The 115343-nt window shown below is 37.6% G+C and carries 109 protein-coding genes (2 of these 109 running past the window's edge); 102 read left to right on the top strand and 7 right to left on the bottom strand.

Annotation, left to right across the window (positions count from 1 at the left end):
• The 20 genes from VPHSUH08_RS01665 to VPHSUH08_RS01570 all read left to right on the top strand — a co-directional run.
• Nucleotides 1–531, top strand: the 3' end of a protein-coding gene (locus VPHSUH08_RS01665) for a nucleoside-diphosphate sugar epimerase/dehydratase (protein ID WP_004693378.1). 1296 nt of this gene lie to the left of the window's left edge; the window shows 531 of its 1827 coding nt (coding positions 1297–1827); the start codon falls outside the window, past its left edge; it ends in the stop codon at nucleotides 529–531.
• Between the two features lie 150 nt (nucleotides 532–681).
• Nucleotides 682–2127: a GNVR domain-containing protein gene (locus VPHSUH08_RS01660; RefSeq protein WP_004693380.1), complete on the top strand. Its 1446-nt coding sequence runs from the start codon at nucleotides 682–684 to the stop codon at nucleotides 2125–2127.
• 1 nt (nucleotide 2128) lies between these two features.
• A complete protein-coding gene (locus VPHSUH08_RS01655; RefSeq protein WP_004693382.1) occupies nucleotides 2129–2740 on the top strand; it encodes a CpsD/CapB family tyrosine-protein kinase in 612 nt (203 codons plus the stop codon).
• Nucleotides 2741–2817: 77 nt separating this feature from the next.
• Nucleotides 2818–4017, top strand: a complete 1200-nt coding sequence (locus VPHSUH08_RS01650; protein WP_004693383.1) for a DegT/DnrJ/EryC1/StrS aminotransferase family protein — start codon at nucleotides 2818–2820, stop codon at nucleotides 4015–4017.
• Nucleotides 4011–4697, top strand: a complete 687-nt coding sequence (locus VPHSUH08_RS01645) for a sugar transferase (protein ID WP_004693385.1) — start codon at nucleotides 4011–4013, stop codon at nucleotides 4695–4697. The genes VPHSUH08_RS01650 and VPHSUH08_RS01645 overlap by 7 nt, the downstream gene beginning before the upstream one ends.
• Nucleotides 4698–4708: 11 nt before the next feature.
• Nucleotides 4709–5575 carry a phosphorylcholine transferase LicD gene (locus tag VPHSUH08_RS01640; protein ID WP_004693387.1) on the top strand — a complete coding sequence of 289 codons (867 nt, stop codon included), beginning with the start codon at nucleotides 4709–4711 and terminating at the stop codon, nucleotides 5573–5575.
• Nucleotides 5576–5584: 9 nt separating this feature from the next.
• Nucleotides 5585–6307, top strand: coding sequence for a 2-C-methyl-D-erythritol 4-phosphate cytidylyltransferase (locus tag VPHSUH08_RS01635; RefSeq protein ID WP_004693390.1), 723 nt, complete (start codon nucleotides 5585–5587; stop codon nucleotides 6305–6307).
• Nucleotides 6300–7349 (top strand): NAD(P)-dependent oxidoreductase, encoded by a 1050-nt coding sequence (locus VPHSUH08_RS01630; RefSeq protein WP_004693391.1) that lies wholly within the window; start codon nucleotides 6300–6302, stop codon nucleotides 7347–7349. The genes VPHSUH08_RS01635 and VPHSUH08_RS01630 overlap by 8 nt, the downstream gene beginning before the upstream one ends.
• Nucleotides 7346–8413, top strand: a complete 1068-nt coding sequence (locus tag VPHSUH08_RS01625) for a glycosyltransferase (protein WP_105086568.1) — start codon at nucleotides 7346–7348, stop codon at nucleotides 8411–8413. The genes VPHSUH08_RS01630 and VPHSUH08_RS01625 overlap by 4 nt, the downstream gene beginning before the upstream one ends.
• A 19-nt stretch (nucleotides 8414–8432) precedes the next feature.
• Nucleotides 8433–9674 (top strand): O-antigen ligase, encoded by a 1242-nt coding sequence (locus tag VPHSUH08_RS01620; protein WP_004693397.1) that lies wholly within the window; start codon nucleotides 8433–8435, stop codon nucleotides 9672–9674.
• Nucleotides 9652–10584 (top strand): ATP-grasp fold amidoligase family protein, encoded by a 933-nt coding sequence (locus VPHSUH08_RS01615; protein ID WP_105086567.1) that lies wholly within the window; start codon nucleotides 9652–9654, stop codon nucleotides 10582–10584. The genes VPHSUH08_RS01620 and VPHSUH08_RS01615 overlap by 23 nt, the downstream gene beginning before the upstream one ends.
• The gene (locus VPHSUH08_RS01610; RefSeq protein WP_024061194.1) at nucleotides 10568–11701 is read left to right on the top strand and encodes a CapA family protein; all 1134 of its coding nucleotides are present in this window, start codon (nucleotides 10568–10570) and stop codon (nucleotides 11699–11701) included. The genes VPHSUH08_RS01615 and VPHSUH08_RS01610 overlap by 17 nt, the downstream gene beginning before the upstream one ends.
• Nucleotides 11701–13155, top strand: a complete 1455-nt coding sequence (locus VPHSUH08_RS01605; RefSeq protein WP_004697227.1) for a lipopolysaccharide biosynthesis protein — start codon at nucleotides 11701–11703, stop codon at nucleotides 13153–13155. The genes VPHSUH08_RS01610 and VPHSUH08_RS01605 overlap by 1 nt, the downstream gene beginning before the upstream one ends.
• A gap of 22 nt (nucleotides 13156–13177) precedes the next feature.
• On the top strand, nucleotides 13178–14275 hold the full coding sequence (locus VPHSUH08_RS01600) for an NAD-dependent epimerase/dehydratase family protein (RefSeq protein WP_012864182.1): 1098 nt from the start codon (nucleotides 13178–13180) through the stop codon (nucleotides 14273–14275).
• Nucleotides 14276–15442: a nucleotide sugar dehydrogenase gene (locus tag VPHSUH08_RS01595; protein ID WP_012864183.1), complete on the top strand. Its 1167-nt coding sequence runs from the start codon at nucleotides 14276–14278 to the stop codon at nucleotides 15440–15442.
• 36 nt (nucleotides 15443–15478) lie between these two features.
• On the top strand, nucleotides 15479–15913 hold the full coding sequence (locus VPHSUH08_RS01590; protein ID WP_008600642.1) for a VanZ family protein: 435 nt from the start codon (nucleotides 15479–15481) through the stop codon (nucleotides 15911–15913).
• Nucleotides 15914–16201: 288 nt separating this feature from the next.
• A complete protein-coding gene (locus VPHSUH08_RS01585) occupies nucleotides 16202–17005 on the top strand; it encodes a tyrosine-protein phosphatase (RefSeq protein WP_012864184.1) in 804 nt (267 codons plus the stop codon).
• A gap of 244 nt (nucleotides 17006–17249) precedes the next feature.
• Nucleotides 17250–19400 (top strand): anaerobic ribonucleoside-triphosphate reductase, encoded by a 2151-nt coding sequence (nrdD, locus tag VPHSUH08_RS01580; RefSeq protein WP_012864185.1) that lies wholly within the window; start codon nucleotides 17250–17252, stop codon nucleotides 19398–19400.
• 257 nt (nucleotides 19401–19657) lie between these two features.
• On the top strand, nucleotides 19658–20155 hold the full coding sequence (nrdG, locus tag VPHSUH08_RS01575; protein ID WP_012864186.1) for an anaerobic ribonucleoside-triphosphate reductase activating protein: 498 nt from the start codon (nucleotides 19658–19660) through the stop codon (nucleotides 20153–20155).
• Between the two features lie 2 nt (nucleotides 20156–20157).
• Nucleotides 20158–21396 (top strand): chloride channel protein, encoded by a 1239-nt coding sequence (locus tag VPHSUH08_RS01570; RefSeq protein WP_012864187.1) that lies wholly within the window; start codon nucleotides 20158–20160, stop codon nucleotides 21394–21396.
• 93 nt (nucleotides 21397–21489) lie between these two features.
• Here the strand turns inward: VPHSUH08_RS01570 and VPHSUH08_RS01565 are convergent, their stop codons facing one another.
• Together VPHSUH08_RS01565 and VPHSUH08_RS01560 are read right to left on the bottom strand one after the other, a co-directional pair.
• On the bottom strand, nucleotides 21490–22038 hold the full coding sequence (locus VPHSUH08_RS01565; RefSeq protein WP_004693416.1) for a gamma carbonic anhydrase family protein: 549 nt from the start codon (nucleotides 22036–22038) through the stop codon (nucleotides 21490–21492).
• Nucleotides 22039–22059: 21 nt separating this feature from the next.
• The gene (locus VPHSUH08_RS01560; protein ID WP_004697213.1) at nucleotides 22060–23013 is read right to left on the bottom strand and encodes a nitronate monooxygenase; all 954 of its coding nucleotides are present in this window, start codon (nucleotides 23011–23013) and stop codon (nucleotides 22060–22062) included.
• A gap of 548 nt (nucleotides 23014–23561) precedes the next feature.
• Here VPHSUH08_RS01560 and VPHSUH08_RS01550 point away from each other — a divergent pair.
• The 20 genes from VPHSUH08_RS01550 to uvrC all read left to right on the top strand — a co-directional run bounded on the left by VPHSUH08_RS01550 (nucleotide 23562) and on the right by uvrC (nucleotide 46674).
• The gene (locus VPHSUH08_RS01550) at nucleotides 23562–23696 is read left to right on the top strand and encodes a rubredoxin (RefSeq protein WP_004693422.1); all 135 of its coding nucleotides are present in this window, start codon (nucleotides 23562–23564) and stop codon (nucleotides 23694–23696) included.
• A 100-nt stretch (nucleotides 23697–23796) separates the two neighbouring features.
• Nucleotides 23797–24309: a DUF177 domain-containing protein gene (locus tag VPHSUH08_RS01545; RefSeq protein WP_004693424.1), complete on the top strand. Its 513-nt coding sequence runs from the start codon at nucleotides 23797–23799 to the stop codon at nucleotides 24307–24309.
• Between the two features lie 25 nt (nucleotides 24310–24334).
• The gene (gene rpmF, locus VPHSUH08_RS01540) at nucleotides 24335–24511 is read left to right on the top strand and encodes a 50S ribosomal protein L32 (RefSeq protein ID WP_004693428.1); all 177 of its coding nucleotides are present in this window, start codon (nucleotides 24335–24337) and stop codon (nucleotides 24509–24511) included.
• Between the two features lie 305 nt (nucleotides 24512–24816).
• A complete protein-coding gene (gene fapR / locus VPHSUH08_RS01535; protein ID WP_004693429.1) occupies nucleotides 24817–25377 on the top strand; it encodes a transcription factor FapR in 561 nt (186 codons plus the stop codon).
• A gap of 3 nt (nucleotides 25378–25380) precedes the next feature.
• Entirely contained in the window at nucleotides 25381–26409 is a 1029-nt protein-coding gene (gene plsX, locus VPHSUH08_RS01530; RefSeq protein ID WP_004693432.1) for a phosphate acyltransferase PlsX, read from the top strand.
• Nucleotides 26393–27388, top strand: coding sequence for a beta-ketoacyl-ACP synthase III (locus VPHSUH08_RS01525; RefSeq protein ID WP_012864189.1), 996 nt, complete (start codon nucleotides 26393–26395; stop codon nucleotides 27386–27388). The genes plsX and VPHSUH08_RS01525 overlap by 17 nt, the downstream gene beginning before the upstream one ends.
• Before the next feature lie 15 nt (nucleotides 27389–27403).
• Complete coding sequence (gene fabK, locus VPHSUH08_RS01520; RefSeq protein ID WP_004693435.1) at nucleotides 27404–28348, top strand: enoyl-[acyl-carrier-protein] reductase FabK; 945 nt, start codon at nucleotides 27404–27406, stop codon at nucleotides 28346–28348.
• An 11-nt stretch (nucleotides 28349–28359) separates the two neighbouring features.
• The gene (gene fabD, locus VPHSUH08_RS01515) at nucleotides 28360–29301 is read left to right on the top strand and encodes an ACP S-malonyltransferase (RefSeq protein ID WP_004693437.1); all 942 of its coding nucleotides are present in this window, start codon (nucleotides 28360–28362) and stop codon (nucleotides 29299–29301) included.
• A gap of 1 nt (nucleotide 29302) precedes the next feature.
• Nucleotides 29303–30046 (top strand): 3-oxoacyl-[acyl-carrier-protein] reductase, encoded by a 744-nt coding sequence (fabG, locus tag VPHSUH08_RS01510; protein ID WP_105086565.1) that lies wholly within the window; start codon nucleotides 29303–29305, stop codon nucleotides 30044–30046.
• A 51-nt stretch (nucleotides 30047–30097) separates the two neighbouring features.
• On the top strand, nucleotides 30098–30328 hold the full coding sequence (locus tag VPHSUH08_RS01505; protein WP_004693441.1) for an acyl carrier protein: 231 nt from the start codon (nucleotides 30098–30100) through the stop codon (nucleotides 30326–30328).
• A gap of 77 nt (nucleotides 30329–30405) precedes the next feature.
• On the top strand, nucleotides 30406–31362 hold the full coding sequence (locus VPHSUH08_RS01500; RefSeq protein WP_004693443.1) for a nitronate monooxygenase family protein: 957 nt from the start codon (nucleotides 30406–30408) through the stop codon (nucleotides 31360–31362).
• 35 nt (nucleotides 31363–31397) lie between these two features.
• The gene (fabF, locus tag VPHSUH08_RS01495) at nucleotides 31398–32642 is read left to right on the top strand and encodes a beta-ketoacyl-ACP synthase II (RefSeq protein ID WP_105086564.1); all 1245 of its coding nucleotides are present in this window, start codon (nucleotides 31398–31400) and stop codon (nucleotides 32640–32642) included.
• Nucleotides 32642–33382 (top strand): ribonuclease III, encoded by a 741-nt coding sequence (gene rnc / locus VPHSUH08_RS01490; RefSeq protein ID WP_105086563.1) that lies wholly within the window; start codon nucleotides 32642–32644, stop codon nucleotides 33380–33382. The genes fabF and rnc overlap by 1 nt, the downstream gene beginning before the upstream one ends.
• A gap of 169 nt (nucleotides 33383–33551) precedes the next feature.
• On the top strand, nucleotides 33552–34742 hold the full coding sequence (locus VPHSUH08_RS01485) for an elongator complex protein 3 (protein WP_105086562.1): 1191 nt from the start codon (nucleotides 33552–33554) through the stop codon (nucleotides 34740–34742).
• Nucleotides 34743–34787: 45 nt separating this feature from the next.
• Nucleotides 34788–38342, top strand: a complete 3555-nt coding sequence (gene smc / locus VPHSUH08_RS01480; protein ID WP_105086561.1) for a chromosome segregation protein SMC — start codon at nucleotides 34788–34790, stop codon at nucleotides 38340–38342.
• Nucleotides 38342–39277: a signal recognition particle-docking protein FtsY gene (gene ftsY, locus VPHSUH08_RS01475; protein ID WP_004693455.1), complete on the top strand. Its 936-nt coding sequence runs from the start codon at nucleotides 38342–38344 to the stop codon at nucleotides 39275–39277. The genes smc and ftsY overlap by 1 nt, the downstream gene beginning before the upstream one ends.
• 76 nt (nucleotides 39278–39353) lie before the next feature.
• A complete protein-coding gene (locus tag VPHSUH08_RS01470) occupies nucleotides 39354–39650 on the top strand; it encodes a hypothetical protein (protein WP_233189853.1) in 297 nt (98 codons plus the stop codon).
• Nucleotides 39650–41827: an excinuclease ABC subunit UvrB gene (gene uvrB / locus VPHSUH08_RS01465; RefSeq protein ID WP_105086560.1), complete on the top strand. Its 2178-nt coding sequence runs from the start codon at nucleotides 39650–39652 to the stop codon at nucleotides 41825–41827. Before VPHSUH08_RS01470 ends, uvrB begins: the two co-directional genes overlap by 1 nt.
• Before the next feature lie 134 nt (nucleotides 41828–41961).
• Entirely contained in the window at nucleotides 41962–44814 is a 2853-nt protein-coding gene (gene uvrA / locus VPHSUH08_RS01460) for an excinuclease ABC subunit UvrA (RefSeq protein WP_105086559.1), read from the top strand.
• Nucleotides 44815–44847: 33 nt separating this feature from the next.
• Complete coding sequence (gene uvrC, locus VPHSUH08_RS01455; protein ID WP_008600680.1) at nucleotides 44848–46674, top strand: excinuclease ABC subunit UvrC; 1827 nt, start codon at nucleotides 44848–44850, stop codon at nucleotides 46672–46674.
• A gap of 52 nt (nucleotides 46675–46726) precedes the next feature.
• On the opposite strand, the gene VPHSUH08_RS01450 is transcribed toward uvrC, so the two are convergent.
• Nucleotides 46727–48085 carry an MATE family efflux transporter gene (locus VPHSUH08_RS01450; RefSeq protein ID WP_008600681.1) on the bottom strand — a complete coding sequence of 453 codons (1359 nt, stop codon included), beginning with the start codon at nucleotides 48083–48085 and terminating at the stop codon, nucleotides 46727–46729.
• A 270-nt stretch (nucleotides 48086–48355) separates the two neighbouring features.
• Here VPHSUH08_RS01450 and VPHSUH08_RS01445 point away from each other — a divergent pair, with 270 nt between their 5' ends.
• From VPHSUH08_RS01445 to VPHSUH08_RS01355, 19 genes are all read left to right on the top strand, one after another.
• Entirely contained in the window at nucleotides 48356–49015 is a 660-nt protein-coding gene (locus tag VPHSUH08_RS01445; RefSeq protein WP_039964892.1) for a TerC family protein, read from the top strand.
• A gap of 201 nt (nucleotides 49016–49216) precedes the next feature.
• The gene (locus tag VPHSUH08_RS01440; RefSeq protein WP_008600684.1) at nucleotides 49217–49885 is read left to right on the top strand and encodes a TerC family protein; all 669 of its coding nucleotides are present in this window, start codon (nucleotides 49217–49219) and stop codon (nucleotides 49883–49885) included.
• Nucleotides 49885–51375, top strand: coding sequence for a 23S rRNA (uracil(1939)-C(5))-methyltransferase RlmD (gene rlmD / locus VPHSUH08_RS01435; protein WP_008600686.1), 1491 nt, complete (start codon nucleotides 49885–49887; stop codon nucleotides 51373–51375). Before VPHSUH08_RS01440 ends, rlmD begins: the two co-directional genes overlap by 1 nt.
• 143 nt (nucleotides 51376–51518) lie before the next feature.
• Nucleotides 51519–51932 carry a hypothetical protein gene (locus VPHSUH08_RS01430; RefSeq protein WP_008600688.1) on the top strand — a complete coding sequence of 138 codons (414 nt, stop codon included), beginning with the start codon at nucleotides 51519–51521 and terminating at the stop codon, nucleotides 51930–51932.
• A 182-nt stretch (nucleotides 51933–52114) separates the two neighbouring features.
• The gene (locus VPHSUH08_RS01425) at nucleotides 52115–53461 is read left to right on the top strand and encodes an anaerobic C4-dicarboxylate transporter (protein ID WP_083791374.1); all 1347 of its coding nucleotides are present in this window, start codon (nucleotides 52115–52117) and stop codon (nucleotides 53459–53461) included.
• Between the two features lie 109 nt (nucleotides 53462–53570).
• Entirely contained in the window at nucleotides 53571–53984 is a 414-nt protein-coding gene (locus VPHSUH08_RS01420) for a polyketide cyclase (RefSeq protein ID WP_039964895.1), read from the top strand.
• 38 nt (nucleotides 53985–54022) lie between these two features.
• Nucleotides 54023–55630 carry a YadA-like family protein gene (locus VPHSUH08_RS01415; RefSeq protein WP_105086558.1) on the top strand — a complete coding sequence of 536 codons (1608 nt, stop codon included), beginning with the start codon at nucleotides 54023–54025 and terminating at the stop codon, nucleotides 55628–55630.
• A gap of 106 nt (nucleotides 55631–55736) precedes the next feature.
• A complete protein-coding gene (locus VPHSUH08_RS01410) occupies nucleotides 55737–56375 on the top strand; it encodes a hypothetical protein (RefSeq protein ID WP_105086557.1) in 639 nt (212 codons plus the stop codon).
• Between the two features lie 16 nt (nucleotides 56376–56391).
• Nucleotides 56392–56871, top strand: coding sequence for a pyridoxamine 5'-phosphate oxidase family protein (locus VPHSUH08_RS01405; RefSeq protein ID WP_008600697.1), 480 nt, complete (start codon nucleotides 56392–56394; stop codon nucleotides 56869–56871).
• Between the two features lie 193 nt (nucleotides 56872–57064).
• Complete coding sequence (locus VPHSUH08_RS01400) at nucleotides 57065–57484, top strand: hypothetical protein (RefSeq protein ID WP_008600698.1); 420 nt, start codon at nucleotides 57065–57067, stop codon at nucleotides 57482–57484.
• A complete protein-coding gene (locus VPHSUH08_RS01395; protein ID WP_008600700.1) occupies nucleotides 57477–57836 on the top strand; it encodes a hypothetical protein in 360 nt (119 codons plus the stop codon). Before VPHSUH08_RS01400 ends, VPHSUH08_RS01395 begins: the two co-directional genes overlap by 8 nt.
• Before the next feature lie 47 nt (nucleotides 57837–57883).
• On the top strand, nucleotides 57884–58342 hold the full coding sequence (locus tag VPHSUH08_RS01390; RefSeq protein ID WP_105086556.1) for a glycosyl transferase family 4: 459 nt from the start codon (nucleotides 57884–57886) through the stop codon (nucleotides 58340–58342).
• A 43-nt stretch (nucleotides 58343–58385) separates the two neighbouring features.
• Nucleotides 58386–59918: an SMI1/KNR4 family protein gene (locus VPHSUH08_RS01385; protein ID WP_105086555.1), complete on the top strand. Its 1533-nt coding sequence runs from the start codon at nucleotides 58386–58388 to the stop codon at nucleotides 59916–59918.
• A gap of 56 nt (nucleotides 59919–59974) precedes the next feature.
• Nucleotides 59975–60997 carry a DMP19 family protein gene (locus VPHSUH08_RS01380; protein ID WP_105086554.1) on the top strand — a complete coding sequence of 341 codons (1023 nt, stop codon included), beginning with the start codon at nucleotides 59975–59977 and terminating at the stop codon, nucleotides 60995–60997.
• Nucleotides 60998–61105: 108 nt separating this feature from the next.
• Nucleotides 61106–61591: a prolyl-tRNA synthetase associated domain-containing protein gene (locus VPHSUH08_RS01375; RefSeq protein ID WP_105086553.1), complete on the top strand. Its 486-nt coding sequence runs from the start codon at nucleotides 61106–61108 to the stop codon at nucleotides 61589–61591.
• 35 nt (nucleotides 61592–61626) lie between these two features.
• The gene (locus tag VPHSUH08_RS01370) at nucleotides 61627–62394 is read left to right on the top strand and encodes a putative quinol monooxygenase (protein WP_105086552.1); all 768 of its coding nucleotides are present in this window, start codon (nucleotides 61627–61629) and stop codon (nucleotides 62392–62394) included.
• A 108-nt stretch (nucleotides 62395–62502) separates the two neighbouring features.
• Nucleotides 62503–63282: a protein-ADP-ribose hydrolase gene (locus VPHSUH08_RS01365; protein ID WP_060919708.1), complete on the top strand. Its 780-nt coding sequence runs from the start codon at nucleotides 62503–62505 to the stop codon at nucleotides 63280–63282.
• On the top strand, nucleotides 63254–64105 hold the full coding sequence (locus VPHSUH08_RS01360; protein ID WP_105086551.1) for a Sir2 family NAD-dependent protein deacetylase: 852 nt from the start codon (nucleotides 63254–63256) through the stop codon (nucleotides 64103–64105). The genes VPHSUH08_RS01365 and VPHSUH08_RS01360 overlap by 29 nt, the downstream gene beginning before the upstream one ends.
• A gap of 17 nt (nucleotides 64106–64122) precedes the next feature.
• Entirely contained in the window at nucleotides 64123–64620 is a 498-nt protein-coding gene (locus VPHSUH08_RS01355; RefSeq protein ID WP_105086550.1) for a methylated-DNA--[protein]-cysteine S-methyltransferase, read from the top strand.
• Nucleotides 64621–64792: 172 nt separating this feature from the next.
• On the opposite strand, the gene VPHSUH08_RS01350 is transcribed toward VPHSUH08_RS01355, so the two are convergent.
• On the bottom strand, nucleotides 64793–65455 hold the full coding sequence (locus VPHSUH08_RS01350) for a fumarylacetoacetate hydrolase family protein (RefSeq protein WP_004693512.1): 663 nt from the start codon (nucleotides 65453–65455) through the stop codon (nucleotides 64793–64795).
• A 285-nt stretch (nucleotides 65456–65740) separates the two neighbouring features.
• Here VPHSUH08_RS01350 and VPHSUH08_RS01345 point away from each other — a divergent pair, with 285 nt between their 5' ends.
• Entirely contained in the window at nucleotides 65741–66763 is a 1023-nt protein-coding gene (locus VPHSUH08_RS01345; protein ID WP_004697304.1) for a branched-chain amino acid aminotransferase, read from the top strand.
• Between the two features lie 144 nt (nucleotides 66764–66907).
• Here VPHSUH08_RS01345 and VPHSUH08_RS01340 read toward each other — a convergent pair whose 3' ends face one another.
• Nucleotides 66908–67300 (bottom strand): thioesterase family protein, encoded by a 393-nt coding sequence (locus tag VPHSUH08_RS01340; RefSeq protein WP_004692969.1) that lies wholly within the window; start codon nucleotides 67298–67300, stop codon nucleotides 66908–66910.
• Between the two features lie 240 nt (nucleotides 67301–67540).
• Between VPHSUH08_RS01340 and VPHSUH08_RS01335 the strand changes: the two genes are divergently transcribed.
• The 27 genes from VPHSUH08_RS01335 to VPHSUH08_RS01205 all read left to right on the top strand — a co-directional run bounded on the left by VPHSUH08_RS01335 (nucleotide 67541) and on the right by VPHSUH08_RS01205 (nucleotide 98310).
• A complete protein-coding gene (locus VPHSUH08_RS01335) occupies nucleotides 67541–68278 on the top strand; it encodes a TVP38/TMEM64 family protein (RefSeq protein ID WP_004692970.1) in 738 nt (245 codons plus the stop codon).
• 151 nt (nucleotides 68279–68429) lie between these two features.
• Nucleotides 68430–69623: a PLP-dependent aminotransferase family protein gene (locus VPHSUH08_RS01330; protein WP_024061481.1), complete on the top strand. Its 1194-nt coding sequence runs from the start codon at nucleotides 68430–68432 to the stop codon at nucleotides 69621–69623.
• Nucleotides 69624–69743: 120 nt separating this feature from the next.
• Complete coding sequence (locus tag VPHSUH08_RS01325; protein WP_004697392.1) at nucleotides 69744–70577, top strand: Mrp/NBP35 family ATP-binding protein; 834 nt, start codon at nucleotides 69744–69746, stop codon at nucleotides 70575–70577.
• 236 nt (nucleotides 70578–70813) lie between these two features.
• On the top strand, nucleotides 70814–72214 hold the full coding sequence (locus VPHSUH08_RS01320) for an anion permease (RefSeq protein WP_008600725.1): 1401 nt from the start codon (nucleotides 70814–70816) through the stop codon (nucleotides 72212–72214).
• A 234-nt stretch (nucleotides 72215–72448) separates the two neighbouring features.
• Nucleotides 72449–73798 carry a M18 family aminopeptidase gene (locus tag VPHSUH08_RS01315; RefSeq protein ID WP_008600727.1) on the top strand — a complete coding sequence of 450 codons (1350 nt, stop codon included), beginning with the start codon at nucleotides 72449–72451 and terminating at the stop codon, nucleotides 73796–73798.
• A 281-nt stretch (nucleotides 73799–74079) separates the two neighbouring features.
• The gene (locus VPHSUH08_RS01310) at nucleotides 74080–77526 is read left to right on the top strand and encodes a pyruvate carboxylase (RefSeq protein ID WP_008600728.1); all 3447 of its coding nucleotides are present in this window, start codon (nucleotides 74080–74082) and stop codon (nucleotides 77524–77526) included.
• Between the two features lie 198 nt (nucleotides 77527–77724).
• On the top strand, nucleotides 77725–78216 hold the full coding sequence (gene nrdR, locus VPHSUH08_RS01305) for a transcriptional regulator NrdR (RefSeq protein ID WP_004692976.1): 492 nt from the start codon (nucleotides 77725–77727) through the stop codon (nucleotides 78214–78216).
• A gap of 60 nt (nucleotides 78217–78276) precedes the next feature.
• Entirely contained in the window at nucleotides 78277–79203 is a 927-nt protein-coding gene (locus tag VPHSUH08_RS01300; protein ID WP_105086549.1) for a dipeptidase, read from the top strand.
• Nucleotides 79203–79772 (top strand): D-sedoheptulose 7-phosphate isomerase, encoded by a 570-nt coding sequence (gene gmhA / locus VPHSUH08_RS01295; protein WP_008600733.1) that lies wholly within the window; start codon nucleotides 79203–79205, stop codon nucleotides 79770–79772. Before VPHSUH08_RS01300 ends, gmhA begins: the two co-directional genes overlap by 1 nt.
• Nucleotides 79773–79865: 93 nt before the next feature.
• The gene (gene rfaE1, locus VPHSUH08_RS01290; protein ID WP_105086548.1) at nucleotides 79866–81344 is read left to right on the top strand and encodes a D-glycero-beta-D-manno-heptose-7-phosphate kinase; all 1479 of its coding nucleotides are present in this window, start codon (nucleotides 79866–79868) and stop codon (nucleotides 81342–81344) included.
• On the top strand, nucleotides 81341–82306 hold the full coding sequence (gene rfaD / locus VPHSUH08_RS01285) for an ADP-glyceromanno-heptose 6-epimerase (protein ID WP_004692980.1): 966 nt from the start codon (nucleotides 81341–81343) through the stop codon (nucleotides 82304–82306). Before rfaE1 ends, rfaD begins: the two co-directional genes overlap by 4 nt.
• Nucleotides 82306–82800: a D-glycero-beta-D-manno-heptose 1,7-bisphosphate 7-phosphatase gene (locus VPHSUH08_RS01280; RefSeq protein WP_105086547.1), complete on the top strand. Its 495-nt coding sequence runs from the start codon at nucleotides 82306–82308 to the stop codon at nucleotides 82798–82800. The genes rfaD and VPHSUH08_RS01280 overlap by 1 nt, the downstream gene beginning before the upstream one ends.
• A gap of 70 nt (nucleotides 82801–82870) precedes the next feature.
• Entirely contained in the window at nucleotides 82871–83890 is a 1020-nt protein-coding gene (locus VPHSUH08_RS01275) for a glycosyltransferase family 9 protein (protein ID WP_105086546.1), read from the top strand.
• Nucleotides 83890–84930, top strand: a complete 1041-nt coding sequence (locus VPHSUH08_RS01270) for a glycosyltransferase family 9 protein (protein ID WP_105086545.1) — start codon at nucleotides 83890–83892, stop codon at nucleotides 84928–84930. The genes VPHSUH08_RS01275 and VPHSUH08_RS01270 overlap by 1 nt, the downstream gene beginning before the upstream one ends.
• A 4-nt stretch (nucleotides 84931–84934) precedes the next feature.
• On the top strand, nucleotides 84935–85918 hold the full coding sequence (locus tag VPHSUH08_RS01265) for a 3'-5' exonuclease (RefSeq protein WP_105086544.1): 984 nt from the start codon (nucleotides 84935–84937) through the stop codon (nucleotides 85916–85918).
• Between the two features lie 71 nt (nucleotides 85919–85989).
• On the top strand, nucleotides 85990–87381 hold the full coding sequence (locus VPHSUH08_RS01260) for an aminopeptidase (protein WP_105086543.1): 1392 nt from the start codon (nucleotides 85990–85992) through the stop codon (nucleotides 87379–87381).
• A 50-nt stretch (nucleotides 87382–87431) separates the two neighbouring features.
• Nucleotides 87432–87809: a hypothetical protein gene (locus tag VPHSUH08_RS01255; protein WP_004692986.1), complete on the top strand. Its 378-nt coding sequence runs from the start codon at nucleotides 87432–87434 to the stop codon at nucleotides 87807–87809.
• A 131-nt stretch (nucleotides 87810–87940) separates the two neighbouring features.
• Nucleotides 87941–88918, top strand: coding sequence for an ABC transporter substrate-binding protein (locus VPHSUH08_RS01250; RefSeq protein ID WP_004692987.1), 978 nt, complete (start codon nucleotides 87941–87943; stop codon nucleotides 88916–88918).
• A 24-nt stretch (nucleotides 88919–88942) separates the two neighbouring features.
• Nucleotides 88943–89923, top strand: a complete 981-nt coding sequence (locus VPHSUH08_RS01245; RefSeq protein WP_105086542.1) for an ABC transporter substrate-binding protein — start codon at nucleotides 88943–88945, stop codon at nucleotides 89921–89923.
• Between the two features lie 11 nt (nucleotides 89924–89934).
• Nucleotides 89935–90807 (top strand): ABC transporter permease, encoded by an 873-nt coding sequence (locus VPHSUH08_RS01240; RefSeq protein WP_105086541.1) that lies wholly within the window; start codon nucleotides 89935–89937, stop codon nucleotides 90805–90807.
• A 10-nt stretch (nucleotides 90808–90817) separates the two neighbouring features.
• Entirely contained in the window at nucleotides 90818–91615 is a 798-nt protein-coding gene (locus tag VPHSUH08_RS01235) for an ABC transporter ATP-binding protein (protein ID WP_105086540.1), read from the top strand.
• A 171-nt stretch (nucleotides 91616–91786) separates the two neighbouring features.
• On the top strand, nucleotides 91787–92053 hold the full coding sequence (gene rpsO, locus VPHSUH08_RS01230; protein WP_004692991.1) for a 30S ribosomal protein S15: 267 nt from the start codon (nucleotides 91787–91789) through the stop codon (nucleotides 92051–92053).
• A gap of 111 nt (nucleotides 92054–92164) precedes the next feature.
• Complete coding sequence (locus VPHSUH08_RS01225; protein WP_105086539.1) at nucleotides 92165–94234, top strand: polyribonucleotide nucleotidyltransferase; 2070 nt, start codon at nucleotides 92165–92167, stop codon at nucleotides 94232–94234.
• Nucleotides 94235–94244: 10 nt separating this feature from the next.
• Nucleotides 94245–94694, top strand: a complete 450-nt coding sequence (gene dut, locus VPHSUH08_RS01220; RefSeq protein ID WP_012864244.1) for a dUTP diphosphatase — start codon at nucleotides 94245–94247, stop codon at nucleotides 94692–94694.
• Nucleotides 94695–94839: 145 nt separating this feature from the next.
• Nucleotides 94840–96465, top strand: a complete 1626-nt coding sequence (locus VPHSUH08_RS01215) for a class I SAM-dependent methyltransferase (protein ID WP_105086538.1) — start codon at nucleotides 94840–94842, stop codon at nucleotides 96463–96465.
• Nucleotides 96466–96473: 8 nt separating this feature from the next.
• Entirely contained in the window at nucleotides 96474–97007 is a 534-nt protein-coding gene (locus VPHSUH08_RS01210; RefSeq protein WP_004692995.1) for an NUDIX hydrolase, read from the top strand.
• 130 nt (nucleotides 97008–97137) lie between these two features.
• On the top strand, nucleotides 97138–98310 hold the full coding sequence (locus VPHSUH08_RS01205; protein WP_105086537.1) for a phosphopentomutase: 1173 nt from the start codon (nucleotides 97138–97140) through the stop codon (nucleotides 98308–98310).
• Nucleotides 98311–98605: 295 nt separating this feature from the next.
• Here VPHSUH08_RS01205 and VPHSUH08_RS01200 read toward each other — a convergent pair whose 3' ends face one another.
• Together VPHSUH08_RS01200 and rpsT are read right to left on the bottom strand one after the other, a co-directional pair.
• A complete protein-coding gene (locus tag VPHSUH08_RS01200; protein WP_008713789.1) occupies nucleotides 98606–100810 on the bottom strand; it encodes an RNA ligase in 2205 nt (734 codons plus the stop codon).
• Nucleotides 100811–100955: 145 nt separating this feature from the next.
• On the bottom strand, nucleotides 100956–101216 hold the full coding sequence (gene rpsT, locus VPHSUH08_RS01195) for a 30S ribosomal protein S20 (protein ID WP_004692998.1): 261 nt from the start codon (nucleotides 101214–101216) through the stop codon (nucleotides 100956–100958).
• Between the two features lie 267 nt (nucleotides 101217–101483).
• Here rpsT and polA point away from each other — a divergent pair, with 267 nt between their 5' ends.
• The 15 genes from polA to VPHSUH08_RS01120 all read left to right on the top strand — a co-directional run.
• Nucleotides 101484–104105, top strand: a complete 2622-nt coding sequence (gene polA / locus VPHSUH08_RS01190) for a DNA polymerase I (protein ID WP_105086536.1) — start codon at nucleotides 101484–101486, stop codon at nucleotides 104103–104105.
• 29 nt (nucleotides 104106–104134) lie between these two features.
• On the top strand, nucleotides 104135–104737 hold the full coding sequence (coaE, locus tag VPHSUH08_RS01185) for a dephospho-CoA kinase (protein WP_105086535.1): 603 nt from the start codon (nucleotides 104135–104137) through the stop codon (nucleotides 104735–104737).
• A 161-nt stretch (nucleotides 104738–104898) separates the two neighbouring features.
• Nucleotides 104899–105453, top strand: coding sequence for a lytic transglycosylase domain-containing protein (locus VPHSUH08_RS01180; RefSeq protein WP_105086534.1), 555 nt, complete (start codon nucleotides 104899–104901; stop codon nucleotides 105451–105453).
• Nucleotides 105437–106132 carry a hypothetical protein gene (locus VPHSUH08_RS01175; RefSeq protein WP_105086533.1) on the top strand — a complete coding sequence of 232 codons (696 nt, stop codon included), beginning with the start codon at nucleotides 105437–105439 and terminating at the stop codon, nucleotides 106130–106132. The genes VPHSUH08_RS01180 and VPHSUH08_RS01175 overlap by 17 nt, the downstream gene beginning before the upstream one ends.
• Nucleotides 106133–106394: 262 nt before the next feature.
• The gene (gene rimP / locus VPHSUH08_RS01170) at nucleotides 106395–106853 is read left to right on the top strand and encodes a ribosome maturation factor RimP (RefSeq protein WP_004693003.1); all 459 of its coding nucleotides are present in this window, start codon (nucleotides 106395–106397) and stop codon (nucleotides 106851–106853) included.
• 17 nt (nucleotides 106854–106870) lie between these two features.
• Nucleotides 106871–107947 (top strand): transcription termination factor NusA, encoded by a 1077-nt coding sequence (nusA, locus tag VPHSUH08_RS01165; RefSeq protein ID WP_105086532.1) that lies wholly within the window; start codon nucleotides 106871–106873, stop codon nucleotides 107945–107947.
• Between the two features lie 2 nt (nucleotides 107948–107949).
• Complete coding sequence (rnpM, locus tag VPHSUH08_RS01160) at nucleotides 107950–108219, top strand: RNase P modulator RnpM (RefSeq protein ID WP_004693005.1); 270 nt, start codon at nucleotides 107950–107952, stop codon at nucleotides 108217–108219.
• Between the two features lie 12 nt (nucleotides 108220–108231).
• Nucleotides 108232–108537, top strand: a complete 306-nt coding sequence (locus VPHSUH08_RS01155; protein WP_105086531.1) for a ribosomal L7Ae/L30e/S12e/Gadd45 family protein — start codon at nucleotides 108232–108234, stop codon at nucleotides 108535–108537.
• 15 nt (nucleotides 108538–108552) lie between these two features.
• Nucleotides 108553–111015: a translation initiation factor IF-2 gene (gene infB / locus VPHSUH08_RS01150; RefSeq protein ID WP_105086530.1), complete on the top strand. Its 2463-nt coding sequence runs from the start codon at nucleotides 108553–108555 to the stop codon at nucleotides 111013–111015.
• Between the two features lie 9 nt (nucleotides 111016–111024).
• Complete coding sequence (rbfA, locus tag VPHSUH08_RS01145) at nucleotides 111025–111381, top strand: 30S ribosome-binding factor RbfA (RefSeq protein ID WP_008600771.1); 357 nt, start codon at nucleotides 111025–111027, stop codon at nucleotides 111379–111381.
• Between the two features lie 17 nt (nucleotides 111382–111398).
• A complete protein-coding gene (locus tag VPHSUH08_RS01140; RefSeq protein WP_077708370.1) occupies nucleotides 111399–112340 on the top strand; it encodes a bifunctional oligoribonuclease/PAP phosphatase NrnA in 942 nt (313 codons plus the stop codon).
• 2 nt (nucleotides 112341–112342) lie between these two features.
• Nucleotides 112343–113284 carry a tRNA pseudouridine(55) synthase TruB gene (locus VPHSUH08_RS01135; protein ID WP_105086529.1) on the top strand — a complete coding sequence of 314 codons (942 nt, stop codon included), beginning with the start codon at nucleotides 112343–112345 and terminating at the stop codon, nucleotides 113282–113284.
• Between the two features lie 2 nt (nucleotides 113285–113286).
• Nucleotides 113287–114219: a bifunctional riboflavin kinase/FAD synthetase gene (locus tag VPHSUH08_RS01130; RefSeq protein ID WP_105086528.1), complete on the top strand. Its 933-nt coding sequence runs from the start codon at nucleotides 113287–113289 to the stop codon at nucleotides 114217–114219.
• Nucleotides 114220–114231: 12 nt separating this feature from the next.
• Nucleotides 114232–114996, top strand: a complete 765-nt coding sequence (locus VPHSUH08_RS01125; RefSeq protein ID WP_105086527.1) for a shikimate kinase — start codon at nucleotides 114232–114234, stop codon at nucleotides 114994–114996.
• Nucleotides 114996–115343, top strand: the 5' portion of a protein-coding gene (locus VPHSUH08_RS01120) for an ATP-dependent RecD-like DNA helicase (protein WP_105086526.1). Its footprint extends 1806 nt past the window's final position; only the first 348 of its 2154 coding nucleotides appear in the window; the start codon lies at nucleotides 114996–114998; its stop codon lies beyond the right edge, outside the window. The genes VPHSUH08_RS01125 and VPHSUH08_RS01120 overlap by 1 nt, the downstream gene beginning before the upstream one ends.

The raw sequence follows: 115343 nt of genomic DNA, 5'->3' as shown, positions 1-115343 counted from the left end.
ACATATGATACTAAGTTTATAACAGTTCGTTTTGGTAATGTACTTGGTAGCCGTGGTTCGGTTATTCCTTTATTTCGTAAACAAATTGAAGCAGGTGGTCCTGTAACCGTTACAGATCCAGAAATGACACGTTATTTCATGACTATTCCTGAAGCCAGTCAATTAGTACTTCAAGCTGGTGCCATGGGGAATGGAGGAGAAGTGTTCCTTTTGGATATGGGTGAACCGGTTAAAATTGTCGATTTGGCTAAGAATATGATTCGCCTTTCTGGCTTTGAGCCTAATAAGGATATTCGTATTGAATTTACTGGCTTACGTCCAGGTGAAAAGTTATATGAAGAACTATTAACTGCCGGAGAAGGTACGAATACTACTACGCATAAGAAAATTTTTGAAGCAGCTCTAGAAGATGTTGATCAAGAATGGCTGAGTCGTGAAATAGAGCGCTTTGATACATGTAAAACCGATATAGATGTGATTAATGTATTGCAGGATATCATTCCTACATACGATCCAAATCATAATGTATAGGTCGTGGATGATACATTTATTACCCGATATATGTATAAGACTATTTTAATTTTGATACATTGTGCCTTTATTGAGAGGGTTAGGTACAGTTAATATTCTAAGTGGGAGAGACCCTGTTGTTTGTATACTTTTACAGAAAGGGGTATATGGGTGGAACAAATTATTGATTTAAAAGAGGTGGGCAGAGTCCTCATTAAAAAGCGCAGTAAAATTATTAATATTACGGTAGCATGTATGGTTTTAGGTGGTGCGTATGCCTTTCTTGCACCATCTACATATCAATCTACATCGATGTTGCGCATTAAACAAGCTCAAGGTTTGAGCAATTCTGTATTATCTAGTGCTAATGCCTATTCTGATTCTATGTCTCGTCAATTGATGAACACAGATGCAGAAATTTTAAAAAGTCGTAATGTAGTAGAGCCAGTAATTACTGCTATAGAAGATCCTGAAGGTACCGGTAATGCGCCAACATATGAAGATTTTGTTAAAACTCGCATTGAAACTAAACCGTATAAAGAAACCGAGTTATTACAAGTAAGCGTAACTGGTAAGAGCCCTGAGCAAGCACAAGAAGCTAATCAATTACTTATTGATACCTTCTTGAAACGTCTTGCCGAAATTTCTCATGTTGAACAACGAACTACTCGTGAATTCTTACAAAAACGCGTTGTTACTGCGAAATCTGAATTAGAGCAAGCAGAAAATAAATTGCAACAATTCCAAGTAGATAATAAGGTGTACTCTACAGCTGATCAGATGAAAGGCTTAACTGATAAGATTACTTTAATTGATCGTGAGAAGGCTCAAAATCAACTCGATTTAGAAACGGCACAAGCTGCACTTGGTAGTATCAATGAGCAATTAGGTTCTGCAGGTAAAAGCATCGCTGATAGTGCTACGGTTCAAGCCTATAAGGGTCAGTTAGCAGATTTAGAATCTCGTAAAGCTTCTTATATTGGTAAATATACTGATGAACATCCTGCGATGAAAGAAATTAATCAACAAATTGAAGAAGCTAAAAGTGGTCTAAATGCTGAAATCAACTCCATTGCATCTCAACAAGCACCTTCAAGCAACTCTGCACAACAAGGCTTGCTAGCGGATAAGTTTAAAAATGAAGCCGCTTTAGCTGTAGCTCAAGGTAAACAATCTACATTAGCTGAGCTAGATAAAGCAAACGAAGAAGCTATAAAGGGATTACCTGAAAAAGAACGCGGTTATATTCAAGCAAAACGTGATGTAGATGTGGCACAAGATATCTATCAAATGTTATCTACTCGCTTAGAAGAAGCGAAGGTAGCAGAGGTTATGGTACCGAATGAAGTTCAAATCGTTGATCCTCCTACATTGCCAGAAAAGGCGATTGCACCACGTAAGATTCTTATTTTATTAGGCTCTGCCATTTTAGGCTTCATCTTTGGTTGCCTCTATACATTGGGCCAATTCTTCGGTAATCGCAAAGTTCAATCTGTACAAGAAATTAATGATATTCTTGGCATTCAAAACTTGGGCGTAATTCCAAATCATAACGAAAAAGAATACGAGGAGCCTAGTAATCGTATCATAGCATTGTTGCGCAAAATGAGAGGTTAATATGATTAGACTAATTTCTAATGAACGTGGTGATACGCCACTTGTGGAAGCATACCGTATATTGCGTAGCAATCTTCAATATGTATGTAACCAACATAAATGTAAACTTATTTGCATTACTGCAGCTACTAGTGGTGAAGGAACTTCTGAAGTGGCAGCTAATACAGCATTAGCTTTATCTAAAAATAATAATAAAGTTCTTCTAGTAGATGGCAATCTACGCAATCCAGCACAACATATAGCCTTTAATGTACAAAATAAAGGTCTTACAAATGCGGTAATGATGGATGAAGATTTGACGATTCATCGTAATGTAGTGCCTCATTTGGATGTGCTTACGGCTGGTGAAGTTGTTGAATATCCATCTGACATTGTAGACTCCAGCAAATTACCTACGATTCTTGAGTATGTACGTGATGAATATGATGTGATTATCATCGATACACCACCAGTATTGTCTGTTACAGATGCCGTTGTATTGGCTGAAAAATCAGATGGTGTAATACTAGTTGTTAAAAATGAAGTAGCTAGTCCAAAAGATTTGATTGAAGCTAAGAAACGCCTTTCACAAGTGGGCATTCCTCTTTTAGGATCTATCGTAATTGATGCTTAATATAACTGTTTTAATCAGTATTCTATGTGATAAATCAAGCGTATCAATATGGTACAGAAAGTATTGAGGTGATTTATATGAGAATTAATTTTTCTCCTCCAGATATTACAGAGTTAGAAATTAATGAAGTCGTTGAAGCCTTAAAAAGTGGGTGGATTACGACAGGTCCTCGTACTAAAGAATTAGAAAAAAAGATTGCTCATCAGTTAGGTACACCTAAATCCGTTTGTTTAAACTCTGCTACGGCAGCGCTTGAAATGTCCCTTCGCGTATTGGGGATTGGACCTGGAGACGAAGTCATAACTAGTGCCTATTCCTATACAGCTAGTGCAAGTCCTGTTGTTCATGTGGGCGCCACATTAGTGCTTGTTGATACACAGAAAGATGCTTATGAAATGGATTACGATGCAGTCGCTCGCGCTATTACACCAAAAACAAAAGCAATCATTCCCGTTGATGTTGCAGGTGTACCTTGCGATTATGATCGACTACGCTCCATTGTGGATGAAAAGAAATCTCTCTTTACACCTGCTAATGATATTCAAAAAGCATTAGGTCATATTCCTATTGTGGCTGATTGTGCTCATTCCTTTGGGGCCTCATATAAAGGAGTACAAACAGGTAATGTTGCAGACTTTAGTAGCTTTTCCTTCCATGCAGTAAAAAATTTTACTACTGCTGAAGGCGGCTGTGCTACATGGCGTCATATAGATGGTATTGATGATGAAATTATTTACAAGCAATTCCAATTGCTATCTTTGCATGGTCAAGATAAGGATGCTCTTGCAAAAACAAAAGCAGGTGCTTGGGAATATGATATTAAAGGTACCTATTATAAATGTAATATGACGGATATCATGGCGGCTATTGGGCTAGCTCAATTTGAAAGATACCCAAAACTTTTGGCACGTCGTAAAGAAATTATTGAAGCTTATGATACAGCATTTAAGGATTTACCTGTTACATTGTTGAACCATTATACAGATGAGCATGAAAGTAGTGGTCACTTGTATTTAGTCCGTTTAGACGGCCGTGATACGCAATACCGCAACAAGGTTATTGAAGCTATGGCTGAGGCTGGCATTGCGACGAATGTCCATTATAAGCCAATTCCAATGCATACGGCTTACAAAAACTTAGGCTTTACAATCGATGATTATCCAAATGCTTATGACCAATTTAAAAATGAAATTACATTGCCACTTCATACGCTCCTTACAGATGAAGAAGTGCAATATATCATTGAGCAGTTTAAAAGGATTATTACCGAATGCTAGTAAAGAACTTTCATGATCTACCAAAAGAGCTTCAGTGTGAAGCGGTTCGTCCCTATTTTGAAATATTAAATCAAAGGCGTATAAGCCTTCTTTGTAAAAGCATTTTTGACCGCGTAATGGCAGCGGGAATGCTTATTACATTAAGCCCTATATTCTTGGTACTAGCCATCATGATTAAACGAGATAGTGAGGGAGAGGTTTTTTTCCGTCAAACTCGAGTGACACAGTACGGTCGTACCTTTGGCATCTATAAGTTCCGTACTATGGTAAAGAATGCGGAATCTTTAGGTGCACAAGTGACATCACAAAATGATATGCGTGTTACGAAGGTAGGCAATATGCTTCGCAACTGTCGTCTCGATGAATTGCCTCAGCTTATTAATATCCTTTTAGGAGATATGAGCTTTGTCGGTACAAGACCTGAGGTTCCACGTTATGTGGCTGCTTATACAGATGAAATGAAAGCTACCTTATTATTACCTGCTGGTGTTACCAGTGTTGCTAGTATTACTTATAAAGATGAAGATCAACTTTTACAAAATGCTCAGAATGTTGATGAAGTCTATATAAATGAGGTTTTACCGGGCAAGATGGCTTGGAATTTAAGGAGTATTAAGGAGTTTTCTTTTTTACAAGATATAAAAACGATGATTGATACAGTATTAGCTGTATTACGTTGAAAGAGGTCCCCATGAGTACATCTATGACAAAGGAAATACAAGAAAAAGAGCTGAATATGTTACTGTACTTTAAAGAGTTCTGTGATACACATAATTTGCGCTTTTATCTTTGCGGCGGTGGTCTCATTGGGGCTATACGTCATAACGGCTTTATCCCTTGGGATGATGATTTAGATCTTTTCATGCCTCGTCCAGACTATGAAAAGTTAGCTGAATTATGGCCAAAATATGCTGATACTGAACGATTTACGTATTGTCGTACCGATCGCAATCACATCTATCATGATGCAGGAGCTTCTATTAGAGACAATAATACGACTTTTATCAATCGTCATAGTATGCTTGAAGATGTTTGTCATGGTTTGGCACTTGAAATTATGCCTATTGATGGCTGTGCACCCGGCAAAATTAGTCGTGCATTGCAGTTGGTGTGGGCCATGACGTTTGCACTCTTTAATGCACAGCGTTTACCAGATAACAAAGGGCCTACATATCGTGCTTTAGCTGGGTATATTTATAAAATCTTTTCCAGCCAGTCTATACGCTATCATATTTGGCGATTTGCAGAAAAGAGAATGACTCAATACGACTTTGATACCAGTGATGAATGTACGGAGTTAATCGGCAGCTTAAAAGGTATGAAGCTACGTCATCCTAGAGAGGACTTTGCTTCTGTTGTATATAAAGACTTTGAAGGTCATCAAATACCTGTTATGAAAGGGTATGAGAGATATTTGCGTCTTATTTGGGGCGACTATATGCAATTACCACCTATAGAACAACGTGTGGCAAAACATGATGCAGTATTTGCTGATCTAAATACACCTTACAAGGAGTATAAAGGCATATATTATGCCAAAAAAGAAGCTCAACCATAAGGAGGACCTATGAAACGAATAGCAGTAATCTTTGCGGGTGGCGTAGGTGCTCGTATGAAAAATAGCAAGACGCCAAAACAATTTTTAGAATGGAACGGTAGACCAATTTTGATTCAAACCTTAGATGTGTTTGAACAAACGGAGACAATTGATGGGATTGTTCTTGCCTGCAAAGCAGAATGGATTGATCATACAAAACAGCTCATCAAAAAGGTGGGGCTACAAAAGGTATTATCCATTGTGCCTGGTGGTGAAAGCGCTCTAGAATCCCAATATAATGGACTCGTAGAGGCTAAGCGTTTATTTCCTGATGATGCGGTGACTGTATTGATTCATGATGGGGTTCGTCCACTTGTAGATAATTCTACTATAGAGAGAAACATAGAATCTGTTGAATCAAAGGGGTCTGCCATTACTGTTACTCCAGCTATAGAAACGGTTATGGTTACCCAAAATGGTTCTATTAAGCATATTTTAAATCGTAATGAATGTCTCATGGCTAAAGCTCCTCAGAGTTTTAGATTAGATGATATTATATCAGTTCATAATCGTGCAAAAGATGAGGGCATTCATGACTTTATTGATTCCGCATCGATGATGATGCACTATGGATATACTCTATATCCTGTATTAGGGGAAACTGAAAATATAAAGATTACAACTCCATCTGATTATTATATGTTCACAGGGATTATTAAAAATCGTGAGCTAGGAGGATTAAAAGATGAGTAATTCCGTTATTCAACGTGAGTTAACGGCTTTAGTACATGAAAAAAATTACTTTCATTTCCTCCGTCATCAACGCATTCTTATAACAGGTGCAACGGGGCTTATTGGATCGATGTTTATAAAATTACTTATACTTGCCAATGAGACTCATGACCTGGATTTAAAAGTGATTGGTCATGTGCGAAGCCATGAAAAGGCAAAAACCATTCTCGGTGAGTATTTAGACAATAAGTCGTTAACCCTAGTAGATGGCTCATTAGAATCTATTGATGTGCCATGTGATTATATTTTGCATGGAGCCGCACCAACACAATCTAAGTTTTTTGTAGAACATCCAGTAGAAACTATCCGTACCTCTATTTATGGTACGGAGGCCATGCTCGAGTTAGGCCGTCGAAAAAAGGTAAAAAAAGTAGTTTATTTATCTAGTATGGAACAATATGGTGTACCTTATGAGTCTGGTCAAGTTATGACTGAAGACCGATTAGGGTATCTTGATCATCTAAATATTCGTAGTTCATATTCTGAAAGTAAGAGACTATGTGAATGTTATTGCAAGTCCTATGCTGTGGAATATGGCGTGCCTGCTGTAATAGCTAGACTAGCTCAAACCTTTGGACCTGGTGTTCCGGTATCAGATAACCGTGTATTCATGCAGTTTACCAAGAGTGCTCTTAAACATGAAAATATTGTTCTTCACACAAAAGGCGATTCTATGTCGAACTATTGCTACATTACCGATGTATTAACTGGTATTTTAGCCCTTATGAAGGCGGGCGAAGCTGGCGAGGCCTATAATATATGTCATGATGAAGAGACTCGTTCTATTGCAAGCATTGCTCAATTAGTGGCAACTCATGTGAGCAATAATAAGAGTAAAGTTGTTTTTGATATTCCAGAAGATGTACAAGGGTTCGGCTATGCACCGACAGTACACATGTTCTTAAGTTCTAAGAAGTTAAAGTCTTTAGGTTGGAAACCTAAGGTATCAATGGCACAAGCCTATGTAAGACTGGCAGAATATATCCAAGAGGAAGGCTTATGAAAAAGGAAATAATAATTGTCACCATCTCCCTTGGTAACGATGGGGCTGAACGAATCTTAACAGAGTTGGCTCGTCAGTGGGTACATGATGGTCATCATATTACAGTTATCCAAACAAGCCCTAATCGATATGGTAATGAATATGCGTTAGAGAAAGGTATTGAACAAATCGAAATTCATACTACAAGCTCTAATAAAGTCATTCGCTTTATGCAAGAAATAAAAGAACTAATCAAAATCTTAAAGACTAGGCCAAATGCGACATGCTTATCTTTTTTGTCTGCATCGAGTTTTATCTTAGCGATTAGCTCTTGGTTTATAAAAAATCGCATTGTTTTTTCTGAACGCAATAATCCACGCAAAGTTCCTATTGGTTGGCATCAACAAGCATTGCGCAACTTTGCCTTTAGATTTGCAGATACACTAGTATTCCAAACGGAAGATGCTCGTTCTTATTTCCCGAAATCTGTTCAAAATCGCGGTGTTATTATCCCCAATCCTATTAATGGCAAATTGCCACCACCAATAGAGGGGGAACGAGAAAAGACAATTGTTACAGCTTGTCGTTTGCATCCGCAAAAGAATTTGCCTATGATGATTAATGCCTTCAGTATGTTGGCAGACGAGTTTCCAGCGTATAAACTCGTTATTTATGGACAAGGTGTATTAGAGGATGAACTACGAGCTCAAATTAAGTCTCTTAATTTAGAGAATCGCATTTTATTGCCTGGCTTTGCTAGTAATATTTTAGAAAAGGTAGCCCCTTGTTCTATGTTTGTATCATCCTCTGATTTTGAAGGTATTTCAAATTCCATGCTAGAAGCATTGGGTATGGGCTTACCTGTAGTAGTTACAGATTGTCCTGTAGGCGGTGCTCGCATGGTAATTAAAAGTGGAGAGAATGGCATTCTCGTACCTGTAGGTGATACGCAGGCTATGTATGAAGCTATGCGCAGTGTATTAAAGGATCCTGCACTAGCGGCTAAACTTTCACAGAATGCCATCAAAGTACGCGATGAATTTCCATTATGGAAAATCGCAAAACGTTGGTTAGAAGTTTTATGAGTTGTAAGGAGGAGAACCATTGAAGTTAAATATTACGGCTCTTGCTGATCGCATGATATGGTTCATAACTCTAATCTTTTTAGTGTTGTCGTTGACCATTTCCTTTGCCCTTGGCGAAGCGAACTATGGTGCGTATGTATTATTTGTATGCTTATTTGGCCTCATCATTTTTTATCTTATACGAGAACAGGGTGTTATAAAACTGCGGTTTAATTGGATGCATGCTTATATGTTAATTTTTATTGGTGCTTGTTATCTAAGTGCGATTAATGCCACAGATGTTTCCGTAGCTATGAGCCGAAGTTTTGATATGGTCAAGATATTCTTTATGCTCATCATTTTATACATGTGTTATCAAGATAAGAAATCGGTGGATACATTATTAAAGATTGGCATGTGGACAGGCTATATAGTTTGTTTCTATACTGTTTATTTCTACGGTTTAGATTATTTTATTACTGTTTTATCATCCTCAGCACGTATTGCTAATGATGCATTGAATGCGAATACGGTAGGGCTATTGGGTGCCAATGCTATTGTTATGACCTTGTATTATATGCTATACGATCGTCCTCGTTGGTGGCATATTATTGCATTACCAACACTTGGTATTTTAGCGGCTACAGGTAGTCGTAAGGCCTTAGTTTTTGTCGGTGTTGGTACAGTATTACTCTTTATTTTTAAAAGTTTTCGTAGTGCTAATGCGGTCAATTCTATTGTAAAAGTTATTGGTTCCTTATTAGGTCTTACCATTATAGGTATTGCGGTATTGCAATTGCCGATGTTCTCTGAAGTATTAGACCGAATGTCTAACATGGTAGAAGCCTTTACAGGCACAGGGGGGGACTCATCCACTATTATTCGGTTAGCTTTGGTAGATATTGGATGGGACTTATTTTATCAATCTCCCATAACTGGTGTAGGTATCAATAATCCATCTGTATATACTTTTTTCGTGTATGGCAAAGATAATTACTACTTGCATAACAATTATATTGAGTTATTAGCTGGCACGGGTGTCATTGGTTTACTAGCCTATTATTCAATGTATCTCTATGTGGCTTATAATTTAATTCGCTATCGTGATATCCATAGTAATGAATATATAATGGTACTCATTCTATTCCTTTCACAGATTGTTATGGATATGGGTATGGTTTCTTATGAAAGTAAGAGCACTTATTTTTATATGATGTTGTTTTATTTAGAAGTGCAACTGCTTCGGAAAGGACGAAAACATGAAGTTCAGAAAATTGTGTAATGTTGGCATGTCCTTTCTAACAAAACCTTACTATCGTACGAGGGTATTAATTAAATCGGGTTATTATGACTCTTTGTCTGATGAAGACTTTTTGAAGAAGGTATTTCCTAAGTATATGGGATACCCTTTAGATCTAGAAAATCCAAAAACTTTCAGCGAAAAGTTACAATGGCTTAAGGTTAATTTTAGAGACCCAATACAAACAGTGATGGTTGATAAACATGAAGCTAAACATTTTATTGCTCAACGTGTAGGAAATCAGTATATAATACCTACGATTTCCGTATGGAACTCTGTAGATGATATTGATCTTGATAGATTGCCTAATCAATTCGTTTTGAAATGTACACATGATAGTGGAGGCATCGTTATTTGTAAAGATAAATCAACACTTGATTGGGAAGCAGCAAAAGCTAAATTAAGAACATTCTTAAAACGGGATTATTCACGTATTGCTAGAGAGTGGCCTTATAAGAATGTTCCTCGACGTATTATCGGAGAGGAATATTTGTCGGAGTTAGGTAGCAATGACATATTAGATTATAAGATGTATTGCTTTCATGGTGAGCCAAAGTTAACAGTAGTATGTTCTAATCGTTTTTCTAAAACAGGAACGCGTATGAACTTCTATGATATCGATTGGAATCCTATGGGAATTCATTTTGGACATTATCCACCGTTACCTACAGAGTTTCCAAAGCCAGATACATATGGTGAAATGCAACAGGTTGCGATGGAGCTTAGCAAAGGGTGTCCATTTTTGCGTGTTGATTTTTATGAAATTAAAGGGCATATATTTATTGGAGAATTAACATTTTTTCCTGGTGCTGGATTTGAAAGATTTCGTCCTATGTCAAAGGATTATGAATTAGGAGAGTGGTTACATCTTGAGAATGTACATCGGGGCTGATTTAGTTCCTACGGATATTAATAAAACATTATTTGAAAACGGTAATGGAGAAGCTTTTGTAGGAAAAGAGCTTTATGAAATTTTGAAGCAATCGGATTTAAATGTTTTCAATTTAGAGGTTCCTCTTACTGATATAGAGACACCCATCGTAAAATTTGGTAATAATTTAATTGCGCCTACAAAAACAATTAATGGATATAAGGCATTAGAGCCGTTATTTTTAACACTGGCTAATAACCACTCCTTAGATCAAGGGGTGGAAGGGTTGACGACAACATTAAATTTGTTGAAGCAGCATAAGATTGCTCATGCTGGAGCTGGAGCTAATTTGAAAGAGGCTAAGAAGCCATTTATCTTTGAAAAAGATGATATACGTATTGGATTCTATCTTTGTACAGAGAACGAGTTTACTATGGCTACTTGTCATACAATGGGGGCTAATCCTTTTGATGTGCTAGAAAGCTTTGACGAAGTAAAAGTTTTAAAGGCACAATGCGACTACGTCATCGTTCTATATCACGGCGGCAAGGAATTCTATCGCTATCCATCTCCTATGCTACAGAGATATTGCCGTAAATTTGTCGATAGTGGAGCGAATCTCGTTATCTGTCAACATAATCATTGTGTAGGGTCTCGCGAAGATTACCAGGGGGGCACTATCATTTATGGACAGGGAAACTTTATTTTTAATTCCGACTTTTATGTAAATCATCAGGAATTTGTGAAAGATGCAATACTAGTTACTGTAGATGTAACTAAGGATGATTTTGTGGTGTCTGAATTGCCTATTCGTAGAACTGATAATGGTACACGATTAGCTACAGAAGTTGAAGCTACAGAAACATTAGAGGCTTATAGAAAACGTAGTGAAGAAATTAAAGACCCTCACTTTGTGACTCAAGCATATAAGGCCTTTGCTGATACACATGTAAAACGTTATTTGCGTGAGTTTTTAGGTAGATCATTTATTGTACGCGCTATTAATGCTTTATTGGGCCGAAAATTGGTAGAACTTATTTTGGGCAAAACGAGTTATTTAGCAATACAAAATTATTTGGAATGTGAAGCTCATCATGAACTATTCTTGAGAGGCATTAAGAATATCAATAAGAAATAATGGATACTAAAATCGTAGCTGCTGCTAAATGGTCTGTTATTACAGAGGTTTTGGCAAAGCTTATCACACCACTGACAAATATAATATTGGCTCATATGTTAGCACCGACTGCATTCGGCATATTGGCGACGATTATGATGGTTATATCTTTTGCGGAAATGCTTGCTGATGCGGGTTTTCAAAAATTTCTTGTTCAGCATGAGTTTGAAAGTACCCAAGATAAGCAAGAGGCCACAGATGTGGCCTTTATTGCCAACCTAGTGTTTTCTCTAGTTTTATGGGGCGCTATCATAATCGGTCGTGATGAATTGGCCGTATTAGTAGGTAATGATGGCTTAGGTATACCTTTAGCCGTGATGGGCGCTATGATTCCTTTATCTGCTTTTAGTAGTGTCCAAATGGCATTGTATCGAAGAGATTTTAATTTCAAGTTTCTTTTAAATATTAGGCTCATAACAATTCTTACACCTATATTGATATCTATACCAATGGCGCTTATGGGGTACGATTATTGGTCTTTAATTGCTGGTATGCTAGGGTCTCAGCTATTTACGGCGTTGGCATTATTAAAGAGTCGGAAGAATCAAATTCATCTGTTTTTTAGTAGTCGCGTCTTTATGAACATGTTTAACTATAGTGCATGGTCTTTAGCTGAAGCATTTTCTATATGGCTCACTGCTTGGGTGGATACATTCATTATTAGCCGTTTTTTAGATGCCTATTATTTGGGTATATATAAGATGCCAATGGCTATTGTTACGACTGTAATGGCTATGGCTACAGCATCTTTGGCTCCTGTATTATTCGCGGCTTTAAGTCGTGTGCAAAATAATCAACAGGCCTTTTCGAATACATTCTTTACATTCCAACGCTATATGGCTCTATTTTTGGTACCTCTAGGTGTAGGCTTATTTGTATTTCAAGACTTTGTTGTTCAGCTTTTACTAGGGCCACAATGGACGTTAGCGGGCATTGTATTAGGTTCCTGGGCATTGAGTTCGGCTATTATGACTGTAACAGCTAATTTGATTTCCGAAATATTTCGTGCAAAAGGGATGCCTAATCTATCATTTTGGACTCAAATATTACATCTAGTAGTTTTAATACCAGTTATTTATATTTGTATTCAATATGATTTCAGTACCTTTGTATATGCTCGATCGTTAGTAAGAATGGAAATGCTAGCAGCTTCTATGTTGCTACTGGCTTTATTTGTCAATATGAGTGCATTTCGCATAATATCTAATATCAGTGTATATCTCATTACAGCATCTATAGTTGGGTTAATTGCCTATAGTATTTTACATCTCTATGATGCAGTATGGTGGACCGTCGTCTGTATGCTTTTATGTGTTGTATTATATGTGGCTATTTTATACGTCATTCCATCTGAGCGCATAATTATTGCTTCTGGCTATAAAAAAGTCTTAAGTAAAGTAAAACGACATAATTAACAGAACTATGAAAGGAGTACATATGCTTTCAAAAAATGTAGATTTAAACAACACGGTAATCCTTGTAACGGGTGCCGCTGGATTTGTGGGGGCTAATCTAGTTATGTCCTTACTATCTGAAGCAGAAGGGACTCAAATTATTGGCATAGATTCTGTTAATGATTACTATGATGTAGCATTGAAAGAGTATCGATTGCAACAGATTGATGAACTTAGCAAAGATAATAAGAATATATGGATTTTTAAAAAAGGGAATATTGCAGATAAGTCCTTTGTTGATGAAATTTTTGCTATCTATAAACCACGAGTTGTAGTGAATCTAGCAGCTCAAGCAGGGGTTCGTTACTCTATTACTAACCCCGACGCCTATATCGAGTCTAATATTATTGGATTTTATAATATTCTAGAAGCTTGTCGTCATTCTTATGACGATGGTGAAAGAGGTGTAGAGCATTTAGTGTATGCATCATCTTCTTCTGTATATGGTGCAAATAAACAAATCCCATACTCTACAGATGATAAAGTAGATAATCCTGTATCTCTTTATGCAGCTACAAAAAAGTCAAATGAGTTATTGGCTTATTCGTATGCTAAATTATATAACATCCCTAGCACAGGGCTTCGTTTCTTCACTGTATACGGCCCTGCAGGTCGTCCAGATATGGCATACTTTGGTTTTACAAATACATTACGTAATGGTGGGACAATTAAAATTTTTAACTACGGCAATTGTAAGCGTGATTTCACCTATATCGATGATATCGTAGAAGGCGTTTCTAAGGTTATATCTACTGCACCAGAGCGTCGCAATGGTGCGGATGGCTTGCCGGTTCCACCGTACGCTATTTATAATATCGGCAATAGCAACCCAGAAAATTTACTTGATTTTGTGCGCATTCTTTCAGAGGAATTGGTTTCTGCTGGCGTATTGTCAGAAGATTATAATTTTGAGGAGCATAAAGAATTAGTACCCATGCAACCAGGGGATGTGCCTGTTACATATGCTGATACAAGTGCGTTAGAAGCAGATTTTGGCTTTAAACCTAATACAACCTTACGAGAAGGGTTAAAGCGTTTTGCCATATGGTATAAAGATTTCTATATGATGGAGGGCAAATAAATGAAAATTGCAATTGCTGGTACAGGCTATGTAGGCCTTTCCAATGGTGTGTTGTTAGCTCAACACAATGAAGTGGTGGCCCTCGATATCATCCCAGAAAAAGTAGATATGTTAAATCGCAAAGAGACACCTATTGTAGATGCTGAATTGCAAGAGTATTTAGCTACTAAGGAGTTAAACTTCAAAGCTACACTTGACCCAGTAGAAGCTTTTAACAGTGCAGATTATGTTATCATTTCGACACCTACAAATTATGATCCTCAAAAAAACTTTTTCGATACATCTTCTGTTGAACAAGTCATTAAAACTGTGCTAGAGATTAATCCTGATGCAGTAATGATTATTAAATCAACTGTACCGGTAGGCTATACGGTACAAATGCGTAAAGAATTTAATACGGAGAATTTAATTTTTTCGCCAGAATTCTTGCGGGAAGGTAAAGCCTTATACGATAATTTATATCCATCCCGTATTGTTGTGGGCGAGGATTCTGACAGAGCACGTCGTTTTGGACAATTATTAGCGGAAGGTGCTATTAAAGAAAATATTCCACAATTATATACTGATTCTACGGAAGCGGAAGCAATTAAATTGTTTGCTAATACGTATTTAGCATTACGTGTAGCGTATTTCAATGAGTTAGACTCCTATGCTGAAGTACGTGGCCTTAGCACAAGTCAAATCATCAAAGGGGTTTGTTTAGATCCTCGTATTGGAGATTTTTATAATAATCCTTCCTTTGGTTATGGTGGTTATTGCTTGCCAAAAGATACAAAGCAATTATTAGCTAACTATAATGATGTACCACAAAACTTAATTTCTGCCATTGTTGATGCGAATAGAACACGTAAAGATCATGTGGCAGATACTATTATTGCTAAAAATCCGAAAATTGTTGGTATCTATCGCTTGACCATGAAGATGAACTCTGATAATTTTAGAGCATCAGCCATTCAAGGTGTTATGAAACGTATTAAGGCGAAAGGGATTGCTGTGGTAGTATATGAACCTACACTAGATGCAGAAGATTTCTTTAATTCGCCAGTTATACGTAATTTTGAAGATTTTAAGCGTGTTAGTGATGTCATTGTAGCTAATCGCTGGGATAGTAGCTTAGAAGGTGTAAAAGATAAAGTTTATACACGAGATATTTTTGATAGAGATTAATACAGCTATATGTATTGTGGCGTTTAGGAGAGTAGTATGAAACGTTGGATACTATATATTGTGTTATGTCTAATTGTGTTTTTTATATGGGATAATTCCTTGCAAAATGGAGGAACCTCTGATGGGTTTAGTCTTATTTTTGCAAAGTGGATTGCCCCTATAGCTAATAAATTAGGCTTTTACGGAAATATATGGGCCTTAAATAGGATTATTCGAAAATTAGCCCACCTTACAGAGTTCACAATCCTTGGTGGTGTTTTATATGTAGTTCTACGCCGCTATATTGAATATGGCACAGTAGTAAAAACAATAGTAGTGGGTATAGTAATAGCTAGTCTAGATGAATTTATACAATTATTTTCTCTAGGACGCAGCTCTCAACTGTCTGATGTACTGATTGATACAGTTGGTATAATCATCGGTATATCGGTAGTGAAATTAACTTATTATATTAGTCATGATAAAAGATAAAAGTACATTTAAAAATTAAATAATTATTAATATAATAATGTGTAAAATATGACTCATAATTGTAGAAATTATGGGTCATATTTTATGAAGGATAAATGAATATATAAAAATTGTATTAAATGAACATATAATAATTTATTTATTTTTATAGAAAAACCACTATACAAGCGACTGGTCCCTTGTTATAATCGTGAATGTAAAATGAATTATAAACTTAAATGAGAAGAACATGAACTTTATAAAAGAGGTCGATTTTGAAAAGAAAATCGAAAGTAGAAGGGAAAGATTATGAGTCGCGTGGTTGATTTACATGGTTGCATTTTGCCAGCTGTGTTAGGCCCACAAGGGCCTCAAACAATGGCAGAATCAGTAAAAATGATTAAGTCCTTGTCTGAACAAGGTATTACAGATATTTTTAGTACGCCTGATGTAACAGTATCTATGGATCTGAACACATGGAATGCTATAAACTCTTTAGTTAATGAAGTAAAAGTTATGGTTAAGGAGCAACAAGTAGATATAACTATTCACAGTGGAGCTCGCGTAATGCTTTGTGATGAAATGGTTGCATATATAGCTTCTCATCGCAATCAATATACGTTGGGAGATAGCCATTTTATATTAGTTGCTCTTCCACAAAATAGCAAAGTGCATCATATTAATGCGTGGTTATTAAGTCTACTAGATATGGGGCTTGTACCTATTATTAGTGAAGTAGAAACTTATGGACAATTATTTACTAAACCTGAACAATTACTAGCATGGGTTGATAGAGGTATTTTGATTCAATGTAATATGGCATCTTTTGATCATGGTAACGCTAACTATGATAGGGCTATTGAATTATATCGAAATGGTTTAATTCATTTCTTTGGTACTGGTTACAGCGATGGCTGTGATGTTGAGGCGTACCAAGGTTATGTGGAAGCAATTTCTGAATTAGACAATACGTATAAAAAAGATTTGTTGCCAAATATCCATCTTAATGAACGCGACCTCTTAGCTAATCGCACATTTTATCCTTCTGTCCCATCTAGTTGGGTGGGGAAAAAGGGTAATTTCTTAACTCGTCTATTTGGCTTTGCATTATAATTTATATAGGTTCTTTTATCCATGTCATATTGGCATAGATAGAGGGACCTATTTTTACTTTATATTGTATTTAGGGTTGAAAACAACCACCATATATAGTATACTGAGAGGGCGGTAAAAATAGAGGGGTTTTCTAATAATTCTTTACATTTTTACATATAAATTTATAAAAAGTGTGATTAGACATACTTTTTATACTTCTTAACATATATTTTGGCAGTAACAAGATGGGGAGGTTGCCAATATGTTGCAGGTCATTAAGCGTGATGGCACGAAGGTACCATTCGACAAAAACAAGATTGCTTTGGCTATTGAAAAAGCTGAACATAGTAGTACTGGGTTGTACGAAGAGGGCTTGGCACAGCGTATTGCAAATGAAATTGAGGAATATGCTACTAAGCTTCAAAAAGACATGACAATTTATGCTATTGAAGATCAAGTGTATTATAAGTTGATTGAGTATCATAATCCTGCAACGGCACGTGCCTATGAAGGTTACAAAGCTGTTCAAGCTTTTAAACGCCGTCAAAATACAACTGATGATGATGTAATTGGTTTATTAGATCGTAGTAATATCAGTGTTCTTGATGAAAATTCTAATAAGGATGCTGCTATTGTATCTACCCAACGGGATTTAATTGCTGGTGAAGTATCTAAGGATATTGCTCGTCGTAAATTGATTCCTACCGATATTTTGGAAGCCCATGATAGTGGAGCTATCCACTTCCATGATATGGATTATATTATTCAACCTATGTTTAACTGTTGCTTGATTAATTTGGAAGATATGCTTACAAATGGCACAGTAATCAATGGTAAAAAAATCGATACACCTAAGTCTTTCCAAGTTGCTTGTACTGTAACAACACAAATCATTGCACAAGTAGCATCTGGTCAATATGGTGGTCAAAGTATTAATGGTATTGACCGTATTTTGGCACCATTTGTACGTAAATCTTATGAAAAAATCCTCAATAATGTTATTGAAGAGCAAGTTGAGATTTATGGCATGGAGCCTAATATGGAAAAGGCTCGTGAAATAGCGTGGAAACGTACGCGTAAAGAGGTTAAAGATGGTATCCAAACTATTCAATACCAAATCAATACATTGATGACCACAAATGGTCAATCTCCATTTGTTACATTATTTATGTATTTCCAACCAGACTATGAATACGCGAAGGAAGCGGCTCTTATTACAGAAGAAATTTTGCGCCAACGTATTAAAGGTGTAAAAAACGAAGCCGATGTATATATTACACCAGCCTTTCCTAAGTTGATTTATGTTCTTGATGAGCATAATGTAACACCAGATAGTTCATACTATTACTTAACTGAATTGGCAGCACAATGTACGGCTAAGCGCATGTACCCTGACTATATTTCTGCAAAGAAAATGAAGGAAAACTACTCAGGTAATGTCTTTAGTCCTATGGGCTGTCGATCCTTCTTATCTCCTTGGAAGGATGAAAATGGTGAATACAAGTTTGATGGACGTTTTAACATTGGTGTAGTAAGTTTAAACTTACCTCAAATTGGCATTCTAGCTCGCGGTAGTGAAGAACGATATTTTGAAATTTTAGATAAACGACTTGAGTTGGCAGAAAAAGCACTAATGCTTCGTTATGAATTACTTAAGGACGTAGTGAGTGATGTGTCACCAATCCATTGGCAACACGGTGCTATTGCAAGACTTAAAAAAGGCGAGAAAATTGCCAAATTCTTGACTGGCGGTTATGCGACTATTTCCTTGGGATATATTGGTATTTATGAAGCAACTCGCTTAATTACCGGTGAATCGAATACAGGCGAGAAAGGTCGCGTTTTTGCGATGAAGATTATGGATCGCTTAAATGCAGCTGTTGATGAATGGCGAGTTAAACATAACATGGGCTTTGCATTATATGGTACACCTGCTGAAAGTTTAACCCATCGATTCTCTTCTTTGGATCGCGCTCGTTTTGGTATTATTGAGGACATTACGGATAAGGGTTATTATACTAATAGTTATCATGTAAGCGTACGAGAAGAGATTAATGTATTTGATAAGTTCTCCTTTGAATCTGAGTTCCAAAAGAAATCTACAGGTGGCTGTATTTCCTATGCAGAAATTCCTAATATGACTAATAATATTCCAGCTGTTTTGACTATGATTCAATATATTTATGATCATATTTCTTATGCTGAATTTAATACCAAGTCTGACTATTGTCACGAATGTGGCTTTGATGGAGAAATTAAGGTAAATGAACATAACGAGTGGGAATGCCCTCGTTGCCACAATACAAATCGCGATAAATTAACTGTTATCCGTCGTACTTGTGGATACCTTGGCGAAAACTTCTGGAATGAAGGGCGCACAAAGGAAATTAAAGATCGTGTAATGCACATTTAAGATTATTAGAGGTATAGTTTTAATAATTATCCTGTATATTAAGCATATTAAGATAAACTGTTATATAGATTAATATAATTATCATAGACATCTAATGATGTGGGTATGTTAATAGATACGATTTTAGAGTTCTAAATACGATAGTTTTAAATGGTAAAAGCTGTGCCTAAGGCACAGCTTTTACTGTATATATGAGAAATTGAAATATATCTATATAGTGTTGATTAAAGTTGATAGGCACTACTATGGAGGTTATGATGAGATATGGGCAAATAAGACAATATGATATTGCCAATGGAGAAGGGATTCGTACATCTATATTTGTAACAGGTTGTACACATTGTTGTTATAATTGTTTTAATGAAGAATACCAAGATTTTAATGCTGGTAAGGTATGGACGCAAGCTGAGACAGATTTAGTGGTTTCCTATGTGAAGAATCCTACATGTTCAGGTTTAACATTATTAGGTGGGGAGCCATTTCAAAATGTACAAGGCTTATTACCGGTGGTGAGAGCTGTTCGAGCAGCGGCGCCAAAAAAGAAGATTTGGGCCTATTCCGGCTATGAAATAGATGATATCTTAGAAGATGAGTTGCGAAGTGCTTTATTACAAGAAATCGACATTCTCGTAGATGGCCGCTTTGTAGATGAACTTAAGGATCCTGCTTTGCGCTTCAGAGGTTCTTCAAATCAGCGTATCATTGATGTTAAAAAGACATTAGCGGCTGGGGAAATTGTATTAGCGATGGAGTAAATATGATATATGATAAACGATTTATAGGACTCATTATTATAGTTGGCTTTATAGCAGGGCTAGTAGGGGCTTCCTATACGTATTTATTACATGGAATCCAACATTTCGTATATAATTACTCCTCTGCTGATCATCTGAGCTTTGGTGCAGCTGTGGCCCGAGTATCACCGATAGAACGATTAATACCCTTAATCGTCTGTGGCGTGATAGGTGGCGTAGGTTGGGTTTTGATTCACAGATATGGTAAAGGCGTTGTAGATATAAAAACGGCAGTTTCTGGTAAAATGGATATGAATCCAATTACTACTGTTTTACATGCAACACTGCAAATAATTACGGTAGGTATTGGTTCTCCATTAGGTCGAGAAGTTGCACCACGTGAGGCTAGCGCTGGTATTACTACCTTTTTAGTTAAACATTTTGATATAAAACAAGAAGACCGTCAATTATTAATTGCATGTGCTGCAGGCGCTGGTTTAGCTGCAGTTTATAATTCACCATTATCTGCGGCAATTTTCACATTAGAAACTTTGCTTCTTACTTGGAATATACGGGCTATGAGTGCAGCCCTCTTATGTTGTGGTTTGGCTACATTTGTGACGCGACAAGCTGGTGTAGGAGATGTTATACAATATACAATGGCACAACCCAGTTTGGGAAGTCATTATGTAGAGTTTTCTATCGTTTTAGGCGCTATTATTGCAATTGGTGTTGTTTTATTTAATATTACACAAAGTAAGCTACCCGCCATTCATCGTAGTAGTCCTGTAATGATTCCCATTTCTATCGTAGCATTTACACTAATTGGTGTTTTAGCTATGTATTTTCCTGAAATTCTTGGAAATGGTAAAGCAGGCAATGAGTTGACTTTTACGAACGATATCACATGGACATATGCATTGGGTTTATTTGGATCCAAATGGGTAGCTGTTTTACTTGCTTTGGCCGCTGGTGCATATGGTGGTCGTATTACACCATCTATGATGTTAGGTAGTACTTTGGGGATCGTATTTGGTACCGTATGGGCTATTGCTATAGCGCCAGTATCTTTGGGAATGTCTGCTTTTGTGGGGGCCGTAGTATTCTTAGGCCTTGCACAAAAAATGCCTATGACATCTTGTGTATTTATGCTTGAATTATCTCGTTTCTCTGTAGAGATGTTGTTTCCTATAGCTTTAACAATGGGGACAGCCCTTATGGTAGAGCAAATTATTCAATCAAAATTAAATAGCGCTAAGTAGCAATAAATAACAGTTAATAAAAGTTAAATATAATATATAGAAAAGAAGCGGATAGTTGAGTTAATCAGCTATCCGCTTTTAATGTATATGTAATTATACGATTTTGGCGTTCTTATCGTATTCCTCGCCACCCGCATCAGGAAGCATGCCATATTCTACAGTCCACAAGTGTTTATATTTTAGTGCTTGATTGTGAATACGTTCGATTTGCGTTTCATCTGTACGAGCTATGCGAGCTGGGATTCCAACAACTAAAGAATTAGGTGGGATTACAGTGTTCTCCTTTATGACTGCACCAGCAGCAATAATAGAGCCAGAGCCAATATGACAACCGCTCAATACAATAGCGCCCATTCCAACTAATACATTATCTTCGATAGTACTAGCGTGTACTATTGCACCATGGCCAATTGTTACATAATCTCCAAGAATGCAAGCCCTGTCGTCATCAACGTGTAATACAGAGTTATCCTGTACATTGGAATAGCGACCTACTACAATTTTATTTACATCACCGCGAAGTGCACAGTTTTGCCAAATGGAAGCATATTCTTTTAGTTCAACATCACCTGCAAGTTCTGCACCAGGCATAACACAACTTTTGGGATCTAATTTGGGGTATTTTCCGTGAAATGGTAACATAAGGAACTCCTAATTTATTAACTATACGATTTCAATAAGACGTTGTGCTTTACGAATAGACATAATAGCTTCGTTCATTACTGTTTGTACTATAGTGTGAGCAGGTTCAATAGTAGTAAGTCGGTTTAAACCTTGTCCAACTTGTACAGCACCATTTACAACATCGCCATCGATAGCAGCACGTTTGTTAGTGCCTTGGGACATTTTGGTGCGTTCTTCAGGAGTAGTGACACCATCTGTTTCGGCAGCTAAGTAACGTGTAGTGAATTCGTTTTTCAAGCTACGTACTCCACCGTGACCGGAGAGGAGACCCGTTACAACAGAGTCTGTATCTGTGGCTTTGATAATTGCTTCTTTCATATTTATGTGGGCTTGGCATTCTTCAGCTAACAAAAAACGGGAACCCATTTGTACACCCTCAGCACCCATCAACAATGCTGCTGCAATACCACGACCATCTACGATAGCGCCTGCTACAACAACAGGAATGGAAATCTCAGGTAAAATATTTTCCATCAAGGACATGGTTGTTTGGCTACCAATATGTCCACCAGCTTCCATACCCTCAATAATAATTGCATCAGCACCAGCTTCTTCAATGCGTTTAGCAAGTTTTAGAGATGGGACAACAGGGATAACTTTAATGCCTGCATCTTGCAATGGTTTAATATATGGTACAGGATTGCCTGCTCCAAGTGTTACAAATGCAGGCTTTTCTTCAATGATAATATCCACTAATTCGTCTTTATTGGGAGCCATTAACATGAGATTGACTCCGAAAGGCTTATCCGTTAAGTCTTTACAAGCACGAATCTCGTTGCGCGTCCATTCTGCATCACGACCACCAAGAGCAATTACACCTGTAGCACCTGCATTAGCTACGGCAGCAACTAGTTTGTGTTCAGATACCCAAGCCATAGCACCTTGGATGATAGGGTATTCGATTTGTAAAAGTTGTGTTAATGCTGTTCTCATAAAGCCTCCTATGATAACAATTAGATTTACTGAAACTTTATTATACCTTTATACGAGAATTTTATATAAGAATGATTTTATTTTCTTATATAAAAATAGAGTATTAATAAAGTCAAGAATATTCATCAGTATATACTTATATACTAAAGAGATTAAGCATAATATTATTTGGAGATTATATGTAATCATATAATCTCTTCTCTATATAATAGTATAATATAGTAATTATGTACACCTTAGATAAGGTTATTATAGTTATTTATTTAAACAATATGCTTTCAAAATTAATTTCCAATTATTGGATTAAAATAAAATATTCAGCAGTAGTCTAAAGATAAAAAAACTAAATGATAATATATTTCAAATGAGTTAAGTAGTAGAAAACCGCATAGTATCTATGATTATTAAATATTATAAAAAATGAGAAAATAAGAAAATGAGTATTGAAAAGTTTCGATGTCTTTGATATACTACATTACAGATAGAGTATCTGAATTAATTAAAGATAAACATTAAACAATAATTTTCAAGTGAAGGAGGAAATACACATGGAAAAATATGTATGCGTAGTATGTGGTTGGGTTTATGACGAAGCTGTTGAAGGCGTAAAATTCGAAGATCAACCAGCTGATTATGTTTGCCCAATTTGCGGTGTTGGTAAAGACCAATTCGAAAAAATGTAATTGACTTACCAAAAGGCTATCTTGAGTCCACTTGAGATAGTCTTTTTTATTTGACAAAGCACCATGTCATGTTTATAATATTATGAGTCGAGGTAAGATTATGAAACTGCAAGTAGAGCAAGCAAAAGAACATATAGGAAAGAAATTTCCTTATAGCTATACGATATCAGCCTCTGAGCTTGGTGACGTAACTGCTTTTCCTTGGAGCCGTCATGATATAACCATTAGTGGTGAGTTTTGGTTTGATGGTCAAAATTACATCGTTCAAGGTTCGATTCAGTCTAAAGGCGATTATGATTGTTCCCGTTGTTTAAATACCACAGAACATTATCGAAAAGATTTCTTTGAGGAAATCTTTAGTGATTGTCGAGATGCTGCAGATGATGTGAATTCTTTTGATGGAGAAGAAATTGACTTAACTGAACTAATTAGGGATACATTAATCATCAATGAGCCCTCTCAAGTGTTATGTCAGGATGATTGCAAAGGATTGTGCGTTCATTGCGGAGCAAATTTAAATGTTTCACCTTGTTCTTGTGAATCCTTTGTGGTGGATCCTCGATTTGCAGAGTTACGTGCTTTGCTTGATGAGAAAGATGATAGATTATCCTAATGATTGTACTAAGGAGGTGCAGATAATGGCAGTACCTAAACGTAGATTGTCTAAATGCCGTCGCGATCGTCGTCGTGCTAATTGGAAATTAGAAGCTCCTGGTTATGTAGCATGTCCACAATGCCACGAACCTAAGATGCCTCATCGTGTTTGCCCTACATGTGGTCACTATAAAGGTGAACAAGTAGTAGCTAATGCTTAATATGTGAGCAGAGAGAGACGCCTACTTTGTAGGCGTCTTTTTTATATGCTTTCAAAATATACACTCATATTTTTATATGTTTTGTTATCAATAGCAAGTGTCACTATTTTATAGTAAGATTATTCTATAAGATGGTGACACATTTTTATTTTTTATAAACAATAATACTAAAATATAAAAAAACAACTATATTTTGTATATGCTATGAAAATATCTTACTATATGTATGAAAAGTCTTGCCAATAAGGGAATTATTGTATATACTTAGGATGTAATATTAATACTAGGTCATAAAAGGTGGTCCTATGAGTCGGTTAAAGAAGCAAGAGCGCCAGAAGCAGTTACAAGAAAAACTGAATATTACGCCATTTCTTACTGATGAAGAATTGGCAACACACTTTGGTGTAAGTGTGCCAACAATTCGTCTCGATCGACTAGAATTGGGTATTCCTGAATTGCGTGAACGCATTCGTGTTATGGCTACAGGTCAATCACATGAAATGGCAGAACATGTATCATATGAAGTGGTTGGCGAATTGATTGATGTCACCGAGGGGCACCAAGCATTATCTATGTTGCGTACTACGGCTGATATGGAAGATCAATTCGGATATGTAGAACCGCAGTATTTATATGCGCAAGCAAATTCCCTTGCAAAAGTGGTTATGGGGACGACTGTTTGCTCTGCGGAAGTTGGAAATATAAAATATAAAAACCCGGTAGGATCTGGTACTAATTTGGTAGCGAAAGCAGAAATTGTTCGTCGCCGAGGTAATAAGTTCTTTATTTGGGTTATAATAAGAGATAAAATAAAAGAAGTGTTTCGCGCAAAATTTATTATGGAATCCGTAGAGAATAGGGTGTAAATTATGAAAATTGCAATAGACGCCATGGGTGGCGACTTTGCTCCAATGGAGACTGTACTTGGATCCATTGAAGCCGTACGAGCAAATCAACACATTGAAGTGGTGCTCGTCGGCGATGAGCAGCAAATTTTTGATATATTAGAAGCTAATAATGAAGCTAAGAATCCACGTATTTCTGTACATCATGCTAGCCAGGTAATCGGCATGGATGAACATCCAGGTCAAGCATTGCGCAAGAAAAAAGATGCATCTGTTGTGGTCGCTACTTCGTTGGTTCGCGATAATCGTTGTGATGCTGTAATTGCTCCGGGGAGTACGGGAGCTGCTGTTGCAGCGGCTTTGTTTGGTCTCGGTCGCATTAAGGGCATTGACCGCCCTGTCATTGCAACTCCAATGCCAACGGTAAGTGGTATAACAGTTATGTTAGACTCTGGTGCAAATTCTAATAGTAAACCTAAACATCTTGTACAAGGTGCTTTAATGGGGTCTGAATACGCTAAGCTTTTATTAGGAAAAGAAAATCCTACTGTAGGATTGTTAAATATTGGTGAAGAGGCCACAAAGGGGAACGATGTCGTATTGGCGACGTATCCGATTTTGGAGGGTATGAAGACTATCAATTTTAAAGGAAATATTGAAGGTCGTGATATTCCTAAAGGTGCCGTTGATGTTGTCGTATGTGATGGCTTCGTAGGCAATGTGGTACTTAAATTTGCGGAAGGTTTAGTAACAGGTCTTACGCAATTAGTAAAGGATAGTATCATGGCAGGAAGTATTTTCGCCAAGATAGGAGCTATGCTTGTAAAGCCAGCTTTGAAAAAGATGGCAAAACGTTTGGATCACACAGAAAATGGTGGTGCTCCGCTCTTGGGAGTTAATGGGGTATTCATGATTGCTCATGGTAGTTCTAAAGCAAAAGAAATAAAAACTGCTATTGAAATTGCTAGTGATTTAGTAGAGCGTAAAATTATTCAACACATAAGAGAAACGATGGATATTGAAGGAGCCTTAAAGTATGACTATGATGAATAAACCTGTAGGAATCATTGGTACTGGGAGCTTCCTTCCTGACAATGTAGTAACAAACTTTGATCTTGAAAAAATGGTTGATACCAATGATCAATGGATTAGAGAGCGTACGGGTATAGAAGAACGACGCATTGCACCGGAAGGTATGAATACATCCTATATGGCGACAGAGGCAGCAAAAAAAGCTATGCAAATGGCTAATGTCACTGCAGAGGAAATCGACATGATTATCTTTGCTACCTTAACACCAGATATGATTATTCCTTCGGCAGCTTGTGTATTGCAAGCGAACTTAGGCGCCAAAAACGCTGCAGCCTATGATTTACAAGCGGCATGCTCTGGGTTTGTATATGGATTGATTACTGCCGCTAGTTATATTAGTTCTGGTATTTATAAAAAAGTACTCGTCGTGGGGGCGGAAATCCTTTCCCGTCGAGTAAACTGGAATGATCGTGGTACATGTATCCTCTTTGGTGATGGTGCTGGGGCTGCAGTAGTATCTGAAGTACCTGAAGGCTATGGCATTAAAGGTATTGACATGGGCGCCGATGGCACTGGCGGACCAGCGCTTTGCATTCCTGCAGGTGGCACTGCTGTGGTGGCAAATGATCAACGCGTAGAAGAGGGCTTAACATTTATTCATATGGATGGCCCTGAAGTATATAAATTTGCCGTTAAAACGATGGGGCGTACGGTTTTAAAATCCTTAGAACGCGCTGGTATGGAGTTAAACGAATTAGATTACTTCATTCCTCATCAAGCGAATATTCGTATTATTGATTCGGCAGCCAAACGTTTACATCTGCCAATGGAAAAAGTTTTTGTTAATTTACATAAGTATGGTAATACATCTGCCGCGTCTGTAGCGATTGCACTTGATGAAGCTAATCGCGAGGGACGTTTCAAACGCGGTGATAATGTTGCGTTTGCAGGATTTGGTGCAGGCCTAACATGGGCAAGCCTGGTCTTGAAATGGTATTAAGGAGGACACATCAAGATGATTAAGACTGACATTTGTGATTTATTGCAGATTGAGTATCCAATCTTTCAAGGTGGTATGGCTTGGCTCGGTACTGCAGAATTAGCGGCAGCCGTTTCTGAAGCTGGTGGCCTTGGGATTATTGGTGCTGGTCATATGCCTCCTGATATTTTCCGTAATGAAATCCATAAATTAAAAGAGCGCACTAGCAAGCCTTTTGGCTGTAATATTATGCTCATGTCTCCATTTGTAAAAGAGGTTATGGAAGTAGTTGTGGAAGAACGTGTTCCTGTTATCACTACAGGTGCAGGTAATCCTGGTGTTTATGTTCCCGCTTTGAAAGAAATTGGTACAAAAGTTATTCCTGTAGTTGCATCAGTATTACTTGCAAAGCGCTTATTACGTGGCGGTATTGATGCAATTATTGCTGAAGGTACAGAGTCTGGTGGTCACGTAGGTGATATTACAACTATGGCATTAATTCCTCAAGTAGTTGATGCTGTAGATGTACCAGTTATTGCTGCTGGTGGTATTGCAGATGGTCGTGGTATGGCTGCGGCATTTGCATTAGGTGCTAAAGCGGTACAAATGGGGACACGATTCGTATTATCCGAAGAATGTATTGCCCATGAAAATTATAAAAATGCTGTATTGAAAGCAAAAGATCGTGCTACAGTTATGACTGGCTTAACAACAGGTCATCCTGTACGTATTATAGATAATGCGTTAGCTCATAAATATAAATCCCTTGAATTTAGTGGTGGTTCTAAAGAGGAATTGGAAGCATTAGGCGCTGGCACACTTCGTTTAGCTGCTATTGATGGTAATATAAAAGAAGGTTCTGTAATGATCGGTCAAATTTCTGGTATGTTAACAGATGTTAAACCATGTGAAACTATCATTAAAGATATCATGACTGAAGCTGAAACAGTGATTAAGAATCTTCAAGGTCTTAGTAAATAAGGAGGCCCCTAATGAAAACGGCATTTGTTTTTCCTGGTCAAGGTTCTCAAAAAGTAGGCATGTTACAAGATTTGTATAATGCGTATCCTATTGTAAAACAACGTTTTGAAGAGGCTGACGAAGCACTTGGTTACTCCATCAGTAAATTATGCTTCGAAGGTCCTGATACAGAGCTCGTTAAAACAGCAAATACACAACCAGCTATTTTGACTGCATCCGTAGCTTGTTATGAAATCCTAAAAGAACAAGGCTTTACGCCTGATATCGTAGGCGGGCATAGTCTTGGTGAGTATAGTGCTCTAGTAGCAGCTGGTGTATTGAACTTTAAAGACGCAGTATATGTAGTTCATAAACGCGGTGAATATATGCAAGAAGCTGTGCCATTGGGTAAAGGCGCTATGGCGGCAATTTTGGCATTACCTCGTGAGCAAGTTGTAGAAATTTGTGAAGAAGTAAATGCTTCTGTAGGTTCTGTACAAGCAGTTAACTTCAATTGCCCTGGACAAATCGTTATTGCCGGTGAAACTGCAGCGGTGGAAACAGCAGCTGAAAAAATGAAAGAAGCAGGAGCGAAACGTGCAGTAATGCTTCCTGTGAGTGCTCCATTCCACAGCCGTTTGATGGAACCAGCAGCTCTTCGGTTAAAGGAAGAATTGGATAAGATCCAAGTGAGTGATGCACAAATTCCTGTAGTTGCAAATGTTACTGGTAAGATTTTGACTAATGCCAATGACATTAAAGAGTCCTTAGTTACTCAAGCCGCTAACCCTGTTTTATGGGAAGATTGTGTAGCTGAAATGGTAAACTTTGGTGTTACTCGCTTTGTTGAAGTGGGACCTGGGAAAGTACTTACAGGTTTTACTAAAAAGATTAACAAAGATATGGAATTAGCCAATGTTGAAGACATTGCATCCTTAGAGAAAACGCTTGAATTTTTGAAGGGGGTTCGATAAAATGCATTTAGAGGGTAAAGTAGCCATTGTAACTGGCGCATCCCGTGGCATTGGTCGCGCTGTAGCTATCAATCTAGCACAATCTGGTGCTGATGTTGTAGTAAACTATAGCGGTAGCGAAGGTGCAGCGCAAGAAACTGTTGAAGCTGTACAAGCGTTAGGCCGCAAAGCCATTAAAATTAAAGCCAATGTAGCCAATGTAGATGAAGTTGCTTCCATGGTGGAAGAAGCTCATAAAGAATTTGGTCACATTGATATTCTCGTGAATAATGCGGGGATTACGCGTGACGGTTTGTTAATGCGAATGAAAGACGAAGATTTTGATGCTGTTATCGATATCAACCTAAAAGGTGTTTACTTGGTAACTAAAGCAGTATCTAAAATCATGATGAAACAACGTTCTGGTCATATTATTAACATGACATCTGTTGTAGGTGTTATGGGTAATGCTGGTCAAACTAACTATGCTGCTTCTAAAGCGGGCGTAATTGGTTTTACTAAATCCTGTGCTAAAGAATTGGCTAGCCGTGGTATTACAGTTAATGCTATTGCTCCAGGCTTTATCAACACAGATATGACCGATGTATTACCAGAAAAAGTTAAAGAAGCTATGGTTACTGAAATTCCATTGGGCCGTATGGCTGATGCTGAAGAAGTAGCAACAGTAGTAACATTCCTTGCTAGCGATTTTGCTAATTATATTACGGGTCAAGTCATCAATGTTGATGGTGGCATGGTAATGTAGTTGTAAAATTAGACTATATATAAATACACTTTGAAAGGAGGTGAACCACTAATGAACACTTTCGATAAAGTTAAAGCAATCGTTGTGGAACAATTAGGCGTTGATGAAGCTGAAGTTACCATTGATTCTACATTCATCGACGACTTAGGCGCTGACTCCTTAGATATCGTTGAATTGATCATGGCATTTGAAGAAGAATTCAATGTTGAAATCCCTGACGACGTTGCAGAAAAAATTAAAACCGTTAAGGATACAGTAGAATATATTGATTCTGCTAAATAAGCTGTAAAGCTAACAATTCAACCGAACGGGAGGCCGAGTGGCCTCCCAACCGGTTTTATTTACAGGAGGATTTGATAGTGAAGCTCCCTGAACTTCGCATTGGGAATCTAGTGGCCAAAGTACCTATTATTCAAGGTGGTATGGCGATTAGATTGTCTACAGCTCGCTTGGCAGCAGCCGTTGCAAATGAAGGTGGTATCGGCCTTATTGCGGCATCGGGCTTGCCTTTCGATGAATTACGATACGAAATACAATTAGCTAGAAAATTATCACCTACGGGTATTATTGGTATAAATGCGATGGTAGCAGCAACTCAATTTGCTGGCTTAGTAAAGACTGCCATCGAAGAAGGCATTGATCTTGTAGTAGCAGGTGCTGGTTTTTCAAGAGATATGTTCGCAATGGGCAAAGAGTCTGGTACTCCTATTGTACCAATTGTTTCGTCCGCAAAATTAGCTCGCATTTCTGAAGGTTTAGGTGCTGCAGCTGTAATCGTAGAAGGCTGTGAAGCTGGTGGACACTTGGGGACGGATCGTTCCGCTCGAGAAATCGTTCCCGAAGTTGTAGCAGCGGTAAAAAACATTCCAGTAATTGCTGCTGGTGGTGTTCTAGATGGCCATGATATCGTTGAAATGTTAAAAATCGGCGCTAGTGGTGTTCAAATGGGTAGCCGTTTTGCTGCTTCTGATGAATGTAATGCATCTGATGAATTGAAAAAAATGTATGTACGAGCTACAAACCCTGAGGATATAGTATTGATTCAAAGTCCTGTTGGTTTGCCTGGTCAAGCAATAAAAAACAAATTTGCTGAATCTGTTTTAGATGGTACTGTAGCGCCTCCAACGGTGTGTGATAACTGTTTAAAACATTGTTCCCATAAATTCTGCATTATCCGTGCTCTTTCTCGCGCACAACAAGGTGATGTGGAAACGGGGTTGGTGTTCTCTGGCAATAATATGAGAAAAGTCGATAGGATTATGCCAGTTAAAGATATCTTTGCTCAATTAAAACAGCAAGTAGCAGAGATTGATTAATTTAAAGGGCTGTATAGCTATAAGAGGTGGAATAATTGGAAAAACGTGTAGTAATTACTGGCTTAGGGGCAGTGACTCCTGTAGGTATCGGTAAAGAGAACTTCTACAATGCGTTATTGGCAGGTCAATCTGGTATTGGGCCGATTACACGCTTTGACGCATCTGACTATGCAACACGCATTGCGGGTGAAGTAAAAGACTTTGATATTACAAACTATGGGGTAGACAAGAAAGAAGCTCGTCGTATGGACCGTTCTGTAGAATTTGCTATCGGTGCAGCTGTTCTTGCTTGTGAAGATGCTGATCTTGATTTAGATAAAGCAGATTTAGATCGCTGTGGTACTGTAGTTGGTACAGGTATAGGCGGCATTGACTCTATCCATGAGGTGTATGAAACATTATTCGAAAAAGGTCCTGGCCGTGTAAGTCCATTTGCAGTACCTATGATGATTGCAAATATGACATCTGCACGCGTATCTATTCGCCTTGGTCTTAAAGGTCCAGTTATTACAGACGTAACTGCTTGTACTTCTGGTACAAATGCGATTGGCGATGCATTCCGTATCATCCAACGTGGAGATGCTGATGTGATGTTTGCTGGTGGTACTGAGGCTGCGGTATCTCCGGCTGCTGTAGCTGGTTTTGCGGCTATGAAAGCTATGTCTACACGCAATGATGAGCCAACAAAGGCGTCCCGTCCATTTGACCGTGACCGTGATGGTTTCGTAATGGGTGAAGGTGCTGGTATCGTAGTTCTTGAAGAATTAGAACACGCAAAAGCACGCGGTGCGCATATCTATGCTGAAGTTGTGGGCTATGGTAGCAATGGTGATGCTTACCATATCACTGCACCAGCTCCAGGTGGTGTTCAAGCTCGTAAATGTATGGAATTAGCAATTAAAGATGCAGGTATTGATCCTAAAGACGTTAACTATATCAATGCTCATGGTACATCTACTGGCCTTAATGACCAAAATGAAACATTGGCTATTAAAGAATTGTTCGGCGATCACGCTAAAAATATCGCTGTTAACTCTACAAAATCCATGACAGGTCACTTGTTAGGTGCTGCTGGTGCTATCGAAACTATCGTAATGGCGATGGCTATCGAAACTGGTAAAGTTCACCCTACAATTAACTGTGACAATCCTGATGAAGGTTTGGATCTAGACTATGTTCGTGAAGGCGCACGTGAACTTAAAGTAAAATGTGCACTTTCTAACTCTTTCGGTTTTGGTGGTCATAACGGTACACTTTGCATTCGCCGTTATGAAGCTTAATGGTTACTATCGAAACGCATAAGAGTAAGATAACACAAGCTCGTGAAGAATCTCTTCATGAGCTTGTTGCTCGTTTAGACATACCTGTGTCAGATATATCCATTATAGATTGTGCTTTTACACATACTTCTTATGCGAATGAACATAAATCAAAGCATATTCATCACAATCAGCGATTAGAGTTTTTAGGCGATGCTGTTTTGGACCTTATTATTGGGGAATACCTATTTAAGACATATCCAGATATGGCTGAAGGTAATTTAACGAAAATTAAGGCCGCTACAGTGTGTGAGGATTCTTTAGCATCTGTGAGCCGTTCTTTGCAACTAGGACAATATTTATTGCTTGGTCATGGAGAACGCGCTTCCGGTGGTAACGATCGAAACTCTATATTAGCGGATACCTTTGAGTCTCTCATCGGTGCCATTTATATTTCTACAGATTATCAAACGGCTATGGCCTTCGTTTTAAAGCATTTAACTACCTATATCATACAAGCCTTAGAAGGTAAACGGGGCAAAGATTATAAGACATTATTACAAGAATATGTGCAACGTGATGGGGATAAACATATTGTCTATCATTTGCTCAGTGAAAGTGGTCCCGATCATGCTAAAACCTTCCATATGGAGGTTGAAATTAATGGTGTTACTTACGAGGCCGGCTCTGGTAAAAGTAAAAAAATTGCAGAACAACATGCGGCTCAATTGACTTTAGAAAAGTTGATGGCTGATAAATAGAAAAGCGCCGAATGGCGCTTTTTTTTGTATAATAGTATGTGACTAATATAGTATGTGAGTAATAATCTATATAATGGTAGATGAATAATGATCTATATAATGATAGATGAACAATAATCTATATAATACTAGATGAATAATAATTTTTACATAAGAAGAGGAGGTGTCTATGAAACCATTTGGTATGATTCCCTTTTTTATACCTCACGTAGGTTGTCCCTATGTGTGTACATTTTGCAATCAATCTCGTATTACGGGCCAATCTGGTATTAGTCACCTAACTACAGAATATATACAACAAACAATCAAAGACTATGTAGGGACAAAGCGTAATGAAAAGTTTTGGGAGGTTGCCTTTTATGGTGGATCATTTACGGCTATTCCTAAAGATTTACAACATAAATTATTAATGCCTGCTTATGAAATGCTTCAACAAGGTTTCATTGATGGCATACGTTGCTCTACAAGACCTGATGCTGTAGGTAATGAAGCGATTACATTATTACAGTCTTATGGAGTAAAAACTGTAGAACTTGGTGTGCAGTCTATGAATGATGGTATTTTAGTTGATGCTAAGAGAGGGCATACGGCACAAGAGGTAGTAGAGGCTGTTGCACGATTAAAACATCGTGATATGACTGTTGGCGTTCAACTTTTACCAGGACTAAAAGGAGAGACTTGGCAAACCATAATAGAAACGGCCATTGCAGTAGCCGCATTACGACCTGATTTTGTACGTATCTATCCCGTACTAGTTATAGAAAATACAGAGCTAGCCGACCAGTATAGAGCTGGAGAATATGAACCACTAAGTACTGAGCTAGCTATACAGTATTGTGCATTTTTAAAAGATTGGTTTGAACAGCATGGTATTGAAGTCATTCGTACGGGTTTACAAAGTACAGAAGAATTAGATTCCGGTAATAGCTTAGTGGCAGGTCCATATGAACCAGCTATGGGAGAGCTAGTTGTGAATGAACAGTATAAGCAGCGAATTGAACGTTGTATTGATGAGCATGTGTCTCAGTATACGTACTCACTAAGTAACGATTGTTTTACTCTAACTGAATTCACTACTTATGGAAACCTAGAATTAAGTAGAGTTAATGCTGATAATAGTGGATATATAGATAACACTAATAATGATAGAACAAATTATATTAGGAATAATGGTATTGCAGTACAGCATAATATTGTTATTTCTTATCCGAGACGCTTAACATCTAAGGTGCGAGGCCTTAATAATCGAAACGTTAAATATTTTCAGATTCAGTATCCGCAGTATGCATTTGAATGGTGCGAAGATAGCACGAGAAATACCGTTCTTTGCTGTATTGATGGCCTACAATATATGTTATAATTAAAGATATGATTATTCGGGATTGTTAGTAGAAAGGAGGCAGTCATGCAATTACTTCGGTTGGAATTAAAGGGCTTTAAATCGTTTGCTGATAAAACGATTGTAAAATTCTCACCAGGAATGACTGCCGTTATTGGTCCTAACGGAAGTGGTAAAAGTAATATTACGGATGCTATGAAATGGGTATTGGGAGAATCCAATGTCCGTAATTTGCGCGGTCAAAAAGCAGAGGATATTATTTTCTCTGGTACGGAAAAGCGCAAACCTATGAGCGCTGCTGAGGTTACACTTGTGTTTGACAATAGTGACCAACAATTAGATATAGATATGGCTGAGGTGGCTATAACACGCCGTATCTATCGTACTGGTGAAAGTGAGTTTCTCATTAATAAGCGATCTTGTCGTTTAAAGGACATACATCTTTTACTAGCAGATACCGGTCTTGGTAGAGATTCCATGGCCATCATTGGTCAGAACCGAATTGACGCTATTTTAAATTCTAAACCTGAAGAACGTCGTCTTATCTTTGAAGATGTAGCAGGTATTTCTCGCTTTAAGATCAATAAAGAAGATGCATTGCGTCGTATTGCCAGTACAGACCGTAATATGGAGCGTGTACGTGACGTAATGGCTACCATTGAAGAGCAATTAGGCCCTTTGTCTGAAAAAGCAGAAAAGACTAAAAAATATATGACCTTAAGCCGTACAAAGCGCGATTATGATGGAGCTTTAGGCTTTCACAATTATAAGACCTCTGATCGTCTTTTAACGCGTTTTGAAAACGATAATATTGCTTTTAAAGATGAAGAAATTGAGCTTCAAACTGAATTGTCTAAATTAGAGGCTCGTCGTCACGAATTGCAATCGTCCTCGTCAAAAGAGCAGGAACAGCTTAAGTTGTGGGAGGCTCAGTATACTGAAAAACAACGTGATGAAGAACGCTTAGCTGGTCATTTACGTCTCTTAGAAGAGCAATTAAAAACAGCGCGCCGTGAATTAGATGAAACGTCTATGCGCATTAGCGAGCTAGAGGCTACGCAAAAGGGCGAGGAGCAACAATTGCGCATCTTAAATCAATTGATTCAAGATGAAAGTGCTCAATTAGTAGAGAAAGAGTCTAATTTAAAAGAATTAGAAGGAACCTACAAAAAGGCTGTTGAAGATGTAAGGGCAGAACAAGCTAAGTTCCAATTCTTGCAATCTAATCGAGAGGCTTTTGAGCAACGTCAATTAGAAGTTGTGAGTGCTATTGAAACGGCTAAGGCTAGTATTCGGAGCTTAGAAGCTCGCAAGGTAGAAAGCAAAAATCAATGTGCTATTCTAGAATCTGAGATAGCACAGGTAGATAGTGAACTACAAGTCGCTCGTTCTGAATTTGAAACGCTAGGTCAAAAATTTAATGCCTTATCTGCTCAACGACAAGCCCTCGTTGATGATGCTAAGAATGCGGCTATGAAAGCGCGTGAAGAGCGTAAGAAATTACAAAAGCTGCGCACTCAAGAACAACGTGCAAAAGGTCGATTAGAACTCTTAGCACAGTGGGAGGAACAGCACGAAGGTTACTTAGAAGGCACAAAGAACATCCTCAACGGTAAAGGGTCCTGGCGCGAACAAATCACAGGCGCTGTTGGTGATCTCTTTACGGTAGAGGACAAATATACTACGGCTATCGAAACGGCCTTAGGCGGAAGTGTTAACCATGTTGTGACTACTACAGCTCGCGCTGCTGCGGAGGGTGTCAATTATTTGAAATCTATCCAAGGTGGTCGTGTAACCTTCTTGCCGATGGATTCAGTAAAAGGTAAACCATATGATACACCGGCTTTACATGAAAGCTGTGTATTAGGCACTGCTGTTGATTGTATTTCCTTTGATAATAAGTACGCTCATATTTTCCAATACCTGTTGGGGCGCACCTTGGTAGTATCTTCCATGGATGATGCCATTGGATTACAGAAAAAATACAATCAGCAATTGCGCATCGTAACTCTTACAGGGGAACAATTTCAACCTGGTGGTTCTCTAACCGGTGGTGCTACAAAGCGTAAGCGTGCTTCTGTATTGAGCCGCAAGGAAGAGGCTGCTAGTCTTGAACAAGAACTGGTACAAATTGAAGGACAAATTTGCTCCTTAATAGCTAACTTAGAACGCCTTGAAAAACGGGTTGAAGAGGCTGAAAAGGAACAAGCGACTCTTGATGAAAGCTATCAACATACAAATTTACTCTATGTGGCGAGCGAAACAAAGGTACAAAATATACAAAATCAGCTAGATCGTAAGAAACGTGTTCTCCATGAAGAAGAGCAACGTTTAGTACATATTGATATTGATTTGGCTACTACAACTGCTAACTTGAAAGATCAAGAAACTGCATTAACTTCTTTGCAAGAGGATCATGGTGTGGATGGTAATCAAGGGGCGTTGATGGATCGATTGACTGTGTTGCAAAAGGTGCAACAAGAGGCGTATGAAGCTTTTACAGAAGCTCGCCTTACTTGTGATACCTTGCGACATACCATTCAGGAACGGGAAACACAACGTGAACAGCGTAATCAATCTATTTCTAGTATTATTGAGCGCTTAACACCACTTCGTAATTTGTTAGTGAGTACTACACAACGTTGTGAAGAGGAATTACCTAAGGCTCAAGAAGCTGCAGAACAAGAGTTGTCCTCTGCTACGGCTGAGGTTGAACGATTACGTGCTCTTCGTGATGAAGCCTATGATAAAACATCTACGGGGCGCGATGAAATGGAATCTATCCTCAGTGAGCAAGACCGATTAAATCAACGCTATAAAGTGGTGCAAGGTCGTCTTGTTGATATGGAAGGTAAAATTACACGTCATCGCATGGACTGTGAGCGCTTTGTAGAAGAATTACAAGAGCTAGGTTTTACTTTGGAAGATGCTCAAGCTCTTCGCATTGAAGGATCTGTTAACGATTGGAAGGATGAGCAAGCTCGTTTGATGGCTGAAATTGCCGAACTGGGTCCAGTCAATCCAAATGCCGTTGAGGAATACGAAGAGACTAAAGAACGATATGATTTCTTAACTACACAATTAGCTGACTTAGATACGGCAAAGGCGCAACTACAGGCGGTTATTGCCGAAATGGATAAGGCTATGAGTACACAGCTATACGATGTATTGGATGTGGTAGGCTGTAGATTCCAAGAAGTATTCAGCCAATTGTTTGGTGGTGGTACTGCGCAAATTGTACTGACTGATCCAGATAATATTTTGACGGGTGGTATTGACTTCTACATTCAACCACCAGGGAAAAAGCGTCAACAATTGACACTCTTATCGGGTGGCGAGCGTGCTCTTACGGTTATCGCTTTATTGTTCTCATTCCTTGACTATCGTCCAGCTCCGTTCTGTGTGCTTGACGAAGTTGACGCGGCGCTTGACGAAGCTAATGTTGAACGATTTAGCTCTTACTTAAATCGAATAAATAAAGAAACACAATTTATCGTTGTATCTCACCGTAAAAAGACGATGGAAGCTGCCGAAGTACTACAAGGGGTAACCATGGTGGAACGCGGTGTATCGCGATTATTAACAGTAGCATTTGAAGATGTGAAGGAGGATCTAGCATAATGGCATTTGGATTCTTTGATAGAATTAAAGACGGTTTAGAGAAAACTCGTAAGTCTTTTGTAAAAAATGTAGAAAGCATCGTTATTGGTTATGCGCAAATCGATGATGATTTTTTAGATGATTTAGAAGCAGTTATGCTTACTAGTGATCTAGGTCCTAAGACGACAGAATACTTGATGAAAGAAATTCGTCGTGGTGTAACAGAAGGTATCATCAATCATACAGGCGATGTAATGCCGTTTATGGAAGACCGCATCACGGAAATGCTCATCGATCAAGAAGATGAAATTACTTTGCACCATCCTGAGGTCATCCTTGTAGTTGGTGTAAATGGTGTTGGTAAAACAACGACAATCGCTAAATTGGCTAACTATTATACTAAAGAAGGTAAAAAGGTTATCATTGCTGCAGGTGATACATTCCGTGCCGCTGCAGCTGACCAATTATCCATTTGGGCTGATCGCGTTGGTGTACCGATTGTTAAACATAAAGAAGGTGCAGATCCTGCTGCCGTTGTATATGATGCAATGGAAGCTGCGAAAGCTCGTAATGCAGACCTTGTTATCGTAGATACGGCTGGTCGTCTACATACTAAGGTTAACCTTATGGAAGAGCTTAAAAAGATGGGGCGCGTAGCGAATAACCACGTAGAAGGTGCGCCGCATCAAACATTGCTCGTTTTAGATGGTACTACGGGTCAAAATGCAGTAAGCCAAGCTAAATTATTTGGTCAAGCTGTACCAGTAAATGGTATTGTAGTAACTAAACTAGATGGTACAGCAAAAGGCGGCGTAGTTATCTCTATTAAAGAGGAACTGGGCGTACCCGTACGCTGGATTGGCGTTGGCGAAGGTATGGATGACTTGCGTCCATTTAATGCAAAAGAATTTGCTAATGCACTATTTAATAAAGGAATGATTCAAGGTGACAAATAAATATAACCGGGAATTCTTACTTGAATATGTAGAATCTGAAAATAAAAAAAATGAATGTAATGTTAGCCTAGAAAATATGAATAAGATAGTTAGCTTAATCGAGTACTTCGGGATTGAACTATATCGCCCCATTACGAGATTGCTACTTTCAAACTGGGAAGAGATTACAGATCGTATTAATAACTATACTGAATCAGATTGGATGATGGCTGATGAAATCCAGAAGACCACACCTACACTAGATCGCTTTTCTATTGCTATGCTCATCGAAGTCTTAGAAGGTGAGGATACGTTGAATCAAGCGGAAAATGTAGGTCGTCGTTTGACGGATGAAGAAATGAAAGCCATCCGTAAACATCAGGATGAACAGTAATGAAGCATAGTACATATAATTACGAGGGGGGGCAATCATTTAAAGTGGAGGCGCCCTTTGTGCCTACAGGAGACCAACCTACTGCGATTCAATCCTTAACAGAGGGGATTGAACGTGGTGAATGGGCTCAAGTCTTGCTTGGTGCTACTGGCACAGGTAAGACATTTACGATGGCAAAAGTTATCGAGGCAGTTCAAAAGCCGACCTTGATCATTGCTCACAATAAAACATTGGCGGCTCAATTATGTAGTGAATTTAAAAGTTTCTTTCCAAATAATGCGGTAGAATACTTTGTATCTTACTACGATTTTTATCAACCGGAGGCCTATATTCCTTCTAGTGATACATATATCGAGAAGGATGCGTCTATTAATGATGAAATCGATAAACTGCGACATAGTGCTACGATGAGCCTTTTTGAGCGCCGCGATGTCATTATCGTTGCCTCTGTTAGCTGTATTTATGGCTTAGGTGACCCTGAGGACTATTCTGATCTTGTATTGTCCTTGCGCTTAGGTCAAACTAAATCGCGCGATGAAATCTTATCTAAACTCGTAGATATTCAATATACGAGAAATGATATGAACTTTATCCGCGGTACCTTCCGTGTACAAGGGGATACAATTGATATTTTCCCTGCCGCTTATAGTGAAAGAGCCATTCGTGTGGAGCTCTTTGGTGATGAAATCGACCGCCTCGTAGAGGTAGATTCCTTGACGGGTGAAGTTATTGCGGAAAGAAAACACGTTGCTGTCTATCCAGCATCTCACTATGTAACGACGAAAGAGAAGATGAATATTGCTGTAGAGCGTATTGAAGCCGAATTAGATGAGCAGTTGGCGAAGTTAAAAGCTGCTGACCGTCTATTGGAGGCTCAGCGCTTAGAACAGCGTACCCGTTACGATATAGAAATGATGCAAGAAATGGGCTATTGCTCGGGCATCGAAAACTATTCCCGTCATATGTCTGAACGTAAGGCTGGGGAAGCACCGTTTACATTGATTGATTATTTCCCAGATGATTTCCTCATCATGGTGGACGAATCGCATGTGACGATGCCTCAAATTCGTGCTATGTATAATGGTGACCGTGCCCGTAAAGAATCTCTTATCGAATACGGTTTCCGTCTTCCTTCTGCATTAGATAATAGACCTCTTCAATTCGATGAATTTGTAGAGCGTATCAATCAAATTGTATACGTATCGGCTACACCTGGCCCATACGAAATGGAAGTAGAAACGAATATTGCAGAGCAAATCATTCGTCCTACGGGCCTATTAGATCCATCTATAGAAATTCGTCCTATTAAGGGGCAAATGGATGACTTGCTTGGAGAAATTCACAAACGAGCTGCCAAGAATGAACGGGTTCTTGTTACGACATTGACGAAGAAGATGGCTGAGGACTTAACGGAATTTTTGAAGGAAATGGGCGTACGAGTTCGTTACCTTCATTCCGATATTGTTACTATTGAGCGGGCTGAAATTATTCGTGATTTGCGGGCTGGCGTATTCGATGTATTAGTTGGTATCAACTTGCTTCGTGAAGGTCTCGATATGCCAGAGGTTTCCTTGGTTGCTATCTTAGATGCGGATAAGGAAGGTTTCTTGCGTTCCGATACGGCCATGATTCAAACTATAGGTCGTGCGGCTCGTAATGTGAATGGTCATGTTATCATGTACGCAGATCGTGTAACAGGTTCTATGCAACGAGCTATCGATGAAACCGATCGTCGTCGTGCCGTGCAAGAGACTTATAATATTGAACATAATATTACACCTAAATCTGTATCTAAAGACGTAAAAGAGCTTATCGAATTAACGAAAATCGAAGAAGATATGGTTACCGATGGAAAGGGACTTTCACCGAAAAAAGGAAACCAAAAAAAATCCTCAGAGGGCATGGACCATGGACACGAACCATATGTTCAAGATACATCAGCACCTAAGGTGGCAGATATAACACCGGAAGAATTGTACAATAAGATTGAAGAGCTAGATCGTCAAATGAAGGCCGCCGCCAAGCAGCTTGAATTTGAAACCGCGGCTAAGTTACGTGATCAATTGGGCGTATTACGTCAACAATGGTCCGATATGCATAGTGCAGGAGATAGCAAGTTGAAGAAACCTGCTTCTGCCAAATCTAGAAAAAGGACAGGTCTAAAAAGTAAATCTTAGGAGCAATTTTAAAAGATTGTAAGAAAACACATAGATTATATAGACTATATGTGCGATAATATACATATATTATTTCATGTTAGTAATCGGAGAGATGATGCCGTTTGGTATCATCTCTTTAAATAGGAAAGATAATGAAAGATCAATTGATTGTAAAAGGTGCGCGTCAGCATAACCTAAAAAATATTGATATATCCTTGCCACGTGATGAGTTTATCGTCTTAACTGGCCTCAGTGGTTCTGGTAAATCATCCTTAGCATTTGATACGATTTATGCAGAAGGGCAACGACGTTATGTTGAGTCCCTATCTGCGTATGCACGTCAATTTTTGGGACAAATGGATAAACCCGACGTCGATTATATTGAAGGTTTATCTCCAGCTATTTCTATCGACCAAAAGACTACCAGCCGTAATCCTCGTTCTACAGTGGGCACTGTTACGGAGATTTACGACTATTTACGTCTCTTATTTGCACGCGTAGGTCATGCACATTGCCCAGAGTGTGGTAAGCCTATTACCCAGCAAACAATACAACAAATGACCGATGATGTAATGAGCTTTCCAGAAGGTACTAAGGTTTTAGTGCTAGCCCCTATGATTCAAGGTAAAAAGGGGGAACATAAATCGGTATTTGAACAACTTCGCAAGGAAGGCTTTGTTCGTGCTCGAGTAGACGGTGTAGTACGTACCTTGGACGAAGAAATTGTATTAGAGAAAAATAAGAAGCATTCCATCGATATCGTTGTGGACCGTCTCGTTGTAAAAGAAGGCATTGAATCTCGGTTGGCTGACTCTATGGAGACCGCTTCAAAATGGGCAGAAGGCATCGTTGTGATTCAAGAGGTAGACGGACCTGAACACATGTATAGCCAACATTTTGCGTGCCCAGATTGTCATATTTCATTACCTAAAATTGAACCGCGTATGTTCTCCTTTAATAGTCCGTTTGGTGCGTGCCCATCTTGTTTAGGGATTGGTTCTACTATGGAGGTTGATGAGGAGCGCGTTATTCCAGATGGATCTATTAGCTTTGCCGATGGTTGCGTGCAAGCCTTGAGCTCCAATCCTAATGCGTGGTTTATGCGTCAAGTAGAAGGTCTATTAAAAGCTAATGGATATTCCTTAGACTCCACCTATGATGAATTGCCGAAAGCATTACAGAAAAAGGTGATGTACGGTACGACGGATAAGGTAAGTTTCACCTATGAAAATATGAGAGGTGAGATAAAGGAATTCTTTACTGAGTACGAAGGTATTTTACCGATGGTTAAGCGCCGTCATAGTGAAGCCTCTACAGACTCTATGCGTGAAGAATTTGAAAAGTTTATGTCTATTAAGCCGTGTACTACATGTCATGGGGCTCGTCTTAAACCTGAAGTATTAGCTATAACCGTAGGGGATAAGAATATCAACGAAGTAACGCAGTTAACTATTAAAGAAGCACTCGATTTCTTTGGTAATCTACAGCTAACTGAACGTGAACAAGTGATTGGTGCTCAAATTTTAAAGGAAATCAATGCTCGCCTTGGGTTCCTAAACAATGTAGGCCTTGATTATCTTACTATGAACCGTAGTGCAGGTACTTTGTCTGGTGGTGAAGCGCAACGTATTCGTCTAGCTACGCAAATCGGCTCTGGCTTGGTAGGTGTATTGTACATCCTAGACGAACCGTCCATAGGTCTACATCAACGAGATAATGATCGACTCATCGATACCTTAAAAGGCTTGCGGGACTTAGGTAATACCTTGCTCGTTGTAGAACACGACGAAGATACGATGCGTGCGGCTGACTATCTCGTGGACATTGGTCCAGGTGCAGGTGAGCATGGCGGTCAAATTATTGCCGCTGGTTCTGTTGACGAAGTTATGAAGGTAAAAGACTCTATTACTGGTCAGTATTTGAGTGGTCGTAAATTTATCGCTCTTCCGGAAGAACGCCGTAAACCAGGTAAGAACTGCATTGAAATTCGCGGTGCTAAGGAAAACAATTTACAAAATGTAAATGTAAAATTCCCTATTGGATTGTTTAATGTTGTTACTGGTGTCAGCGGTTCTGGTAAGTCTACCTTGATTAATGAAATTCTCTACAAAGGTTTAGCTAATCAATTATATCGCTCTAACCACAAAGTAGGGGCTCATAAAGAAATCCGTGGTCTTGAATATATCGATAAAATCATCAATATAGACCAAAGTCCGATTGGCCGTACACCGCGCTCTAATCCAGCTACTTATACTGGTGTATTCGATGCCATACGCGAGCTCTATAGTCAAACACCGGAAGCAAAGATGCGTGGTTACAAACAAGGGCGCTTTAGCTTTAACGTAAAAGGTGGCCGCTGTGAAGCTTGTCGTGGTGATGGTATCATCAAAATTGAAATGCACTTCTTGCCAGATGTGTATGTACCTTGTGAGGTTTGTAAGGGAGCCCGTTATAACCGAGAAACCTTAGAGGTTAAATACAAAGGTAAATCTATTGCAGATGTACTAGATATGACGGTAGATGATGCGGTTGAGTTCTTCAGCGCTATTCCGAAGATCAATCGTAAAATGGTTACCTTGCAAGAGGTAGGTCTTGGCTATATTCGTTTAGGTCAAGCCGCAACAACCTTATCTGGTGGTGAAGCACAACGGGTTAAATTAGCTACTGAATTAGCTCGTCGCAGCACAGGTAAAACGCTATACATCCTAGATGAACCTACTACAGGTCTTCACGCCGAGGATATTCGCAAGTTATTACACGTATTGCAACAACTCGTAGAGGGTGGCGATACAGTTGTCGTTATCGAACATAATTTAGATGTTATTAAGATGGCTGATCACATTATTGATCTTGGTCCTGAAGGTGGTAATCGCGGAGGCACTATCGTGGCAATTGGTACGCCTGAGGAAATTGTTAAGGTGAAAGAAAGCTATACCGGGAAATTCTTAGGTCCTGTATTGGAACAGACTAAGAAATTTATGAAAGCTGCAAAAAATAAGAAATAAAACATCTAAAAATCTACAAGGAAAGGAGGAAATATGCCGTCTAAAGAATTACTGGAAAAGGTTAGCCATTTGCCAACTACACCAGGCGTATATTTGTGGCGTGATCAATATAACCGAATTATTTATGTAGGTAAGGCTATTAACTTGCGAAATCGTGTGCGTTCCTATGTGCGTAACGATGCAAATCGCGCACCAAAGGTTACGGCCATGATGAAACGTGCCGTCGATGTGGAAGTCATTCAAACAAAAACGGAGATGGAAGCGCTCATCTTGGAGAATACACTTATCAAGGAGCATGAACCGAAATATAACATTAGACTTCGTGATGATAAGACATACCCATATGTAAAAGTCTCTGTGCAAGAGGATTACCCACGCGTATATATGACGCGGCGTTTAGAGCGGGACGGAGCCAAGTACTTTGGCCCTTTTACAGATGTCACATCTGTTCATGTGGTACTGAAATTAATACGACAGTACTATCCATTGCGTACCTGTAAGTCTATGAAGGTAGAACGCCCATGCTTACAGTATCATATGCATTACTGCGAGGCGCCGTGTTTTAATAAAATATCGGTACCCGATTATCGGAAGTATATTGACGAAATCATAGAACTTTTTGAAGGTAAACCTATACCATTGCTAAAGGAAATTAAATCAAAGATGGAGGCTGCTGCAGAAGATTTGCGCTTTGAAGATGCTGCGCGTTATCGTGATCAATTGTCTAGCATTGAAAAGATACAAGAAAAGCAACGCATGGTTACCCAACGTGGCGACTTAGACGTCTTAGGATTGGCTGTAGATACATCGATGGCCTGTGTACAGTTGCTATTCATCCGCGGTGGTCGTCTGTTAGGCCGTGAGAATTACTTTGTGCAACATGATGGCGATAGTTCAGAAACCATTATGACAGACTTTATCAAGCAATACTATGGAGATACAAACTTTATTCCTAAAGAGTTGTTACTACCTATGGAGAGTACAGATAGGGACTTATTAACGGAATGGTTTACACAGTTAAAAGGTCAACACGTAAATGTATCTGTGCCACAACGTGGCTATAAGATGGATATGATCAAGATGGCTCATGAAAATGCGGAAACTTTCCTTGAAGAACGTCGTCGTCAGTGGCAGCACCAAATCGATAAGACTGGCGGGGCGGTTAAGAAGCTAGCCGAGATTCTCGACTTACCACGTTTACCCGAACGTATGGAGTGTTTTGATATATCTCATACACAAGGAACTGAAACGGTGGCTTCTATGGTTGTTTTTGAAGGTGGCAAGCCTGCGAAGAAAGAATATCGCCGCTTTAAACTGAAAACTACACAAGGCAAACCTGATGATTTTAAATCGATGGCTGAAATTATGGAACGACGTTATGGTAATGAAACAGATTGGCCTATGCCAGACCTCATTATTATCGATGGTGGTAAAGGTCAGCTCAATGCGGCCTTGCCGTTAATCCGTGCCGTTGGTGTTACAGATGTGCCAGTTATCTCCTTGGCTAAGCGTATTGAAGAGGTCTTTGTAGAGGGACAATCTGAAAGTATCATTTTGAGTCATCACACGCCGGAGCTTCAATTACTTCAACAAATTCGTGATGAAGCGCATCGCTTTGCCATTACCTATCACCGTAAGTTGCGCGGTAAGCGAAATCTTGAATCTATTCTTGATCATATTGAAGGTATCGGGCCTAAACGCCGTAAGGCCTTATGGGCTCACTTTAATAGTTTAGAGGCCATGAAAGAGGCATCTATCGATGAACTTTTAAAGGTAGAATCTATGAATTATAAGACGGCAGAAACACTATATAATTTCTTCCGTATGTCCAAAGTAGAGAAACAAGAGGCTCTAAAATAAAAAAATCACCTATTGATTACTTACACTTGAGCGTAATCAATAGGTGATTTTATTATTCTACAATAGTTCTAGGTTTGTAATGTTGTATGTAGTATGTGCGAAGTGTAAATAATATACCCGCAACTACTACGCTAGCCAACAAACCAATCCATACGCCAAATGGTCCATAATTAGGATTTTTGGCAAGAGTATAAGCTGTTGGGAAACATACGCCCCAATAAGATATGAGCGAGATGTAAAGAACTATTTTTACATCCTTGTAGGCTCTTAGAATACCTTGTAATGGAGTACCTATGGCATCAATAGCTGCAAAAAATACGCCATACCCGAGGAAGTGATAAATAAGCTCATATACTTCATCATCGTTGGTGAATAAATCAGCAATATTATCCATATGGGTGAACGTAAAGGCGCATATAAGAACAGCTATAATGATAGCTAATACACGAGAAATATAAGAGTACTGGATGGCTTCCTTTTTTCGTCCTGCACCGAGTTCATAAGCAACGGCAATGGTAGAGGACATGGCGATACTTAATGGTAAGCAGTAGAATACATTAGTAAAAGAAATGACAGATTGATGAGCTGCTACTACAGCAGATCCAAAGTGAACCATTAAGAGCCCAGCAATACTAAAGATACTAGCTTCAAAAAAGATAGAAAAACCTATGGGAATACCAACTTGTAATTGTTCACGGATATAGTGAAAATTCGGGCTATGGAAATCTTTATAGATGCGATAGCCTTTTAACTTAGGATGCAATAGAATGACTAAGCTAAATAGAACTAAGTTTGTCCAACAGGCACCAGCAATACCGTAGCCAGCACCAACACCACCAATTTCAGGAAAACCGTAATGACCAAAGATGAGTGCATAATTTAAGAATACGTTAATCACAAAGCTTGTAAAGACGATGGCCATGGAGTAATGCGTTAATCCGTGAGAATCGACAGTGTTACGCAAGGTATTTACCCAGAGTAATGGGAATAAACCAAGTGCAAAGGCTTTCAGATAACTAATACATACCTCGGTGGCAGCCGGCTCAAGATTTAAATATGTCAATAAAGGGCGTAAGCCGAATATACCGATTAGTAAAATTAAAAATGCTAGTCCTGTACCGATGAAAAGGCCTTGATGAAAGATTATTGGGATATCATCTGTTTTCTTAGCTCCTAATAGTTGAGAAATAATTGGTGTGATACCCATTAATGTACCTTGTGCAAAGATATAGAAGAGGAGCCACAAATTATATCCCGTAGCAACACCAGCTAAATCAGTCGTACTATATTGCCCCGTTAAAAAGATGGCGATAAAGGTCGCCCCAATCAGGGAAAATTGAGTGATGCACATTGGAGTAAATAGTTTTATAAACAACCATAATTTTTGCAGTATAGAATATGTTTGATACATACTAACCTCCCTAGTAACGATATACTATACCATACCATAAAGTAGCTTAATTTAATAGCCAAAACCTAAGGGGAAAAGGAATTAAATTTATAAAAAAATAGAGCCCATATTGTGATTATGTAAGGGGAGAAATGACCTTATATAAACTATCTTATTTAATAAGAAAGAATTATGATAAAAACGTATATATATGTTGATAATTGAATTTTACACTACTTTACTATATCGATTATAATATATATACTATTGTTTTATTCTAAGGAGGATACATTGGACATCTTAACTGTACAAGGCTTATTAGCGATGCTTCAAATCATCGTTATTGATATTTTATTAGCTGGTGATAATGCCATCGTTATTGGTATGGCGGCTCGCAACCTACCCGCACATTTACAGAAGAAGGCGATTTTCTGGGGCACAGCTGGCGCTATTATTTTACGTCTTGTTATGGCATTCCTATTTGTAGAGGCATTGAACAATATTCCTGCTCTTCGTTTAGTTGGTGGTATCCTTCTTTTATGGATCGGTTATAAGCTTGTTGTTGATGATGATAGCGAGCACAATATCGAGGCTAAAGATAACTTGCGCGCTGCTATCATGACCATTGTTATTGCAGATGGAATTATGGGTATTGATAATGTTATTGGTGTAGTTGGTGCCGCTAGTGGCAATATGACATTAGTTGCTGTCGGTATGCTTATTACAGTACCTATTATCATTTATGGTAGTACTTTATTTGTAAAAGTTATCGAACGCTTTCCAATCATCCTTTACGTTGGTGGCGGTATCCTTGCCTGGGTGGGTGCAGCGATGAGTGTGGAAGATAAATTAATTTCACATACCGTAGAACCGTATGCATTACTCATTAAAATTGGTGCTGTTATTCTCGTAGTAGGGGCATCTTTGTTAGTAAAGAAACTTAAGAAATAATGTAACATATCTCTTCTTCTAGTCATAGGAGGAGAGATATTTTTTTCGTAAAAGTATAGTTATTATAAAGAACCTTATAGGCTAATCTTAAGAATAACAGTGGTAGTCTAAGAGCTTTCTTTTAGATGAGAAAATAGAGAATTTGTGGTATAGTTAAGGGATAGTTATAGAATCAGCTGAGTGAATTGAGGTAAGTATAGAATGGAATTTTTAGAAGCTGCAACGTGGATAACGATTAGTAAAATTATTTTGATCGATATTTTATTGGCAGGAGATAATGCCGTTGTTATTGGTATGGCAGCGGGTAAATTGGCACCAGAATTACAAAAGAAAGCCGTTATCTGGGGTACAGTAGGGGCTATTGGAATGCGCCTTCTATTTGCTACTCTTTTAGTGGAAGCACTTACTTTAATACCTCTTATTCACTTAGGTGGTGGCCTTGTACTTGTATGGATTGCCATTCAACTCTTAAAAGGTGGAGATGAAGATGCACATATCGAAGCTAAGAATTCCTTAATGGGAGCTATTTGGACAATCATTGTGGCTGATGCGATGATGAGTATCGATAATGTAATTGGCGTAGTTGGTGCCGCTAAAGGACATTTAGAGCTTGTTATTGTTGGTATGTTGATTACTGTTCCAATCATTGTGTTCTGCTCTACACTATTTGCTCGTATCATCAATAAGTTCCCTATTATCCTTTGGGCTGGTGGTGCTTTATTAGGTTGGGTTGCTGGTGAAATGATTGTGGAAGATCCACTTCTTATGCCATATATTCAAGGTGAAGAATTACTCGTGAAATTTGGCACTGTATTCTTTGTACTTATCGTAACTGGCATGATTAAAATTTGGAAGAAAAGAGACTCGTAATGAACGGTACAAGTCGTACATCTAGTAAGAAAAAATCTAAACAACAACGTAGAAACGGTAATTGTGTGAATACAGGTCAATCAGTTACTAGTACATTATCTAAGAAGCAACAAGCTATATTCAATGCTCCAGTTAAGTTAGGTGATGAGGTCTTAGTTACTATTCATGGTATCGGCAGTAGTGGTGAAGGTGTAGGTCGTGTAGACGAGTTTACAGTCTTTGTTCCCTTTGCCTTACCTGGAGAAACCGTTAAAATATCCATCAATATGGTGAAAAAGACTTATGCTACAGGACGACTATTAGAAATTGTCACTATGGCTCCTAATCGTATCGATCCGCGCTGTGATCTCTATGGCTTTTGTGGTGGATGTCAGTTGCAACACATTACCTATGAAGGCCAGCTTTCACTAAAAACACAAAAGGTGAAGGACGTTATCGAACGCATTGCTCATCAAAACCCAGATCTTGTTAAACCTACTCTAGGACCTAAAAATCCCTGGGCATATCGCAATAAGATGCAAATGCCTGTAGGAGGGACTAAAGGCGATATTCAAATGGGTTTCTATGCGATGGGATCTCACGATATCGTACAAGGTACGAATTGTCCAATACAATCTGAAGGCAATAATAGCATTGCTCAAGCTTGCTATCAAATTGCTAAAGAATTTGATATCGAACCGTATGATGAACATACGGGAAAAGGTGTATTACGCCATGTAATCGGTCGTATTGGACAATCTGGATGGATGATTATCCTTGTAACCGCTACAGAACATTTGCCGCATCAAGAAAAGTGGGTAGAAAAATTAATTGAACGAGTTCCCCAAGTAGAAACCATTGTTCATAACGTAAATGGGAAGCGTACAAATGTTATATTAGGGCCTAAAAATAGTCTTCTTTATGGGGCTGGAACGATTACAGACCATATTAAAGATTTACGGTTTACCTTATCTCCACATTCCTTTTTCCAAGTTAATCCTGAACAAACTACGGTGCTTTATGATCAAGCACTAGCGTATGCAGACCTAAAAGGAACCGAAATCGTTATCGATGCGTATTGTGGTACGGGTACTATTTCATTATTCCTTGCGCATAAAGCAAAACATGTTATCGGTATAGAAATCGTAGAACCAGCGATTATCAATGCTCGTGAAAATGCACGACGCAATGGCTATGATAATACAGAGTTTATCGTTGCCGATGCGGCCGTAGAAATGCCAAAACTCTATAAAGCAGGCGTACGACCTGACGTTATCGTATTCGATCCAATTCGCGCAGGCTGTAAAGAAGAAGTACTAACTTCTGCAGCTAGCATGGAACCAAAACGCATTGTCTACGTATCCTGTAACCCAGCTACCATGGCACGAGACATTGAAATCCTCACACACTACGGCTATGAACTCAAAGAAGTACAACCTGTAGACATGTTTCCAATGACGGCACACGTTGAGGCAGTAGCTTTGCTTACTAGGAACGAAGTGACGCAGTAAGCATTAGCATTATCCTTGTACTCGGTATTTGATAATGCTGAGGGCAGAGTATGAATTATAACATTAAATGCCTCTAATAAATATGTGTTGTTTCTGGACTGTTTATCGCTTATGTACTTTTTAATATATATGAGGTAATCATTATGACAACTTCTAATATGAAGGTTACTATTTTATGTCCTATAGAAATTGTGTGGGATACAGTGACGAATCTAAAAGATTTTTCCTGGAGAAGCGATTTAAAAGATGTAAAAATTATAGATGAGCATAATTTTATAGAGATTGCTAAGAATGGAATCGAAACTTATTTTAGGATTACAGAATGTATTAAATACCAGTCATGGATATTTGAGATAGAAAACAAAAATATTAAGGGGACGTGGGTTGGAAAATTCTTCTCAAAGGGTGATAAAACGATTCTGGATTTTACTGAAAATGTTATCTCTAAAAAAATAATATTTAAACCATTTATAAGTTTATATTTGAAACGACAACAAAGAATATATTTTAAGGATTTAAAAGTGAAACTAAATTGTAAAGAAGCTAGTTTTATTTAGAGCGCACTAAATAAATATAACCATATATACTAGAAATAATATTATTTTTAGTAAAAATAAAAAAATATCATTATTATAACTTATTAATTTGGACTATTTTATCTATTATTTTTCTTAATAGTAACATATAATATAGTTGATTTGTATTATTATGTATGGTTTTGAAAGGATTGATAAGTTTCATGATTATTTTATTAGGTTTTATTGTTTTATTAGCCTGCTTAATTGTAGGTGTTAGATATGGTGGCCTAGGACTTGCTGCTATATCAGGTTTAGGTCTTGCCTTTTTTGTATTTGTAATTGGTTTGGTTCCAGGAAAACCACCTATTGATGTAATGTTGACTATTATGGCAGTTGTTACATGCTCTGGTTTTTTACAAGCTTCTAAAGGTTTAGATGTAATGCTAGTTTATGCTGAAAAACTTCTACGTAAAAATCCGAAGCAGATTACAATTTTGGCACCTATAACAACTTGGTTTTTGACTGTTCTTTGCGGTACGGGTCACGTTGTATATACAATGTTCCCAATTATTTATGATATTGCAATCAAAGAAGGTATTCGTCCAGAACGACCTATGGCTGTATCATCTATTGCTTCTCAAATGGGGGTATGTGCTTCACCGGCATCCGTTGCAGTCGTATCCGTTGTTGCTATGTTGGTAGCAGCTAACTTCCCAGCTAGTGTAGTAACAATCTTGGCAATTACAATTCCAGCTACTTTCTGTGGTGTTATTGTTGCTGGTATTTGGAGCATGCGTCGTGGCAAAGATCTTGCAAATGATCCAGACTTTCAAGAACGTATTAAAAATCCTGAGCAACGTGCGTACATTTATGAAGAAAATAAAGAAGCAAGTGTTAAAACTGAACTTCCACATACTGCATATTGGGCAACAACAATTTTTCTACTAGGTATTATTATTATTGCTCTCTTTGGTAGTTTCCCTGAACAATTGTTACCACTTGTTCCAAATGCTAAAGGCGTATGGAAACCCTTATCCATGACACCAACTATTCAAATTTCTATGCTTGTAATCGCTGCGATTATTCTTCTTGTGTGCAAGGTAAAAGTTAGTGATGTAACGAATGGTTCTGTATTTAAATCTGGTATGATTGCAGTTATCTCTGTTTATGGTGTAGCTTGGATGGCAGAAACATATTTCGGTGCTTACATTCCACAATTTAAAACTACATTGTCTGGTATCGTTGTAGCGTATCCATGGACATATGCTTTTGTGCTATTCTTGATTTCTAAACTGGTAAACTCGCAAGCGGCAGCACTTGCTATTGTAGTGCCAATGGGCCTTAGTGTTGGAGTAGATCCTCTCATTATTTTATCCTTTGTGCCAGCTTGTTATGCTTACTTTATTTTACCAACTTATCCATCAGACCTTGCATGTATTGGATTTGACCGTTCTGGTACAACGCGCATTGGTAAGTTTGTAATCAACCATAGTTTTATACTTCCTGGTTGTATCGGTGTCTTTACAAGTTGTGTTGTTGGCTATTTTATCGCTCACGCACTTTTCTAAGATATATTTACAAAAGAGACTATATAATTATTCAGTTTGTATAGGAATCGAAAAAGGTACAACAGTAAATGTTGTACCTTTTTTATACATATTATTTGAGGTGATCACTGTGGCAATTTCTAATATGAAAGTTATTCTTTTATGTCCAATAGAAACAGTGTGGGATGCGGTCACGAATCTAAATGATTTTGCTTGGAGAAGTGATTTAAAGGATATAAGAATTATAGATGAGCATAACTTTATAGAGATTAGTAAGAATGGTATAGAAACTTATTTTAGAGTCACAGAATGTATTAAATATCAATCCTGGGCATTTGAGATAGAAAATAAAAATATTAGAGGGACTTGGGTAGGAAAATTTTATTCCAAGGGAGATAAAACTATCTTAGAGTTTACTGAAAATATTGTCTCTAAAAAATTAATATTTAAGCCATTTATAAGCTTATATTTGAAACGACAACAAAAAATATATTTTAGAGACTTAAAAGTAAAACTAAATTGTGCAGAATCTGGTTTTATGTAGAAAGTAGTTTTGTAGATTTATAATGAGAGAAAAGAACTATGTTAGTAACTAATAAAATGAATTCTAAAAGACAACAAATTAAGAAAGTAAATCGTTTTGGTGCATCTGTAACTGTTTGTGTTTTTGCATTAACAGTTGGAGCTGCTATTTTATTGAGTGTGCCAACTGTAGAGGCAGCAGGTCAAGTAATAGGCGGCTATACCTTCGGTAATCAAGCAGTAGATGATGGCAGTGTTGTCGTAGGTGGCGGCAAAGATAAGGAACCTAATTTTGCGGAAGGTGAAAATAGCGTTGTTGTTGGTGGTACAAAGAATGCAGCAGAAGGAGCATATACTACTATCGTAGGTGGATTACAGAATATAGTTCACGAAGAAATTAAGAATGGTGCTATTCTCGGTGGTAAAAAGAATCAAATTGAAGCTGTTGGTACTTTAGTAGGTAATTATGCAACAATCAGTGGTGGTGAAGATAATATTGCTTATGGAGAGTCTTCTTCTATCTCTGGCGGTAATGCCAATGGGACCTATGGTTTGCATAGCTCTATTGCTGGCGGTCGTGGTAACAACGCAGGTGGTGAAATTGGTTCTGTCATTGGGGGTTCCCAAAATAATGCGGATGGTCATGGTAGTACTCTAGCTGGTGGTTTAGGAAATACTGGTGTAGGTATGTGGTCATCTGTATTCGGCGGCAGTAAAAATGAAGCAGTAGGAACTGGTGCTTCTATTCTTGGTGGTGGTGGTCGTCAGTTTACAGGCCGAAAATTTATTACTCACAAAAATATTGCTAATGGTGAATATAGTACGATTGTAGGTAGTCGAGATGCTAGAACTGTAGCAAACGGTAGTACCGTTCTTGGTGGTTCTAATGGTTTAACACTTGGTGTGGCATCTACATCTATCGGTGGTGGTTTTACTGGTGATAAGGCAGAAAATAGTGTGGCACTAGGTCATAAAGCAGGCACTACTGTTAAATATGGGACTGCAATAGGTCATGAAAGCGTAGCTACAGAAGAAGGGACCATAGCATTTGGTCACGATGCTGGTGATGTATCTGGGTACACTGTTAAATATCCTGATAAAGAAATAACTACGCATTTAGGTTATAAAAAAACTGTTCCAGATTATGATAAAGAACCGACAGTAACACCTACTACATACACTGATGCGAAGTATAATCGATTGGTAAAAGTAGCTGATGGTGTAGATGAACATGATGTAGTAACAGTGGGTCAGTTAAAGTCTTCCACAGGTCAATTAGAAAGCACAGTAGATCAATTGGAATCTACTGTAGGTCAATTGCAAGCTGTAGGCACAAATTTAGATACTAAAGTAAATAAAGCAACAGCATCTAGCTATGCTCTTGCAGCATTACATCCGAACTTCTCTGGAGATGAAACAGGATTAGGTGTAGCTGTTGGATTTGGTCATTTCCATGGTAAAACAGCTACTGCGTTAGGCGCATTCTATCGTCCAAGCCGTAATGTACAGCTCAATGTAGGCACTGTTCTTGGAAATGGTAATTCAGGTTTTAATGGTGGTTTAAGCTTTAAAGTAGGATCTGAATCTAAAGGGACATCTACATCTACAGATGCTAGAATAGCCGAATTAGAAAGACGAATTCTTGAATTAGAACAAGCGAAGAAATAATATATATATTAGTAGAAGCTCTTCACTTTATGCGAAGAGCACTCATACTTATAAATGTAATATAATTAGAATAAATAGATGTATTATGTTCGTTGAGGTATGTGGTGTGGGACTAATTTTAGATATTGATAAAATAATGTACCAATTGAGTAGGTGGAGACCAATATTTCATTCGGAAGCAGACTTTCAATTTAGCTTAGCTTGGATGATTAAAGAACAATATCCAAATTGTGATATTAGACTAGAGTTTGTACCTGAATTTAATCCTAATTTACATCTCGATATTCTTGTTATATTAGATGGTAAATGGATTCCTATTGAGCTTAAATATACGACAAAAAAATGTATTAAAACTATAAATGATGAAGTGTATATGTTGAAGGAGCAAGGTGCTAAGGACCAAGGTTGTTATAACTACTTAAAAGATATAATGCGTATAGAGGAATTTAGGGATAAGAGTAATAAATTTATTGAAGGTTATACGATTAAGATAACTAGTGAGATGTCTTATTTAAAACCGCCCATAAAAGTAAATTGTACATATGCCGAATTTTCTATTGAGGATGGTTCTATAAAAACTGGGTGTATGAATTGGGCCGCTAATACAGGAGAAGGAACAATGCGTGGAATGGAAGCATCTATTGAATTAACTGGGATATATCCTATAAATTGGAAAGAATATTCTAAAGTTGATTATACTAATAGTGGTACTTTTATGTATCTTGTAAATAGGATAAGTAAATAAAATTAGGAGATATATTATGTTTAAACCTATTCGTAAAAAGATAAATGAAATAGATCGTGCTGCTATAGAAGCTTTATTACAATCTAATCGTCGAGGTATTTTAGCCATGAACGGCGATAATGGGTACCCTTATGCTATTCCTATTAATTATTTTTATGACTGTGATAAGAAGAAAATTTATTTTCATGGAGCTAAAGCTGGTCATAAAGTAGATGCATTGAAAACTTCAGATAAGATATGCTTTACCGTATATGGTAATGAGTGTATTGATGAATCTGAATCTTGGGCGCCGTATGTACAAAGTGTAGTCGTATTTGGAAAATGTCGTTTGTTAGAGGCCGGTTCAGAATCTATAGAGCGATTAAAAGAATTTGCTATGAAGTATTATCCTGATGAGACTTTAGCTGATGAACAAATTGCTCGTAATGGGCGAGCAACACAAATGTTTGAAATTACCATCGAACATATGAGTGGTAAACAAGTACAAGAGAAATAATAGATTAGCCCTTCACTTATGTGAAGGGCTTTTACTATACACTCATACTTATAAATATAATATAATGTAATTAGTAATAATCATTTTAAAAATATAGTTCGTGGGAGAGAGACATGATAAAGTTAAAGAATTTAGGTACATTTGAAGCTGTAACTCATATCGTAACAGATATCGTAAAGGAGAGTCGATACATATGATAGATACCTTTGAGAAAAAATATACGGATTGGTCCATTGATGTGGGTGAGTACAAATATGAAGGGATTACATTGAATGAGGTTGAGCAAAATCTATATGCTATTGAAGATCAAGAGCAAGATTTTGTAGTTATATCACCATTAAATGCAATCTTAATAGATAATAAAAAGTATAACTTTGTACAAGTTTGTAGTGATCAAGATACCGATTTATTACATATAGAGCTTAGTGCAACTAATGATGGCGAACAGGGCGCTATTATATATGGTAAAAATGAGCTAGGACATCAAGAGGTATTACAGATCATAGAAGAATTTATTGCACATCATAAGGTACCATCGTTAGATGATTGGGAAATTGTGTTAGATTTAAGACCGAAGATGGAAAGCTATATAAAAGGAACAGAAAATGACTAATCTTGCAATATATGATGAACAGTTAAGGCAATATACCATATCCTACGAAGGAATACAGTTTTGCTGGGATGAGAAACCAACAGATGCTAATTTAGATACGGCAAAGCTATTAGCTGTTAATTACCATAAGAATATAGATGCAATTGCAACTTTCATTTATAACGAAATACAAGATTGGTATGGTGATGTAACTATTGATGACGTGAAAACACGTATTGGTATGCCTATTATTGAACCAGAACGTGATGCTGTGACCTATTGCGAGCAAACCTTTGATGATACCCATATCTTTTCTTTTACATTTTGGGATGATGAATTCAAAGATTTACATTATTTTGCCATAGATGGATGATATATTTTCCATGATTTTGCTATTATGACTTATATGTGGAGTCTATTATGTTATATACACCTAATAACATTTTGTATAAGTATATTCGCTATCGATTTAGACGAATTCAGATTCAGTGCAATATGTTATATGATATAGCACCAGAGGAAGAAGATGAGATTTGTCGTAATCTATTAAAAAAGAGAGCGAAGATATTAATTCCAGCTGGCATATTATATTTTTTGCTTTTTGGGGTTATCTTTGCTTGGCTAGTAGGAACAAGTGAGGAATTAAATCCATTAATGCAATGGGAATTAAGAGTAATAGACTATGTTATACCCATTTTAAATACCATAGATATTAAGTGGTATGCATATCCTCTAGATCTATTATGGGTAGCAATTATATTAGCGCCTATAGCGATTATAAATGCATCTCCTTATATCATTTTTTCTTATATTGTAGATACCATATTAATACGACATGAAGTAAAAGCTTTAATCAAAACTTATTCTATAAATGAGTAATTAAGAATTTAGATTATATCGGTTTAAACTAGGAGAGGGTATTATGAGTAATCTGAAAGATTTTAATTGGACCGGATTTTGGAACGATGTCGACTATGCATTTGAATCTTATATAGGTAAATCTGTTACTGATGAGGATATTAAAGCAGCTGAAGCAAATCTAGGGTATACATTGCCTGTAGCATATATTGAGCTACTTAAAAACCATAATGGTGGTGTAGTAAAGAAAAATTGTTTTATTGATGATGATGACGATTGTGTATACGTAACAGGTATATATGGCATCGATAAAGATAAGAAATACTCTCTTTTAGGTGAGATGGGGAATAAATTTTGGATTTCGAAAGTAAAATATCCCCCTATCGGTGTCGTTGTAGCCGATACGATTTCCGGTGGTCACGACATGATTTTCCTCGATTATCGTGAGTGTGGTCCTACCGGTGAGCCTAAGGTTGTACGTATAGACGACCAAGAAGGTGATTACTCAATTACTCTATTAGCAGATAACTTTGGTGATTTTATTAAGGGCTTATATATCAGTATAGAAGACATTACGGACGAAGAGTTTCAAGAATTAAGTGATGCGGAAAAGGTTAAGTTCCTTAATGAACAAGAGGGCATCGATATCAAGCGTGCGATGGAACTGTTAAATAATATGGGCATCGATAATTTGTCCCCAATACTATTAAGCACCTTAGGACGTATGTATAACAATAATGGACGGGCAGCAGAGGCTATCGATTTATTTAATCGTATAGATGAGGCACATCGTGATTGGTCTTGGTATTATCGTTGTGGCTATGCTCATGCATCTTTGGGATGTGGTGAAAGCTACGAATCTGAACATGTACAGAAGGCATTACAGTTAATAGAGATTGGCATAAAAATGACGAAAGAAGCTCACTTAGATAAACAGCTTGGTTGGTGCTGTGAAGTAGTAAAGTATCAACTATTTAAAATTAAGCCAAAAGAGTACAAGGAGGATTATCCTGTGATATTTGAAACCATTAAGAATCTTTTTGATAAGAAAAATAGTAAAGATACTACAGAAGGTAAAGCTACTACGGAAGGTAAAGTTACTGGAGATATTAATGAATGCGAAGAAGATAACTATCCTACATATGATGTAGTACATTGGGTATTTAATAAGCAAACATATAGCAGAGAAGAGTTTTCCAAAGAATACAATGAAAATGTAAAGAAATATGTAGATGATGAAGCAGATGACGACGATAGATTAGAAGCACCGGAAATTCTAGTAACCTATGAAGCTTGGATTGAAAGTGAAGATCAACTTTTTGATAATGAACGTGTTACCGATGAGGAATTACTTGAAGAAGATAAAGAAGATGGCATGTGGCAGGTAGAAATTATGGCTCATCTTGTGGCGGATAATGGTACATATTTTACTAGAGAAGAATTGCTCTTTAAATTGCATAATTTAATGGCTAATAAAGAACTTGGTGATCACGTATTCTTTGAAGGTATTGAATACGAAGGTCATGAATGTGAAGGTTACGGACTTATAGATAATGAAGATAGTATACCTGTATTCTTTATTGTTTGTGGTAGCTAGTTTCTAAATAATGTTAACTATAAGACTATATTTGTAATACGACAGGATGTGGCATAATGACATTAACGGTTGAACAATTTAAAGCACTTTCTGATATAGAGCAATTACAAACTGTTAAAGATCTTAATGATACTGAACAAGTAGAAACTATTATTGATGTGTTAACTAGTGTGGGCACAGAAAATTTATCTATATCTCTGTTAGGTGAGCTCGGTAGAGCTTATAACAATAATGGCAATGAAAAAGAGGCAATTAAGGTATTAGAGTCTATTGATGAAAAATATCGTGATGCGGTGTGGTATTATCGCTGTGCTTATGCGTATGGAGTTATTGCGCTTGGTAATAATGACGCGTATACATCGGATGCGATGCAACAGATGCTAAGGTTAGTAGATAAGGGTGTACGTTTAGCTACTAAGGAAGATCGAAATGATATAAAAGAATACTTCTTTGAAATCATCGATATGTGCTATATGCAAATGGACTTTGAACAGTGTGAAGCAGAGTATACTGAGTTATGCAAAGCTTATAGCCAGTATGTGGTGGGAAAAAAGCGAAATAAACGAGGTGTTCCTCATCATCTCACCATCACAGTGGAAGAAATCCAAGCTACAGATGATATGTGGACCATTAATGAGCCCATGTATTGGACTATCAATATTTATGGCTCTCATGATGATTATATAGAATCCTCAAAAGGTTTTACCTTAGAGCAAAGATATCTCAATGCAATATGTTGGTATTTTGCTGAGGTTAATAATGGTGGACATCATCAGTTCTTCTATAATTCAACAGGCATTGTATGGGAAGACGCATTAGCAGGTTTGCAACGATTTAAAATGGATGAGTTAGCAAATAATTTCCAAACTGTATTAGGCTACTTTGGCGGTACAGTACCATTTGATAGAGAAGAACGATGGAAATTATTACAGCAATCTGAGGATAATCCAGAGTTCTTTGAGTTTCTAGATGAAAAAGATGATGTAGTATATGAATATGATGGAATTTTTGAAGATGTATTTGTACACGAAAATCCTCATTTATTTGTATTTGATGGAACCTATACGATTCCAGAATAAGCTTGGTGATATACGTAATAAAATATAATCTGCACTTTTAGTATGCTAATCGATTTTCACTATGTTAGCTACTTTCACCAAGCGGAAACGATGTATCAGAGGTATTACATGTTAGATAAACAAGGCGTATATGATTGTTTGCGTGACCATCATATCGATTTTGAAATTACAGATCACGCACCATTATTTAGTATGGACGATAAGCCAAATGTGCAGTTGCCATATCCTGAGTGGGATGCGAAGAATTTATTTATACGAGATCATAAACGAGAACATTACTATTTAATTACCGTTCGTGGTTCTAAACGTGTAGATTTAAAACAATTCCGTAAGGACCACAAGCTTAAAAAGATTACCTTTGGTTCTGAAGAAGAACTATGGGATATTTTGAAGATTAAACCAGGTCATGTATCTCCATTCTGCTTGCTCCATGATGAGGAACGTAAGGTCCATTACTATATTGACGCGGACTACGAAAATAATTTAATCGGCATACATCCAAACCAAAATGATGCGACTGTATGGCTTAAAGGCAAAGAACTAGTTAAACTTATTGAAGAACATGGTACAATAGTAGAGTATATTACATTGTAATTTTGAAGTGTTTTAGGAGCAGTTTAAGAAGATCTATGAATAGAACATTATTAAAACGTATGATAGTTACATCTGTTATTGCCGTATTAGGTGTAAGCACATCTTTTGCAGCTCTTGTTATGGAGCGAGATCAATCTGTAGATACAGCACCTAGTGTAGGCATGTATCGTTTCGAAGTACCTGTAGAGTTACAAGGAACTTATAATAGTGCAGGTGTAGCTAATCTGACAGCATCTATGGAAAAAGAACCTAATACATTGTCCATGAATGTGGCGCATGTAAAAGGTAATCCTTCGGAGTCTTATGTAGTTGAAATCTATAAAGATTTAGCTGCTATTGAAACACATCGCAAATCTGACCATTATCAAGCATTTGTTAATGAAGTCGGTTCTAAATTAACAAATCGTAAGATGTACGATGTACAGTCTGTACTTTTATTTGAAAAGAAAGATGCATTATCTATCGTAAATGATGGTAAGGCAGTGGTGACCTTAACTGAGTTTACTGTTGATAGCAATGAAATCGATACGGTACAACGACAATATCAACTCGATATGGAACGTGCCGTTCGTGATGATGCGGGTTATAAGGCTGGTTATGTGCTTCGTGAAAGAAATGCAAAAAATCGTTGGTACGTCATTCAAATCTATAGCGATCAAGAAGCCCTTACTAAACACTTGAACAGCCCAGGTTATCGTTTTATGATGAGCCAAATCCAAGGTAGTCTACAAGGGGTTACTACTAAAGTATTAGATGGGGATATCCTTGTAAACCATGGTGGTCAATCATTTGTTAGACCTTAGTTTTTGATATAATACTAATCAGTAAAGTTACTGCTAGCATATTATGTGCTAGCAGTTTTTTGCTATATAATAGGTTATAATCTAGTTAATTCTATTTAGGAGTTATATATGACACAACAAGAACGATTGCGCTATCTTTTAGAGGGATTAGTAGCCGAATATAAAGAGAAATATAACGAACATATAGATATTCCCGTAAGTGAAGAAGAACAATTTACTCTATTTAGAGCACTATGTAATATTCGTCCTGCAGGAGCTATGTCCGCAGAGTGGATGAAGATAGAGGATGAATATTTAAATACATTGGCTCATGAAAAAGGCATCGTTACGATTAACGATATGGAAGAGCGAGAACCTCAGATATATTTGTGGCAAGGGGATATAACACGTCTAGCGGTAAAGGCTATAGTCAATGCAGCTAATGAGCAGTTGCTCGGTTGTTTTCTACCGAATCACAAATGTATTGATAATGCCATTCATACTTTTGCTGGTATTGAGTTACGTATGGCCTGTGCTAGGATGACTGAGTATATGGATATGCCTGAAAAGACAGGTGTAGCTCGTATGACCTATGGTTTTAATTTACCTGCCAGTCATGTTATCCATACGGTAGGGCCTATTGTTTATGATACTGTTACAGACTTAGAAAAAGAACAATTGTCATCGTGCTATAGATCTTGCTTGGAGCTAGCTAATGCTTATAGTTTGAAGTCCATTGCATTTTGCTGCATTTCTACAGGTGAGTTTAGATTTCCTAATGAATTGGCGGCCCAAATTGCTATCGATACGGTACGTAGGTATTTAAAAGAAACAAATAGTAAAATCCAAGTGGTATTTAACGTATTTAAGGATATAGATTATGACATCTACAACAAATTATTGGGATAATATAAAACGTGTAAAAGATTTTTTGAATACAGCTGATGCGGTACTCGTAGGTATTGGGGCCGGTATGTCTACTGCAGCGGGTCTGACCTATAGTGGAGAACGTTTTCATAAATACTTCGATGACTTTCACAAAAAGTACGGTATCACAGATATGTATTCTGGTGGATTCTATTCATTTGAAAGCATGGAAGAATATTGGGCGTGGTGGAGCCGTCATATCTACTATAATCGCTATGATATTTCAGTAGGTGAACCTTATATTCGGTTGATGGAGTTGTTACAAAATAAGAATTACTTTGTGATTACCACTAATGTAGATCATCAAATGCAATTTGCTGGAGTGGATAAAAATAGATTTTATTACATGCAAGGTGATTATGGCTTGTGGCAATGCTTTGAGCCATGTCATCAAAAGACTTATGATAATGAAGAACAAGTGCGTCGTATGGTGAAAGAACAAAAGGATATGAAAATTCCCACAGAATTAATTCCTCACTGTCCTAGATGTGGCGAACTAATGACGATGAATTTACGTGTCGACGGTGCCTTTGTGCAAGACGAAGGTTGGTATGCAGCTCAAAAACGATATGCAAGTTTTATAGAGAATTATAAAGATAAGAAAACCGTATTGTTAGAACTTGGTGTTGGCTATAATACACCGATGATTATTAAATATCCATTTATGCGGGTGGCACATGACAATATAGACACACTATATGTACCAGTTAATATTGAAAAACGATCGATTCCATTTGATATTCAGCAAAATACAGTATTGTTTAATAATGACATACAAAAGGTATTGAATGATTTGTTATCTTAAGAAGGAGTTAATGTACTATGAACTATAAATATACCTATGAAAGTCCATTAGGGACAATGATTATGCTTGGTACATTATCATACTTAACAGATTTATTTTTTATTGATGAAGCTCATGCACCTAGTTATGATGATGCGGAGTATATAGAGCAACTAACAGGTCCATTTGAAGTAACAATTATGTGGCTAAATCAATACTTTAATGGTAAAAAGCCCTTTATTACACCGCCTATCCAGTTAGAAGGTACAGAGTTCCGTAAATCCGTATGGTCTATATTACAGACAATTCCTTATGGTGAAACTACAACATATGGAGATATTGGTAAACAAATTGCACAGCAACAAGGTAAAGAGAAATTTTTTGCTCAAGCCGTAGGAGGGGCTGTAGGGCATAATCCAATTTCTATCATCGTTCCTTGTCACCGTGTTATTGGTAGTAATGGCCAGTTAACAGGATATGCAGGGGGCATTGAACGCAAGAAATATATGCTAGACCTAGAGTCGGAGCATAAATAAAGTAATAGTAAATATAAAACATAGATAATAATAAAAGAGATTACTTCTATGTATAGTTAGACATATATAGAAGTAATCTTTTTTTGTGTTTAGATATATTTAGTTGTAATGTAAATAGATATCGTAATAATTAGAATATGAGCAAATACAATACTTTTACAATGTACTTATTTTAAATAAATTTGTTTTCTAAGGTACCAATACCGCTTATGGAAACTGTAACAATATCTCCTGGTTTTAACCAAGAATACTTACTTTCATTTTTACCTAATACTACACCACTAGGCGTACCTGTAAAGATAATGTCACCTTCTTGGAGTGTCATATATGTTGATAAGAAGGCAATAATGTTATAAGGCTTAAAAATCATTTGTTCTAGCTTTGCTTGTTGACGTATTTCACCATTTACTGTTGTCGTAATAGTAGCACTTTCAAAGTCAAAATCATCAGGAGATACAATATTAGGACCAATAGGAGCAAAGTGATCAAGCGATTTGCCAAGGATCCATTGAGAACCTCTAAACTGTAATGTACGGGCACATACGTCGTTACCAATGGTATAGCCTAAGATATGTTCCATTGCCTTTTCAGGAGATATGTTTTTACCAGATTTACCGATGATGATAACTAATTCTCCTTCATAATCGTAATGGAAAGTTTCGTCTTCAATAGTAATTGTATCATGATTACCTGCAAGAGCATTTGATGTTTTCATAAAGATTTCTGGAAAATCATGTGTAGCTAGACTAGTTTCAGCAATATGATCAGCATAGTTAAGGCCGATACAAATGATACTTTTAGGATTAGGAATTAAAAAATTTTTATTTTCGTTCATAATAGGGACCTCTAGTAAAATAAGATAATGTATATCTGAAATTATTATAATATAAATAGGGCGGTAGCTATACTGTAAAAAACAATTTTTATATTCAACGATAGTATAGCTAGGGGCCTATTTGATAATATACATATCTATTAATATGTTACCTATATATAGATGATATATCTTAATAGATACTATATCTGTATATATAATTTATCATCTCTATAGAATCTATTGAAAATACAAGATGATAGTGATAAGATTAAGTGTATATCAATATAAATGGAGGTTATTGTTATGAGCAAGAATATCGATTGGGATAATCTCGGTTTTGGTTATGTAGAAACCGACTACCGTTATTTGACTACATATAAAGATGGTAAATGGGACGAAGGTGGTCTAATTACTGATGCTAACGTTGTCCTTAATGAATGTGCTGGTGTATTCCAATACGCTCAAACTGTTTTTGAAGGTTTGAAAGCATACTATACAAAAGATGGTCACATCGTATGCTTCCGTCCAGATTTGAATGCAGAACGTTTGAATCAATCCTGTGAACGCCTTGTAATGCCTACATTACCTGAAGGTCGTTTCCTTGAAGCTGTAAAAGAAGTTGTAAAAGCAAATAAAGACTTTGTTCCTCCATATGGTCATGGTGCAAGCCTTTATATTCGTCCTTACATGATGGGTACAAACTCCGTTATCGGTGTAAAACCTGCTGATGAATATCAATTCCGTGTGTTTACAACACCAGTAGGCCCTTACTTTAAAGGTGGTGCTAAACCAATCAAAATTCGTATTACTGATTTTGATCGTGCAGCTCCTCATGGTACTGGCCATATTAAAGCTGGTTTGAATTATGCTATGAGTTTGTATGCTATCACTGATGCTCATAATGAAGGCTATGCAGAAAATATGTATCTTGATGCGGCTACTCGTACACATGTAGAAGAAACTGGTGGTGCTAACTTCATCTTTATTACTAAAGATGGTAAATTAGTTACACCTAAATCTGATAGTATCTTGCCATCCATTACACGTCGTTCTTTGATGTATGTAGCAGAACACTACCTTGGTATGACTGTAGAACATCGTCCTGTTCATAAAGATGAATTAAAAGACTTTGCTGAAATTGGTCTTTGTGGTACAGCGGCTGTTATTTCTCCAGTAGGTCAAATCGATACTCCAGAAGGCACTATTAATGTTCCTGCTGGCATGGATGATATGGGTCCTATCACTAAAAAATTATATGACACATTACTTGGCATTCAACATGGTGAAATCGAAGCTCCTGAAGGCTGGGTAGTTAAAATTTGCTAATTATTTAACTATGCAAATATGATTTAATTATGCAAACATGAAAGTATATAAAAACGGCATCTACCGTATGATAGATGCCGTTTTTTATTCTGCTAAAGATATTAGTAAACTAATGATTTTGATTGATAAATATTCTAGCTATATTTAGTTAGCGTTTGCTCTACTATGCACTTTAGCCATAAATTTTTCGTTGTTAATGACAAAGCGTTCATGTGTACCACGACCGATAATACCAATGCCATCAGAAGCTTCGATATCGAATGTGATTTTGCGACCTTCTACGGCGCTTACAATAGCTTTTGCTGTTACTGTTGCACCAAGTGGAGTAGGGGCTTCATGGGTGATGGATAAAGCAATACCTACAGTGCCTTCACCTTCTTCTAAGTATGGTTGTACTGCTGCTTGAGCCGCTTCTTCCATTAAAGCGCACATGGCTGGTGTGGCAAAGACATCTAAAGAACCAGATTTCATTGTTTTAGCAATATTAGATTCTGTAACTGTTACAGTAGCCGTAGCTGTTTGACCTGCTGATACCATATTATACCTTCTTTCATTAAGAAAATTCTCGTTATAATAGTATTATACATCTTTCGATAATTTTTATGCTAATGTAATGATACATATTTTATAGATATATGTATACACCTCTAATGCTATATCGGTTATCAATTTTAAATATATTAAAAAAGCTATTCAAATTAAAGAAATGTAACTAGTTATAACTGTTCTATAGAATACGTGATATAATGAAGCTAGTCTTTTTTATACGAGGTATATATGAGTAAAAGAAATTTAAAACCTTCTGGTGAAGGTTGGGTACAGTTAATAGCAGGCATAGGTTTTATTGTTTTATTAATTATTATAAATATTGTAGATCCTACATTTTATCCGACCATGTGGCACTTAGCAACAAGTGGCTCTATGGAAGAGGTAGCGGAGTATATTCAAAGTTTTGGCCCTATGGCCATGTTGGTGAGTATGGTCCTCGATATTTTTGTTAACGCCGTAGGCTTTTTACCGTCAATTTTCATATCTACAGCTAATGGTTTAGTATTTGGTATGTGGCCAGGGATTATTATTTCTTGGTTGGCTGAAACAATTGGTGTAGTCATTAGCTTTTATATTATGCGTTACTTCTTACGTGATACAGCGGACAAGTTGATTGCTAAGAGTACGGTATTGATGAAAGTAGATGATTTTTCCGGTAAAAATGGTTTTGTGGTCATGTTATTTGCACGATCCTTACCGTATTTTCCATCTGGAGTCATTACCGCCTTAGGGGCCATTAGTAAAATCAAACCTAGAGATTATATATTGGCAAACTTGATTGGTAAATTTCCATCTACGGCTTTAGAAGTAGCTATTGGTACAGATATTGTAAATTTCCAAGAAAATATGGGACGATTAGGAATTATTGTTCTTGTTGCAGGTGTTGTATACTTCATTCTTTGGAAAGTATATAAGAACTATATTAATAAGAAAAATGCGGAACAAGAGCATGATCCTAATGCGTAATATAAAGTCTAATTAGGTAAGCCATTACAAAATAACTAATTAACTATAGGCTGCTTACGTTTTAATAATGTAATATTCTTAATTCTTGATGTTAGTAATATTTTCTACTTAGAAGTGTTTTCTACATAGTATATATGAAAGAGGCGATAGTATGAGCTTTTCTCTTCCTGAACGTGTAACCTTAAAAGGTCCTAATTTTATTCGTGAAGTATTTGAACGTGGTGTAGGCGTGGAAGGCTTTATTAGCTTTGGTATTGGTAATCCTGCGCCAGAAGCGATACCGGTAGAGGTCATCGAAAGGGCTTTTGATGAAGTTGTGCATTCTAATCCTATGAGCCTTTTACAATATGGTCCAATGCAAGGTGATGCACATTTAGCAGAACTTACGTTAGAACGTTTAGTACAAACTCATAAGATGAATTCGGAAGGACAAGGTCTCATTATTTCCAATGGTGCAGGTCAATTATTAGGTCTTGTACCAATTACAGTTTTAGAACCAGGCGATGAAGTGTATATGGATGAATTTACTTTCACCAGTGCTATTAACTCTGTGCGCAACATGGGCGGTAAAGCAATAGGTATTAAAACTGACGAGTACGGTATGATTCCGGGTGAGTTAGAAAAAGCGGCTCAATCTGGTAAAGGTAAATATATTTATCTAATTCCCAACTTCCAGAATCCAACAGGCATTACTATGCCTTTAGAGCGCCGTAAGGAGATTTATGCTATTGCATCTAAATATGATTTATTTATCTATGAAGATGATCCATATGGTGAAATTCGTTTCGCCGGAGAATATATTCCAACGTTCAAATCCTTCGACACAGAAGATCGTGTTCTGTATGCAGGTTCTTATTCTAAAACATTATCTGCAGGCTTGCGTGTAGGCTTCTTATTTGGCCCAACTAAAGTTATTGAAGCTATCCAAGCATTAAAAAATAATACGGCCGGTCAAATGCCATTAGTAACTCAAAAGGTGGTAGCGAAGGTTCTTGATACCATTGATTACGATGCTCATTTAGATAATGTACGAAAAGTATATAAAATGAAATGTGAAGCTTTACTTAACGCTTTTAAAAAGTATGCGAGTTCTAAAGTTCATTTGACACAACCTACAGGTGGTATGTTTGCATGGATGACGATGCCTGAGGATGTAGATTGTGATGTATTCTTTGAAACTTGTATGGACCGCAATGTTGGGATTATTAAATGTGGTGCCTTTGCAGCAGATGGAGCAGGAGCAGGTCATGCATTTCGTTTGAGCTATACGGTACCAACAGTAGAGGAAATTACAAAGGGGATGAAAATTCTCGGCGGGTTAACTAAAGAATTTTGTGGTGAGTAATATATTGATAATTTTTGATATAACGTGATACAATGTAGGCGTAGATACATTGTGTTTACCATATAAAAAAGTTTTTAATATAGATGTGAGGTATAGCCTCAAAGAAAGTAGGTGTTTACTATGGGTTGCGGTAGCAGCAGTGATTGTGGCGGATGCCCATCTCAATCTTCTGGTTGCGGTGGTGGCGCGTCTCAACAACCTCAAGATCTTACAGCTCAATTACACGAGCTTAGTTCTGTTAAACATGTAATTGGTGTAGTATCTGGCAAAGGTGGCGTAGGTAAATCCTCCGTTACCAGCTTGATGGCCATTACAATGGCGCGTAAAGGTTACAAAGTAGGTATCCTCGATGCGGATATTACAGGTCCTTCTATTCCTAAGATGTTTGGCATTAAGGAAAAGGCATATGCTGACGAAATCGGTATGTATCCTGTAAAATCTAAAGGCGGTATTGACGTTATGTCTGTTAACCTCCTTTTGGAAAACGATACAGATCCTGTTTTATGGCGTGGTCCTATTTTAGGTAATGTAGTAAAACAATTTTATACAGATGTTATTTGGAAAGACATCGATTATTTATTTGTTGATATGCCACCGGGAACAGGTGACGTAGCGATTACTGTATATCAATCCTTGAAATTGGACGGTATTATTATCGTTACATCTCCTCAAGACTTGGTATCCATGATTGTTGAAAAAGCAGTTAAAATGGCTGATTTAATGCAAGTGCCTATTATTGGTGTGGTGGAAAACTACTCTTACTTCCATTGCCCAGATAACGGTAAGGATTATCAAATTTTTGGTGAAAGCCACATCGAAGAAATCCTTCAAAAATACGGTCTATTATTGTTGAACCGTTTACCAATTGACCCAACTATTGCAAACCTTTGCGATAAAGGTGATATTGAGTCTATCGAAAAAACAAATTTAGAGGACGTATCTCTACCTGAATAGGATTCATATGATGATGAAAGCTGTGTATTTATAAATGCACAGCTTTTTATCACATCTTTTTATGGTGAATTATGTTATATTTATGGTAGGAAGATAGAATTATATCTTTAATTCTCTTACTACAGATATGCTGAACATAGTTAGTATAGATTTTTATTTTTCTTAACATGATACTATAGGGTGTATTGGCATATATTGGTTTAATTTTAATGTTTTCCTATGTAGGACGTATGTGTATGAAAAAACTATTGAACTGGATCATTCCAGCAGCCTTTGGTTTAGGTCTGTGGTTTGTTCCAACTCCAGAGGGATTAACTCCTCAGTCATGGCATTTATTTGCAATCTTTGTAGCTACTATCGTAGGCTTCATTACTCAGCCGTTACCGATTGGTGGCGTATCTATCGTTGTTATTACTGTTGCTGCATTGACAGGCACATTAAAGATTAGTGAAGGTATTTCAGGTTTTGCTAACTCTGCAATCTGGCTAATTGTAGGTGCTTTCTTATTCTCTCGTGGCTTTATTAAAACTGGTTTGGGGAAACGTATTGCTTATAATTTGATTTCTGCTTTTGGTAGTAGCTCCTTGCGTTTGGCCTATGCATTGGCTTTGTCTGATTTGATTTTAGCTCCCGCAACACCATCTAACACAGCTCGTGTAGGCGGTGTAATCATGCCAATTACAACTAGCTTAGCAAAAGCTTTCGGTTCTGAACCACAAGATGGACCTCGTAAAATTGGTTCTTTCTTGATGCAATCAATTTACCAAGTAAATACGATTACATCTGCGATGTTCCAAACATCCATGGCTGGTAATACATTGGTTGCAGCATTAGCGCTTCAATCTTTTGGTATTGGTATTACATGGGGCGACTGGGCTATGGCAGCTATCGTACCTGGTATTATTGCATTGATTATTATGCCGTATTTCATTTATAAAGTATATCCACCGGAAATCAAAGATGCTCGTGAAGCTCAACAAATGATTCGCGAAGAGTTAAAAGGTCTTGGCAAGATTTCTTTCCAAGAATGGGTAATGCTTGGCGTATTTATTTTAGCATTAGTATTGTGGGCTACGTCTCAATTTACAAAACTTGATGCTACAACTGTTGCATTCTTAGGTATTTCTATTTTACTTGCTACAGGCGTTCTAATTTGGGACGATGTTAAGAGTGAAAAGGGTGCTTGGGATACATTGGTTTGGATGGGTACATTGATGGGCTTTGCCGGATTCCTTTCCAAATTGGGCTTTATCAAATGGGCTACAGTTCAAGTGGGTGGTTATATTCCAGAAGGCTCTTGGGTAATTGCCTTTGTTGTAGCTGTTCTTGTTAATACATATGCTCACTATGTATTTGCATCCTTAACAGCGCATATTTCTGCGATGTTCGTAGCATTCTCTGCAATCGCTATTTCTGCAGGTGCCCCACCTATGTTGACATTGTTGATGATTGCATTCACATCTAACTTGTGTATGTCTTTGACTCACTATGCAGCAGGTCCATCTCCAGTAATCTTTAATACTGGTTATGTTCCTCAAAATATATGGTGGAAACTTGGTTTCTTCACATCTGTAATCAACTTAATTATCTTCATGGGTCTTGGCTCTGTATGGATGAAGTTGATTGGTATGTGGTAAAATTTAGTACTGACAATTTTATAGGATTGTAATGGCATGTACTTTAAACCTATTAGACTTAGTGTACTATGCATTTACATCGTATATAAAAAGCCGTCCCGATAGGGGCGGCTTTTTGTGATAAAATATGAGTAGTTAATAGATAATTAATGTAAATATTGTAAAATAATATACATAATAAATTATTCAAGCTAATTGTACAAATTTTATATGATTTGTGCATAGGAGGGACCTATGAAGTTTGATAATGAACAATTATTAAAGTATATTGGCGCTTGTACATCTCCGTATCACACAGTAGATACAAGTTTACAAATGCTATTGGACTCAGGATTTACAGAGCTCAGTTTAGAAGATGAGTGGCAGTTAGACTCTGGTTCTTATGTAGTTAACGTGTTCGGCACCACCTTATTTGCCTTTCATATAGGGAAGAAACCAGAACATACATTACGTATTGCGTCGGCTCATACAGATTTTCCTGCTATTCGTGTTAAACCAAACCCTATAACCTCTATGAAAGGATACACAAAGTTAAATGTAGAAATGTATGGCGGTCTTATAGAAAATACATGGCTTGATCGTCCATTAGGTGCAGCAGGTACGGTTGTGTTAAAAGGAAAAAATGCCTTTGACGTAGATTCTGTTCTAGTCGATACAAAACGGCCTATCGCTATTGTTCCAAACCTAGCTATTCATATGAATCGCTCTGTTAATGATGGGGTTAAACTAAATCGTCAAAAAGAAATGCTTCCTATATTGATGATGGAACGTAATAATGAAGATAATCCTACAAAACCTTTAAATAATAGAAATAATCCAAGTTTATTTTCAGAATCAGATACTCAATACGATGAGTGGACAAAGTTTTTAGCTGATGAAGTAGATTGCGATCCTTCCGAAATATTATCTTATGAAATGACTTTATATCCTACGGAACAAGGCTGTGTACTCGGTACGGAAGGTGATTTCATTAGCTCACCTCGTTTAGATAATTTAACATCTTGCTTTAGTGTATTATCTGGTATTATTCAAGCCAAAAAAATGAATGTTAATGGTGTTCGCTGTGCTATACTCTTTGATAACGAAGAGGTGGGCAGTCGTACGAAACAAGGTGGGGCTGGCATGATATTACCAAATCTCGTTAAACGCGTGTATGACGCATTAGGATATTCTAATCAAGAGATGGACAGCTTTATCTCTAAAGGCTTTATGATTTCCTCCGATGTAGCACACGGATTACACCCAAACTATCCAGAGAAAAATGACATTACGAATATTCCTGTACTTAATAAAGGGCTATCCCTTAAGATTGCATGTAGCCAATCTTACGCTGGGGATGCTAAGGCCATTGCTATCGTTAAAGGCCTTTGTGAAGAAGCGGATGCACAGTATCAGATTTATGTAAATCGTTCGGATATTCCAGGTGGATCTACAGTAGGTTCCATTTCATCAGCTATGTTACCAATGCGTACTATTGATGTAGGCTTGCCTCTTTTAGCAATGCATTCAGCTAGAGAATTGATGGGGGCAGCTGATCAAGAGCAATTAAATCGATTAATGAATCATTTTCTAGGTGGTAAGTAATATAAAATGGAATTTATTCGATGTGCATTATTGAAAGACATATGATTTTTTGTAATGAACAGTAAAAAATATATTTTATACTTTCATAATTGGTATAATCCTTTAAATATAATGAAAATATTGTATAATAAGTATATATTATTATGAATATAAAACCTCATCATAAATTTTGATGAGGCTTTCCTCAATATTGATTTATCTATAAGTATAGGAAATATTCATATATTAATAAAAATGAAAGCTGATAGTTCACATTTGTGGAAGCTAGTAGGAGGCAATACATGAGAAAAATTAAATCCGTATTGGTTGCCAACCGTGGAGAAATTGCGATCCGCGTGTTCCGTGCATGTAATGAAATGGGAATTAAAACTGTAGCCATTTACTCTAAAGAGGATACATTATCCTTGCACCGTAACCAAGCCGATGAAGCCTATCTCGTAGGGGAAGGTAAAAAACCAGTTGACGCATATCTTGATATTGAAGATATCATCCGTATTGCAAAAGAACATGACATCGATGCTATCCATCCAGGTTATGGCTTCTTATCTGAAAATGAAGGCTTTGCTCGTCGTTGTGAAGAAGAAGGAATTATCTTTATTGGGCCTAAAATCAAGCATTTGAATATGTTTGGTGATAAAGTAAATGCTCGTGAGCAAGCTAAATTAGCAAAAATTCCGATGATCCCAGGTTCTGATGGGGCTTTAAAAGATTATGCTCAACTAGAAGAATTTGCTGATACACATGGTTTTCCATTGATGATTAAAGCCGTTAATGGCGGCGGCGGTCGTGGTATGCGTGAAGTTCATCATAAAGAAGATCTTCGAGATGCATATGATCGTGCTAAATCTGAAGCGAAAGCTGCGTTTGGCGATGATGATGTATATGTAGAAAAACTTATCGTAGAGCCTAAACATATTGAAGTTCAAATCTTAGGTGATGAACATGGCAATGTAGTTCATTTGCATGAACGTGATTGCTCTGTTCAACGTCGTCACCAAAAAGTAGTTGAAATGGCGCCAGCCTTTGCGTTATCATTAGAAACTCGTAAAGCTGTATGTGATGCTGCCGTTAAAATCATGAAAAATGTTGGCTACGTGAATGCAGGTACTGTAGAATTTTTGGTAACTGCTGATGGTAGCTTCTACTTTATCGAAGTTAATCCACGTATTCAAGTAGAGCATACTGTAACAGAAATGATTACAGATATTGACATTGTTCATGCTCAAATTAGAATCGCTGAAGGCTTTAGTTTACATAGCCCTGAAGTAGGTATTCCTGAGCAGGATAAAATTCCTTGTAAAGGCACTGCTATCCAATGTCGTATTACCACAGAAGATCCTAAAAACAACTTTATGCCTGATACCGGTAAAATCTTAGCGTACCGTAGCTCTGGTGGTTTTGGTATCCGTCTTGATTCTGGTAATGCTTTTACAGGTGCCGTTGTAACACCTTACTATGACTCCTTGCTTGTGAAAGCGACAGCATTTGGTCCTAACAACGAAGAAACTATTCGTAAAATGCTTCGTTGCTTAAAAGAGTTCCGTATTCGCGGTGTAAAAACAAATATTCACTTCTTGATTAATGTATTGGAACATCCTGAATTCCAAAGTGGTTCTTACAATGTAAACTTCATTGAAGAACATCCTGAATTATTCGAATTGAAACCAGATCGTGACCGTGGTACTAAATTATTACGTTACATTGCTGATGTTACAATTAATGGCTATTCTGGTGCAGGGGCTCAAGAGGTTCCTGACTTTGAACCGATTCAAATGCCATCTACTTTGGATGTAAGTCCAGCATCTGGTACAAAACAAAAATTTGATGAACTTGGACCAGATAAATTCAGTAAATGGTTATCGGAACAAAAACAAGTATTCTTCACTGATACCACTTGGCGTGATGCCCATCAATCCTTGTTTGCTACACGTCTTCGTACAATCGATATGGCTCGCGTAGCTGGTCATGCTGCAAAAGGTGTACCTAACTTATTCTCCTTAGAATGTTGGGGGGGTGCTACTTTTGACGTATCATACCGATTCTTACATGAAGATCCGTGGGAGCGTTTGCGCATGTTCCGTCGTGAAGTGCCAAATACATTGCTTCAAATGCTTCTTCGTGGTGCAAATGCCGTAGGTTACACATCGTATCCAGACAACGTAGTTCGTCAATTCATTCAACGGGCTGCTGCTAATGGTATTGATGTATTCCGCGTATTTGATAGCTTGAATAGTCTTGATAATATGCATGTTGCTATCGATGAAGTGCGTGCACAAAATAAAATAGCTGAAGTTGCATTGTGCTATACTGGCGATATCCTTGATGGTGCTCGTACAAAATACAACTTGGACTATTATGTAAATATGGCAAAAGAGCTTGAAAAAGCTGGTGCCAATATTATTGCCATTAAAGATATGGCCGGCCTTTTAAAACCACAAGCTTCTTATAACTTGGTATCTGCCTTGAAAGATGCTGTCTCTGTTCCAATTCACTTGCATACTCATGAAGGCTCCGGTAACTCTATCTATACATATGGCCGCGCTGTAGATGCTGGTGTTGATGTAATCGACTTAGCATACTCAGCATTTGCTAATGGTACTTCTCAACCTAGCATGAATTCCATGTACTATGCGTTGTCCGGTCATGAACGTCAACCAGAAATGAACATTGATTACATGGAAGAAATGTCTCATTATTTTGGTAGTATCAGACCATATTACAAAGGTGTAGATAAAGCAGAAGCATATCCTAATACTGAAGTATATCAACATGAAATGCCAGGTGGACAATACTCTAACTTGCAACAACAAGCTAAAATGGTAGGGCTTGGTGATCGTTGGACAGATATTAAGAAAATGTACCACCAAGTAAACATGATGTTTGGTGATATCATTAAAGTTACACCATCCTCTAAAGTGGTAGGGGATATGACATTGTACATGGTACAAAACAACTTAACTGAAAAAGATATCTACGAAAAAGGCGATGTATTGGATTTCCCTCAATCCGTAGTTGAATTCTTTGAAGGACGTCTTGGTACTCCATATCAAGGCTTCCCTGAAAAATTACAAAAAATCATCTTGAAAGGTGCTCGCCCAATCACAGTTCGCCCTGGTGCTGTATTACCTCCAACAGATTTTGAACATATTCGTCATGAATTAAGCGAAATGGGAGCCCAAACAACTGATGAAGATATTAGTGCATATTGCTTGTATCCTAAGGTTTACCAAGATTACAATAAATTTGTAAAAGACTTTGGCGATGTATCTGTATTAGATACTCCAACATTCTTCTTTGGTATGAAACGGGGCGAAGAAATTCAAGTAACCATTGAAAAAGGTAAAACACTGATTATCAAGATGAATGGTTTCTCTGAACCTGATGAAGATGGTAACCGCATCGTATTGTTCGAGTTTAATGGTCAACCTCGTAGCATTAAGGTTCATGATAAACATGCTAAGACAACTGGTGTTGTTCGTCGCAAAGCGGATGAATCTAACCCTGGTGAAATTGGTGCTACATTGTCTGGTTCCGTTGTTAAGATCCTTATTAAGAATGGTCAATCTGTAACTAAAGGTGAACCATTGATCGTTACAGAAGCGATGAAAATGGAAACAACAATTACAGCTCCTATCGATGGTATCGTAGAAGAAATTCTTGTACGTGAAGGTAGCCGTATCGAATCTGGTGACTGCTTGCTTCGTATTGAAGATGCTTTAAAACGATAAACTAACAATCATTTAAAATTAAAAATATTATTTCTCAAATATTTCATAAAATGAAAAATGGAAGAATAATGGAAGAATCCCTAGGAAATCCTAGGGATTCTTTGTATTTTCAAGGGTTTCATGGTACTATATAATATAGAGAAAATGGGCGTATTATGCGTTATTTTAGAATGATTAGTAGAAAAGGAGTAGTAACAGATGAGATGTCCTTATTGCCAACACACAGACACGAAGGTAACAGACTCTAGAACGACTGATGAAGGTAATAGTATTCGCCGTCGCCGTGAATGTATCAATTGTGGCCGTCGCTTTACTACCTATGAAATTATAGAAGAAGTACCACTAATGGTATTGAAGAAAAATGGACGACGTGAATTATTTGACCGCGGTAAGCTACTAAATGGGTTATTGCGCTCTTGTGATAAGCGTACAGTTCCTATGTCCGTGATGGAGCAAGTAGTTAATGATGTAGAGCGTGACATTCGAAATGAAATTAACCAAGAGGTTACAACTGATCGAATTGGTGAGCTCGTGTTACAACAACTTAAAGATATAGATCAAGTTGCATATGTTCGTTTTGCCAGTGTATATCGTAAGTTTGATAATATTGATAGCTTTATGGAAGAGTTAAAGGCTCTGAAGAAGTTAGACGCTAAAAAGCCGAAACGCAAACCTGTCGTAGAAGAATAATTGATTTTGTATTACTGATTGGTTATACATAGTTTTGAAATTAACGATGTGTGAGGCTTTATGATAGATTTACATTGTGATACGATGATGCAATTGCTAGATCATCCTGATAGTGGTGATTTATTTCGTAATACTTGGAAAATTGATATAGAAAAATTACAAAAGGCTCACAGCAAGATACAAGACTTTGCGCTCTTTATTAATATGGGTGAGACGAATGACCCTTATGGTCGCTATGAAGAGATGCGTAATTTGTGTGTATCACAAATTCATCACTATGGAGAGCACATACAACATGTGCTCTCTTATCAAGATGTAGAGTCTGTATACAAGACTGGTAAGATTGGGGCACTTATGTCTATTGAGGAAGGTGGCGTACTAGGTGGCGATTTAAATAAACTTAAACAAGCTTACCAAGATGGAGTCAGACTTATAACGCTAACATGGAACTATCCAAATGGACTTGGCGAGCCACATTGTGGTGAGCAACATAAAAAATTGACATCTAAAGGTGTTGAATTTGTAGAAGCTATGCAAGAGTTAGGGATAATTGTTGATTGCTCTCATCTTAACGATGCTGGTACAGAGCAATTAGGGGATATTCTAGAGGTTCCTTTTATAGCATCTCATTCAAATGCGCGTGAAGTTCGGGCTCATACGCGAAATTTGCCAGATAATCTTATTAGACTTATCGCTAATAAGGGAGGTATTATAGGACTTAATTTTGCACAGAATTTTCTCGGCACATCGCTAATTAGTCGCATTGAAGATATTGTTAAACATGGTCTATATCTCATCGACAAGGGCGGTGAAGATGTAGTGGCATTAGGAACTGATTTCGATGGGATTCCACCCGACACAGAGATTGCAGATATGTCTCAAATGAGTCGTCTTTATGATGCTTTTAAAGAGGCAGGTTTATCTGTGGAACAATGTGAAAAGTTATTCTGGAAAAATGCAGATAGACTATTAAAGGAGATTTTATAATGACTGATTTAAATCCAATCATTGCTGATCGTTTTACAGAGCATCTTGAAGTGTTTGGTAAAACGATGGAACATATGGATACCATTCAAGAAATCGGATATCGCTGTAAAGCGGCTTTAGAAAATGGTAATAAAATTTTGTTCTGTGGTAATGGTGGCTCTGCGGCGGACTCTCAACATTTAGCAGCTGAATTGATTTGTCGCTTTAAAAAGGAACGGCGCTCTCTTGCAGGCATTGCATTAACTACTGATACATCTGCATTAACAGCTATTGCGAATGACTATGATTTTGAATCTGTTTTTGCACGTCAAGTAGAGGGCTTAGGCCGTACAGGTGATGTTCTCATCGGTATTTCTACATCTGGTAACTCCAAGAATGTTGTAAAAGCTGCAGAAATGGCCCGTTCTATCGGTATGCATACCATTGCTTTCACTGGGGAAGGCGGTGGCAAATTGGCCGAACTATGTGATATTACGCTGGCTATTCCTAGTAATGTGACAGCACGCATTCAAGAAATGCATATCTTAGCTGGCCACATTATGTGCGAAATTATTGAAGAAGATTATTAACCGATAGGTTTTTACTCATAGATACACATTGTTTCAATTAAAAATTTATTTAAATTAGGAACATATGTAATTTTGATAAGGAATAGGTGGATTATGATAAATACTACCATTAGTCAGTTTTTAACAAAGCAACTGCCAAACTTGAAGATTGCCGTTGTAGGCGATGTAATGGTAGACCGTTATGTTTTTGGTGATGTAAGTCGTATTTCTCCAGAAGCACCGGTTCCTGTAAACCGCGTGTCCAAGATGAAAGAGGTCCTTGGTGGAGCTGGTAATGTTGCATCTAATCTGTCTAATTTAGACTGTAAAGTATATCTTGGTGCACTAGCAGGTAATGACGACCATGGCCATTTATTAAAAAATTTACTTGATACTGATAAAATCGATACGACTGGTTTAATCACTAGTGATGACCGCTCTACTATTACTAAGATGCGCATATTGGGTGATCGTCAACAGATGATGCGCCTTGATTTTGAAACAATTACAAATTTAACCAATCAAGAAGAGCAACAATTGTCTGTTTGGTTGGAAAATCTATGTAAAGCGGGGATTGATGGTATTGTCGTATCTGACTATGGTAAAGGCGTTTGTACACCTACCTTATTGAAGACAATCTTTGGTTTGGCTAAGAAATATGGTGTGCAAACTATCGTAGATCCTAAGGGTGCAGACTGGTCTAAATATAATGGTGCTACATGTATTACACCGAATGTGAAAGAACTCGGTGAATGTGTAGGCCGTAAACTAGAAAATGATGATGCTACTATCGTAGAGGCTGCTAAGTCTGTACTCGCTACTGTAGATTTAGATTATATTGTAGCTACGCGATCTGCAAAAGGGATTACGGTTATTGCAAAGGATGGTCGTACATGGCATAATCCTGCTACTCAACAAGAGGTATTCGATGTGAGTGGTGCAGGAGATACCGTTGTATCCATGATGATGACCTGTCTTGCAAGTGGTTTATCGATGCGTTTAGCTTTGCATATTGCCAATGGTGCAGCGGGTATCGTAGTATCTAAGGTTGGTACGTATCCAATACATCGTTCCGAGCTATTAGACTTATGGCATTCCTATAAACATAGTATTCAATCTAAACCATTATATACAAAGGAAGAAATGAAAGAACTCGTTTCACAATGGCAAAGCAAAGGTGAGACAGTAGTGTTCACAAATGGTTGTTTTGACATTCTTCATCGTGGACATATCACGTATTTACAAGAGGCTGCACAACTGGGGGATCATTTAATCATTGGATTAAACTCTGATTCATCTGTTCAACGCTTAAAAGGGAAAACACGGCCCATCGTAAGTGAAGAGGATAGAGCGGCCTTGTTGAGTGCGCTGCGATGCATCGATGGGGTTGTGTTATTTGAAGAAAATACGCCGGCTGAATTACTAGCGTACTTACGTCCCAATACTCTTGTTAAGGGTGGAGATTACAAAATAGAAGATATTATCGGACGGGAGTCCGTTGACAATGTAGAGGTTCTTTCGTTTAAAGAAGGTTACTCTACATCAGATATTGTAGGGAAAATAGCCACTATGGCTAAGGAGGGCAAATTATGATTATCGTAACAGGTGGTGCTGGTTTTATTGGCAGTAATATTGTGAAAGCACTGAATGATCGTGGTCGTACAGATATTCTCATCGTTGATGATCTTACAGATGGTCGTAAGATTCGCAATATTCAAAATTTAGAATTTCTAGATTACATCGATTGTGATGATTTTGATTGTGCTATTGCTGATGGTACATTTGATGTAGGCCCGATTGAAGTTGTATTCCACGAAGGCGCTTGTGCAGATACGATGGAATATAATGGCAAATATATGATGAAGAACAACTATGAAGGTTCTAAAAATCTATTCCATTATTGCCAAGACCGCCGTATTCCATTCATCTATGCATCCTCTGCATCCACATATGGTAATGGTACAAATGGTTTCGTAGAAAAGCCCGAAGCTGAAGAAGCACTTAACCCATATGCGTATTCTAAATTGTTATTCGACCGTTATGTACGTAAATATGAAGGTGAATATACAGCTCAAGTTGTAGGCTTACGTTACTTTAACGTATACGGTCCTAACGAAGCTCATAAAGATAAAATGGCTTCTTTAGTACGTCAAATGTTCTACAAAAATAAAGAAACAGGTATCATTAACCTCTTTGAAGGTACAGATGGCTACGAAGATGGCGGTCAAACACGTGATTTTATTTATGTAAAAGATGTAGTCAATGTAAACTTCTATTTTTGGGAGCATCCTGAAATCTCTGGTACTTTCAACTGTGGTACAGGTAATGCTCATAGCTTTAACCAATTCATGCAAGCTGTAATCGACTACAATGGTCAAGGCAAAATTGAATATGTGCCATTCCCAGAGGTGTTAAAAGGCAAATACCAAAGCTTTACAGAGGCTGATACTACTAAATTGTTAGCAGCTGGCTATGATAAAGGGTTTTATAAAATGGAAGATGCCGTTAAAGAATATTGTGAACTATTAGATAATAACGAAGGGTATTTACGTTAATGCGCAAGGTATTATTTTTAGATCGCGATGGTGTTATTAACAAGGATGTTAGTTATCTATATAAAATCAGCGATTTAGAGTGGGTAGATGGTGCAAAAGAGGCCCTTGCTTATGCTCATAGTAAGGGCTATGATCTCATTGTAGTGACAAATCAGAGTGGTGTAGCTCGTGGTTATTATAAAGAGTCTGATGTTCAGATTTTACATGACTATATGGCTCATGAACTAGATCGCAGTGGAGCACCGATTTTACATTTCTATTACTGTCCACACCATAAAGAAGGTATTGTTCCTCTCTATGCAGTAGAATGTGAATGTAGAAAACCTAAACCTGGCATGATTAATCAAGCCATTAAGGATTATAATGTAAATCCTGCAGAGAGTTTCCTTATAGGCGACAGTCAGCGTGATGTTGATGCTGCTGAGGCCGCTGGCATTAAGGGGTACCTATTTAAAGGCTCTAATCTATTGGATTTCATTAAAACAATAATTTAATCATTTATTCCATTTAGTTTATTTCGGAAGAATATATTTGGGTTTGTTGTGTTGTATTTGGGGAGGCTTTATGAAAGATTACAAGAATATACTCATCATCAAGATGAGTTCCTTAGGTGATGTAATTCACGCATTGCCTACCTTGTACGCTATGCGCAAGAATTGGCCTAATGCGCGTATTACATGGGCTATTCATGAGCAATTCGCTAGCCTCTTACCTGGTACACCTTGGGTCGATGACGTGATTATTATCGATAAAAAACGACTCAAAAAGCCTGCTTATTTATATCAATTGCGTAAAGATTTGCATAGTCGTCATTTTGATATGACCCTGGACCTTCAATGTATTGCTAAAAGCGCCATTGTATCTTTATTATCTGGTTCACCTGAAAAGTATGGCTACTGGGAGCTTCGCGAAGGAAGTAATCTAGTTAATAAAGCCTTAGTAGGTGAGCATAAATACGACCATGTTATCGAACGGTATCTTGATACTGTACGTGCACTTGGTGGCGAGGTAGAGGAGATTGAATTTCCTATGCCAGCCTACGTTGAGGCTGAGAAATCCATAAAACAAAAGTTGAAACGCCATGGTGTAGATGATGAATATATTGTAGTTGTACCAGGGGCACGATGGATTGTTAAGGAGTGGCCACTTCTTAATTTTGGAGAATTATGTATTCGTTTATGTGAATCTGGTAAGAAGGTTGTTATTGCCGGTGCCCCTGATGACGCAGAGAAGGGTATTTTTATTGAGAACTACGTAAAGAATGATAATCTCATCAATTTAGTTGGATCTACAACAATGCCTGAACTCATTGAATTGATACGTCACTGTCAAATCTTTATTAGTGCCGATACAGGACCATTGCATATTGCAAATGCCTTGAAGCGTCCTTTGATTGCCATGTTTGGCACAACATCTCCTAAGCGTACAGGTCCTTATGGTGGCAGTCATGTACATCTCATTATTTCACCTACTTCTAAGGCTACACCTGAGCAACCACTAGTAGATGATCCAGACTGTATGGCACAAATTCCTGTAGACGCAGTATGGTCAGTGTATGAACAAGTACTTGGAAAGGAACTATAATGGAACTAGATTGTAAGCGCATTGTGGTAACCTTTTTAATGCATTTAGGGGATGTCATATTAACGACTCCATTTTTAGAAGTGCTTCGTAAAGCGGCTCCTCATAGTCATATTACGTATGTAATAGATGAAAAATTACAACAAGTCATGGAATATAATCCAAATATTGATGAACTTATCGTTGTAGATAAAAAAGGTCGCCATAATAGCATTTCAGGTCTCAATGAAGTTGCTCATGAAATCAATGCTAAGGGAAAACCTGACATTGTCATTAATTTACATCCTAATGAGCGTACTTCATATTTAGCATGGAAAATTCATGCACCTATCACAACTGGTATGAGCCATTTTCTATTTAGACCATTCATGACAAAGTATACGCGGTTAGATCGTAAAACTCGTCATGCTGCGGACATGTACATTAATGTCCTAGAGCAATTAGGTGTAACAGATACTTCTAACTCTGGTTTACATATTGAAACCTGTGAAGAATGGCGTCGTCAGGCTCAAGAGTTTTACGCTACACATGGATTAACTGATACTGATATACTCATTGGTTTTAATATCGGTAGCGCCGTTCCTGAGAAACGTTGGCCAGCTGAACGATTTGCTCATGTAGCAGATTACTTTGGTCATTTAGGTTATAAGACGGTTTTCTTTGGCGGACCTATGGACCTTGAAATGGTGCAGCCCGTAGTAGAACAAATGGAAACAAAGCCTATTGTGGCTACCGGAAAATTCCAGTTAGGCCCTTTGGCAGCGGCTATGAGCCGTTGTAATCTGTTAATTACTAATGATTCTGGACCAATGCATGTAGGAATCAGTCAAGGTGTGCCAATTGTGGCACTGTATGGTCCATCAAATCCATTCTTTTATGGACCTTATCAAGCTCATGCTATCGTTTTAGAAACGATGGATTCTTATGAGATTGGTAAAAGCATGAAAAAAATTATTAAAGAAGGAAATTATAAAGGATTATCTGTAATTTCTGAAGAACAGGTTATTAAAGCTGCGGAAACGTTGCTTTTAGAATCGAAATAAACATATGAACTATATTGTATTTGATTTAGAATGGAATCAACCCTATAGTAATGACATTAGCTTTATGAAGCGCACAAAAATGCCGTTGACAGGGGAAATCATTCAAATCGGAGCGGTAAAACTGAATGAAAAGATGGACATTATAGATCATTTTACGATGTTCATCAAACCTCAATATCTGCCACGTATGCATAAACATGTACGCGAATTGACGGGTATAACCACTCATGAGCTCAATCATGGTGTGCCATTCAAGACGGCTATGCAATACTTTCAAAAATGGTGCGGTGATGAATATATGCTGCTTTCTTGGGGGGCAGACGATATTCTCATCCTACGAGAGAACCTTATGCTCCATAAGATGAAAGCATTATCTTATGACCAATGGGTCGATGCGCAAATGATTTATTCTTATCAACGTTATGGAACAAGTCAGCAGTATTCTGTGGCTCATGCTATGGAGGATCTCAATATATCGACGGAGCACTTATCTGCTCACAATGCTTTGCATGATGCTGTCTTTACGGCTCACATTTGTCAGGCTTTAGATATCGCACAAGGAATTTTGCATTATGATCTAATTCGCAAGGAAAGTAGTAATCCTTTCCTATATCCTCCAATTCTCACATTTTTTATGTATGAAAATTTTTCTGAGAAAAAACGTATTGTTCATGATAGAAGAGTACGTATGTCCTTCTGTCCGTACTGTCAAACCCGTTTAGAAATGACAAGACCTGAACGATTACAAGGGGATAAGCACTTAGCCATTGGAGTATGTCCTAAACATGGCGATTTTGCGGTGCAACTTAAAGTTGGAAAGTATACGATTAAGTCAGGCAGTGGTAAATTTTATGTTACTAAGGTATTAACCCATTGTACAGACGAAATTCGTTCTCTATATACTCAGAAGTCTGAAATCAATCGCGAAAAAGAGCGAAAATATTTAGAGTATCATAAGGCGGAACAAGAAAAAGTCCGCCAAAAATAGTTATGTAAATTCAAGTTCATTTTCTGAACTGTACTATATATTAGGATATGAACTTTTAGAAAGGATAGATTATGGAACGTAAATATGCATGGCATAATTATGATGATGCCACTGTGGAAAAAGTATATGCTTTAAGTGATACATATCGTCAATTTTTAGATAATGGTAAAACAGAACGTGAATGCGTTGTACAAGCTGTAGAATTTGCAGAAGCAAAGGGCTACGTAAATCTAAATGACATTATTAAAAGCAATACGTCAATCAAAGCTGGTGATAAGATTTATTACACACATATGGATAAATCTATTGCTTTATTTAATATTGGTACTGATGATATTGAATTGGGTATGAATATTTTAGGTGCTCATATTGATTCTCCACGCATCGATGTAAAGCAAAATCCACAATATGAGGATAGTAATTTAGTATTTTGGGATACTCATTACTATGGAGGTATTAAAAAATATCATTGGGTAGCTATGCCTCTTGCTATTCATGGCGTTGTGGTAAAAACAGATGGTACACATATCAACATTAATATTGGTGATAAGGAAAACGATCCTGTATTCTGCATTACTGACTTGTTACCTCATTTGGGTCAAGAACAAATGCAAAAGAATGCAGCTAAGGTAATTGAAGGGGAAGCTCTTGATTTACTAATCGGTAGTCGTCCAGTTAAAGACGAAGAAAAAGAAGGGGTTACTAAATTTATTAATAACCTGCTTGAAAAAGAGTATGGGTTTATAGAACGCGACTTACTGTCTGCAGAATTAGAAATTGTACCAGCTGGTAAAGCACGTGATATGGGCTTTGATCGTTCCATGATAATGGCGTATGGCCAAGATGACCGCGTGTGCGCTTACACATCCTTGGTAGCAATGCTTGAGGTGGATAATGTAAAGCGTACTACTTGTTGCTTACTTGTAGATAAAGAGGAAATTGGTTCTGTAGGTGCTACAGGCATGCAATCACGTTTCTTTGAAAATGCAGTGGCTGAAATTTTAACACTTATGGGTAAACCTAATTCTGTAAGTGTACGTCGTACGTTAGAGAAATCTCGTATGTTGTCCTCCGATGTAAGTGCAGGCTACGATCCGCTTTATACATCGGCGTATGAAAAGAAAAATGCTTCTTACCTTGGTATGGGTGTAGTATTTAATAAATTTACAGGCTCTCGTGGTAAAGCTGGTTCTAATGATGCTAATGCTGAGTATATGGGCTTTATTCGTCGTGTCATGGAATCTAACAATGTAACATACCAAACAGCAGAGCTCGGTAAGGTTGATTTAGGTGGTGGTGGCACCATCGCGTACATCATGGCTCTTTATGGTATGAATGTCATCGACTGTGGTGTAGCCGTACTTAGCATGCATGCTCCTTGGGAGGTTACATCTAAGGCTGATATTTACGAGGCTAAACAATGTTATGTGGCGTTCTTAAATGCAGCTGATGAATCAATCTAAGATAATGGGGCTTTCACCAATGGTGAAAGTCCATTCTATGTGAGGTGTATATGAAGCAAACAGAATTAGGCGCAGCTATAGAGTCTGCGAAAGGAGAGGCTACAGAGGTCAAGACTGTAAAGGTAGATATCTTTGACATCCCTGAAACGAAGGTTGAAGAATATATTGCTAATCGTGAAGAGGTAGCAAAAGCAGCAGCGCAGGTTATGAGACCATACTGTGTTACTGTAAAACGTGAAACCTTAGATCCTGAAGAAGGGGAAGCAGTGGTTGGTTACTATGTAACGGGTGAAATTCTAATGTGCGTCATCTTGGACCCATTTGAAGTGCCTGTTATGAAGGTAGCTCTCGATAAAGGGACTCTTAAGGACTATATTTTAGCAGCTAATGATTTAACAGAAGACATGTTAGCGTCTCTTGAAAAGTAAAAGGATTTCGTATCTTAATGTGTTCTATAAATGGACAAATGTAAAATACTTTAACCTGCTACATTGATGTAGTAGATAAATTTGTTTATAATAAAAGTATTATAATCTTTGCAGATAGGAAGGAAATCCCCATGAACTTGAAAAAAGGTATTGCTTTGGCGCTCACAGCGACAGCATTGTTGGCGTTTACAGGCTGTGGCTCAAATGGAACTACATCGAATGGTGAATACAAAGTTGGTGTTGTACAACTGGTAGAACATCCTGCATTAGATGCGGCAAATAAAGGTTTTGTTGATGCGCTAAAAGAAAAAGGTCTAGCAGAAAAGATTACTTTTGATCAACAAAATGCACAAGCAGATCAATCTAATTTGAATAGTATTGCACAACGTTTCGTATCCGATCGGAAAAACTTGATTTTAGCAATTGCTACGCCAGCGGCTCAATCCATGGCGAATGCAACTCATGATATTCCAATCTTAGGTACAGCTATTACTGATTACGAGGCAGCTAAACTTGTTAAATCTAATCAAAAGCCTGGTGGTAATGTGTCTGGTACATCCGACATGAATCCAGTAGAGCAACAAGTAGATTTGATTTTACAAGTAATGCCGAATGCGAAAACAATTGGCACTATTTATAGCTCTAGCGAGGTAAACTCTCAAATTCAAGTGGAGAAGATGAAAGCTTATGCAGCTACAAAAGGCATTAAAGTTGAAGAAGTTACAGTTTCCAATGTAAACGATATTCAACAAGCGGCACAAAATCTAGTATCTCAACGTGTGGATGCAGTTTATGTGCCAACAGATAATGTGGTAGCTTCAGCGATGAGCAATCTTGTAGCTATTACCGATCCAGCAAAAATTCCTGTGTTTGGCGGTGAAGATAACCACGTAAAAGGTGGGGCAGTTATGTCCTTGTCTGTAGATTACTACAAACTCGGGTACCAAACCGGCTTAATGGCAGCTAAAATTTTAACTGGTGAAGCTAAAGTTGAAGATATGCCTATCGAAATGCAGAAAGAATTTAAATTAGTTGTGGGAAAAGATAAATTAGAAAAATTGGGCATCACCTTACCAGAGGATTTGATGAACAAGGCGACTATGATTTAATACATAACTGGTAAGGAGTTATACATGAACTGGAAAAAAAGTATTGCAGTGGCACTTAGTGCCATTGCTGTTATGGCAATGGTAGGCGGTTGTGGTTCCAATACTGCAACTAATGACCAAAAGAAAATTGGTGTTATTCAATTAGTAGAACATCCATCTCTTGATGCTGCTAATAAAGGTTTCGTAGATGGTTTAGCAGCTAAAGGATATAAGGATGGTCAAAACATTAAAATTGACCAACAAAATGCACAGGCCGATCAATCTAATCTAAATAGTATTGCACAACGTTTCGTGTCTGATAAAAAAGATTTAGTATTAGCTATTGCAACGCCTGCGGCTCAGACGATGGCAAATGCTTCTCATGACATGCCAATCATGGGTACAGCTATTACAGACTACGTGACAGCTAAACTCGTTCAATCTAACGAACACCCTGGTGGTAATGTATCTGGTACATCCGATATGACACCTGTTGAAAAAGAGGTTGATCTTATCATAGCATTAGTACCGAATGTAAAGCGCATTGGTGCCATTTATACATCCTCTGAAATCAACTCCCAATTGCAAGTTGAAAAAATGAAAACCTATGCTGCTACAAAAGGTATTACTGTTGTAGAAGCAACTGTTTCCAATGTAAATGATATTCAACAAGCGGCTACCAATCTTGTAAATCAAGATGTACAAGCTATTTATACGCCAACAGATAATGTATTGGCATCCGCTATGGCTAACTTAGCACAAATTACAGATGCTGCTAAAATTCCAGTATTTGCTGCCGATGAAGGTATGACAATGACTGGTGGTGTAGCAACGTATTCTGTTGATTATTATCAATTGGGTTATCAAACAGGTTTAATGGCTGCTAAAGTTCTTGCAGGAGAAGCAAAAATTGCAGACTTAGCTATTGAGACACAAAAAGAGATTAAGTTAACTGTTAACGAAGAACGTGCTAAAAAATTAGGCATTACGATTCCTGAAGCTCTTCGTAAAGATATGAAACAATAGAGGAGAATTTGATGTTAGATTTAGTGGTAGGCACCATAACCACAGGCCTTTTATGGTCTTTGTTAGCGGTCGGCGTATTCATAACCTTCCGTGTATTAGATGTGGCTGACTTAACTGTGGAAGGTACGTTCCCAATGGGGGCGGCCATTTCTGCTATTTTAATTACAAGTGGTATGAATCCAATCCTTTCCATTTTACTTGCCGGTGTGGGTGGTATGATAGCAGGTGCTGTAACAGGCTGGATTCATACAAAATTGAAAATTCCTGCATTATTGGCCGGTATTTTGACAATGATTGCATTGTACTCTGTAAACCTTCACATCATGGGCAAAGCTAATGTATCTTTGCTTCGAATGGATACAATTTATACGATTCTTGGTGGATTTTTCAACACGCCGAATATGTGGTCTGCTGCCATCGTAGGTATTATCGTTGCTGTAGTTGTATGTTTGCTCTTATTTTGGTTCTTCGGTACCGAAATTGGTACAGCCTTACGTGCTACAGGTGTTAACCCTCAAATGATTCGCGCTCAAGGCGTAAATACTGATAATATGATTGTTCTTGGCCTTTTGATTTCCAATGGCTTTGTTGGTATGTCTGGAGCTCTTATCGGTCAATTCCAAGGCTTTGCTGATGTAGGCATGGGTATTGGTACCATCGTTATTGGTTTGGCTTCTGTAATCATTGGTGAAGTAGTATTTGGTACGAAATCCTTCGTACGTAGTCTCATCGCTGTAGTACTTGGTTCTATAGTATATCGTATCGTTATTGCTGCCGTTCTCTACATGGGTATGCCACCAAATGATTTGAAATTATTCACTGCAATTCTTGTTGCCATCGCGCTTTCCCTACCTACATTGAAAGCAAAATGGTTGGCTCGTTAAGGAGGACACTATGTTAGAAGTAAAAAATATGGTAAAAACCTTCTTTAAGGGCACAATTAATGAAAAGACTGCATTACAAGGCATCAACCTTCGTCTAGAAGAGGGTGATTTTTGTACTGTAATTGGTGGTAATGGTGCTGGTAAAAGTACTTTGCTAAACTCCATCGCCGGTGTATTTCCAGTAGATGAAGGATCCATTACAATTAATGAGATTGATGTGACAAAAATGCCAGAATACAAACGTGCTAAATACATTGGTCGTGTATTCCAAGATCCTATGGTTGGTACTGCTGGTAATATGCAAATTGAAGAAAACTTGATTCTTGCTATGCGCCGTGGTAAAAGCTTAGGTCTTAAATGGGCTTTCAAAGATAGCGAACAAGCATTCTTTAAGGAACGCCTTGCATTATTAGGTTTAGGCCTTGAAGAACGTTTATCTGCTCGTATGGGCCTACTATCTGGTGGTCAACGCCAATCTATTACATTGTTAATGGCTACCATGCTTCGTCCAGAACTCTTATTGTTGGATGAGCATACGGCGGCACTTGACCCTAAAACTGCAGAAAATGTATTGCAACTAACAGATAAACTCGTTGCAGAACATAATCTAACAACTCTTATGATTACCCATAATATGCGTGATGCATTGCGATTTGGTAATCGCCTCATCATGATGGACGCTGGTCGAATCATCTATGATGTAAAAGGGGAAGAAAAGAAACAATTAACTGTTGCGGACTTACTTCAAAAGTTCGAGGTAGCTGGTGAAAATGCACTGAGCGACCGCATGGTGCTAGGTGCTAAATAATAGAAGAAAGTTCTAATCTATCTTTTGTTCAATTACTGTATTTTTGCTTTACAAGATAGGGCAGATACTGTATACTAAATTAGGTCGTAAGACATATCGTAAGCGAAGTATTCGATTCTCCAACGGTTACTTAAGCTTATCGGGATTATAATTTTTTAGGAGGTAACATTAATGTTAACTACAGAAGCTAAATTAGCAGTAATTAAAGAATACGCTACTCATGAAGGTGACACTGGTTCTCCAGAAGTACAAGTTGCGATTTTAACAAGTCGCATTCAATACTTAACTGAGCACTTGAAAGAGCACAAAAAAGACCATCATTCCCGTCGTGGTTTGTTGAAATTGGTTGGTCAACGCCGTAACATGCTTGACTACCTTCGTCGTAAAGATATCGAACGTTATCGTTCTCTTATTGAACGCCTTGGTCTTCGTAAATAATAAAATTAGCCGTCCTAAAGGACGGCTTTTTTATTTTGAATTGGCTATTTAGCTTTAATTGATATATAATTAGAAGGTATACATATAAGAAGATTTTTAGGAGGAATAGGAATGGAACAATTCCAAATGGACCTAGTTGGTCGTACGCTTACGATTGAAACTGGGGAACTTGCAAAACAAGCTGGCGGTGCCGTAATGGTTGGTTATGGCGATACTCGTGTACTCGTTACTGCTACAGGCTCTAAAGAGGCGAAGGATATTGACTTCTTCCCACTTACAGTAGACTATGAAGAAAAAATGTATGCGGTTGGTCGTTTACCAGGGGGCTTCATTAAACGTGAAGCACGCCCACCTGAGTCTGCGATTTTGAATAGCCGTTTGATTGACCGTCCTATTCGTCCATTATTTAATAAAGGTGTACGTAACGAAGTACACGTAGTAGCAACAGTTATGTCTGTGGACCAAGATTGTGATCCAGCCATTTGTGGTATGATTGGTGCTTCTGCGGCATTGTCTATTTCTGATGTTCCTTGGAATGGTCCTATTGCAGGCGTTCGTATGGGACGTATCAATGGTGAATTTGTTGTAAATCCAACGAAAGCACAATTAGAAGAAACAGATCTTAATATCGTTGTGGCTGGTACTAAAGATGCTATCCTCATGGTTGAAGGTGGCGCTGAAGAAGTACCGGAAGATATCATTCTTGAAGTTATCATGGCAGCTCACGAAGAAATCAAAAAAATCGTAGCATTCCAAGAAAATATGACTGCAAAAGTAGGTAAGGAAAAACGCGTATTTGAATGTAAAGATGTTCCTGTTGAAATCAGTGATGCAGTTCGTGCCTATGGTCATGATAAACTTGATGCTGCAGTTCGTTGTGCAGATAAACAACAACGTGATGCACAAGAAAATGAAGTACGTGCAGATGTATTAGCTCACTTTGAAGAGATCTACCCAGATAACTTGGCTGATGTAAATAAAGCATTTGATGCAATGACAAAAGAAATCGTGCGTCATATGATTACTGTTGAAAAAATCCGTCCAGATGGCCGTCAACTTGATGAAGTTCGTCCAATCTCTTGCCGTACAGGTGTATTACCACGTACACATGGCTCTGGCTTGTTTACACGTGGTCAAACTCAAGTGTTGAATGTCACAACAGTAGCGCCTTTATCCGAAAAACAAACCATCGATGGCCTTGGTGTTGAAACTGAAAAACGTTATATCCATCATTATAATTTCCCATCTTTCTCCGTAGGGGAAACTCGTTCTTCCCGTGGCCCTGGGCGTCGTGAAATTGGTCATGGTGCGTTGGCTGAACGCGCGTTGGTACCTGTGATTCCAAGTGAAGAGGATTTCCCATATGCTTTGCGTTTAGTATCTGAAGTATTGGAATCTAATGGTTCTAGCTCCATGGCTTCCGTATGTGGTTCTACATTATCTTTGATGGATGCTGGTGTACCTATTAAAGCGCCTGTAGCTGGTATCGCTATGGGTCTTGTAACTCAAGGGGAACACTATACAATTTTAACAGATATTCAAGGCATGGAAGATGCTCTCGGAGATATGGACTTTAAAGTTGCTGGTACAGCTAAAGGCGTAACAGCAATTCAAATGGATATCAAGATTTCTGGATTATCCCGTGAAATCCTTCAAGAAGCATTAGAACAAGCTCACAAAGGTCGTATGCATATCATGGGCATCATGCTTGATACAATTGCTGAACCACGTCAACAAATGTCCCAATACGCTCCACGTATTATTACAATGAAAATTGATCCTGATAAGATTCGTGACGTAATCGGTTCTGGCGGTAAAGTAATCCGCAGTATCATCGAAGAAACAGGCGCTAAAATTGACATCGAAGATGATGGTACAGTATTTATCGCTTCTGTAGAACAAGAAGGGGCTGCGAAAGCTCAAGAAATTATTACAAACCTTACTAAAGAGGTTGAAGTAGGTGAAGTATATCTTGGTAAAGTAACTCGTCTAATGGCTTTTGGCGCATTTGTAGAAGTATTACCAGGTAAGGAAGGTCTTGTACATATTTCCAAACTTGCGAAAGAACGCATTGAAAATGTAGAAGACGTAGTAAATGTAGGGGATGAAATCATGGTAAAAGTTATCGAAATCGATAAACAAGGCCGTGTAAACTTGTCCCGTAAAGATTGTTTAAAATAAGAGGTGTTACATGGATATTCGTGGCTTTGAAGTAGTTTCTGCTTTTGAAGAACAAGATATCAACTTACCAACACGTAAAACAACTGAAAGCGCAGGTTATGATATTGAATGTGCTGAAGCTGTTACTTTAGAACCTGGTCAAGTGGTTTTGGTGCCAACGGGTATTAAAGCTTTTATGGCATACGATGAATATCTTGCCATTCACATTCGTTCTAGTATGGCTATTAAACGTCATCTGGCACTTGTGAATAGCACAGGTATTATCGATAGTGATTACTACAATAATGAGGACAATGAAGGTCATATTATGATTGCCCTTCTAAACTTTGGCAAAGAAATAGTTACCCTTGATAAAGGGGAACGCGTTGCTCAAGGTATATTCTCTAAATACCTTATTACAAACGATGATGATGCTACAGGTGTAAGAACTGGTGGCATTGGAAGCACCGGGACTATGTAAATAATATATGGTTTTGTATAAAATAGTAAAAACCGCTCAACTTTGTTGGGCGGTTTTTGTGTGTCAAATAATCACTTTAGCTGTAATTCTTTTACATAATACTATATAATAATTATTATAGTTAGTAGAAAATTCGGGAGGCTTTATGAAACAGGAGTCTAAACAAAATAAGAACGTAGGTACATCAGTTACGGGGAATGACATTGAGACTACACAAAATACCATGCACGTATTGGATGAGAATAAGGTTCTTAAAAAGAGTTATGAAGATGTAGTATATATTTCTCAACCTTTTGGGGCGACCTCATTGAACACATTAGCAGCGCGAGCTTTGTTATTTGGATTAAATCCTGTATCTTTAAAAAAGGCTCGTGTCCTTGAGCTCGGATGTTCGTTTGGTGGAAATATTATTTCCCAAGCTTTATATTATCCTGAAGCATCTTTTACGGGCATCGATTTATCGTCTTCCCAGATTAAGATGGGAAATGAACTGATTGCGTCGATGGGACTTACCAATATACATTTGATTGAGAAGGATATTCTGGATATTGATGAATCGTTCGGTATTTTTGACTATATTATTGTACATGGTATTTGGTCCTGGGTTCCAGATGTGGTAAAAGATAAAATTCTATCTATCTGTAATAAGAATTTATCCGACAATGGTGTAGCTTATGTATCGTATAATACGTATCCTGGATGGAAACGATTAGAGCAGTATCGAGAAATCATGCAATATGCAGAGCAAAAAGAGTTAGAGCTACCGTTGATGGAGCGGACTTTATATACGAAGAATATATTGAAGCTCGTAGCGGATACAATGGGATTAGATAATCGGATAAGTCAAAAAGCGAGTTATAAAATTGATAACATCCAAAATGTGTTGAGCTCTAACGATTATTATGTGGCTCATGAATATTTAGAGCCTTTTAATGATCCTGTATATGTACATGAATTTATAAAACGTGCCAATGACCAAGGTTGTGCCTATATAGGGGATGTATTTCTTTCACGATCTTTCATAAGTTGGTTACCGGAGGATATTCACGATAATATAGTTCAATTGGCAAATGATGATTATATTGCAAAAGAGCAATATTATGATTACATTTATGATACGCAGTTTAGAATGTCCCTGTTAACGAAAAATAAACATAGTAAAAAGATTGTTCGTAATGAACGAGTTAGTATAGATGTATTATCAAAATTATATTATTGCAGCGTTGTCAATACTGGTATTCCTTCTAATATGACGGATAGTATCCATATTGCTATTAAAGAGGTTATGGATCGAGGGGATATATTTACTGTTCAGGATATAGTTGATCATATACATAGAAAGTTGCCTGGTTATACTATCGAAATGGACAGAGTTTATTCTCGTTTACTATATTTGATTATTGTAGATAATCTCGATATGTATGCCGAACCATATGAAAGAGTTGCTTTCGAAGATAATAAGGTGTATATACCTCAACGTTTTATAGATTTTATTTCTACTATAGTAGAAAAAGAAGGCAGCTCCTATATTGGTATAGGCGACATGTACAATAAAGTACAACAAGATATAGATAATGGATTTCTCTTTGTAATAAAGCAAATGGTGGAGCCTACAACAAAAGAAAAGATTCTTGCTATTATGGATGACAATATTACAGTTCAGCGTCATACGCGGGATAATATTGATTTTATTGTTCCTAATAAAGTGTACTTAGAGGAAATTTTACAACGTATAAGGATGCTCGGGTTTTTACATAAAATAAAAGATTAGAGGTATATATGGCAATTAGTAAGGAAATTCAGAAATCCAGTGAAATGAAATTTAACGGTAAGTTGATTCAAGTTACCTATGATATAGCCGATGTGAACGGAAAGGATGCATGGCGTGAGGTTGTGCATCATCCGGGTGCTACAGCGATTGTGGCAGTAACAGAGGATAATAAGATTGTTATGGAACGTCAATTTAGATATGCTTTGCAACAGACGCTACTGGAGGTACCAGCAGGAAAATTAGATCCAAATGAAGAACCGATTGTTTGTGCTAAACGGGAGCTTGCTGAGGAAACCGGCTATCGTGCAGCTCAATGGATTTCGTTAGGTACAATTGCTACGAGTCCTGGTTTCTGCAATGAAGTATTACATTTATATCTTGCGAAGGACCTTACCATGGGGGAAACCAATTGGGATCCTGATGAATATGTGGAGCTAGAATACTACACATTGACAGAACTATTGGAAGCTATCAAGAATGAGGCTATTAAGGATAGCAAATCTTTGGCGGCCCTCATGCTTGCTATGCCATATCTTAAGTAATTTTTAGAAATATTATCTCTCAATATAATATGTATTTTATTAATTCATATTGATGATTTTAACTGTAATATGTTATAAAGTATTTTTACATTATATGAGTAACTAATCTCATATAGATTTAGGAGTACATATGTATAATCGAATTATTCTACTAGTAATGGATAGTGTCGGTGTAGGGCATGCAGCCGATGCGATTAAATTTGGCGATGAAGGTTCGAATACATTAGGACATATCGAAGCGGTAGCAGGACCTATTCGCTGTCCAAATTTAAAATCTCTAGGTTTAGCTAATATTGCTGATATATCAGCGTTTGATGAGCCTGTTATTGGCGCTTATGGTCGTATGGCTGAAACGAGTACTGGCAAAGATACGACAAGTGGTCATTGGGAGATGATGGGGCATCCTGTAACGGTGCCATTTCCGACATTTTATGATGGATTTCCGAAGGAACTGATGGATGCTTTCATAAAAGAAACGGGTTATGGATTTCTTGGTAATGAGGTAGCCTCTGGAACGGAAATTATTGAACGCCTCGGAGAAGAACATATAAGAACTGGTAAGCCAATCGTATATACATCGGCGGATTCGGTTTTTCAAATTGCAGCGCATGAGGATATCATTCCCTTAGAAGATTTGTATCGCATGTGTCAAATTACACGCGATAAAGTATGTGTCGGTGATTATTATGTGGGGCGTATTATAGCTCGACCTTTTGTTGGTACACCAGGTCATTTTGTACGCACCTCAAATCGTCATGATTACAGTCGTATGCCTGAAAAGAAAATGGTGCAACAAGAGTTACAAGACGCAAACATTCCAACAGTGGCAGTGGGCAAAATCGGCGATATTTATGCTCATGTTGGCTGGGATGCATCATATCCGACAAAGTCTAACGCGCATGGTATGAACGTAGTTCCTTATCTGTTGGGCCAAAGCTTTACACGGGGGTTCATGATGGTCAACCTTGTTGAATTTGATAGTCTGTACGGTCATCGGCGCAATGTAGAAGGGTATAAGCGTGCTATTGAAGACTTTGATTACCAATTAGGCGGTTTGTTGGACTTGCTTAAAGATGATGATTTACTTCTCATCACTGCAGATCATGGGAATGATCCGACTTGGAAAGGTACAGACCATACGAGAGAAATGGTGCCTTTGCTAGCTTATAGTCCAAATATGAGTCATTCCGTAGCTTTGGGTGATAGACATAGTTTTGCGGATATAGGCGAAACAGTATTACAAAACTTTGGATTGAAACAATGGGGGATTGGTTCTTCATTTCTTAATTCTTTGAAAGTGTAGCTTTGTATAGAAACTATTTCTTATATATAATTGAATATAATCTTATAATACTGTTATCAAAAAATTGTATGGATAATTTGTTATAATTAAATTCATTTATTTTGTTCTTTTTCATACCTACTAAATCATATACCAATGGAATGTGTACTTTGGGCCATTTTTCCTTAAAAAAATACAGAAAAAATAGCTATTAGTTGATTATATATAATCAACTAATAGCTGTTTTTAGTAGTAAGGGACTATTTGGTTATAGTCCCTTTTGCTTTTATCCTTAAAACAGGATGAGTTTATTTAACTATAACAAGCCTTGACTTTCCATCATATCTTTAATATCAAGTATGGTAGATTTACATACTACATCATAATCTAATGAACCAAGGAAGTTTGCAAATTTAGTGTCATCTTCATTTTTACAGTTTTCATATGGAATTTTACCAAATTTTTGATACGGTTCTAGAATGCGATTTCGTCTGTGTTTCCACATATTATAATAAGGCCCTTTGAATTTAGTCATAAAACCATTGCTATCGACTAATACAAAGCCTTCAGATTCATGGCATGAATTTAGTTCCTCATTTATAATGTCTTGGAGCTCATCCATGGTAGAAATTTGTTGAACTGTTTTAACAATGGAAATCAAGTCAGTGTCATATTTTTGTAAAATTGTATATAGTTCAGCTAATTTTTCTCTAGAGAATGGGACATCTATATGCTTACCATTTACGTCTAGAGTATTTTGAATCATATCAAGCACATAGAGATGGTCTTGGTCGTATTTAATGATATGAGTATCCTCTTGACTGATGACTTCAAATATCATGGAGCAGTTATTACGTGCTAATAAATCTTTGATTTTTGCTTGTAGATTTTCAGGTAATCTATGGAATAGTTTTTTAAATAAATCCACATGTATACCCTCTGTTGTAGATTTAGAGGCAAATACTAATTCTTCGTTGATAACGCCAAGAATAGCAAGGTAACCATTTTCTTTAGTTCTAATTTCAACTGGGAAAGAAAGAGTATTAGCTAGATTATCTAACTCTGTTTCTGGGCGCTCACCAAGATTAAAGAATTTATTATAACTACGTAATTTCACATCTCCTGTAATTCGATCCACAAATAATCCACGAGCGTGTACTGTACTTTCATTCCATAATCGCTTATGGAATACACGAGAGGTAAAGTTCAAGGAATATAGGTTAGGGAAACACTGTTTTACTTTTACTAATTTTGAATTGCCAATAATATTAATATCTTCATTTTGTGTGAAGATGATGTGTTGTGTCATATTTTGGAATTCATGGCGCATATAATCTTTATCATATACATCGTTTTTTATTCCATTTTTTGTGAAAGTATTTGCAGTGATATCGATGTATTTTAGTTCTCCACCAAATTCTACTTCTCCTTCCAAACAGAAGGAGTACTTTCCATCTGGAACACCACGATGACCGTGAATTTGAATGAAGTCCTGACACATGCCTTGTTCGTAATTAGTATCGTAAATATTAGCGATATTTGTTTCGTAAGCTCCAAAACCATTAATAAATGTTGAGGTGGCTATGAAGGTCATATTAGGCACATAGGAGAGGCCACCATGGGAAACTAAATATTTTTTGCCATGGAAGCTGAATGGATAACATTGACGAAGTGATTTATAAAAGAGTCGTAGTTCTCGTTGGAGTGATTCTACTTCTTTTTTCGTCATATCTTTTACGATAGGTGCTACCACATCTTTCATAAAGCGTTTGGAACGATCTAAATTTGTATGGAATGCAAAGTTTGCAATATGTCGCTCGTGATTACCTTCTAACATAATTGTATTAGGTAATGTGCTGAGACGCATCATTTCGTACATCATTTCTTTGTTTTCAATACCGCGTTCTAAATAGTCACCGCAGAAGATGTATAATGTCTTTTCATCCCATGGTGTAATAGCTTGTTGTAATGCGGTGTAGCAACCGTGAATATCACCGATAATACGTACTCGATTATATTTATTTGTTAGATTAGCCGTGAAGTAATTGTTAATTTCATCAATAGAGTTAATTCTTTTGCAAAAGTTTGGTAATGTGCTTGTTTTAATCGTTTTGTACATATAATGAATAACTTGCTCTGGCACACGTTTGTAATCGGTGCGTGCCGCATTACGGGCCAAGCAATCCTCTAAGGATGTATTAGGTTCATAGTAATATACAGTATATTTATATTTGTTAAGCAATTCTTTGTAAGCATTAATAGCTTTAGAGGTAGTGTGAGTAGCATCTAAGACAACAAAGTCGCCATTGCTCATTCGTTTTTCTAAACAATCTAGTAGGAGCTTCCATGTTGGACCATTATCCTCTTGTGAAATATACCAGCCGTTCTCACCAAGGGAAGGGCTACGTAAAAGCATACGGAAATGATCGGCTTCAAGGGTGTAAGCCTCAAGATTGTTGTCACGAATCCACTGAGACTTACCACTAGCAGGAGCACCACGCATTAATAATAGTGTTCTCATAGTAATAGTCCTCTAATCTGCCCATAGGGCGTAATAAAATATAACTGTATAACAAACGAAAAATTTTTTTATGACTAAATAGAAAAAAGGCATAAAAAAACAGTCTCAACGGATAACCGAGAGACTGTCTTGCTTGCTTTTAAAATTATAAAGCGTTTACTTTAGCTGCAAGGTTAGATTTTTTGCGAGCTGCAGTGTTTTTATGAAGTACACCTTTGGAGGCTGCTTTATCAATTACGCTAGTAGCATGAACAAGTGCTTGTTTTGCTTCTTCTACTGCGCCTGCTTGAACAGCTTCAACGGTTTTACGAGCTGCTGTACGAATTTGAGATTTTACAGCGGCATTTTTCGCACGACGTTCAGCATCCGTTTTTACGCTTCTAATACTGGATTTAATGTTTGGCAATTGAGTCACCTCCTTAAAAATCGTTTCTTATACCTGAATGATTATATCATACCAAATATTGATACGCAAGGACTTTTCAGCCCAATATTTTCCTTAATGACATGATTTGTAAAACATTTTCTACTGTTTATTAACAAAAGTATATATGTGGTTTTTAAAATCAAATTACTTACTCATTTTCTAGTGTAACAATATATTAATTTTTATTTATGAAAGTTAAAAGGGTCCTTATGTTATAATGAAGAATAGAATTAAGTGAGGTGTCTTATGAAAAAATTAATGATTATAGATGGCAGCAGTTTGTTATTTCGTGCATTTTTTGCATTACCACCGTTGAAATCCGCTCTGGGAACGCCAACGAATGCAGTATATGGTTTCTTAACAATGCTCATTAAATTGTATGAAGAGATTAATCCTGACTATATTGCCGTAGCTTTTGATAAAGGGCGTCAAACATTCCGAACAGAAATGTATAGCGAGTATAAAGGAAATCGTCCAGATGCACCTGAGGATTTACGTCCGCAGTTTAGTTTAATTCAAGATGTATTAAAAGCATTAGGCATTTGTGTCATCGAAGAAGAAGGTTTTGAAGGGGATGATATTCTCGGATCTTTAAGCAAGAAGTTTGGAGCCCCTGATATGGCTGTTCAAATTATTACAGGAGACCGCGATAATTTACAGCTTGTAACAGAACATAGCCATGTGTTCTTAACTAAAAAAGGTATTTCTGATATGTTAGAGGTTACTCTAGATAATATGGAAGAACTTTATGGCTATGGTCCTGATAAGGTTATCGAAATGAAGGCTCTTATGGGTGACTCTTCCGATAATATTCCAGGTGTACCAGGCGTAGGTGAGAAAACAGCGCTTAAATTAATTACCGAATACGGCAATCTTGAATCTGTATATGATCATATTGAAGATATTTCTGGTAAGAAATTAAAAGAGCGCCTTGTAGAGAATAAAGAGTTAGCCTTCTTGTCTCGTGAGTTGGCTACAATAAAAACAGACATGGAGTTATCTTATAAAGTAGAAGATTTTGTACAAAACTTTCATGCCTCTGAAGTACAACCGTTATTTGAAACTTTAGGTTTTACTAAATTAACACCTCGCATTGCACAAGTAATGGGGTGTGAGGAAGTAGCTCTTGGTGATCCAGGTTCTTTATTTGCACCACAAGAAGAGATTTCTTTAAATGATTTAGCGGATGCTAAATCATTAACAGCCGACTTCTATAAAGATAAAACGGTAGCAGTGCATGTCATATTAGATGGTAAGACTCCATTTAGAACGGTAACGAATACTTATCTATCTAATGGTGATACTATTATAAAAACAGACGATACTAAAGCTGTTTTAGCTGTATTACAAGGTGCTAAAGCTATAGTTACAACTCAGACTAAGGAGATTATCGAAGCCTTTGGTGCAGATGTGCCAGCTGAGATTTCTTTATTTAATGCTGATAAAACTGCTCGTGTTCACGATATGTCGCTCATTGCGTATTTATTAGATCCTACACGTACTAATTATGGATATCTATATCTAACTGAGCGCTTTTCTGTACCTAGTATTGCTAGCGGTAGCGTAGATGTAGAATGCGTATCCATGGTGAAAGCATTACTCGCTATGAATGAAGTAGCTTGTGAATCTGCACGTCGTGAAGAGTTATGGTCTTTATATGAAACAATTGAGTTACCTTTGATTCATACCTTAGTTGTGATGGAGAAAAATGGTATCTATATCGATACAGAGAAGTTGGCGGAAACAACGGCTCGTTTTAAAGAGGAACTAGCTCAAGTACAAGAAGAGATTTATGAACTTGCTGGAGAAACTTTCAATATTAATTCACCTAAACAATTGGGTGTAATCTTGTTTGAAAAGTTGAACTTGCCAATCATCAAAAAAACTAAGACTGGCTATTCTACAGATGCGGAAGTATTGGATATGCTTCGTCATGAAAGTCCGATTGTTGAAAAAATCTTGGCATACCGTTCTGTTGCTAAATTGGTATCTACCTATTGCGAAGGTTTGGCAGTTCTTATCAATGATAAGACACATCGTATTCATACAACATTTAATCAAATGGTTACGGCTACAGGTCGTTTGAGCTCATCTGATCCGAACTTGCAAAATATTCCGGTTCGCACCGAAAAAGGCCGTGAAATTCGCGCTTTATTCTATCCAGGTATTGGATATGATACATTGGTGAGTGCCGATTACTCTCAAATTGAGTTGCGCATCTTAGCTCATTTGTCTGGCGACGAAGCGTTGATTAAAGCCTTTGTGGAAGGTAAGGATATTCACCGATTTACGGCGGCAGAGGTGCTTGGTAAATCTCAAGATGACGTAACTAGCGAAGAACGTTCCCATGCGAAGGCCATTAACTTCGGTATTATCTACGGTATTTCTGACTTTGGTTTATCTCGTGACCTTGGTATTACACGGGGTGAGGCTAAAAACTATATTGATCTTTATTTTAGCCGTTATCCTAAGGTTAAAGAGTATATGGATCGAATGGTTCAAGAGGCTCATGAAACTGGCAAAGTTCGCACTATGTTTGGTCGTCAACGCGAGTTACCTGATATTAATAGTCGTAACTTTAACCGTCGTTCCTTTGCTGAGCGGACCGCAATGAATACGCCAATTCAAGGTACCGCCGCAGACATCATTAAGTTAGCTATGAACCAAGTAGAGCAAAAGTTAGAAGAACAAAACTTTACGTCTCGACTCTTATTACAAGTGCATGACGAACTAGTACTTGAAGTGGTGAACTCTGAATTAGAAGCTATAGAAGAGTTACTACGTAGTACAATGCAGTCTGTTGTAGAGTTACAAGTGCCTCTTATTGTAGACGTACACCATGCAGAAAACTGGGCATTAGTAAAGTAATATGTATTTATAATTAATAGAAGGTATATATGTTTAAAATTGGCTTAACTGGTGGCATCGCATCGGGCAAAAGTACAGTTCTTACATATTTTAAGGATAAAGGTATACCATATATCGATGCTGATATTGTGGCTCGTGAAGTTGTTGAACCTGGTACAAAGGGTTTAGAAGCAGTTGTAGATGCATTTGGAACCGATGTATTGCACGATGATGGGACATTAAACCGAGAAGCATTAGGAGCTATTGTCTTTCACAATGCAAAAAAGCGCCAACAATTGAATGGTTGTTTAAAGGAGCATATTCAAAATCGAATTATGGAACTTACAGCTCATTATGAGGAGCTACATACACCAGTTTTACTCTATGATATCCCCTTACTTATCGAGGGAGAATGGTATACCATGATGGACGAGGTGTGGCTCGTATATGTGAATGAGTCGACTCAAATTGAGCGCTTAATGAGCCGCAATGGATTGACTGAGGAGGAGGCATTGGCTCGTATTAATAGTCAAATGCGTCTTGAGGATAAACGGTCTTACGCGGATGTAATCATTGATAATAATGGTACACCTCTGGATTTAAAGGAACAATTAGATATCATTTGGAATGAGCGTATCGAATCAGTTTTATAAGAACTTCAATGATAGTCATTTTATGTGTCAAAATTGGTATATAAAAATTACTATTAAATGGTATAATAAGCCCATAAAACTTCGTATAATATTAACCTAGTATTTTGTTATATTTTATATCTTGGTGACTATGTATAGTTTCTATATAGAAAGGGGGATATATGAAACGTGCAACGGCAACGGCATTATCTTGTGTTGTACTAGGATGGTTTTATTTTACATATCTAGATGACCATTTGGCGCGTCAAATCGCGTATCCCTTTAACTATAAAGAGGAAGTTATAGCTGCAGCTGAGAAAGAGCAGGTACCTCCATCTTTGGTAGCTAGTGTTATCTTAGCAGAAAGCAAGTATAAAAACACAGCGGAGTCTGAAACGGGGGCTCTTGGATTGATGCAACTCATGCCAGATACGGCACGATGGGTGGCACAGCAAGTGGGGCATGGTAACTATACAGATCGTCAACTTAAAGAGCCTACTATAAATATTGAGCTAGGTACATGGTATTTAGGTCACTTGTTAAAGGAATTTAATGGTGATCAGGTGTTAGCATTAGCTGCTTACAATGCTGGTCGTGGTCATGTGGAATCGTGGCTTCGTGACAATAACTGGAATGGAATGGTCGATACGATTCCGTTTCCTGAGACCCGTAGCTATGTAAAGGCGGTCTTACAGTATCAAGAAAGATATGAGGCGTTATATGGAAACAATTATTGAAGCTTGTAAAGCCTTAGACTATTCTTGGTTACCTCAAACTGTTGACGGCTTTACGTTAGTTACATCTACTGAAAGTGACTATACAATATTAGCTAATCGTATTAGTGCTGGTGAAGACGTATTAAAGGTGCCTATTTTCCACTATCAAAATGAATTGGGGTGGCGTTGGTCTGCCTTATATGATAAAGAGGTAGAGGACTATACAGTACATATAGAAATGCCACTATTTTCCTTTGTGGACATTTCTTTTGTGCGAGCCGATTTAGAGTCTTTTTGGACAGGGCTACAAGAACGATGTGTAAAAGGGCTTACAAATATGTTTATTGAACCTTCTAATAATTTTACTTTTACATATCGCCGCCGAGGGATTCCTTCATGGGACTTTTCACAAGTTATGCCTGAGGAGTTAGAAGGCTTTGTACGTGATATTGATCCAGCCCATGCGATTCGCATGATTAATGGGTCTTTTATCATCGGCGAATACCGCAAGATGGATGAGTGTACAGGCTTACTATTGTATTATAATGAATTGCGTGATGAATACTTTGCGGAACTTCGCTATAAAAGCTATCCAGAAATCGACCATCATTTAGATGCAAAAAATCTAGATGATTTAGCAGTGCTATTGCGTGAGCATTTAGGTGCTATACTAAAAGGCTTGAATGAGCGCATTGATTAAAGTTTGGATAGATTTAACTATGCTATTTTTTGTCATTTTTTGTTTTTATAGAATGACTTATGTGGGATTGGTTTCTTTAATGCCCATTCAAAAGCGTAGAATTTGTATATACACAGCAAATGTGATATACTATATATGACTTTTATATAATCTTTTAAAAGAGTGGGCTTATGTCCACTCTTTCATTTATGATTAGCTCAATTTTAAAGTATTTAGAATCAAGAGATATATACAAGATGTAGTAAGTAAGGAGGCGATGGCTATGAAAAGAGAAGCAGTGGAGGAGTTTGTATCCTCTGTAGTTGAAGGTATTATAGCCGGCACCGATATGGAACTCGTCGATGTAGACTATGTACGTGAACGGGATTGGTATTTACGTGTCTACCTTGATAAACCAGGTGGTGTAGATTTGGATGACTGTCAGTTGGTGAGCGAAAAATTAAGTGCTGTCCTCGATGAAAAGGATCCAATTACGGAAAATTATTTATTGGAGGTATCTTCTCCTGGCCTTGATCGAGTTCTAAAGAAAGATAAGGATTTAGTTCGGTATAATGGCCGTGATGTAGATATTCAGTTGTTTAAGCCTGTTAATGGCAGTAAACAATTTACTGGTGCATTACAAGGTTTTACGGACACATCTATCGACTTTACTATTAATGGTGAAAGCATAACATTTGAACGTTCTGCTATTGCACAAATTCGATTACATCTCGATTTTTAATATATGGAGGCATACGAGTGAGTCAAGAATTAATTCAAGCGGTAATGGTGCTTACAAAACAAAAAGGTTTTGCTCCTGAGGTTATTTTTGAATCCTTAGAGGCTGCATTACTGCAAGCATATCGCAAAGAACCAACATCTAATCCAGATGCGTACGTTGTGATTGACCGCGAAACAGGTGTTTATAAAGTAATGGCAAAAAAACAAGTTGTGGAAACTGTTGAATTGCCTGAAACCGAAATTAGCTTGTTAGATGCTCGCAAAAAAGATAAGCGTTTTGAGATTGGTGATGTAGTAGAAGTCGATGTAACTCCTGCTAACTTTGGTCGTAGTGCTGCCCATACTGCAAAACAAATGCTTATTCAACGTTTAAAAGAGGCTGAGCGCAGTGTAGTATATGAGGAATACTACAGTCGTGAAGGTGATATCATCACTGGTGTTATTACACGTGTCGAAGGTAAAAATGTGTTTATCGACCTTGGTAAAACAGAAGCAATTTTACCTCCAACAGAGCAAATTGCTACTGAAACATACCGTGAAGGGGATCGTATTAAATGCTATATCGTAGAGGTTAAGAAAACTACGAAAGGCCCTCAAATTATGATTTCTCGTACACATCCAGGTCTATTAAAACGTCTATTTGAATTAGAGGTTCCAGAAATCTTTGAAGGCGTAGTAGAGCTTAAGTCTGTAGCTCGTGAGCCGGGGATGCGTTCTAAAATCGCTGTATATAGTCGAGATGAAAATGTTGACCCTGTAGGTGCTTGCGTAGGTCCTAAAGGACAACGTGTACAACATATTGTTGATGAATTACACGATGAAAAAATTGACATTGTTAAATGGGATGAAGATCCAGCAATTTATATTGCTAACTCCCTGAGTCCTGCGAAGGTTGTATCTGTAGATGTAAGCGAAGAAGAAAAAGCTTCTTATGTAGTAGTACCTGATTATCAATTATCTTTAGCTATTGGTAAGGCTGGTCAAAATGCTCGTTTAGCTGCTAAGTTGACTAACTGGAAAATTGATATTAAAAGCGAAACTCAAGCTGCTGAAGAACCTTTCACAGGTTTTGGCAATGCTGAGGATGGTGAATAGTCATGAAACCAAAATCCCAACCTATGCGTACTTGCGTAGGATGTGGTGAACCTAAGGCAAAACGAGAGTTGATTCGCGTAGCCTTGAGTCCAGACGGCAATATCACTATTGATCGCAGCGGTAAAGCACCAGGACGTGGAGCTTATTTATGTGAGTCTATGTCATGTTTTGAGCAGGCTTATAAGGCAAAACGATTAGAACGATCATTAAAACATAGTGTATCTAAAGAGATATACGAAGCATTACAACGTGATTTACAAGAGAATGAGTAATCACTGATATACATGAATGAAGATAAAATTTTGAATCTCTTAGGTCTAGCACAACGAGCAGGACAAGTTATTTCTGGTGACTTCATTGTAGAAAAAGCTATAAAAAGAAAGGAACCAAAGTTAGTACTTCTCGCTGGTGACTGTGCAGCCAACAATGAAAAAAAATATACTCAATTAGCAGAAACCCATCACATTCCACTTCATAGTATTGCCAATAAGGAGGCTTTAGGAACGGCCATTGGTAAGGAAGTTAGGGTAGTAGTTGCCGTACTAGATGATGGATTTGCAAAGGCATTACTTAAAGAGATTGATCGATAATAAGGGGGTATGTAGATGTCCAAAAAGCGCGTTCATGAAATCGCCAAAGAGTTCGGCGTAGAAAGTAAGCAGGTCATTTCTATCTTGCAACAAAATAATATCAATGTTACGAAAGCAGTTAATTCTGTAGATGATTCAGGTTACGAAATTGTAAAAAAACAATTAGGTAAAAAAGCTGAAGCTCCTAAAGTAGTACAAAAAACAGAAAAAAAGGTAGAACAAAAGTCTGCTCCTGCAGCTCATAAACAAGAAGTTGCATCACATAAACAACATCCAAATCGTTCTAACGAACAGAAAAAAGATAAACATAAACAATCTGGTCAAAAACAAGACGATCAATCTAAACAAAAGGACCATAAAAAAGGCAATGTACGTCATGTACAAATCTCTGAGCCTACACGCAAATCCGATGGTAACCAACATGGTGGAGACCGCGCTAACAATCGCCCTAATAATACCCGCAATAATGATAACCGTAATAACGTTCGCTCTAATGATGCGCGTAATAATGATAATCGCAACAATGATAATCGTAATAACGACAACCGCAATAACGATAACCGCAATTCTAATAATGATCGCCGTAACAAGAAAAATAAAAAAGGTGGCAATAACCGCCCTCAATCCTTGTTATCTACATCTATGCAAAAAAAGAAGAATCGCGTAAAACATCGTAACGAGCAGTACTTACAGCAAAAAGCAGAAGCTGAACGTAAGGCTGAAGCAGCAATTGCTACAGAAATCGAATTAAGTGGTCCTTTAACTGTTAAAGAATTAGCTGAAAAAATGGGGCGTGAAGTATCTGAAATCATCAAAAAATTGATGCTTTTAGGTGTTATGGCCAGTATTAACCAAGAAGTTGACGTAGACACAGCTACTATTGTAGCTGAAGAGTTCGGTGTAACTGTAACTGAAGTAGAACCAGAAGAAGATCCTACAGATGTTATCGAGATTGAAGATGCACCAGAAACGTTAAAACCACGTCCTCCTGTAGTAACTATTATGGGTCACGTTGACCATGGTAAAACATCTTTGTTGGACGTAATTCGTCAAACTAATGTAACAGCTGGCGAAGCGGGTGGTATCACTCAACATATCGGTGCGTACCAAGTTCGCTACAAGGATAATAAAATCACATTCCTTGACACACCAGGTCATGAAGCATTTACTGCTATGCGTTTACGTGGTGCAAAATCTACAGATATCGCAGTTCTCGTAGTAGCTGCTGACGATGGAGTAATGCCACAAACTATTGAGGCTATTAATCATGCGAAGTCTGCAGATGTACCTATTATTGTAGCTATCAACAAAATGGATAAACCAGGTGCTAACCCAGACCATGTTAAACAACAATTGTCTGAACATGGTCTTTTACCAGAAGAATGGGGCGGCGATGTCATCATGGTTCCTGTATCTGCTAAACAAAAACAAGGTATTGAAGACTTACTTGAAAATATTTTGCTTGTAGCAGAAGTTATGGAATTGAAAGCGAACCCTAACCGTAAGGCATATGGCGTAGTTATCGAGGCTCAACTTGATAAAGGTCGTGGTGCTGTATGTACTGTCTTGGTACAAAAAGGTTCTCTTCGTGTAGGTGATACAGTACTTGCTGGTACTGCATACGGTAAAGTACGTGCCATGACAAATGAGCGCGGTGAAAAAGTAAAAGTTGCTCGTCCGTCTATGCCGGTAGAAATTTTGGGCTTCTCCGAAGTTCCACAAGCCGGTGAAATTATAAATGGTATGGATGACAACGAAGCACGTGCAATTGCTGAAAAACGTATTGCTAAGCAACGGGTTCAAGAATTGCAAGCTACACATAAAGTTACATTAGATGATATTTTCAACCAAATTCAACAAGGCGAGTTGAAGGATCTTAATATTATCATCAAAGCCGATGTTCAAGGTTCTGTAGAAGCATTGCGTCAATCGTTAGAAGGCATCAAAAATCCTGAGGTTCGTATTGTTATTGTTCATGCTGCAGTAGGTGCTATTAATGAATCGGATATCATGTTGGCATCTGCATCTAATGCGATTGTAATGGGCTTTAATGTACGCCCTGATGCTAATGTTCGACGTGCAGCGGAACAAGAAAAGGTTGACTTGCGTACATATCGTGTAATTTATGATGCTATCAATGACGTTGAATCTGCTATGCGCGGTATGTTGGCGCCTCAATTTAAAGAGGTTGTCGTAGGTCGTGCAGAAGTGCGTCAGGTTATTTCCACACCAAAGGCTATTGTAGCTGGCTCTTATGTAACAGAAGGTCGTATTACTAACGACTCTGAAGTTCGTTTAATTCGTGACGGCATCGTTGTATTTGAAGGTAAGGTTGATTCTTTACGTCGATTTAAAGATGAAGTTAAGGAAGTTAAAACATCCTTTGAATGTGGTATCTCCTTAGAAGGATACCGCGACATCAAGGAAGGCGACGTTATTGAAGCTTACTTGATGGAAGAAATTGCACCTCAATTATAGGAGGTTTATATGAGTGATGTTCGTGTCAGAAAATTACAAGAATTTATCAAACAAGAGGTAAGTCAAATGTTGATGCGCGGATTGAAAGATCCGCGTATCGGCTTCACTACTATTACCGATGTTCATGTAACAGGTGATTTACGTGAAGCTACGATTTATGTCTCCTTGTTTGGTTCCGATAAGGAAAAAGAAGATACCCTTATCGCATTAAAGCATGCAGCAGGTCATATTCGTACAGAGCTTGGCAAAGTACTTAAATTACGCCATATTCCTTCTATCACATTTGATAAGGATACGTCTTTAGACTATAGCATGCATATTGAATCCCTTTTGAATGAAATCAAAAAGGATGAAGAAACAAATTAACAAAAAGGATACAGAACATGAGTAAGATTACTATTAGTCAATTACATATGGCTCTGTGTGAAGCTAATTCTATTATGCTAACCGTCCATATTAGACCTGATGGTGATGCTATTGGGTCCATGGTAGCCTTTTACGAAGCCCTTGTAGGACAAGGTAAAACTGTATATATGGTAGTGGATGATGTAGTTCCTGAGAAGTACACATTCTTACGATATACGGACCACATTCATGATGTAGCGTATTTTGAAACTAATCCAGTTGATATTGATATGCTTATGGTTTTGGATGCTAGCACGTATGAGCGAATTGGCAAAGTAGGTGCACTTTGGAGTGCACCTATTTTTAATATAGATCACCATATTTCTAATACAGAATTCGCGGACCATCTATATTTAAAGCCTGACTTTGCTGCTACTGGTGAAATTGTTACCGACTTATGTACAAAATGGAATTGGCCTATCACTGAATCTATGGGTACTGCATTATATATGGCGATTGCTACAGATTGTGGTTTCTTTAAATTTAGCAATACTACAGCAAATACTCTTGAGATGGCTGCCAAATGTGTAGCTGCAGGGGCTAGACCAAATGTTATTTCTGAAACAATAGAAGCCGTATCTGCCAGTCGTTTAGAATTAACAAAACAAGTTATGCAAACTATCGAGTTTTACAAGAATGATACGATTGCTACCATCGAGTTGAATCGTGAGGCTATGACTATTCTTGGCGATGATACAGATGGTTTTGTAGATATTATTAGAAATGTTGATACTGTAGATGTGGCAATTTTGTTAAAAGCAGAAGCTGATGATATAACACGTGTAAGTTTACGTTCTAAAGGTATTGATGTGAACGTTGTAGCAAGCCATTTTGGTGGTGGTGGTCATATTCGTGCTGCTGGTTGTACTATTAATCTACCATTAGAAGAGGCAAAACAAGCTCTCATTGAGGTAATTTAATAATGGATGGGATATTACCATTTTTAAAACCACCTGGCATTACAAGCCATGATGCCGTTGCTATTTGTCGTCGTATTCTAAAGGAAAAGCGCATTGGTCATAGCGGTACATTAGATCCTATGGCTTATGGTGTATTGCCTGTGTTTCTTGGCAAGGCTATGCGCCTCATAGAATACACGGATGAATTTGATAAAACCTATGTAGCAGAATGTAAATTGGGTACTTTTACGGATACTGAAGATAGCTCAGGACAACCTGTATTGCCAGATAATGATATGGTATTGCGAAATGGTATTGTATTGAATCGAGCTATTCAATCTACAGAAATCTCGGCAACGATGGTTAAACCAGGCTTTGAAGAATTGGTTAGTATTTTGAAAAAATTTGCTGGCGTTCAGGACCAAAGACCGTCTAAGTATTCTGCCATTAAAGTAAATGGTATTCGAGCTTATGAATATGCTCGTAAAGGCATTCCTGTAGAGCTACCATTACGTCAAATTCATATTAAAAATATTGAGCTCATTGCTTATGGATTCCCTTTTTTCACGATTCGCGTGACATGCTCAGGGGGGACTTATATTCGCTCATTATTACGCGATATTTGTATTGCTTTAGGTATTCCTGGCACTATGACTTCTTTGGCACGTACTCAAGTAGGCCCTTTTGATATCGGCTCTGCTAAGATGGCCGAAGAATTGATGCTACATGGTGAAAGTTTGTTGTTGCCAACAGATACGGCTGTTTCTCATCTTTCAAAAGTAACTGTAAATAGTGTACAATTAAGAATGATGATAGAAGGCAAGCAGTTACCGATTGGTAAAGAATTTGCTTTCACAGAAATAGGTCAGCTCTATAGAGCTTATGGACCGAATGGTTTTATTGGTATTATGAAACGAAACAACCACACATTAAAAGTGGAAAAAAATATTTTTATTGAAGGATAAGTATGAAGCAACTACATTCGTTTGATGAACTACGTCAAATCAAAGATACAAAAGTATATGCCCTTGGTACCTTTGATGGCATTCATCGAGGTCATCAACGAGTTATACATAAGGCTGTTGAAGAGGCTATATCAGTCGATGGGGTTAGTATCATCATTACCTTCGAGCATCATCCGTTAACTATATTACATCCAGAACGAGTACCTAAACGAGTGATTCAAGAAGAGATTATGGATACTGTGCTAGAAGAACTCAAAGTTGACTATATTTTGCGGTTACCTATGACTGAAGCATTATTAAAAATGACTGCAGATGAATTCTTGCATGAGCTCTGCAATGATATGAATGTGGAAGCTATTGTAATCGGTGAGAACTTTACATTCGGTGCAAAGGGGCTTGGTAATCCAGAATATATGAAACAAGTGGTAGCGGATAAGAATATACGAGTTCTTGTACAGCCTTTATTACCTTGTGATGGTCGTAGTACACCTATTTCTAGTACAGAAATTAGAAAAGCTATTCATGAAGGAAATTTGGAGGATGCAAATCATTGGCTAGGTAGGCCATTCCAGTTTAAAGGAACTGTGATTAAAGGTGATCAACGGGGACGCACATTAGGATTTCCTACATTAAATCTATTACTTCCTAATGAAATGGTTACACCTCCAGATGGAGTCTATGCTAATCGTGTATGTATTGATGGTATTTGGTATGATGGGGTAGGCAATATTGGAGATAATCCAACCTTTAGAAATCAGTACCATAGATGTGAAGTACACGTTTTTAACTTTGACCAAGATATATATGGAAAAGAAGTAATTGTACAGTTCATTTCTTATATTAGAGGGGAAGTTAAATTTAATAATTTACAAGATCTTATCGATCAAATGAAGGTAGATGAAGAACAGGCTCTAGCTATTTTGGCCAATGCATAAAAGGGGGTTCTCATGGATATTAAAGAAGCTCGAAAACAGATAGATAGTATTGATTCTGTATTAGTTACGGAGTTTGAGAAGCGACTCACACTGATTAAAGAAATTGGTAAATATAAGGATGAACATCACTTACCACTTATTGATGAAGAACGGGATGAAAGTATCATTGCTTTACATACTCAAAATTGTAAAGATAAAATGTTAGCACCTTATGTTGAAAATTATATAAAAACCGTCGTTTCTATGAGTAATGAGTTCTTAAAAGAGCATATGCATAAGCATATTTTTCTCATTGGTATGCCTGGCGCAGGTAAGACTACTGTTGGTAAGGTTCTAGCAAAAGAGTTAGGCCGCGACTTTTTCGATTTAGATCAAACGATTCAAGATAAGGTAGGTAAATCCGTTCAAAATATTTATATTTATGATGGTAAAGATGCTTTCAGTGAATATGAATATAGTACAATCAAAGAATTAATTCACAATAAACCATCTGTCATTGCTACAGGTGGCGGCACTGTTACCTATGATAAAACTGTTAAATTGATGCGCAATAATGGTCTTGTTGTATTTGTTAACCGCGATGTAAATCATATTTTAGATGATTTGGATCTAGAGATTCGTCCGCTTGTAAAAGAAAGTATCGAATATATTTTTAATGTATATGAAGAACGATATCCTTTATATGAAGAAGTAGCACATATTAAAATTGGTAACGAAGGCAGTATTACCGATGCAGTGCAAGAAATTATTGAAGCTTTGCCGAATACGGAGAAATAATGGACGCCATACGAGGATTTGTATACCGAACTATATATGAGAATACACAACGTACATATTGCGTGTTTATCCTAAAAGATTATAATGAGGAATACATTACTTGTACTGGCAAATTTGAGTCTCCTAAAGAAGGGGAAGACATCGAAGTACGGGGCCGCTATGTAGAACATGAAAAGTACGGCCGCCAATTTGATGCGAGCAGTGTTGAAAAGTTAAAACCTGATAATATGGGTGCTGCCAAGACTTATTTGTTGAACCTAGGCATAAAAGGTTTTGGTGAAAAATCCGTAGAGAAGGTACTAGAGTATTTCGGTATTCATATTTTAGAAATTTTACGGGAAGAACGT

It is taken from the genome of Veillonella sp. S13054-11 (assembly GCF_002959795.1).
In the GTDB taxonomy this organism is placed as follows: Bacteria; Bacillota; Negativicutes; order Veillonellales; family Veillonellaceae; genus Veillonella; species Veillonella parvula_E.
This window is presented reverse-complemented; position numbering and strand designations above follow the sequence as displayed.

Coding starts and splice junctions, on each gene's coding strand:
- VPHSUH08_RS01655 (WP_004693382.1), top strand. CDS start 2,129: ATGATTAGACTAATTTCTAATGAACGTGGTGATACGCCACTTGTGGAA.
- VPHSUH08_RS01650 (WP_004693383.1), top strand. CDS start 2,818: ATGAGAATTAATTTTTCTCCTCCAGATATTACAGAGTTAGAAATTAAT.
- VPHSUH08_RS01645 (WP_004693385.1), top strand. CDS start 4,011: ATGCTAGTAAAGAACTTTCATGATCTACCAAAAGAGCTTCAGTGTGAA.
- VPHSUH08_RS01640 (WP_004693387.1), top strand. CDS start 4,709: ATGAGTACATCTATGACAAAGGAAATACAAGAAAAAGAGCTGAATATG.
- VPHSUH08_RS01635 (WP_004693390.1), top strand. CDS start 5,585: ATGAAACGAATAGCAGTAATCTTTGCGGGTGGCGTAGGTGCTCGTATG.
- VPHSUH08_RS01630 (WP_004693391.1), top strand. CDS start 6,300: ATGAGTAATTCCGTTATTCAACGTGAGTTAACGGCTTTAGTACATGAA.
- VPHSUH08_RS01625 (WP_105086568.1), top strand. CDS start 7,346: ATGAAAAAGGAAATAATAATTGTCACCATCTCCCTTGGTAACGATGGG.
- VPHSUH08_RS01615 (WP_105086567.1), top strand. CDS start 9,652: ATGAAGTTCAGAAAATTGTGTAATGTTGGCATGTCCTTTCTAACAAAA.
- VPHSUH08_RS01610 (WP_024061194.1), top strand. CDS start 10,568: ATGTACATCGGGGCTGATTTAGTTCCTACGGATATTAATAAAACATTA.
- VPHSUH08_RS01605 (WP_004697227.1), top strand. CDS start 11,701: ATGGATACTAAAATCGTAGCTGCTGCTAAATGGTCTGTTATTACAGAG.
- VPHSUH08_RS01600 (WP_012864182.1), top strand. CDS start 13,178: ATGCTTTCAAAAAATGTAGATTTAAACAACACGGTAATCCTTGTAACG.
- VPHSUH08_RS01595 (WP_012864183.1), top strand. CDS start 14,276: ATGAAAATTGCAATTGCTGGTACAGGCTATGTAGGCCTTTCCAATGGT.
- VPHSUH08_RS01590 (WP_008600642.1), top strand. CDS start 15,479: ATGAAACGTTGGATACTATATATTGTGTTATGTCTAATTGTGTTTTTT.
- VPHSUH08_RS01585 (WP_012864184.1), top strand. CDS start 16,202: ATGAGTCGCGTGGTTGATTTACATGGTTGCATTTTGCCAGCTGTGTTA.
- nrdD (WP_012864185.1), top strand. CDS start 17,250: ATGTTGCAGGTCATTAAGCGTGATGGCACGAAGGTACCATTCGACAAA.
- nrdG (WP_012864186.1), top strand. CDS start 19,658: ATGAGATATGGGCAAATAAGACAATATGATATTGCCAATGGAGAAGGG.
- VPHSUH08_RS01570 (WP_012864187.1), top strand. CDS start 20,158: ATGATATATGATAAACGATTTATAGGACTCATTATTATAGTTGGCTTT.
- VPHSUH08_RS01565 (WP_004693416.1), bottom strand. CDS start 22,038: ATGTTACCATTTCACGGAAAATACCCCAAATTAGATCCCAAAAGTTGT.
- VPHSUH08_RS01560 (WP_004697213.1), bottom strand. CDS start 23,013: ATGAGAACAGCATTAACACAACTTTTACAAATCGAATACCCTATCATC.
- VPHSUH08_RS01550 (WP_004693422.1), top strand. CDS start 23,562: ATGGAAAAATATGTATGCGTAGTATGTGGTTGGGTTTATGACGAAGCT.
- VPHSUH08_RS01545 (WP_004693424.1), top strand. CDS start 23,797: ATGAAACTGCAAGTAGAGCAAGCAAAAGAACATATAGGAAAGAAATTT.
- rpmF (WP_004693428.1), top strand. CDS start 24,335: ATGGCAGTACCTAAACGTAGATTGTCTAAATGCCGTCGCGATCGTCGT.
- fapR (WP_004693429.1), top strand. CDS start 24,817: ATGAGTCGGTTAAAGAAGCAAGAGCGCCAGAAGCAGTTACAAGAAAAA.
- plsX (WP_004693432.1), top strand. CDS start 25,381: ATGAAAATTGCAATAGACGCCATGGGTGGCGACTTTGCTCCAATGGAG.
- VPHSUH08_RS01525 (WP_012864189.1), top strand. CDS start 26,393: ATGACTATGATGAATAAACCTGTAGGAATCATTGGTACTGGGAGCTTC.
- fabK (WP_004693435.1), top strand. CDS start 27,404: ATGATTAAGACTGACATTTGTGATTTATTGCAGATTGAGTATCCAATC.
- fabD (WP_004693437.1), top strand. CDS start 28,360: ATGAAAACGGCATTTGTTTTTCCTGGTCAAGGTTCTCAAAAAGTAGGC.
- fabG (WP_105086565.1), top strand. CDS start 29,303: ATGCATTTAGAGGGTAAAGTAGCCATTGTAACTGGCGCATCCCGTGGC.
- VPHSUH08_RS01505 (WP_004693441.1), top strand. CDS start 30,098: ATGAACACTTTCGATAAAGTTAAAGCAATCGTTGTGGAACAATTAGGC.
- rnc (WP_105086563.1), top strand. CDS start 32,642: ATGGTTACTATCGAAACGCATAAGAGTAAGATAACACAAGCTCGTGAA.
- VPHSUH08_RS01485 (WP_105086562.1), top strand. CDS start 33,552: ATGAAACCATTTGGTATGATTCCCTTTTTTATACCTCACGTAGGTTGT.
- smc (WP_105086561.1), top strand. CDS start 34,788: ATGCAATTACTTCGGTTGGAATTAAAGGGCTTTAAATCGTTTGCTGAT.
- ftsY (WP_004693455.1), top strand. CDS start 38,342: ATGGCATTTGGATTCTTTGATAGAATTAAAGACGGTTTAGAGAAAACT.
- VPHSUH08_RS01470 (WP_233189853.1), top strand. CDS start 39,354: ATGAATAAGATAGTTAGCTTAATCGAGTACTTCGGGATTGAACTATAT.
- uvrB (WP_105086560.1), top strand. CDS start 39,650: ATGAAGCATAGTACATATAATTACGAGGGGGGGCAATCATTTAAAGTG.
- uvrA (WP_105086559.1), top strand. CDS start 41,962: ATGAAAGATCAATTGATTGTAAAAGGTGCGCGTCAGCATAACCTAAAA.
- uvrC (WP_008600680.1), top strand. CDS start 44,848: ATGCCGTCTAAAGAATTACTGGAAAAGGTTAGCCATTTGCCAACTACA.
- VPHSUH08_RS01450 (WP_008600681.1), bottom strand. CDS start 48,085: ATGTATCAAACATATTCTATACTGCAAAAATTATGGTTGTTTATAAAA.
- VPHSUH08_RS01440 (WP_008600684.1), top strand. CDS start 49,217: ATGGAATTTTTAGAAGCTGCAACGTGGATAACGATTAGTAAAATTATT.
- rlmD (WP_008600686.1), top strand. CDS start 49,885: ATGAACGGTACAAGTCGTACATCTAGTAAGAAAAAATCTAAACAACAA.
- VPHSUH08_RS01430 (WP_008600688.1), top strand. CDS start 51,519: ATGACAACTTCTAATATGAAGGTTACTATTTTATGTCCTATAGAAATT.
- VPHSUH08_RS01425 (WP_083791374.1), top strand. CDS start 52,115: ATGATTATTTTATTAGGTTTTATTGTTTTATTAGCCTGCTTAATTGTA.
- VPHSUH08_RS01415 (WP_105086558.1), top strand. CDS start 54,023: ATGTTAGTAACTAATAAAATGAATTCTAAAAGACAACAAATTAAGAAA.
- VPHSUH08_RS01405 (WP_008600697.1), top strand. CDS start 56,392: ATGTTTAAACCTATTCGTAAAAAGATAAATGAAATAGATCGTGCTGCT.
- VPHSUH08_RS01400 (WP_008600698.1), top strand. CDS start 57,065: ATGATAGATACCTTTGAGAAAAAATATACGGATTGGTCCATTGATGTG.
- VPHSUH08_RS01395 (WP_008600700.1), top strand. CDS start 57,477: ATGACTAATCTTGCAATATATGATGAACAGTTAAGGCAATATACCATA.
- VPHSUH08_RS01390 (WP_105086556.1), top strand. CDS start 57,884: ATGTTATATACACCTAATAACATTTTGTATAAGTATATTCGCTATCGA.
- VPHSUH08_RS01385 (WP_105086555.1), top strand. CDS start 58,386: ATGAGTAATCTGAAAGATTTTAATTGGACCGGATTTTGGAACGATGTC.
- VPHSUH08_RS01380 (WP_105086554.1), top strand. CDS start 59,975: ATGACATTAACGGTTGAACAATTTAAAGCACTTTCTGATATAGAGCAA.
- VPHSUH08_RS01375 (WP_105086553.1), top strand. CDS start 61,106: ATGTTAGATAAACAAGGCGTATATGATTGTTTGCGTGACCATCATATC.
- VPHSUH08_RS01370 (WP_105086552.1), top strand. CDS start 61,627: ATGAATAGAACATTATTAAAACGTATGATAGTTACATCTGTTATTGCC.
- VPHSUH08_RS01365 (WP_060919708.1), top strand. CDS start 62,503: ATGACACAACAAGAACGATTGCGCTATCTTTTAGAGGGATTAGTAGCC.
- VPHSUH08_RS01360 (WP_105086551.1), top strand. CDS start 63,254: ATGACATCTACAACAAATTATTGGGATAATATAAAACGTGTAAAAGAT.
- VPHSUH08_RS01355 (WP_105086550.1), top strand. CDS start 64,123: ATGAACTATAAATATACCTATGAAAGTCCATTAGGGACAATGATTATG.
- VPHSUH08_RS01350 (WP_004693512.1), bottom strand. CDS start 65,455: ATGAACGAAAATAAAAATTTTTTAATTCCTAATCCTAAAAGTATCATT.
- VPHSUH08_RS01345 (WP_004697304.1), top strand. CDS start 65,741: ATGAGCAAGAATATCGATTGGGATAATCTCGGTTTTGGTTATGTAGAA.
- VPHSUH08_RS01340 (WP_004692969.1), bottom strand. CDS start 67,300: ATGGTATCAGCAGGTCAAACAGCTACGGCTACTGTAACAGTTACAGAA.
- VPHSUH08_RS01335 (WP_004692970.1), top strand. CDS start 67,541: ATGAGTAAAAGAAATTTAAAACCTTCTGGTGAAGGTTGGGTACAGTTA.
- VPHSUH08_RS01330 (WP_024061481.1), top strand. CDS start 68,430: ATGAGCTTTTCTCTTCCTGAACGTGTAACCTTAAAAGGTCCTAATTTT.
- VPHSUH08_RS01325 (WP_004697392.1), top strand. CDS start 69,744: ATGGGTTGCGGTAGCAGCAGTGATTGTGGCGGATGCCCATCTCAATCT.
- VPHSUH08_RS01320 (WP_008600725.1), top strand. CDS start 70,814: ATGAAAAAACTATTGAACTGGATCATTCCAGCAGCCTTTGGTTTAGGT.
- VPHSUH08_RS01315 (WP_008600727.1), top strand. CDS start 72,449: ATGAAGTTTGATAATGAACAATTATTAAAGTATATTGGCGCTTGTACA.
- VPHSUH08_RS01310 (WP_008600728.1), top strand. CDS start 74,080: ATGAGAAAAATTAAATCCGTATTGGTTGCCAACCGTGGAGAAATTGCG.
- nrdR (WP_004692976.1), top strand. CDS start 77,725: ATGAGATGTCCTTATTGCCAACACACAGACACGAAGGTAACAGACTCT.
- VPHSUH08_RS01300 (WP_105086549.1), top strand. CDS start 78,277: ATGATAGATTTACATTGTGATACGATGATGCAATTGCTAGATCATCCT.
- gmhA (WP_008600733.1), top strand. CDS start 79,203: ATGACTGATTTAAATCCAATCATTGCTGATCGTTTTACAGAGCATCTT.
- rfaE1 (WP_105086548.1), top strand. CDS start 79,866: ATGATAAATACTACCATTAGTCAGTTTTTAACAAAGCAACTGCCAAAC.
- rfaD (WP_004692980.1), top strand. CDS start 81,341: ATGATTATCGTAACAGGTGGTGCTGGTTTTATTGGCAGTAATATTGTG.
- VPHSUH08_RS01280 (WP_105086547.1), top strand. CDS start 82,306: ATGCGCAAGGTATTATTTTTAGATCGCGATGGTGTTATTAACAAGGAT.
- VPHSUH08_RS01275 (WP_105086546.1), top strand. CDS start 82,871: ATGAAAGATTACAAGAATATACTCATCATCAAGATGAGTTCCTTAGGT.
- VPHSUH08_RS01270 (WP_105086545.1), top strand. CDS start 83,890: ATGGAACTAGATTGTAAGCGCATTGTGGTAACCTTTTTAATGCATTTA.
- VPHSUH08_RS01265 (WP_105086544.1), top strand. CDS start 84,935: ATGAACTATATTGTATTTGATTTAGAATGGAATCAACCCTATAGTAAT.
- VPHSUH08_RS01260 (WP_105086543.1), top strand. CDS start 85,990: ATGGAACGTAAATATGCATGGCATAATTATGATGATGCCACTGTGGAA.
- VPHSUH08_RS01255 (WP_004692986.1), top strand. CDS start 87,432: ATGAAGCAAACAGAATTAGGCGCAGCTATAGAGTCTGCGAAAGGAGAG.
- VPHSUH08_RS01250 (WP_004692987.1), top strand. CDS start 87,941: ATGAACTTGAAAAAAGGTATTGCTTTGGCGCTCACAGCGACAGCATTG.
- VPHSUH08_RS01245 (WP_105086542.1), top strand. CDS start 88,943: ATGAACTGGAAAAAAAGTATTGCAGTGGCACTTAGTGCCATTGCTGTT.
- VPHSUH08_RS01240 (WP_105086541.1), top strand. CDS start 89,935: ATGTTAGATTTAGTGGTAGGCACCATAACCACAGGCCTTTTATGGTCT.
- VPHSUH08_RS01235 (WP_105086540.1), top strand. CDS start 90,818: ATGTTAGAAGTAAAAAATATGGTAAAAACCTTCTTTAAGGGCACAATT.
- rpsO (WP_004692991.1), top strand. CDS start 91,787: ATGTTAACTACAGAAGCTAAATTAGCAGTAATTAAAGAATACGCTACT.
- VPHSUH08_RS01225 (WP_105086539.1), top strand. CDS start 92,165: ATGGAACAATTCCAAATGGACCTAGTTGGTCGTACGCTTACGATTGAA.
- dut (WP_012864244.1), top strand. CDS start 94,245: ATGGATATTCGTGGCTTTGAAGTAGTTTCTGCTTTTGAAGAACAAGAT.
- VPHSUH08_RS01215 (WP_105086538.1), top strand. CDS start 94,840: ATGAAACAGGAGTCTAAACAAAATAAGAACGTAGGTACATCAGTTACG.
- VPHSUH08_RS01210 (WP_004692995.1), top strand. CDS start 96,474: ATGGCAATTAGTAAGGAAATTCAGAAATCCAGTGAAATGAAATTTAAC.
- VPHSUH08_RS01205 (WP_105086537.1), top strand. CDS start 97,138: ATGTATAATCGAATTATTCTACTAGTAATGGATAGTGTCGGTGTAGGG.
- VPHSUH08_RS01200 (WP_008713789.1), bottom strand. CDS start 100,810: ATGAGAACACTATTATTAATGCGTGGTGCTCCTGCTAGTGGTAAGTCT.
- polA (WP_105086536.1), top strand. CDS start 101,484: ATGAAAAAATTAATGATTATAGATGGCAGCAGTTTGTTATTTCGTGCA.
- coaE (WP_105086535.1), top strand. CDS start 104,135: ATGTTTAAAATTGGCTTAACTGGTGGCATCGCATCGGGCAAAAGTACA.
- VPHSUH08_RS01180 (WP_105086534.1), top strand. CDS start 104,899: ATGAAACGTGCAACGGCAACGGCATTATCTTGTGTTGTACTAGGATGG.
- VPHSUH08_RS01175 (WP_105086533.1), top strand. CDS start 105,437: ATGGAAACAATTATTGAAGCTTGTAAAGCCTTAGACTATTCTTGGTTA.
- rimP (WP_004693003.1), top strand. CDS start 106,395: ATGAAAAGAGAAGCAGTGGAGGAGTTTGTATCCTCTGTAGTTGAAGGT.
- rnpM (WP_004693005.1), top strand. CDS start 107,950: ATGAAACCAAAATCCCAACCTATGCGTACTTGCGTAGGATGTGGTGAA.
- VPHSUH08_RS01155 (WP_105086531.1), top strand. CDS start 108,232: ATGAATGAAGATAAAATTTTGAATCTCTTAGGTCTAGCACAACGAGCA.
- infB (WP_105086530.1), top strand. CDS start 108,553: ATGTCCAAAAAGCGCGTTCATGAAATCGCCAAAGAGTTCGGCGTAGAA.
- rbfA (WP_008600771.1), top strand. CDS start 111,025: ATGAGTGATGTTCGTGTCAGAAAATTACAAGAATTTATCAAACAAGAG.
- VPHSUH08_RS01140 (WP_077708370.1), top strand. CDS start 111,399: ATGAGTAAGATTACTATTAGTCAATTACATATGGCTCTGTGTGAAGCT.
- VPHSUH08_RS01135 (WP_105086529.1), top strand. CDS start 112,343: ATGGATGGGATATTACCATTTTTAAAACCACCTGGCATTACAAGCCAT.
- VPHSUH08_RS01130 (WP_105086528.1), top strand. CDS start 113,287: ATGAAGCAACTACATTCGTTTGATGAACTACGTCAAATCAAAGATACA.
- VPHSUH08_RS01125 (WP_105086527.1), top strand. CDS start 114,232: ATGGATATTAAAGAAGCTCGAAAACAGATAGATAGTATTGATTCTGTA.